The sequence below is a fragment of the Halomonas sp. JS92-SW72 genome, from assembly GCF_003547075.1.
Taxonomy (GTDB): domain Bacteria; phylum Pseudomonadota; class Gammaproteobacteria; order Pseudomonadales; family Halomonadaceae; genus Halomonas; species Halomonas alkalicola.
Genome location: NZ_CP032147.1, coordinates 3,646,347 through 3,759,400, shown reverse-complemented (window position 1 = coordinate 3,759,400; position 113,054 = coordinate 3,646,347). Strand labels below are relative to the sequence as shown.

Here is a 113,054-nt window from a genome sequence, read left to right as displayed (position 1 = left end):
CTTGGCCTGCTGGCCCTGCTCAAGAATGCACCGATGTCGCTCACTGGCCTGGAGAAGGAAATTCTCCATATCGCCGCCGCTCAGGCAGGAGCGGAGATCGAGCGCAGCTTGGCACGGCAGTCGCTGCAGCGGAGTGAAGCCAGCGCCCGGGAAAGCGAGCGGCGCCTGGACACGCTGCTCAACCACCTACCCGGCATGGCCTATCGCTGCCTGAATGACTCCGAGTGGACCATGCTGGTGGTGAGCCAGGGGGCCGAAGTCCTGACCGGCTACTCGCCCGCGGCCCTGATTCATAACCGCGAGGTGAGCTACGCCTCGTTGATTCATGCCCCCGACCGGCAACCGCTCGCCGACAAGGTAGCCGAGGCGGTGGCGCGCCGTGACACCTTTCGGGTCATCTACCGGCTGCGCACCGCCTGCGGTCAATTGCGCTGGATGCTGGAGCAGGGCCAGGCACTCTACGATGAGGATGGCGAGGTGACCTGCCTCGAAGGCTTCATCTCCGATATCAGCGAGCAGCACGAGGCCCAGCGGGTGCAGGAGGCGGTGGCACGGGTCGCTTCGGCGATCACGACACGCATGGGGGACGATTACTTCCACCAGCTTGTCGGCCACCTGACCGAGATCCTCGAGGCCGATGCCGGCATCATCGCAACGGTGGACATGGCGCCAGCCAGCCTGGTCGCGGCCGGCCGCCAACCTCCACGCCGCCTGACCACCGTGAGCGTGAGTGCAGCAGGAGGGCGCCGGGACAATCACTCCTTTGACCTGCGGGATTCGCCTTTCGCCGAGCTGGCGGACTCCCGGGAGGTCATTGTGCGCAATGCGGCCGCGGTCTGGCTCCCTGGCGTCGAGGGGGTCTTCACGGCCTGGGTCGGCCGGCGACTGGAGAACACCCGGGGCGACATGGTCGGGGCGCTCCTGTTGCTGTACCGGGAGCCGACCGACGCCAATGCGTTCGCCACCTCGGTGCTGCGCATCCTCTCCACCGGCGCTGCGGCCGAGATCGAGCGACGCCAGGATCACCGCCGCATGCGGCAGCTGGCCTACTTCGATGGCACCACGGGCCTGGCCAACCGGGTTCGCTTCATGGAGGACCTCCACCAGATGCGCCTGGCGGCAGAGCGTACCCAGGCCCCGCTGGGACTGATCCTTCTCGACCTGCGCCGCTTCAAGGAGATCAATGACCTGCACGGTCATCAGCTGGGCGATCAGCTATTGGCCACCGTGGCCGGCCGCCTGCAGGGTACCATCGGTAAAGGGGAGTCGCTGGCCCGGCTCTCCGGCGACGAGTTTGCGCTGCTGGTCCCCGGGGCCTCGGCCGAGGTCGTGGAGGAGAGCGTGACACGGATGGGTGAGGCGATCGGCCGGCCGATTCAGCTGGGGCGAAGGACCTTCTCGCTGAAGGTCTCGATCGGCCTGGCCCGCTACCCACAGGATGCGCTGACCCCGGGCGAACTGTTCAAGGCCGCCAGCATCGCGCTCTATCATGCCAAGCAGGAGGATGAGGGGGTGTGCCCTTTCACCGCCTCGATGGGCCAGGCGCTGGAGCGCCGGCAGCAGATGAGCGAGCGCCTGGAGCGTGCCATCGCCCAAGAGGCGCTGACCCTGCACTTCCAGCCCCAGGTCGACTTGCGCGACGGAAGACTGACCGGCGCCGAGGCGCTGTGCCGCTGGCATGATGACGAGTGGGGATGGGTCAGCCCGGGGGAGTTCATCCCGCTGGCCGAAGAGCGAGGCCTGATTCGCCCGCTGGGGGACTGGGTGCTGCGGTGTGCCACGCGCCAGCTGCTGCTCTGGCGCGAGGCAGGACTGGCGTTGCCTGGGCGGCTGTCGATCAACATCTCCGCCCAGCAGTTTGCCGACCCGCGCCTCGCCGAGCGGATCGGCATGCTGACCGATGGCCTGCCCGCCTCGGCCATCGCTCTGGAGCTCACCGAAAGCGACTTCATGCGCGACCCGGAGCAGGCGGTGGAGACGACCCGCACCTTGAACCGGGCCGGATTCACGCTGGCGATCGATGACTTCGGTACCGGCTATTCGTCATTGGCCTACCTGCGGCGCTTTGCCGCCGACTCCTTGAAGATCGATATCTCCTTCGTGCGCCACGTGCTGGAGAGTCAACATGACAGCACCATCGTACAGACCATCATTGCCATGGCTCAGGCGCTGGGCATGAAGACCGTGGCAGAAGGCGTCGAGACAGCCGAACAGGCAGCGGCACTGGCCGCGATGGGCTGCGATCAGGCCCAGGGCTTTCACTTCGGGCGGCCCCTGCCCGCCGAGGCGTTCATCGCGCGCTGGGAGGCGTCCATGCGCGAGAACCAGGAGCCAGCATCATGACGCCCTATGCCGAGAAGATCGCCGCAGCGCTGGAACGGCTGGAAAACGCCACCGACGTGAACGACCGCCTGGAGGAGGTGATTCGCCCCCTGCTTGAGCTGCTGGAGGAGGTCACCGGCCTGCCGTCGACCTATTTCACGGTCATCGATGAAGTCGGTCAGGTGCAGACCGTTGTCTACGCCCGCAATAGCGGGGGACTGTCGATTCCGGAAGGCCTCTCGGTGCCCTGGAAGGATACCCTCTGCCGCCGCGCCATCCTGGAAGGAAAGCGCTACACCCGGGACGTCGCCGGGTGCTGGGGGGATTCCGCCGCGGCCAGGGAGCTCGGCCTCAAGACCTATCTGAGCGAGCCCATCCGACTGATCGATGACGGGCTCTACGGCACCCTGTGTGCGGCGAGCGACGAGTCGGTGGAGGTTTCCGACAAGGCCCAGGGGTATCTGGTGCTCTTTGCCCAGCTGATCGCCCGGCATATCGAGAGCGAGCGACTGCTGCATCTGCTGGCCAGTGAGAATCGTGTCCTGGTACAGCATGCCAATACCGACCCCCTGACCGGAATCGCCAACCGCCGGGCGCTGCTCCATGGACTGAAGGTGCGTCTCGGCAAGGCGGCTGCGCTCGGGAGGCCGCTCTACGTGGCCTTCATCGACCTGGATGGCTTCAAGGCGATCAACGACCGCTTCGGGCACGATGCGGGAGATCGTTTTCTGATCGAGATGGCGCATCGGCTGGTGGGCGGCTGCCGGCCCGAGGATCTGGTGGCCCGCTACGGCGGTGATGAGTTTGTGGTCGTGCACCTGGCCGACGAGGCGACCGATATTGAGCTCGATGATTTCAAGCAGGCCCTGGAACGCCTGACGATCGGTGAATTTCGCGCCTGCGACGACGTGATCGACTACCCGGGTGCCAGCGTCGGGGTGGTGGCTGCCTCACCCGAGGATCACGACGTGGAGACCATTCTGCAGCTCTGCGATGCCGCGATGTACGCGCGCAAGCAGGCCAGGCGAAGCGGTCGGCCCTGACGTTCCTTCCTCATCGACGATATTCGAGCTAGTCCATGGCCACATCGCGGGCGCGATAAGGCAAATCTTGATCCTCGGCCGATAGCATGGCTTTCCTGGTGTGCTCCCGGTGGCTCGGCGATGATGCGAGGGCGGCCCTGTCGTCTGGTTGTGTAGGCAGCGTTATCAGCACACTCTGTTAGTCATGCATTTCCACGATAGAGCTAAACGGTGCCAACTCAGCTTCGAAGCCCAAGACTCGATCTCATACTCAGTATGATTGACGACAGTGGTATGTGATCTTTTGGTGTTTGGCTCAGAAAAGTCCGCAATAACTGCCGCTCTCGAGTGTCTCTTGGGGCTTCTGACTTCACAGCTAGAGCGCCAGGATGTCCAGCCATGAGAACAAACGTGTGCCCGGTGGCGCCTTGTTATTGACGGTTTGTTCAACCATGCTGGTCCGAAGCCCGATAACAGAGAACCAGTAATGCTTGGTCATCCGCCCCCATCCACGCTGCCCAACGGGGAAGCGGCGGTGCCGCTGGTTGCCGAACACTGCCTGGCGGCACTGGCGCGTGGCAGCACGGCGCTGATGACCATGGAGCACTGGGCGGACGGCGTCGACCGGCTGCTGGCCGAGCTGGGGCCCGTTACCGGAGCCAGCCGGGTCTGGATCTTCCAGCTGCTGGAGCTCCAGCCCGAGGCGGTTATCCAGGATTACGTCTTCGAGTGGGCGTCGTCGGAGCGCTATCGACAGCTGACTCAGCGCCGCTTCCGGTTCTTCACCTCATCCCTTGACGACCCTGAGTACCGCCGCCTCGTCGAGGAGCGGCAGGTGGGCAGGCGCCACGACTTCTGCGTTCCCGCCATGCCCGAAGGCCCCCTGAGACGCAACCTGGAAAGCCAGGCGATCCGTTCCATGGCCACCGTGCCGATCTTCGTGAACGGTCGCTGGTGGGGCACGCTGGGCGTCGATGACTGTGAACGTGCCGTGAGCTGGGCGGGCCCTGGCCTCGACCTGCTGGAGGCGGCAGGGCAGCTGATCGCCGCGGCGCTCTACCGCTATCAGTTGAACCACCGCTCGCGTCAGGTTGAGCTGTTTCACAAGGTAGCCGACTGCGGCGTCTGGGAGGTCAGCTTGCGTAACGGGCGCGTGTGGTGTTCACAGGGCCTCAAGGTGGCGCTGGGGTATCCCGAGACTTATCCCCGGATACCACTGCGGCGCCTGGCGGCTCGCCTGCATCCAGAGGATCGTGCGGAAGTCTGGGTACGGCTACGGGCCGCTCTTGGCGCTCCAGAACCCTCCCAGTTCCGTCTCGACGCCCGGGTGTGCCTCGCTGGCGATGCATGGTCCTGGTACGAGATCATCGCCGAGATGCAGCACAACGAGCAGGGGGAGCCGGTGGCACTGGCAGGGGTGCTGGTCGATATCGGCAGACGCAAGCAAGAGGAGGAGCAGGCACAGACCGCTTCCGAGCGCGATGCCCTGACCGGAGCGCTCAACCGGCGAGGCTTGGATCGACAGATGACGGAGTGCCCTGCTACGTCGCCTCGACACCTGATCCTGTTCGACATCGATCACTTCAAGCAGATCAATGACACCCATGGGCACCTGGTCGGGGACGCCTTGCTGTCGTGTCTGGTAGACCGGATTCAGCATGAGCTGCGGCCAGAGGACTGCCTCGTGCGCCTGGGAGGTGAGGAGTTCGCCGTTCTTGCGACCGGCATGCGGGATGATCAGGCGCTTGCGCTGGCAGAGCGCCTGCGTCGCCTGGTAGCCGATACACCCTTCTCTATTGAGGCGCCTGGGCAAGAGGCGCCCTTGTCGGTCAGCATGACGGTCAGTCTCGGAGTGACCCGCCAGTCCGATGATGACGCCGAGGCACTCGGACAGTTGATGGCAGAGGCTGACCAGGCGCTCTACGCCGCGAAACATGCAGGACGCAATACTGCCGTCGCCTACCATGCCATTGCTGCCGGGCGCACATAGGCCAGTAGAGCGTATGGCTGGGAAGCGATTCCGGTGACGTGGAGAGGGAGGGCATCATCACGAGGTGACGGCACTGGTGATGGACCCGTCGTTCTTAGCTCAGTCCATCCAGCTCTGATGGCGGTTTTTACGGACTTTTTAGCTTTGCCTGTGGTGCCATGACGTCCATTGAGCGTCCTCAATCGCGTCGTGACAGGTGAACAGGACCATGGCGAGCCGTTGGCAAGACATACAGGAGCAGTGGGGCCACTGGGCACCCATTCTCAAGGTGCTGTCGGTACTCTGGCTGGTGCTGGCCGCCTTCATGGCCGTGCCCTGGCTGGTGCTGGTGATCGAGGAGGAGCCCGATGCGCGGGCGTTTGCCCAGTCCATTGGCATCGTGCTGGGAGCGGTGGCACTTAGCTGGTTGGCGACCCTGCGTGTCGAGATCGCCCTGAAGCCATGGCAGATGTTTCTGGTGACCACTCTCAGCTGGGTCAGCATCAGCACCCTGGCTAGCCTGCCGCTGGTGCTGGGGGCCCCTCAGCTCTCCTTCACCAATGCGGTCTTCGAATCGGTGTCGGCCATCACCACCACCGGCTCCACCGTGCTGGAAGGTATCGAGAACCTCTCCGACGGTCTCAAGCTGTGGCGGGGCATGATGCAGTGGCTGGGGGGGATCGGCATCATCGTGATGGGGATCGCCATCCTGCCCTTTCTCAAGGTGGGCGGCATGCGGCTCTTCCACACCGAGTCCTCCGACTGGTCCGATAAGGTGATGCCGCGCACCGGCGGCATCGCCAAGGCCACCCTGTCGATCTACGTCGGTTTCACACTGGTCGCCATGCTGGCCTACTGGCTGGGCGGAATGGCGCCCCTGGATGCCGTGGTGCATGCCATGACGTCGCTTGCCACTGGGGGGTTTGCCAACTCGGATGCCTCCTTCGGCGCCTATGCCGATCGGCCGCACCTGCTGTGGATGGGCTCGCTGTTCATGCTGATGGGGGCCTTGCCCTTCGTGCTCTATATCCGCTTCCTGCGCGGCGCTCGGATGGCTCTGTGGCGGGATCAGCAGGTTCAGGGCCTGCTGGTACTGCTGCTGGTCGTGATCCTGTGCCTCACCGGATGGCGCATGTGGCTGGAGACGCCTCCCTTCGAGGCGCTGACCCACGTTGCCTTCAACGTCATCTCCGTGGTGACCACCACCGGCTATGCCTCCGACGACTACAGTAGCTGGGGGGCACTGGCGATCGTGGCCTTCTTCTACCTGACCTTCGTCGGTGGTTGCAGTGGCTCCACCAGCGGAGGCATGAAGATCTTTCGCTTTCAGATCGCCAGCATCCTGCTGCGTAATCAGCTGCGCTACCTGATTCACTCAAGCGGCGTCTTTCCCACCCGCTACAATGGCCAGCCGATCACCGATGACATTACCCGCGGCGTGGTCGCCTTCTCGTTCTTCTTCTTCCTGACCATCGCCGGGCTGGCACTGGGCCTTGCGATGATGGGGCTCGATCTCGTGACGGCCCTGTCGGGTGCCGCGACCGCCGTGGCGAACGTGGGGCCTGGGCTCGGCGATACCATCGGCCCCGCCGGCAATTTCGCGCCGCTGCCGGATGCTGCCAAGTGGCTGCTGTGTGTAGGCATGCTGCTCGGGCGGCTGGAGATCCTCACGGTACTGGTGCTGTTGACGCCGATGTTCTGGCGCCGCTAGCCGGTGTCACGAGAGAACAGCAGGAGAGAACATGCAAGAGCACGATGACAAGGCGGCAGCGTCGGTAAATCGCCTGGCGCCCGTTCGATTGCTGGTAGCCCTGAGTGGCGGGGCCGAAGATGCGGCCCTGGTGCGGTCGGCTCACCGGTTGGCGGTGCGTGATGGAGTCAACTGGTGTGCGGCCTATGTGGACAGCGGCCGTGAGGACCCACGAAGGCGAGAAGTGCTCGAGCGGGACTTTGCCCAGGTACAGCGACTGGGTGGTGAGACACGGGTCGTCGCGGGGCAGGATCGTGCGCGTGAGCTGGTGGCCCTGGCCAGGGAGCTCAAGGTGGCCAGCTTACTGGTTGGCCATGGTCGTCCCTCGGGGTGGCGAATCTGGCGTCGCCCGGTGGCTGAGCGGCTGGCCCGCCTGGGCGGGCCCTTCGACCTGGTGGTCGTGGCCGAGGCGCGACAGCGGCCACGCTTCCAACCGCGCCGCCGCGAGCTGGTGTGGCGCTGGCGTGACCCCATCATCGCCGTGGGGGCAACGCTGGCGGCGCTGGGACTGGCACTGGGGCTAGAGTCCTGGCTTCAGCTCGGCAACCTCTCGCTGCTGTTTCTTGCCGCTGTTCTTGCCAGTGCCACCCTGGCAGGGACGCGCGCCGCCATGCTGGCCGCACTGCTGGGCTTCCTCGGCTTCAACTTCTTCCTGACCGACCCGCGCCACTCGCTGGCCATGGTGGAGCAGGAGCAGGTGGTGACCGCTGCCATCTATCTGCTGGTGGCGGTGGTGGTAGGACAGCTCGCCGGTAGCGCTCGCAGGCGTCTGCTGGCCCTGCGTGCCAGCCGCGAACAGACCTATCAGCTGCTGACCTTCTCCCGGGAGCTCGCGGCGGCGACCCACCGCGAACAGGTCGAGGCAGCGGGTGCGGCGACCCTGATGCGCTGGCTTGGCTGCCCGGTGGTCATCCTGCCTGCCGAAGACGGTGCGGACGAGATGACGCCCAGCTGTAGTGCCCCAGAAGGCACGTCGCTGGATGCCGGCGCGAGAACCAGCGTGGCCTGGAGCCGTCACCACCTTCGGCCCAGCGGAAAAGGAACCGAGCAGCCGATGGAGACGGACTGGCAGGTGATCCCCCTGCTTGAACAGCAGCGGCTGGTCGCCCTGGTGGGCCTGGCCCTGGGCCAGCGGGAGCGTACCCCCTCGCCGGATGAGGAGGGACACATCGATGCCATGCTGCGGCTGCTGGCTTTGGCGTTGGAGCGCACCCGTCTGGTGGCCGACCTGGAGGCCTCGCGCCTCTCCGAGGAGAACGAACGCCTGCGTTCGGCCCTGCTCTCTTCCGTCTCCCATGACCTCAGAACACCGCTGGCGTCGATCATCGGCTCGGCCAGCACCCTGCGCGACCTGGGTGATCAGCTCAGCGATGCCGATCGTGCCGAGCTGCTCGATGGTGTGCTCAGCGAAAGCGAACGCCTGGACCGCTATATCCAGAACCTTCTGGACATGACGCGCCTGGGACAGGGCGGCCTGAAACTGGAACGCGACTGGATCTCCCTGGACGACCTCGTGACCAGTGCGCTCAGGCGACTGTCTCCCTTGTTGCAGGGGTTGAAGGTGAAGCGGCGCTGGCCCGAGGATCTCCCGCTCCTGCACGTGCATCCGGCGCTGATCGAACAGGCGCTGGTCAACGTGGTCGAGAATGCCGCACGTTTCTCACCCCCCGGGGGCACCCTGAGCCTCGAGGCCGGTATCGAGTCAGGGGAGCTCTGGCTGTCGGTCACCGATCAGGGACCCGGCATCGAGCCACCGCTGCGCGAGCGCGTCTTCGACATGTTCATCACCGGTGGCGAGGGGGATCGTGGACGCCATGGCAGCGGGCTGGGGCTGGCCATCTGCCGCGGCATGCTGGGTGCCCATGCCGGCACGGTCGTTGCCGAGTCTGGGCCAGAAGGGCGGGGCACTCGGATCGTGATGCGTCTTCCTCTTCCCGAGATCCGGGAGGCGAGTGACGACCATGCCGACTGAGCCTCATCGCATTCTGGTGATCGACGACGAACCCCAGATCCGCCGTTTTCTTCGCATCAGCCTGACCTCCCAGGGATTCGTGGTCTACGAGGCCGCGAATGGTCGGGAAGCGCTCACGCTGGCCATCGAGGAGGCACCCCATCTGGTGCTGCTGGACCTGGGGCTACCCGACATGGATGGCCAGGAAGTGCTCGACCGGCTGCGCGCGCGCAGCCAGGTGCCGGTGATCGTGGTGTCGGTACGCGGACAGGAGGCCGAGAAGGTACGTGCCCTGGACCACGGTGCCAATGACTATGTCACCAAGCCCTTCGGCATTCAGGAGCTGCTGGCCAGGATTCGCGCCCTGTTGCGGCTCCGCCAGGCGGATGCCCCGTCATCGGAGGGGGAGCGCTACCGGAGTGGTGGCCTTCGCATCGATCTGGTGGCCCGGCGGCTTTGGCATGACGACGCCCCCGTGCACCTCACCCCCAAGGAGTATTCGGTCTTGGCGCGACTCTGCCGCCATGCCGGTCGGGTCGTGACCCAGACCCAGCTGCTGCGAGAGGTGTGGGGCCCTACCCACGTCGAGGACACCCATTACCTGCGCATCGTGATTAGCAAGCTGCGCCACAAGCTCGGTGACGATCCGAAGTCCCCCCGGCTGTTGCAGACCGAGGCCGGCGTCGGCTATCGCCTGCTGGTCGAGCCCGAGGCTGCCGGCAATCCAGATGGCCATTTGGAGAAGACCATCGACATCCGCACCGTGGTGGGGCCTGGCTCCTACCCCATGGTGCTGCGCCAGGCGGGCTGCGAGGACGCCGACATGCTGATCGCGGTGACCAGCCAGGACGAGGTCAACATGATCGCCTGCCAGGTCGCCCACACCCTGTTCCGCACTCCCACCAAGATCGCCCGGGTGCGCGCCACCGCCTACCTGACCCGCAAGGGCCTCTTCGCCCACGAGGCCGTGCCCATCGACGTGCTGATCAGCCCCGAGCAGGTGGTCACCGACCATATCCGCCGCCTGATCGAGCATCCCGGCGCCCTGCAGGTGCTGGAGTTCGCCGGCGGCCTGGTCCAGCTGGTGGCGGTCAAGGCGATCTACGGCGGCCCCCTGGTGGGCCAGGACCTGGCCTTCCTGCGCCGCCATATGCCCAGCGTGGATACCCGGGTCGCGGCCATCTACCGCCGCAACCGGCCGATCATCCCCCGCGGCGACACCGTGATCGAGGCGGACGACGAGGTGTTCTTCATCGCCGCCCGCCGCGACATCCGCGCGGTGATGAGCGAGCTGCGCAATCAGCAGGATACGTCACCCTCTCGACTTCCCTCCATACACAAGACTTGAGCTTAACTCCCAAGCCTGATACCCGCACCCTGCTTGACCTGGTCCAGCTCTGGCACGATCACCACGGTCACACCCTCAAGAGCGCCCGGGACCGCCTCCGTTCCCTCCGCAAGCTCTGCCACGCCCTGGATAACCCCCGCGCAGAAGCCTTCACCGCGCAGCACTGGGCCAAGTACCGTACCCAGCGCCTCCAGGAGGTGAAACCCTCGACGCTCAACCACGAACACGCCTATCTCAAGGCCATGTTCTCGGAGCTGGAACGGCTCGATCTCTGGCACCAGGGCAACCCTCTGGCCAAAGTCCGCAAGGTCCGTACCGATGAAACCGAAATGGCCTACCTGGACCATGCCCAGATCCGCCGCCTGCTCGCTCACCTCAAGGCCAAGCCCAACCGGGATTGCTACTTCATCACCCTGCTCTGCCTCGCCACCGGCGCCCGCTGGAGCGAAGCCCAGACCCTCAGGGCCGAACAGCTCGCCCAGGATCGCGTCACCTTCGTCGCCACCAAGTCCGGCAAGTCCCGTACCGTACCCGTCTCCCCACACCTTGCCGGCCAGTTCCGTCAGCGTCGATCCATTGGCCGCCTCTTCGGCAATGCCTATAAGGCCTTTCAATCCGCCGTCCAGGACCTCGCTATTCAGCTCCCTCCTGGTCAGCTCACCCACGTCCTACGCCATACTTTTGCCAGTCACTTCATGATGAACGGCGGTAACATCCTGGTTCTCCAACGCATCCTCGGACACCAGTCCATCACCATGACCATGCGCTATGCCCACTTCGCCCCTGATCACCTGGAGGAAGCCGCCAAGCTCAACCCCGTCGCCAACCTCGGTCGACACTTTGTTGACACGCACAAAAAAACCGCCACAATGGACGGTTAGTTATCGCTCTAAGCTACTGATACACAACGCTTTAAATGGTGCCGGCACCAGGAGTCGAACCCGGGACCTACTGATTACAAGTCAGTTGCTCTACCAACTGAGCTATGCCGGCAATGCGTCGCTCTGGACCAGCGCGGAGGAGTGGCCTCCTCTGAGCGAGAAAGACCGTGAACCCATGTTCACGGTCTTTCGGAATCAAGGTTGGCGATGGCTGGGGTACCAGGATTCGAACCTGGGAATGCCGATACCAAAAACCGGTGCCTTACCACTTGGCGATACCCCAGCAGTGTGGTGGCCAGAGAGGGAATCGAACCCCCGACACGGGGATTTTCAATCCCCTGCTCTACCAACTGAGCTATCTGGCCGCTGCCAACGGTGCGTATTAAACCTCAGCGGCGTTTCGCCGTCAACCCCTTCCGTTTCAAAACGATGGCCGGAAAGGATCGGGGGATCGGCATCACGATTCCCGAGGCACATAGCCCTCGGCCTGATCGGTCTCGCGATTGTCGAGGAAGCGCTCCATCTGGTCCATCAGGTACTCCCGAGAGGCGGGGTCGAGCATGTTGAGGTGCTTCTCGTTGATCAGGCGGGTCTGCAGGGCCTGCCACTCGGTCCAGGCCTGCTTCGACACGCTGGCCTGGAGCTCCTGGCCCTTCTTGCCGGGCAGGGGGGGAAACGGCAGCGCCTCGAGCTCGCGCTGATACTTGCGACAGAAGACGGTCTGACTCATGGGTCGATCTCCTCGTGGGTGTAGGGTCCCGGCGGGGCATCCAGGGCAAAGGGCGCCAGGCTGGTCAGCAGCGACTTGACCGGTGCCGCCAGGCCCACGGCATCGGGGTTTTCAGGGTCGTACCAGCGGCGGGTCTCGCCCACCGCATCGAGGCGCTCGACGCGGGCCGGCTGGGGCGTGATCTCCAGCCGGAAGTGGCTGAACACATGCAGGAAGGGCGCTCCGGCCGACTCGATCGCGCTGCCCGGCGCATGGCTGTCGAGCCAGGCCGTGAGCGCCGCCTCGTCATCAAACTGCGGCAGGCTCCACAGCCCGCCCCACAGGCCGCTGGCAGGCCGCTGCTCGAGCAGCACGCGGCCCCGCGCATCGCGAAGCAGCAGCATGCGGGTGGTGCGGGTGGGCAGCGACTTCTTCGGCTTCGACTCCGGGAAGCGGCGCTCCTCGCCCCGGGCATGGGCCAGGCAGACATCGGCGAAAGGGCAGCGTCCGCACTCGGGCGTGCCGCGCCGGCACAGGGTCGCCCCCAGATCCATCACCGCCTGGGTGTAATCGACCAGGCGCTCGTGGGGCGTGTAGTGCTCGGCCAGGGCCCACAGCCGGCGCTCCACCGCGGGACGCCCCGGCCATCCCTCAACGGCATGCAGGCGCGCCAGGCTGCGCTTGACGTTGCCGTCGAGGATCACCGCGCGCTCCCCGCTGCTCTGGGCGATGATCGCCCCCGCGGTGGAACGCCCGATGCCGGGCAGCGCCGCCAGCGCCTCGGTGTCCATGGGGAAGTCACCGCCGTGCTCATCGAGGAGCACGCCTGCGGCCTTGTGCAGGTTGCGCCCCCGCGCATAGTAGCCAAGCCCCGTCCACAGATGCAGCACCTCGTCCTGCTCTGCTCCTGCCAGAGCGGCAACATCAGGAAACCGAGCCATAAAGCGCTCGAAGTAGGGAATGACCGTGGCCACCTGGGTCTGCTGCAGCATGATCTCGGAGACCCATACCCGGTAGGGCGTGCGCTCCTGCTGCCAGGGCAGATCGTGGCGGCCATGGACATCGAACCAGGCCAGCAGTCGCCGCTGGAACTCTGCGGCGGACAGGACGGGTGAGGGCATCTCACTCATCGCGACTCCACAAAAAAGCGCCGACACGGATGTCGGCGCAGGGACTGACGTTGCTCAATTCAACAGACCGCGCAGGGCATCGCGAAGTTCCCGGCCGCTGCCCTCCCCGAGCCGCTCGTCGAGACGCTCCAGGGTGCCCTCCAGGCGGCGCTCCGCTTCCTCGCCGACCCGGCGACCCAGCTCGTCGCGCAACGCCTCGCCGATGGCGGACTGGAAGGCCTCGCGGTCGAAGCGGCACCACTCGGCGCTATCCCCCGAGAGGCTGCCCTCGCAGCGCACCGGGAAGGGCAGCCGCTCGAGGCGGGGATTGACCCGGCAGGCGGCATCGGCGGTGTCCACCACCCGCGCCGCGGCGCGCAGTTCGAAGCGCTCGCTGATGAGGTCGAGCCAGCCCTCGCCGCCCAGCTCGATGCCCGGGATGGCCACCAGCAGGTCGTCGCTGTTGAGGGTGCCATCGCGGATCACGAAGGTGGCCTCGGCACGCTCGAAGCGGGTATCCGGGTGCCAGTCGCGGCTGGTCTCGCGCCCCTCCAGGGCCGCCACGGCGGTGCACAGCTCCCGGGAGACATTGACGTCGAGGATGGCGCCGTCATCGATATGGGCGGCCAGGCGGCCATCCAGATGGCGCTTGAGGGCCGGCCAGGTATTACCCCGGGAGGTCAGCTCCCCCTCGGCGGAGAGGCGCCCGCGCAGCGGGGCAGGCTCGTCGCCCAGGGCCTCGAGCAGCTCGTCGGTGCGCACCCGCTCGATGCGCGGCTCCAACTGCCAGCGGATCGGGTCGCGGGTCAGATCCAGCTCCCCCTCGGCCGCAAGGCTGCCCTCGTAGAAGCCGGAGGTGAAGCGGGTCAGGCGCTGGCGCCCGTCGGCGCCCTGCAGGGCCAGGTCGACGTCGCCGAAGTCGAGACCCGCCAGGCGCAGCCGGCCAAGGCCCAGCTCGCCGTCCAGGCGCAATCCGGCCAGCCACTCGGCCGGCACCAGGGTACCGGGATCGTCGGCATGGGCCCGGCGGATCCCGGGCAGCCCGTTCAGCGAGGCCGCCTCGCCCCGGGGGGCGGCCGGCGGTAGGTAGGCATCCAGGTCGAGGCGATCCCCCTGCAGGTCGAAGTCGAGCAGCCCGCCGTCGAGCGCCGCCGCGAGCCGGCCGCTGAAGGTGCTGCCGTCCAGCGTCAGGGTCAGCCCGGCGAGCTCCAGGCGCGACATGTCGCCCCGCACGGGGGTGGTCAGCGCCACCTCGGTGAGGGCCTCGTCATCGGCCATGGCAGGCAGGCTGTCGAAGCGCTCGAGCCAGGGGCGCAGGGAGAGGGCGGCGAGGCGCAGTTGGCCCTCATAGGCCGGCGCCTCCAGCAGGTGGTCGACATTGAGGTTGCCGCTCAGGCTGAGGCCGTGCTCACCGCTCAGCACCAGGTCGCGCAGGTGGGCGGTCTCCGCGAGGAGATCCGCCTCCAGCGCGAAGGCCAGGGAGAGCGGCAGCGGCGAATCGCCAAGCGTAGGGTGGCTGAGCGTGGCATCCAGGCTGCCCTCCGCCAGGTGCAGGCGGCGCTCGATGGCGTCGAGGCGCAGCTCGCTGCCCTTCAGGACCAGCTTCTGCTCGCCCTCCACCGCGGCCAGGCGGCTGGTGGTCGTCAGCGAGAGGTTGTCCAGCTGGTAGCGGCGCTCCGCCAGCCCCAGGGTCACGCGGCCCTCGAGGGAGACGTCGCTGGTCAGCCTGGGGGTGTTCTCCCGGGCCTCCGGATCCAGGTCGTCGTGGCCGACCAGGCGGAAACTGGTGCGGATCGGGAAGGCGCTGCGCGGGTTGACGTTGCTGCCGGTGATGCCGAGCGACTCCAGGCGCAGCTCATGCCCGGCGCCCAGGTCGCGATAGCTCACCTCGCCGTCGCGCACCTGCACGTTGGCGATGTTGAGCGCCACGGCCAGGCCGCCCTGGCCATCCGGCACCGGGCCGGCGGAGGCGCCTGCCGGCGCCAGCACCTCTTCGGCGGCCTCGCTACGCTCGGCGAGGCGCTCCATCAGCGCCTCCCAGTTGCCGCGCCCCGCCTCGTCACGCTCGAGGTTAAGGCGCATGCCATCCAGGGTCATGCCGTCGATGGCGATCTCGCCGCGCAGCAGGGGGGTGAAGGCCAGGCTCACCTCGGCCCGCCGGAAGGCCACGAAGGAGGTCTCCTCGCTCACCGTCTGTTCGGGCAGCCAGGCCTCGGCCTTCTCGACACCGACGCCGAGTCGCGGATAGAAGGACCAGGTCAGGGGGCCCTCCAGGGCCAGCTCCAGGCCGCTCTGCTCGCGCACCACCTCGATCAGCCGCGGCTTGAGGTCCTCGGGGTCGAAGAAGGTGGTCACATAGACCACCGCGGCCACGGCCAGGACGGCGAGAATCCCGATCGCGGCCAGCAGGGTGCTCAGTAGGCGACGCATCACTGGCTCCTCTCGGGCATCAGCAGCTCATGGAAGCTCTCGTGCTGTTCGAGCCGGAAGCCGAGCCGGACCAGCAGCACCTGGTCGGCCAGCTGAAGCTGCCCCAGCTCGGCGCGCAGGGCCCTCTCCTCGGCCTGGGCCGCCTGGCCCACCAGGGTCAGCAGTCGGGTGCCGACGCCGCGTCGGCGGGTCGGCTTGCGGATGCAGAAGTGCGACAGCCACCAGGCCTCGCCATCGTCGCGCTGGGCCACCGCACCGATCAGGCGATCGTTGAAGCGGGCGCAGAGGAAGCGATGGCCATCGGCCAGATGACCATGGATGAAGGCGTCCACCGGCGCGGGCAGCCGCTCGGAGGGCGCATCGGCATAGATACGGGCGAGGTCGAGCTGCGCCTGGGCATCCGCTTCCCAGGCGGCGCGGTCGACGGGATGAAGTGTCACCGGCATTGATGGGTCTCCCTGGGCCGGGGCGGCGAGGGTCGCCGCCGCGCAGTGGGGTGCATTGTAGCGGATGGGGTCGCCGATTCTCTATAATGGCAGCTTTCCGGTCGCGGGCGTGACCCGCCGTCCACTCGTTCTTTCGGGTCACTGCACGCCGGTGGCCCCATTCGACATGCGCCCAGGCGCTGGAGAGGCTTCGATGTCCGAGCGTATCGCCACGGTCAGCCGTGACACCCAGGAAACCCGGATCACCGTGACCGTCAACCTGGACGGCACCGGCAAGCTGGCCTGCGAGACCGGCGTGCCCTTCCTCGACCACATGCTCGACCAGGTGGCACGCCACGGCCAGATCGATCTCGACATCAAGGCCGAAGGCGATCTCCACATCGACGACCACCACACCGTCGAGGACCTCGGCATCACCCTGGGCCAGGCCTTCGCCAAGGCCGTGGGCGACAAGCGCGGCATCCGCCGCTACGGCCACGCCTACGTGCCGCTGGACGAGGCGCTCTCGCGGGTGGTGGTGGACTTCTCCGGCCGCCCCGGGCTCTTCATGGACGTGGAGTTCACCCGTGCCACCATCGGCCGCCTGGACACCCAGCTCTTCTGGGAATTCTTCCAGGGCTTCGTCAACCACGGCATGGTGACCCTGCACATCGACAACCTGAAGGGCTTCAATGCCCACCATCAGGCAGAGACCATCTTCAAGGCCTTCGGCCGCGCGCTGCGCATGGCGCTGGAGCTCGACGAGCGCATGGCCGGCCAGATGCCATCTACCAAGGGCTGCCTGTGAGGCCGCCGCACGACCACACGAGGAGCGCCCCATGACCATTGCCGTCATCGACTACGGAATGGGCAACCTGCATTCCGTCGCCAAGGCACTGGAGCACGTCACCCACGAGAACGTGGTGGTCACCCGCGACCCCCGCCGCATCCTGGGCGCCACCCGCCTGGTGCTGCCCGGCCAGGGTGCCATCCGCGACTGCATGGGCGAGCTGGAGAAGACCGAGCTGCGCGGCCTGGTGGAAGAGCTGCTGGCCAGCCAGGAGAAGCCTCTGCTGGGCATCTGCGTGGGCCAGCAGATGCTGCTGGACCACAGCGAGGAGAACGGCGGCATCGGCTGCCTGGGCTTTCTCGGCGGCGAGGTGAAGCGCTTCCCCGGCGACATGCTCGACGAGCGCGGCCAGCGCCTCAAGGTCCCCCACATGGGCTGGAACCTGGTGCACCAGCAGCGCGAACATCCGCTGTGGGCCGGCATCGACCAGGATGAGCACTTCTACTTCGTGCACAGCTACTACGTGGAGGCCGCCGACGAGGCCACGGTCTTCGGCACCACCGACTACGGCCGCATCCAGGCCCACGTGGCCATCGGCCGCGACGCCACCTTCGCCGTGCAGTTCCACCCGGAGAAGAGCTCCCGGGCCGGCCTCAAGCTGCTCGAGAACTTTGTCACCTGGGCGCCCTGAGCCGCGCCCGGGTCACCTGGACCCCCTGAGGTTCGCACAGACCCAGGCGCTGGCGCCGCACCGGGCGGCCACGCCGCCCCACGACTTTCAACCGGGGCCCGCAGAGGCACCCAAGAGGAGCTGGACATGCTGGTGATTCCCGCCATCGATCTCAAGGACGGCCAGTGCGTGCGCCTGAAGCAGGGCCGCATGGACGACGCCACCACCTACGGCGACGACCCGGTGGCCATGGCCGAGCGCTGGGTGAAGGCCGGCGCCCGCCGCCTCCACCTGGTGGATCTCAACGGCGCCTTCGAGGGCAAGCCGGTCAACGGCGAGGCGGTCACCGCCATCGCCCGGCGCTGGCCCGAGCTTCCGATCCAGATCGGCGGCGGCATCCGCTCCGCCGAGACCATCGAGCACTACCTGGCCGCCGGCGTCAGCTACGTGATCATCGGCACCAAGGCGGTCAAGGAGCCGGACTTCGTCGGCGAGATGTGCCGCGCCTTCCCGGGCCACGTGATCGTCGGCCTGGACGCCCGCGACGGCTTCGTGGCCACCGACGGCTGGGCCGAGGTCTCCCAGGTGAAGGCGGTGGATCTCGCCAAGCGCTTCGCCGACGACGGCGTCTCCAGCATCGTCTACACCGATATCGCCCGGGACGGCATGATGAATGGCGTCAACGTGGAGGCTACCGCGGCGCTTGCCCGGGACGGCGGCCTGCCGGTGATCGCCTCCGGCGGGGTGACCAACCTCGACGACCTGCGCGCCCTGGTGGCCGCCGGCGAGCCGGGCATCCTCGGCGCCATCACCGGTCGCGCCATCTACGAAGGCAGCCTGGATGTCGCCGAAGGGCAGCGGCTGTGCGACCAGCTCACCGGCAAGGGGGGGAGCTGACCATGGGACTCGCCAAGCGCATCATCCCCTGCCTCGACGTCGACGCCGGCCGCGTGGTCAAGGGCGTCAACTTCATCGGTATCCGCGACGCCGGCGACCCGGTGGAGATCGCCCAGCGCTACAACCAGCAGGGCGCCGACGAGATCACCTTCCTCGACATCACGGCGAGCCACGAGGATCGCGGCACCACGGTGGAGATGGTCGAGCGCATCGCCGGCGAGGTCTTCATCCCCCTCACCGTGGGCGGCGGCATCCGCACCTGCGATGACATCCGCACCATGCTCAACGCCGGCGCCGACAAGGTCTCCATCAACACCGCCGCGGTGACCAACCCCGAGTTCGTGCGCGAGGCCGCAGAACGCTTCGGCAGCCAGTGCATCGTGGTGGCCATCGACGCCAAGCGGGTCTCCGCCGAGGGCGAGGCGCCGCGCTGGGAGATCTTCACCCACGGCGGGCGCCGCCCCACCGGGCTTGACGCCGTGGAGTGGGCGAAGAAGATGGTGGAGTACGGTGCCGGCGAACTGCTGCTCACCAGCATGGACCGCGACGGCACCAAGGTCGGCTTCGACCTGGGGGTGACCCGCGCCATCGCCGACGCGGTGAGCGTGCCGGTGATCGCCTCCGGCGGGGTCGGCAACCTCGACCACCTGGTGGAGGGCGTGCTGGAAGGTGGCGCCGATGCGGTGCTGGCCGCCAGCATCTTCCACTTCGGCGAATACACCATCCCCGAGGCCAAGCGCTACATGGCCGAGCGCGGCATCGAGATGCGCCTCTGAACACCGTGAGGGACGACCGGATGTCGCTGCGCAATCGACTCGCCACGGCCTTGCTGCTCGCGCCGCTGCTGGCCCCCTCCGCCGCCCTGGCGGAGGAGGCCGGCGGCTGGCGGGAGCGGCTCGACTGGCCGCCGGCCCTGGAGCTCAGCCATGTGCTGGTGCAGACCAGCCTCTATACCGACCACTTCAGTCCGGACCCGGAGCACACCAACAACCAGCGGCTGATCGGTGTGGAGCTGCACAACCCCGATCTCTGGTTCACTGGCGCGGCGCGCTTCAAGAACTCCTTCAACCAGGATTCCATCTACCTCTACGTGGGCCGCGAGCTGCCGATGTGGGAGTCCGGCGATACCCGCATCCGCGCCAAGCTCTCCGCCGGGGCCCTGCACGGCTACCGCGGCGAGTATCGCGACAAGATTCCCTTCAACCGCTACGAGATCGCCCCGGCCATCCTGCCCACCCTGGGCGTCAGCTGGAAGCGCCTCGAGGCCGACCTGATCGTGTTCGGTGCCGCCGGCCTGATGGTGAGCGCCGGGGTGCGTTTCTAGCCCGGCGCCCGCACGGCTCGCCAGGGCTAGTCGAGGGAAAGACCAAGGTTGCTGACGCCGTCGTTGCGCCCCAGGCGACGCAGCGCCTTGAGCTCGTCGCGGCCCAGCGGCCCCTCGACGGCCTCGAGCACCGCGTCCTGGAAGTCGTTCTCGTCGGCCATCAGCGGGTGGTCGCGCACCAGGGCGGCCAGCCGCTCGCCGTCCTCCTCGCCCTCGGTCAGCTCGATAAAGGCCCTGACACCTCCGCGGGACGCGCGGCTCACCTCCAGCACCGCCTCGGGGGCCTCACCCTGCAGGGTATCCAGCAGCGCCGAGAGGGCCGCGACCGCCTCGGAGGCGCGGCGCGCGCCGAAGCTGTCGTCGTCCGGCGGGGGCGCCTGCTCGGCCAGCTTCTCCGCCTGCAGGGCGAAATCGATCTTCGCGCCCTTCACCGAGAGCCGCTCCCACACCAGGTCGAGGATGGCCCGCAGCGCCTGGGGGTTGCCGTGACCGGCGCCCTGGGCGTCGAGCGCCTGGCAGTAGAACCCGTAGTTGGGCAGCAGGCGCTCGCACAGCGCCGCCATGAAGGCCTGCTGGGAGCGGGGTTCGAGCTCCTGCAGGCGCTGAAAGAAACCGCTCATGGACTCTCCTTGACATCTCAATGTCTCATGGCCAGAGGCGCTCGGCCGGGGCACGGCCCCGGCCATCCAGCACCACGCCCTCCGCGGCGAGCCGCTCGCGCTGCTCCGCCGCACCGGGATGGTCGGCCAGCTTGCGCGAGGCGGTGATCACCCGGTACCAGGGCAGACCGTGATCCTCGGGCAGCTCGCGCAGGGCGCGGGCTACCAGCCGGGGCGTCGCCCCCTCGGTCATCGCGGCGATGCGCCCATAGGTGGTCACCCGCCCGGCCGGGATGGCCGCCAGCACCGTCAGTATCTGTTCACGCAACGCCGGCTTCATGTACCCTTGCGCCCCCTGTCAGGTCGTTACGCATCGATGGCGAGGTTCCCATGCACCTTCACCTGCTCCAGCACAGCCCCCACCAGGGGCCGGCGCGCCTGGCCGACTGGCTCTCCAGCATGGGCCACAGCCATACGGTGTTCCATCTGGACGCCGGCGAGACGCCGCCGCGCCTCGCCGACTGCGATGCCCTGGTGGTGCTCGACGGCCCCGTCGGCCCGCTGGACAAGGGCAGCCAGCCCTGGCTCAAGGGCGAGCGTCGGCTGATCGAGCGCGCCCTGGACAGCCACAAGCCGCTGCTCGGCATCTGCTACGGCGCGCGCCTGATCGCCGAGGCGCTGGGCGCCGTGGCGGCCCGCGGCACCTTTGCCGAGACCGGCTGGCACCGGGTCACCCTGGCGCCGGAGAGCCCGCTGGACCTGCCCGAGCAGTTCGATGCCTTCATGTGGCACCGCGAGGTGTTCGCACTGCCAGAGGACGCCGTGGCGCTGGGCGGCAGCGAGGCGAGCCCGCTGCAGGGCTTCAGCTGGGACGCCGGCCGGGTGGTGGGCCTGCTCTGCCACCTGGAAGTGACGCCGGAGAGCGTGGCGGCGCTGCTCGAACGGAGCCCGCTCCCCGACGGCACTGCCCGGAGCCCCCACGCCCAGCCCGCGGAGGCGATGCTCGCCGACCCCCAGCGCTTCGTGCGGCTGGCCCCGCTGCTCGACCGCCTGCTCAGCCAGTGGCTGCGCCCGCAGGCGGCCTGAGCGCCTGCAAATCGCCTAGGGAGCGGCCTGGGCGGCGCTCCACTCCCGGGCCGCGGCCAGACAGCTCTCCCAGTCACCCACATGGAGGAAGCGCTGCTCGGGGTGCTTCTCCAGCTGGTAGCGGTACATGGGGTCGTAGTACTCGGTGAGCAGCGGCGCCAGCCAGGCCTCGTGGGCCTGGCGATTGCCCCGCTCGTGCTCGCGGAAGGCCAGCTGCTGGAGCCGCTGCAGCCGATCGAGCCGGGCGCGCCCCAGTCGCTTGCGCAGCCTGGCCAGCGAACCCGACAGCTGCTTGCGCATCAGCGCCCAGCCCAGCCACTCGCCGCACTGCTGCCGGTAGACCTCCCAGAGGTCGTCGATGTAGTCCTTGTGGATCTGCGCCAGGCGCCAGTCCAGCGGCATCTCCACGCGCAGGCGTGGCGCCTGCTCCATGGCCCGCCAGAAGGTGAGCGGCAGGTTGGCGGTGCCGATATGACGCGACTCGTCCTCCACCACGACGGGGCCGGGCAGGGCCAGCAGGCGCCGGCCCATGGCGTGCTCGAAGTCGATCTGGCTGGGGGCCGGCAGCGGATGGCGCCCGAAGGCCGAACCCTTGTGACGGGCGCAGCCCTCCAGATCCAGGCCATTGTCGAGGGCCTGGATCAGCGCGGTCTTGGCACAGCCGGTCAGCCCGCCCACCACCAGCAGGGGCCGCTCGGCGGCGGCATCGATGCGCGCACAGAGCGCCTGGCGCATCGCCTTCCAGCCGCCGCGGATGCGCGGGCGGGTGACGCCCGCCTCGCTGATCCACTGCTGGGCGATCTGCGAGCGAAGCCCACCGCGGAAGCAGTAGACGATGGCGTCGGGATGAGCCTCCAGGGCCTGCATCCAGGCCCTGACGCGGGCCGCCTTGATGCCACCGCTGACCAGCCGCTGGCCGAGCTCGATGGCCGCCTGCTGGCCGCGCTGCTTGTACTCGATGCCGACCAGGCGGCGCTCCTCGTCGTCCATCAGCGGGAGATTGATGGCTCCGGGCAGCGCGCCCTGGGCGAACTCCACCGGGGCGCGCACGTCGATCAGCACACGCCCCTCGCTCAGCAGGGCGAGGTCCGGTTCGATCAGCGGCAGTTCGCTCACCCCTTCACCTCGATCAGCGCGGGACCCTCAGCCTTGACTACCTCGCCGAAGGGAGCGAGGTTGATGCCGTGTTCGCGGCCGATGCGCTCCACGTCGTCCTCCCAGGCGGGGTCCACCGAGAGCAGCAGGCCACCGGAGGTCTGGGGGTCGCACAGCCACTGCCAGTGGGCCTCGTCCATCTCCGGCAGGCTCTCTCCCAACGCCTGGCGGTTGCGCAGGGTGCCGCCGGGCACCGCGCCCTGGCGGCGGTAGGCCTCCGCCTCGGCGAGTCGCGGCAGGCGGCGGAAGTCGACCCGCGCCGCCACGCCGCTGGCCGCGCACACCTCGGCCAGGTGGCCGGCCAGGCCGAAGCCGGTGACGTCGGTCATGGCGTTGACCCCCTTCACCTTCGCCAGGGCCACGCCGATGCGGTTGGACCTGAGCATGGTCTCCCGGGCCAGCCCCTGGTGGCCGGGCTCCAGCAGCGCCTTCTTCTCGGCGGTGGTGAGCATGCCCACCCCCAGCGGCTTGGTCAGGAACAGCAGGTCGCCGGGCTTCGCCCCCTTGTTGAGCTTGAGATGCTCGAGCTCCACCAGGCCGTTGACCGCCAGGCCGAAGATCGGCTCCGGGGCATCGATGGAGTGGCCGCCGGCCAGGGCCAGACCCAGCTCCCGGCATACGGCCTGGGCGCCGGCGAGCACGTCGCCCGCCACCTCGGCGGGCAGCTTGTCCAGCGGCCAGCCGAGGATGCCCAGGGCCAGCACCGGGGTGCCCCCCATGGCGAAGACGTCGCTGATGGCGTTGGTGGCGGCGATGCGGCCGAAGTCGAAGGGGTCGTCGACGATGGGCATGAAGAAATCGGTGGTGGCGATCATGCCGCGGCCATCGCCCAGGTCGTAGACGGCGGCATCCTCGCGCCCCTGGTTGCCGACGATCAGCTGCGAATGGGTGGCGCCCGGACCGGCCTTGGCCAGGATGCCGTCGAGCACGTCGGGGGCGATCTTGCAGCCACAGCCGGCGCCGTGGCTGTACTGGGTCAGGCGGATGGCACTCATCGAAGTCTCCTCGGTATCTGATGCTGGCATTCTACCTCAAGGCGGCAGGCCCCGAGGACGCCGGTGTGGCCCGGCGCGGTCCCACATCGCCGGCAGGGGCCTAGAGCGCCTCCAGGGCCTCGGCCAGCTTGTCGACGGCGACCACCTCCATGCCCGGTGGCGAGGTCTTCGGCGCGTTGCCGCGCGGGACGATGGCACGGGTGAAGCCGTGCTTGGCGGCCTCGACGATGCGCTCCTGACCGCTGGGCACCGGGCGGATCTCGCCGGAGAGCCCCACCTCGCCGAACACCACCAGCTCCCGGGGCAGCGGGCGGCTCTGCAGGCTCGAGACCACCGCCAGCAGCACGGCGAGATCGGCGCTGGTCTCCAGCACCTTCACCCCCCCCACCACGTTGAGGAAGACGTCCTGGTCCCCGGTGAAGAGCCCGCCGTGGCGGTGCAGCACGGCCAGCAGCATGGCCAGGCGGTTGGGGTCGAGGCCCACGGCGACCCGGCGCGGGTTGCCCAGCGCCGAGTCGTCGAGCAGCGCCTGCACCTCGACCAGGATCGGCCGGGTCCCCTCCCAGACCACCATGACCAGGCTGCCTGGCGACTGCTCCTGGGTGCGGGAGAGGAAGATGGCGCTGGGGTTCTTCACCTCCTTGAGGCCGTGCTCGAGCATGGCGAAGACCCCCAGCTCGTTGACCGCGCCGAAGCGGTTCTTCTGGCCGCGCAGGGTGCGGAAGCGGGAGTCGGCGCCCCCCTCCAGCAGCAGCGAGGCGTCGATCATGTGCTCTAGCACCTTGGGGCCGGCCAGGGTGCCGTCCTTGGTCACATGGCCGACCAGCAGCAGCACCGTGTTGGTCTGCTTGGCGAAGCGGGTCAGCGCCGCGGCGGATTCGCGCACCTGGGCCACGCCCCCCGGCGCCGAGGCGATATCCTCGAGGTGCATGGTCTGGATGGAGTCGATCACGAGGATCTCGGGACGCTCCCGCTCGGCCACGGCGAGGATCGTCTCGACGCTGGTCTCGGCCAGCATCTTCAGCCCCTGGACCGGCAGCTGCAGGCGGTGGGCGCGCATCGCCACCTGGGAGAGCGACTCCTCACCGGTGACGTAGAGCACGCGGCGCGACTGGGCCAGCTTGCAGGCGCTCTGCAGCAGCAGGGTCGACTTGCCGGCCCCCGGATGGCCGCCCAGCAGCACCGCCGAGCCCGGCACCAGGCCGCCGCCCAGCACCCGGTCGAACTCGCCGAAGGTGGAGGAGAGCCGAGGTACCTCGGAGAGGTCGACGTTGGCGAGATCGACCACCTCCCGGGTCAGGGCCCCGGCATAGCCGCTTCGGCCGCTGCCGGCGCCGCCACTGGCGGCACCGGGGCGTGCCGCGGCGAGGCGCACCTCGCTCAGGGTGTTCCACTCCTGGCAGCTGGTGCACTGCCCCTGCCACTTGCTGTATTCGGCACCGCACTCGGTGCAGACGAAGGCGCTCTTTGCCTTGGCCATGGCTCCTCGCCTCTGGGGGTATCAAACGCAGAGGGCGGCCCTGCGGCCGCCCTCTGCAAGCGTCGGGCTCGCGATCACTGACGACGCAGCTGCAGCATCTCGCTGTTCTGGAAGCGGCGACGCTGGGGGTCGATCAGCTCCAGGGTCTGCTCGTCGAGGCGCAGGAAGTAGTAGATCTGGCCCTCACCGTCTGGCGTCAATTCGTAGACGGTGGCATCCGGCTCGGTGGCGGTGCCGGCCAGCACTTCCCAGTTGCCGGCATAGTTCTCATCGGGCGGATCCTGGGGATGGGCACGGTAGGAGGCCTGCAGAGTAAAGGTCCGCTCCTCCGGCTGGCTCTGCTCGTCTCCCATCAGCACCACATCCAGGTCGATGCCATCGCAGTTGCGGCATGGCAGGGTGCCCTGATAGCGCTCCTCCCCGACCTCGACGCCGGGCGCATCGGGCCCCGGAGCCGGGCCAGCGGCACAGCCGGCCAGCAGTGCGAGCATGGCCGATCCCGCAAGCAAGGTCCTGATTTGCATGTGTGTCCTCCTGAACAGTGGGCAATGACACCGTCATTCACGGCGGCCTGTTTGACAGCATAACCTCTCAGGCTACTGGCGGACAGTCTGCCATATCGCGCCATCATCCTCAGCCCGCGCCGGGGTAGACGTACCCGAAGACCAGGGCCAGCACCACCGGCATCACCACCAGCGCCCCCAGGTTGCCGATCAGCACCAGCGAGGCCACCTTGTGGGGTTCCTGGCGGTACTGCTCGGCCACCAGGTAGTTGAGTACCGCCGGCGGCAAGGCGGCGAACACCCACAGCGCCGCGGCCTGGAGACCGGAGAGCCCCAGCAGCCAGATCAGCGGGACGGCCAGCACCAGGCCGGACAGCGGGCAGAGCAGCGCCCCGAGCATGCCGGTCTTCCAGTCGCCGAAGTCGATGTCGAGCATTCGAACCCCCAGTGCGAAGAGCAGCAGGGGAATGCAGACGCCGCCCAGCATGTGCAGCGCCTCGAGCAGCCAGCCGGGGAGCCCCACCCCGGCCAGGTTGACCGCCAGGCCGGTGATGCTGGCCAGCACGATGGGCATGCGCAGGATCCGCCACAGCGGGGTGGCGGGACTGAGCATCCAGAGCCCCAGCGAGAAGTGCAGCAGCATCTCCACGATGAACAGCACGATGGCCGCGGGGAGCGCCGCCTCGCCGAAGGCCAGCAGCAGCAGCGGAATTCCCATGTTGCCGGAGTTGTTGAACATCATCGGCGGCAGAAAGGTCTTCGGGTTCAGCTTCAGCCACTTCACCAGCGGCCAGAGCAGCACCCCGGAGCCTACGACGATCACCGCCCCCCCGACCGCCAGCCCGACATACTCCTCCAGCGGTGCCTGGCCATCGGCCAGCACCGCAAACACCAGCATGGGCACGAACAACTCCATGTTGAGGGTGTTGATGCTGCGGATATCCGGCGTGCGAAAGCGACCATAGAGGGTCCCGCAGCCGGCGATCAGGAACACCGGCAGCAGGGTGGCGAGGATCTGGGCGGTCATGGGGGCCCCATTGAATTCGAATCTGCAGAAGTGCTCCCAGACTAGCACGGCGGCGGCTTGCGCGGCTGCCCCGGGCAGGTCACCATGAGCCGAGCCCCCTACTCTTGCCAACAAGCGAGTGACCATGAGCAAGTTCTGGAGTCCCAGGGTACGCGAGCTGACGCCCTATATCCCCGGCGAGCAGCCACGCGAGCGCCTGATCAAGCTGAATACCAACGAGAACCCCTATCCGCCGGCCCCTGGCGTGGGCGCCGTGCTTCGCGACTACCCTACCGACCACCTGCGCCTTTATCCGGACCCTGAGTCCCGCGCCCTGCGCGAGGCGCTGGCCCGGGAGTTCGGCGTCGAGGTCGATCAGGTCTTCGTGGGCAACGGCTCCGACGAGGTGCTGGCGCTGGCCTTCCAGGCCTTCTTCTGCCAGCCGCAGCCGCTGGAGATGCCGGAGACCACCTACAGCTTCTATCCGGTCTACTGCCGGCTGTATGGCGTGGAGCGACGCCCCCTGCCGCTGACCCCTGACCACGAGGTGGACCTGGCCGCCTTCTCCAGCGACAGCGGCGGGGCCATCTTCGCCAACCCCAACGCGCCCACCGGCCATGGCCACGGCCGTGAAGCGATCGCCGAGCTGCTCGGGCGAGTCACCGACAGCGTGGTCCTGGTGGACGAGGCCTACGTGGATTTCGGGGGCGAGAGCGCCATCCCCCTGGTGGCAGGGCATCCGAACCTGCTGGTCACCGGCACCTTCTCCAAGTCGCGCAGCCTGGCGGGCCTGCGCCTGGGCTATGCCGTGGGCTCCCGGGAGCTGATCGAGGGACTCACCCGGGTCAAGGACTCCTTCAACTCCTACCCCATCGACAGCCTGGCCAGCGCCGTGGCCATCGCCGCCCTGGAGGACCACGAGCACTTCGAGGCGTGCCGAGAGAGGGTGATCACCACCCGGGAGCGCACCCGTACCCACATGGAGAGGCTCGGCTTCATGGTCTTGCCCTCCCAGGCCAACTTCGTGCTGGTGACCCACCCGGCACATGACGCCGCCCAGCTGTTCGCCGGCTTGCGCGAACGCGGCATCCTGGTACGCCACTTCAACACCGAGGCGCTGCGTGACTACCTGCGCATCACTATCGGCACCGAGGATGAGATGGAGACCCTGGTGGAGACCCTCGAGACCCTCTGCGGTTAATCGCCTCTGCCCAAACGCGAAAAGCCCCGACCATCTCACGATGATCGGGGCTTTTCTCTATCAGTGCCTGACGATGAGTTATTGTCAAATCCTGTGTACGGCAAGTCAGGCGGCAGTCCTGTCTGACTGATCGGTCCTGCCGGACCCGCTCCAGGGCCTCGTCGACGTTGATATCGCTGATGGTCATATCACCGCATAGGTGTGCCGAATGATGCTGTGCACTATGCCAGAAAAATCAGCTGGTTGGCGACAGGCTATCCGCAACCACCTGAATAGTTACAAAATATTGAAGAATGTTCCCTATCCTGATGTGGGGATCGAAGAGCAGCGCGAAATCGTCCGCCGCGTCGACCAGCTATTCGCTTTCGCCGACCAGGTCGAACAGCAGGTCGCTAACGCCCGGGCCCGCGTCGACAAGCTGACCCAGTCCATCCTTGCCAAGGCCTTTCGCGGCGAGCTGACCGCCGAATGGCGTGCCGAGAACCCCGAGCTGATCAGCGGCGAGCACTCCGCCGCGGCGTTGCTGGAACGGATCAAGGCGGAGAAGGCGAAGCAGACGCCGACGAAGACACGGCGGGGCGGCAGAAAGGCAACGGTGACATCATGACCCTGCACAACGAGACGGCGCTGCTTGCCGACGAGCAGCTCGTGCGGCTCGCCGGCGAGGCCGCCTTCGAGCGCGGCGTGGCCTATTTCCGGCAGGGCCAGGTGCTGGGCTGGACCCGGCAGGGGAATACCCTCACCGCCCAGGTCGCGGGCAGCGAAAGCTATCAGGTGACCCTGCATCTCAATCCCCGTGGTCTGGAGGGGGGCTGTGACTGCCCGGCCTCCGAGGGCATCGATTTCTGCAAGCACTGCGTGGCCACTGCCCTGGCCTACCGGGCGGAGCAGGCGGAACAGGAGCGCTTGATGGCGGGGGGAGAGAGTGGCCGCCTGCTCGCCTACCTGCAGCAGTTGGACAAGGACTCGCTGGTGGAGGCGCTGGCCGAGTTGATCGAGGAGGACCCGGTGCGACGGCATCAGTGGTCGCTGCGTGCCGATGCGGTGCTCGGCGTGCTCGATCACAAGGCGCTGAAGAAGCGCATCACCGCGGCCTTTCCGCTAAAGCGCCACCTGCATCGCTATGGTCAGGTGCGGCCCTATTTCGCCAAGGCGGAGGCGGTGGTCGAGCAGATTGCCGAGCAGGCGCCGCAGATGCCGCCTGATACCTGCCTGACTCTGGTGGAGTACGCCCTGTCGCGCTTGTCACGAGCGCTGGAGACCGTCGACGATTCGGGCGGCTTTCGTTTCTCCTGCGAAGAGACGCTGCATAGGCTGCACGTGCAGACTGCCGAGCGGCTCGACTGGCCCGCCGAGACGCTCGCAGCGCATCTCTACGAGATCGCCTTCGGGGAAAGTTATGATTCATACCCCAAGATTCCCGATGCCTATACCGAGGCCCTGGGCAGCGAGGGGATGGACGCCTACCTGGCCCTGCTGCAGCAGGTCTGGGACGCCTTGCCGAGCTTGCCCGCCGACGCGCAGTGGTCGGAGCAGTTTCGCTACCGGCGGCTGCGCGAGCCCCTGCTGAAGCGCGCCGAAGCGCGCGGCGATGTCGCCACCATCCTGGCGCTGCATCAGAAGAGCGCTACTGGGGTGCAGGATTACCTGAAGATCGCCGAGCTGTGCATCACGCACGACGCCTGGGACCAGGTGGAGCTGTGGCTGGCCCGGGCGGCCCGGGCCGAGGACGAGCGCTACCCCCGCTGGCGGTGCGAGCGCGAGCGGCTATGGATCCGCCTGCTGCTGCATCGCGGCGAAGCCGAAAAGGCGGGGCAGCTCCAGTGGCAGATCTATCAGCAGACGCAGCAGCTGGAGGATTATCGGCATCTGCTCGAGCTGGCCGATGAGTATGGCCTGGCCACCGACTATCAGCGGCGCGTCCACGATTGGCTCAGGGAGGAGATCGACAAGGCGCCGGAGGCGCCCTGGGGCTATGCGCCCCAGGTGGTCAATAGCCTGCTGGAGATCTACCTCTACGAGAACCGTCTGGAGGAAGCGCTGGCATTCAGCTCGGACCGGCCGGTGGCGGCTGGCCTGCTGCTGAGGCTGGCCCAGCAGCTGGGCAACCCCGACCAGAGCCTGCCGCTCTATCTTCGCCTGGCCCGCAGCGAAGTGCGCAACGCCGACAACCGAAGCTACCGCAGCGCCATCGCGCAGCTTCGTGAGCTGCATGGCACGCTCGAAACGCTGGAACAGCACCGGGCATTTGCCGCGGCGCTGGAAGAGTTGCGTACCGAATTCAGGCAGAAGCGCAACTTCATCAAGTGGCTGAATGAGGCCTTTCCGCCATGAGAAAAATCGGGGGCGTACCCCTGTTTCCATCTGGTTCTATAAAATGGGAGGGATCCAGGTTGTCGGATGACGTTGAGATTGAAATTTCGGGGAGAGAGGCGAACCTGATTCTGCGGTATGGGTATCCGTTCCCGGACCAGGCCCCCGCCTTTGAAGCGGTGGCAGGAAAGGCAGGTTTTCATCGGCTGATGATCGAAAGGTTTTGGCTCGAAGTGCTGGTCGGAGACCTGAGCAGGTCAATAAAAGAGGTCAGAGGTGCGGCATTGCAGGAGGAGCTGGACTCCCTGTGCGATACGCTGGAAACCGCCATGAGATATTCAGAATAGGCCGTGAGAGACAGGGTAGTGAGCCGAAAAATAAGGTTCATTTCGCTCGCTGGAATGAGCTTGGCATCGTGAGAATCAGGAGGTGGGATGCTGCATCCGGATCAGTTTCAAGTCAATGAGGCCTGGATCGCCTTCAGGCTGAACGAGTGGCCAGTCCATACGGAGCAAGATGGTGATTTCGATATTTTCGCGTTCATGGATGCCGCAAGCTGTTTTCTCCTGAGTTCCAGGCCGGTGCCGGCAACGGGTGAGGGGCCGGGAAAGCTGGAGTCTCGGCGCTTGTTGAAGCAGGCCAAGGCCCATAAGAAACGCTGGCCCAAGAAGCTTTTCGTTCCCAAGGAGTGGCCGGCGTCGTCAATTGTCGCCGAGGCGAAGAGGCAGGGTATTGCCGTGGTTCATGTTCCAGAAGATCAGCTGCTTTCTTTTATCAGTGATGCGAGAGAGGGGTTCAGGGAGAGTGTAATCGGGCCTCGGGTGGGGCCGCATGATTGACTACTTTCTGCTCGATGTCTTCACCGACCGAGCCTTTGCCGGCAACCCGCTGGCGGTATTCCCCCGGGCAAAGGGGCTGGATGACGGCATGATGCAGGCTATCGCCAACGAGCTGAACCTCTCCGAGACGGTGTTCGTCAGTGAGGCGACCGGCCAGCATCGCTATCCCATCCGCATCTTCACGCCGACGAGGGAGCTGCCCTTCGCGGGCCATCCGGTGATAGGCACCGCTCATCTTCTGCTTCATCATGGTATGGCCGAGCGAGAATGTCCGCTGATTCTCGAGGCCGGCGTTGGCTCATTGCTCGTAGAGTTCGATCAGGCGTTGGCTCGCCTGACCACGGCAGAATCCGTCAGCATCCTGGCGAGCACCTTGACCCAGGCCTCTGCCGCTGAACTGCTGGGGCTGGAGGCGCATCAGGTCCTTGGTGAGCCGGTTCTCGCTTCCTGTGGGCTGCCTTATCACCTGATCGAGCTCTCCTCACAGGAGGCCTTGGCGAAGGCACGGCCCTGGCCGACTGCCTGGGCGGAATGGGTATCACCCAGCGGCCACGATCAGGCCTATCTCTATGTGGTCGTCAAGGAGGCTGGTGCATCACGCGCCGTGAGAGCCCGAATGTTTTCCACCCCGGGCGGCATGCGTGAGGACCCGGCGACTGGCAGTGCGGCGGCGGCCCTGGCAGGGTATCTGGCCCAGAGCAAGGGAGTTGGCCGATGGCAATGGCAGATCGAGCAGGGCATCGAGATGGGTCGCCCTAGCCGCATCCTTGCCGAGGCCGATCGCATCGAAAACGATCTTTCGATCCGCATTGCAGGAGAGGCAGTGATAGTGGGAAGCGGGGCGCTGCACCTGCCAGGCGAACTGATGGTTTCCCGGGAGGCCCTATGAAACCCTTTTCCGTCCTGATGATCCGGCTGCTGGGTCTCTATCTCTTCCTGAAGACCTTGTTCTCGGTGCTGCCGGCGCTGCTGGGCCCCCATGTAGGAGAGTTCTGGTCAGCCGACCTGCTGCCGGTGCTGATCGCCACGGTGGCGGTACCCATGGTGGGCGGCGTATTGCTGTGGTGCTTCGCCGGCCGCCTGGCGGAGTGGCTGCATGGCGCTGGGGGAGTGAGTGATGGGGCGAGCGGCCGCATCCCGGACGACGACCTGGTGCGTGCCGGCACCTTCCTGATCGGTACCTATCTGGTGGTGCGGCATATCGGCATGCTGGTGGGGGCCTATTCGACTTCCGGCGCCGTGGCCTACGACGCCCTGGTCGTGGTGGTCGCGGGCCTCTGCATGATGCTGGGCGGTGGTGCGCTCGTGGCGCTCTACCGCAGGGTGAAGTATCTGGGGGTGGGCCGGTAGGCCGGCCATGGTGAAGCCCGCTGGCCGGGTCAGATGCCCGTCACCAGAAAATCGACGGCGGTCATGATCTGGTCGCGATAGAGGCCGAGATCATGTGCCGCTTTACCGAGGCGCTTCCTTTCCATCCCGGCGAGCTCCTGCGTCAAGGCGATATAGCGTTCGCCGTCGATCTCGAGGCCGGGGTTCAGGTAGGAGATTCGCATGCTTTCGGCCATGCCGGCAGGGCAGAGTGGCACGACGACGGTCGTGCGCAGCTCGCCGAGCAGATCGCTCTGTATATCGAGAAGGTAGGGGTAGCGTTCGCGCGAGGCCGGGTTGCGGTTCTCGTAGGCGTGGAACTGCGCCATCAGAACGTCCGCTCGCTGTCACCGAAGGTACCGTGTTCCTCCGCGAACTGGTTGTAGGCGCGGATGGCGTCGGAGTTCTCCCGTTGCCAACGTTCGCGCTGCTCCGCACGTACCTTGTCCGACAGCGCGCTCTCGAAAGTGGCAGAGAGGTTGATGCCCAGGCGCCGCGCCTGCTGGAGCAGGTCACTGTTGATGCTGACGTTGGTGGCCCTCTTGGGGGCTTGAGTGTCGTAGGGCTGGGTCATGTCAATGGCCTCGCAGCAAGCATGCGCATAGTGTGTGCGCACCAGGCGTGTTCGGCAAGTGTGGCGGGGCCTCACGCCCCGCGCTGGTGCATCCGCCGGTTCAGACGCGCCAGAATGGAGACCTCGCCGCGCAGCCAGGGGCCGAGCAGGCGCATGGAGAGCGGGATGAACAGGAACACCATCACCGGGGTGAGCGCGAGGGTGCTGATCAGCACCTTGGGCAGCATCGGCAGCCCCGCCAGCAGCCCGCCGAACAGCGCCTGAAACAGCAGCGAGACCGGGAAGAAGGCGAGCCAGATGGCAATGGCCTGCTTCCAGCGCGGCGGCGTCTGGCCGGTGGCGTCCTGGAACCAGCCGTCCAGCCCGGTGGCGCGATGCTCCTGGGGAGCGACGAAGAGCCCCTCGCCGCGGGCCAGCCAGGCGCGGCGCGAGGCGGAGTGTTCCCAGGCCGCCAGGGTATCGGCATCGCGGAAGCGGAAGATGATCTGGTACTCGTCGTCACCGGGCGGCGGGGCCAGCACGCCGGAGCCCAGGTAGCCGCTGAAGTCGGCGGCCAGCGCGCGGCCTTCCTCCAGCCAGGCGGTGAAATCGGTGTAGCGGCCGCGGGAGACGCGTCGGGCCACCATCAGGGTCAGGGGGGCAGGGGACATGGTGTATCTCCTTGATCGGGGCGCCGGGGTAGGGCGCCGAATCGCACTCGGGCCGGGTAGGCCCTCGTGAGCGTTCATGCAGCAACTATTCAAAGCAAGAAGTATACCATGCCGTCCGTGCCTGGCGGGGAGATCAGCTTTTCAGGGTTGGGATTCTGGTCGTTTTTGCTGCCATGTGCCGAGATGGCTGGGATGATCTTTCTGGTTGGCCGGGGCCTGGCAGCATCGGATTCGAGCAGCGGCATCATGGTGGTGTGCCGATCACTCGTTCCAGCTCACGGTTGAAGGCCTCCGGCTTGGCCATATGCAGGAAGTGATCGGCCTCTTCCATGATCACGGCCTCGAACTCCGGCAACAGCTGCCGGTTGGCGTCGACGTCGGTTGGCCACAGGTCGGCATTGATCGCCACCACCGGTATCGTCAGCTCCTCGAAATGCCTTGTCGCTTCACCATCGGCATGCCGTGACAGCATGTCTTCCATGGCGCTGATAGCCACCTCGGGCGGTGCGGCCGCCATGTCATGCATTACCCACTCGCGCAGCTTGGCATCGGTGCTATCGATGAACATCGACGCCACGAACTGGCGTGCGGCAGAGGCAAAGTCATCCTGAAGCGGTTCCAGCAGCTCGTCGCGCTGCTCCTGGCTGATCTCCGCGGCCATGTCGTGGAAGGTGTCGACGCCGATGATGCCGATGACGCGTTCCGGCGCCAGGCGTGCCGCTTCCACGCTGACCGGCCCGCCCATGGAGTGTCCGACAAGGATCGCTTGCGCTACGTCCAGGTCCTCCAACACCGCCTTCACGTCCTCTCCGAAGGCTGGCAGGGTGTAGGCGTCACGCCCCAGGCCAGAGTGGCCGTGCCCGGCAAGATCGACCGTCACCACGCGATGGCGCTGCGAAAAATGCGGCACTTGCCCGCGCCAGTAGCGGCCATCGCCGCTCCAGCCATGGATGAAGACCAGCGTCGGCTCGCCGCTGCCCTGCACCTCGTAGGCAATAGGTACGCCGTCCGCCGAGTCGGCCATGCGTGGCCAGTTGACCTCGGTGGCCAGCACCGGGCTGACAAGTGCCAACAGCAGCAGGCCCAGGTAACGCACACCCCGCAACGCACATCCCTTCATGATGCCCTCCGTCGAGTCTGACGTGACTGATGCAGCATAGACGAGACCGGCGTGTCGTTTCACCGAGTCCGGGCCCGGCCCAGAGAGACAGGGAAGCTCTCGCTGCTGGATGCTCTTTGCGGACATTCACCGTCTGCCGGTGGCGCTCTCGCCGGCGATGGTCATGTCCCTCGCGCTCCAGCGACTGAGCGCGTCGCGGCCGGAGGACTAAGCTAAAAGGGATTTCACACGGCGGAGTCCCCCATGCTGGAGCTCTATCTGCTGCGTCATGCCAAGGCGAAACGCGGGGGCAGCGAGCTGCCCGACGCTGATCGGCCCCTGAGCCAGCGAGGCCGGCGCCAGGCGGCGGCCATGGCGCCGGCGCTGATGCGCTGGAGGGCGTTCGAGGGCGAGGTGTTCTCGAGCCCCGCCCGGCGCACCCGGGAGACCCTCGAGGCGATGGCCGCGGCGCTGCCCGAGGGCACCCTGGGCTCGGTGGCCCGCTTCGACGAGGCGCTCTACACCTTCGACGGTGAGGCGCTGCGCGACTGGCTGCAGACGTTACCCGAGGGCAACCGGCGGGTGCTGGTGGTGGGTCACAACCCGGTGCTGCTGGAGTTGGCCCGCTGGCTCAGCCCCGTGGCGCCCGATTCCCTTCCCACCGGCGGACTGCTGCACCTCAGCCTGCCCGGCGAGACCTGGCAGGCGCTTGCGAGGCACACCGCCGAGCGACTGGCGAGCCTGACACCGGAGCAGGCCAGCCATGTGCTCTTCCAGCGCCGGGCGCCGGCGCCGCCGGAGCTGCGCAAGGCCGACCTGGCCGGCCGCCTCCACGAGCAGCTCGGCCATCTCTATCGTCTGGTTCGGGCGCTGGAGCCCGGCGTGATGGCCGGCATCGATCCCGAGTTCCTGCACCAGTACCGCGTCAACCTGCGCCGCAGCCGGGCGATCGGCGAGGCCGTGCTGGCCACCGTCCGGCAAGCCGGGAGCGGGAAGGCGCCCGGGCTGAAGAAGCGGCTGAAGACGCTCAAGCAGCGTGCCCAGGCCACCAGTGACCTGCGCGATCTCGATGTCTTCCTGGCGAGCCTGGCGCAGGCGCCGCCGCCGCTTCAGGCGAGCACTCGACGGGCGCTTCACGCCTGGCTGCACGAGCGGGCCCGGGAACAGCACGAACGCCTCTGCCGGCAGCTGGGCCAGCCCGACTACGCTGCCGACATGCAGGCCTGGCAGGCGTTCCTCGACGGCGACGGCTTTCGGCAGGCGCTTGCCCGGCTCTCTGCGGCGCGGGTCGCGGCGGTGCTGGACGAGCGCATCGCAGGCCACGATAGCGACCTGGCCGCCCTCACGCCTGACGCCCCCGACGAGGCCTTCCACGACCTGCGCAAGGCGGTGAAGCGCATCCGCTACCTGGCCGAACTGGATCCGACGCGCCACCGCCGCTTCCTCAAGGGGCTCAAGCAGCGCCAGACCCTGCTCGGCGAGTTTCAGGACCTTTGCACCCGCAAGGCCTGGAGCGTGGCCTTCTTCGCCAGCGCCCCTTCTCTCGCCAGCGATGGGGCGCTGGAGGACGAAAGGAGCGCCTGGCGTGAGGGACTCGCCAAAGAGAAGCTGGCGCTGCGCACGCAGATCATGGCGCTGGCGCCGCTCTGCGAGTCAGGGCCTGCTGCCCGCTGAGCTCAGCGCTGGCGGCACTCGTGCGGGTGCGCCCCTCGGCTACTCCCGCTCGTCCCGGGTCGAACGCAGCAGCACCCGGTCCATGCCCCGGGTGCTCAGCACCCGCTTCAGGGCGGCGAAGAGGTGGGTGGGCAGGGTGACCGCATAGCGGGGCCTGGGGCGCGGGTGCTCCAGGGCGTGGATCAGCTTGGCCACCACCGCCTCCGGGCCCAGGGTGAAGGCGGCCTTGCCCTCGGTGCTGGCCAGCCGCGCCTCCACCTTGCGGTAGGTCTCGGCATGGGCGCTGCGCTCGGTATCGATATGGGTCCGGAAGGCGCGGTGGGCGTTCTCGCGAAAGCGGCTGGTGATGGGGCCGGGCTGGATCAGGCTGACGTGGATGCCGCTGCCCGAAAGCTCCTGGCGCAGGGTATCGGTGAGCCCCTCCAGGGCGAACTTGGAGCAGATGTAGGCGCCGCGGTAGGGCAGGGCGGCGAACCCCAGCACCGAGCTGTTCTGCACGATGCGCCCGTGCCCCTGGGCGCGCATCATCGGCAGCACCCGGGTGGTGAGCTCGTGGGTGCCGAGCAGGTTGGTCTCGAGCTGCTGCCTCAGAGTCTCCCGGGAGAGATCCTCCACAGCCCCGGGCTGGCCGTAGGCGCCGTTGTTGAAGAGCGCCGTCAGCCGCCCGCCGGTGCGCTCCGCGATATCGGCCACCGCCGCCTCGATGGAGGCGCTGCTGTCCAGGTCCAGCGCTAGTGCCTCCAGGCCCTCCTCCTTCAGCCGGGCCACGTCCGCCTCCTTTCTTGCGGTGGCAAACACCCGCCAGCCCCGAGCCGCCATGGCGTGGGCCGCGGCGTGGCCGATCCCGCTGGAGCAGCCGGTGATCAGCAGGCTGCGCGTCTTATCCGGGCGTGCATCCGTCATTCGTCTCTCCTGTTCTGGTTCAGGCGCTCGATGGCCGGCCTCACGGGCCGCCCTGCAGCATCTCCCGGGTCGCCTCCATCACCCGGCCATCCACGGTGCGCTGGACCTTGTCCTCGATCTCGCCGAGCAGCGCCTCCACCTTGGGACCTTCGTTGGCCACCGCCACGAAGGTCCATTCGCTCGCCTCCAGCCGGTCGTGTTCGCCGCTCTCGCAGACCGCCACCGCCGGGTTGCGCCCGAAGCGCTCGTGCAGGCCGCCCATGCGCTGGCGCTTCTCCTTCAGCGAGCGGCAGCCGGGCAGCGAGATGTGCAGCGTGAGAATCCCCATGTGCATGCTGATCCCTCCTTCGCCCTTTTCCTGACCTGGATCATTTCCCCGTCTCGCCCGGGTGTCTACCCTTCTCTGGCACAACATATGGTGCCTGATAGAAGAAAGGGCACCATATATAGATAATCGGCCAGTGAGGGAACACCCATGCAACGCCAGCCGACCGGCGCCGTCAACGTCGCTTCGACGGTCAACGAATACCTGCAGCGCGCTGACTGGCGCGTCAACGCCAACGCCAACCAGGGCTACTCCCTGGGCGGGCTGATCCTCAACGCCTCGGGCAAGCTGATCGCCAACTACTGGCTGGACGAAGTCTATCCCGCCGCGGTAGGCGAGGCCCACCGGGAGGGCGACCTGCATATCCACGACCTGGACATGCTCAGCGGCTACTGCGCCGGCTGGTCGCTGCGCCAGCTGCTGATCGAGGGCTTCAACGGCGTGCCGGGTCGGGCGGAGAGCGCGCCGCCCCGGCACCTCACCAGCGCCTTGGGGCAGATGGTCAACTTCCTCGGCACCCTGCAGAACGAGTGGGCCGGCGCCCAGGCGTTCAGCTCCTTCGATACCTATCTGGCCCCCTTCGTGCGCCGTGACGCCCTCGACTACCCGGCGGTGAAGCAGGCGGTGCAGGAGTTCATCTACAACCTCAACGTGCCGTCGCGCTGGGGCAGCCAGACCCCCTTCACCAACCTCACCTTCGACTGGACCTGCCCGGCGGACCTGCGCGACCAGGTGCCGATCATCGGCGGCGCGGAGCAGCCCTTCACCTACGGCGAGCTGCAGGCCGAGATGGACCTGCTCAACCGCGCCTACCTGGAGGTGATGGAGGAGGGCGACTGCCAGGGGCGGGTGTTCACCTTCCCAATCCCCACCTACAACATCACCCCGGACTTCCCCTGGGAGAGCGACAACGCCGAGCGGCTCTTCGCGCTCACTGCCAAGTACGGGCTGCCCTACTTCCAGAACTTCCTCAACTCGGACCTGGAGCCGCACATGGTGCGCTCCATGTGCTGTCGGCTGCAGCTCGACCTCACCGAGCTGCTCAAGCGCGGCAACGGCCTGTTCGGCAGCGCCGAGCAGACCGGCTCGCTCGGCGTGGTGACCATCAACTGCGCGCGCCTGGGCTATCGCTTCGCCGGCGACCGCACGGGGCTCTTCCAGGAGCTGGACCGGCTGCTCGCGCTCGGCCGCGACAGCCTGGAGATCAAGCGCGGCTGCATCCAGGGCTGGATGGACGACGGCCTCTACCCCTACAGCCGCCGCTACCTCGGCACCCTGCGCAACCACTTCTCCACCCTAGGGGTGAACGGCCTCAACGAGATGGTGCGCAACTTCTTCGAGGACCGTTTCGATATCGCCAACCCCGAGGGGCAGCAGCTGGCCATCGAGCTGCTGGAGCACGTGCGCGAGCGGATGCGTGAGTTCCAGGCGGCCACCGGCCACCTCTACAATCTGGAGGCGACCCCGGCGGAGGGCACCACCTACCGCTTCGCCAAGGAGGACCAGAAGCGCTACCCCGACATCCTCCAGGCGGGCACGCCGGACTCTCCCTACTACACCAACTCCAGCCAGCTGCCGGTGGGCTATACCGACGACCCCTTCGAGGCGCTGCTGCACCAGGACCCGCTGCAGACCCGCTACACCGGCGGCACCGTGCTGCACCTCTACATGGGGGAGCGGCTCTCCTCACCGGCGGCCTGCCGCAAGCTGGTGCAGAGCGCGCTCTCCCGCTTCCGCCTGCCCTATATCACCGTGACGCCGACCTTCTCGATTTGCCCGGTGCACGGCTACCTGGCCGGCGAACATGAGTTCTGCCCGAAGTGCGATGACGCCCTTCTGGCAAAGCATGCTCGGGCCGACGCCATGGCCTGAGGCCTTTCCCCGCAATACCACCAACCTGAAAAGGAGTATCCCATGCGTCATAGCGTCGAGAGCCTGCCCACCGAAGCGCGCCAGCGCTGCGAGGTCTGGACCCGAGTGATGGGCTATCACCGCCCCGTCAGCCAGTTCAACCGCGGCAAGCAGTCCGAGCACCGCGAGCGCCGCCACTTCAGCGAGCAGGCCGCCACCCCCTGACCCACCGCCACGCCGAGCGCCCCCATTCCAGAGCGACAGGGGGCGCTCGGCCGGATGACCGCCATGCCCCATCCCGAATTTAACCGGCCACGGCTGCCCGTGGCCGGCCTCACCCCCATGACCACCCTGGACTACCCGGGCCACCTGGCCTGCGTGGTGTTTCTGCAGGGATGCCCGCTGCGTTGCGGCTACTGCCACAACCCCGGGATGCTCGCGCCCCGCCGTGCCGCGCCCGGCGAATGGGCCGAGGTGGAAGCCTTCCTGGCCAGGCGCCAGGGGCTGCTCGATGGCATCGTCTTCAGCGGCGGCGAGCCCACCCTGCATGCCGACCTGCCCGTCGCCGCCGCCCGGGCGCAAGCGCTCGGCTTCAAGGTGGGGCTGCATACCGCCGGGGTCTACCCGCGGCGCCTGGCCGAGACGCTGCCGCACCTGGCGTGGGTGGGGCTCGATGTGAAGGGCCCGGCGGCGTGCTTCGACGCCATCGTCGGCTGCCCCGGCCTGGCCGCCGCCCACGCCGAGAGCCTCGAGCTGCTCTCGAGAAGCGGCGTCGCCTTCGAGTGCCGCACCACCGTTCACTGGCGCGATCTCGACCTGGAGAGCCTGCGCCGCCTGGCCCTCGACCTCGCCGAATGGGGCGTAACCCGTTACGCCCTGCAGGTGGCCCGCCCCGGCCGCTGCCTCGATCCCGCCTACGCCCGCCCGGTGCCCAGCGCCCCGACCCTCGGCGAGCTCGAAGCGCTGGTGGAGACCCTGGCGCCGGCCTTCGAGCGTATTGAACTGAGGACGTAAGCCAAAGACGACACTGCCTTGTAAGCCATTGCCCACTGGTGCTCAGGCGGCTTAGGTGTCAGGCTGCTAGGTTACAGAATGTTGCCGGCACGCCGCCATGTGAAGAGCGGACGGCCAGGCAGCCAGTGAAAGACGCGTAGGGAACCACTGATGATCCTCAAGGAAAAGGATGCCTACAGCGGCACTGATGAGCGAGGCTACTATGGCCACAAGCAGGAGCAGGACGTGGCCTTTCACCTGCGCCGAGAGTTCGGTGACAGCGAGCAGGTTCGTATCATCCATGACCTGGTGATCGAGCACGGCGGCGAGCGCGCCCAGATCGACCACTTGGTGATCCACCCCTACGGCTTCATCATCATCGAGTCAAAGAGCATCGTTGGCGAGGTGCAGGTCAACGCCGAGGGGGAGTGGTCTCGCAGCTACAAGGGCAACTGGAGCGGCATGCCATCGCCGATTCGCCAGGCAGAGCTGCAGCAGGACCTGCTCAAGACCCTGCTGCGAGACCATGTGGGACAACTGCTGGGCAAGCTTCTGGGCATCCAGACGCAGATTGGCGGCCGTGAGTGGCGCACGCTTTGCGCGATTTCCAGCACCGCCATCCTGCATCGTAAGAAAATGCCGAAGGACGTGGCCGACAAGGTGGTCAAGACCGAGTTCGTGGCCAAGAAAGCGAAGGAACTCATCGGTAGTCTGAGAGGTGGCCTGCTCAAGGGGCGGCCGTGGTTCTCGATGCAAGAGCTCGAGAATATCGGCACCTTCCTCCTGACGCATACCGCAACGGTGCAGACGGAACCCGAGAAGCCGGCGGAGGTGACAGCGCTTAACGAGCCGATTCCCAGTGCCGCCCCCGTCAGCGAGCCGGCTCCGAGGAGCTATGTGGTGACTGATGCCGAGCGTCTTGCCGCAGAGTCACCTGCAGACACTGCCGTTCCCACCGAAAAGCTGCTGACCTGCAAGCAATGCGGCGAAGCCGACAACCTGGTGGGCATGTATGGCCAGTACGGCTATTACGTCAGGTGCGCCAGCTGCAATACCAATACCTCGATGAAGCAGCCCTCATGCCCTGCCTGCGGCTGGAAGGCCGTTAGAGTCTCGAAGGATGGCCCGAGCTACACGGCGACATGCCGGAAATGCGACCACCAGTATCTGGTCTATCGCCAGGTAGAGGGGAGTACGTAATGGCAGATCATGACCCTAAGCTGACATGCCGACAAAGGCGGCGAGCACGCAGGTTAACATTATTGAACGCGCGTGCTACTCCAATTGGAATATCGAGCATGCAGTCTAATGCCTATTAGCCATCGCAAGGAGGCGAAGTGCACGATTACTCGATAGATAACCATCCAAAAGAGAAAATTCTGTTTGGTTTGGCGTTCATCGCTATCACGGCAGCTCCAATTCTGAACGATGCTGTCAGGGCCGGCTTGGCGGCTGTAGAGGCACTTTCAGGTATACCGGCCCCGCCAGTGACCGCCATTCCGGTGTTTGGTTTTTTTATTGGTCTCTATCAGCTCTTTAACCAAAAACTTTGGAAAATCGGTTGGGTTCGGAAATTCTTGCTTGTTCCTGATCTTAACGGCGAATGGGTATGTAAAGGCGAAACGATGCTGAAGAATGGTGCTAAGGCCGATTTTCAGTGGGAGGGGAAGATAGTTGTAACGCAGTCTTGGTCAAAAATTCGCGTTCATCTACAAACAAAAAAGTCGTCTTCAAAAAGTGTGTCAGCGAGTATTTTTCATGACAAAGGGGTCGGATACAGGCTGCAGTATTTGTACGAAAGCGATCCTACGGCAGCGGCGTTAGACTTGAACAAGCACGATGGATTTGCCGAAATTTTGTTCTCAGAAGACTGTCTATCAGGTAAGGGGAACTATTTCACGGATCAGCATCGGCAAACCGTTGGCATTTTGAGCGTTACAAGGAGTTGATATGGCAACTCGATTAGATCGGCTAGCTAGCCGCAGGACAGACCAATCCGTTACGGAAGCAAAGCTTCTAAATGAAGCGTATCGGCACATCGAACAAAGCGATTCGGTCCGCTACGTAATTGGCTCGATGCAGCCGATTGATCCGGAATACACGAAGAATACTTTTGCACAGGGCGAACGAGTTCGAAATCAACTCGAAAAACGACTGTATGACAAATGTGAGTATGAGTATCAGGGATCGGTGACAAACGATACCCACATTAAAGCTCGTAGTGATATTGATCTTCTTGTACTCACTGGGAAGTTTTATACACTTGAAAATCCCCAAGAACCTTCTATTCCTTACAAGGGGAACCCCCTTCAGGATTTAGTAGATCTGAGGGCGGACGCAATCGCCTCATTGGAAGCTGCGTTTCCCGAAGCTACGGTAGATTCGAGTGGTGGAAAGTCGGTTTCCCTGGAAGGCGGTTCTCTTCGCCGCAAAATTGATGTTGTGCCCTCTAACTGGTTTAACACGAACAAGTACAACGAAGCCGGGCAGAAGGTGTATAGAGGAGTGCAAATTCTGGACGCAAAAAATATGGAGCGTCTGAGTAACACTCCTTTTCTACATAATGCCTGGATCGCCTATAAGGATAATCAGACGAATGGCGGGCTGCGCAAGGCAGCAAGGCTGATGAAGTCCTTGAAGTACGACACCGAAGCAATTGACCTTTCAAGTTACGACTTAGTATCTATTGCCTTTTGTATGTCCGACGGCGATCTAAGCGTCCCAAAAGGTCAAGAGCTGTCTTTGTTGAATTCATGTTATGAATTTTGCGTGTTATTGCAGGAAAATGCTGTCTTGAGAAATTCGCTTGATGTCCCGGACGGCCATAGAAAGATATTTGCGGCGGGGCACGCCACGCTTGATGGGCTGAACCAACTTACCGCCGCACTTGGTGAGTTGGTTTCAGATGTGTTGAGGGAAAACCAGAGGTCATTCAGGAAGCTTGCAGAAGCGCGCGTTGAGTACTGAGCGGGTGGCAACTAACAACACGTTGCAGGCGACGTTTGACCCGCTTCGCATCCTCGCTTCCGCAAGGCTGCACACCGCATCATACGCGCCTGAACGTGGGCGTTATATGAGGGCGGTCTGAAAGACCGCTCTTGGCCGGTAGCAGCCGTGAATCATATGGTCGTTTTCTTTACGCTCGCAGATCTCCCCTCCAGGAGGCCCTGGAGGGGCGGTTTTCTGTAAAGTAATTGCGTAAATCTTTCTATGCAAAGAAAAGGTGTGTTTTCTTTCTGCTGTCAGCCACGAATGAGCCGTGCGCCGGGCGTTGTCTGGTAACCGAGCTCATCGCGGTCGCCGGGTTGTGCCCGGTATGGCGTTATTGCCCCCTATGTGATGCGCGATCTCGTCCTGAGTTGCCCAACATCAATTGTCCTCCTGAACCGCAGGCGCTAGGCTTCCTATATCCCCCTGGGGGGATATGAATTGACATGCCTGGTGGACTCGGGTCACCCCGCATCAACAAGAGGAGCGGTATGGAGCTGTTTCGGGATCGCCGCTATCGCCACCTGTTCTCCGCACAGGTGATCGCCCTGATCGGCACCGGGCTGACCACGGTTGGCCTGGCGCTGCTGGCCAGCGAACTGGCCGGGGAGCGTGCCGGTGAGGTGCTGGGCACGGCACTGGCGATCAAGATGATCGCCTATGTGGGCATCGCCCCGGTGGTGGGCGCCTATGCCACCCGGCTGCCACGGCGTGCCTTGCTGGTCACCCTCGACCTGCTGCGCGCCGCGGTGGTGGTGAGCCTGCCGTTCGTGACAGAGGTGTGGCAGATCTACCTGCTGATCTTCCTGCTCAACGCCTGCTCGGCGGGCTTCACGCCGGTGTTCCAGGCCACGATTCCCGACATCTTCGAGGACGAGCGCCGCTATACCCGGGCGCTCTCCCTGTCGCGCCTGGCCTATGACTTGGAGAACCTGCTGAGCCCGCTGATCGCCGCCCTGCTGCTGGTGGTGATGTCCTTCAACCTGCTGTTCGTGCTGAATGCGGCGGCTTTCCTGCTCTCGGCGTTGCTGGTGGTCAGCGTGTCGCTGCCTTCGCCGCATCCTCAGACGACCGGCGGCGGGGTCTGGTCCAGGCTGACCCAGGGCATGAGGCGCTACCTGCACACCCCGCGGCTGCGCGGGCTGCTGGCTCTCAACATGGCGGTGGCCGCGGCCGGCGCCATGCAGATCGTCAATACCGTGGTCTATGTGCGTCATGCGCTGGGCATGGGGGAGATCCACGTGGCGATCGCCTTCGCGGCGGCGGGGGGCGGGTCGATGGTCGTCGCCCTCAGCCTGCCCAGGCTGCTGGTGCGCCTTGACCAGCGGCCGGTGATGCTGGCGGGCGGCCTGCTGATGAGTGCGAGTCTGGTGGCGGGGCTGACGGCGCCGGGCTTTGCGGTGCTGCTGCTGCTGTGGTTCGTGCTGGGCGCCGGGGCCTCGATGGTGATGACGCCCACCGGCCGGCTGCTCAAGCAGTCCTGCCGGGCCGAGGAGCGCCCGGCGCTGTTCGCCGCCCAGTTCTCGCTCTCCCATGCCTGCTGGCTGGTGGCCTATCCGCTGGCTGGCTGGCTGGGGAGCACCCTGGGCATGATGACCGCCTTCGCGGCCCTGGCCACCCTGGCCCTGGCCGCCACCCTGCTGGCCGCGCGTCTGTGGCCGGCGCAAGTGACCGAAGCGCACGCCTGATCACGCAAGGCATGCCTTGTCATCGATGGTGGAAAGGCGGGTGGAGCCGGTGGGGCCAGCCACGCCGCTACAGGTAGCGGACGATGGCCTTGAAGTCCTCGATTTGAGCCTGCTGGCCTTCCGTCCTGGCGCCGATGGCCTCGTCCAGGCAGTGATCGATGTGATCCTGCACCAGGGTTCGCTTGGCCTGCTGGATGGCCTTCTCCACGGCATGCAGCTGCTGGGCGATATCGAGGCAGGGGCGGCCTTCCTCGATCATCTGGGTGACGCTCTGCAGGTGGCCCCGGGCGCGGTTGAGCCGCTTGATGATGGCGGGGTGGCTCTCGTGGGCATGTGGTGGCATCTTGGGCTCCCTGTCGTTGTTCCTATCCCCATGGGGAGGATGGTAAGCTCCTGCCGGCAGCGTGCCAATGCCGCCCGTCGCGGCCTGGCACCTGCGTTCCCGGTTTCCGCCCTCATCCTGGTTGGCTTTCGATGCTCCACCGGCTGCGCCATCGCCTCGGCTACCTGATCCTGCTGCTGCTGTTCGTGCCCGGCCTGGGCCTGACCAGTGCCGGCGAGGCGCGGGCCCATGGGCCGCTGGGCGTGGCAGCGAGCGAGGCGGCGCAGCAGGAGGCGGAACGGGACAGCCATGGGCACTCCCACGTCCATGAGCATGACCACGGGGACGGCCGCCACCTCCACCACGACAGCGGCAGCCACTTCCACGAGACGGCGGATCGCCTCGGCACGGGCGTCAGCCTGGCGCCGGGGTTCCGTGACGCCCCGCGGACGGTCGCCCGGCACGGCGTCCCGCTGCGCCGTGTCTATCGCCTGGAACGCCCCCCACGGCCGGCCATCGCTGGATGACCGGGGCCGTCCGCCGGACGGCCGATACCCAAGACTGACCCGTGGAGGTTTCATGTTCCCATCCCGAATGGGGGATGCGCCGGGCGTGCCTGACAAGGCCCGACGCCATGCCCTGACCCTGCTCACGCTGCTGGTGCTGCTCCTGGGCTCCAGCGGTGATGCCCTGGCCCACGCCGTCGCCGAGGGCGACAAGGGCTATATCCAGGAAATTTACGGTGTTCACCTGCTCTCGTTCGTTTACCTCGGCGCCAAGCACATGGTGACCGGGTACGACCACATCCTGTTTCTGCTGGGGGTGATCTTCTTCCTCTATCGGATTCAGCACATCGCCATCTACGTCAGCCTCTTCGCCATCGGTCACTCCACGACCATGCTGCTGGGGGTCTACTACAACATCGGCATCAACAGCTACCTGATCGATGCCATCATCGGGCTCTCCGTCGTCTACAAGGCGCTGGACAACATCGGCGCCTACCAGCGCTGGTTCGGCGTTCAGCCCAACACCAAGGCGGCGACCCTGATCTTCGGGCTGTTTCACGGCTTTGGCCTGTCGAGCAAGATCATCGAGTACGAGATCTCGCCTGACGGCCTGGTGCCCAACCTGCTGGCGTTCAACGTCGGGGTGGAGGTCGGCCAGCTGCTGGCCCTGAGCGCCATCCTCATCGTCATGGGCTTCTGGCGACGCACCGCCGGTTTCCTGCGCCACGCCTATACCGCCAACGTCGCCATGATGTGCGCCGGCTTTGTGCTGATCGGCTATCAGCTCACCGGCTATTTCGTCGCCTGATTCAGGGAGTCCACGATGTACAACACCGACCTACCCACCCGTGCCGAGCTGCCCTCGACTGGCAAGCTGATCCGTTCCACCCTGGTGGCCGCCGTGGTGGCCGTCGCCCTGCTGGTGACCGTGGTGCTGCCGGCAGAGTACGCCATCGATCCCACCGGCGCGGGGCGCCTGCTGGGCCTGACCGAGATGGGGGAAATCAAGCAGCAGCTGGCCGAGGAGGCCGAGCTCGACCGGGCGGCGACCCAGGCCGCCGCGGACCAGGCGCCCCCGGCCGGAGCGGAGCAGCAGGCCCAGGCACCGGCGGAGAGCCAGGTCGCCGCCGATACCTCCCCCGAGGCCACTCCCGAGCCGCCGGCTATCGCCTCAAACGGCGAGACCGAGCCTGCCCAGGAAGTGGTGCAACCCGAGGCCGACCAGGCGGTGGCGGACGCCACCGCCACTCAGGAGCCGGCACCGGAGGCGAACGGGGCAGCCACCTGGCGTGACGAGGTGAGCTTCACCCTGACCCCGGGCGAAGGCACCGAGTACAAGCTGACCATGGAGGAGGGGGCCGTCGCGAGGTTTGCCTGGATCTCCGAGGGGGGACCGATCAACTTCGACACCCACGGCGACGGCAACGGCAACTCGATCAGCTACCAGAAGGGCCGCGGCGTGCCCGAGGACGAGGGCGAGCTGGAAGCAGCCTTCACCGGCAACCACGGCTGGTTCTTCCGCAACCGCAATGACAACGATGTGACCGTGGTGCTGCGCATCAACGGTGACTACGGGGAGCTGAAGCGTATGCTGTAAGCCGGCACTGCCCTCATCGCCCCGGCCAAGGAAGACGGCCGGGGCGATGATGCCGCTTTGGGCCTTTGGAATTATCGAAAAGCCAGCAACAGCTTATTCTCAAGTGCTGCCATCAACACTTACGAAGGCTTGGTACACGTCGTCTAGCAACACGCCCACATGAGCAAGCAGGGCATCATCATCCGCACACCGCTCCCGGGCGCCGCTCAACATCAGCCTCAGCCCCGCCGCCTCGGGTACGGGAGCACCACCGACGTCCAGGTAGTGCACCAGTTCCCCGAGCCTGACCAACGCGGGATCCGCCACCAGCCCGAAACTTGCCAGCAGCACTTCGAAGGTGACCTTGTCGTCGACATGGGTGAAGGCCGCACCGTCGAAATCGAACCCCAACGCTTCCGGCGGACACTGAGTCGGGCTTTCCAGCCAAACGAAGCGCGCCTCGGGGTCGATGAAGCGCTGAATCAACCAGGCCGAGGCCACACGATCCACCCACAGGTGACGACGGGTGGCCCATAGTCGGCCGCGAAATGCGCTTCGCTCCAGACAGGCAATCTCGGGAGTTAAGCTCAAGTCTTGTGTATGGAGGGAAGTCGAGAGGGTGACGTATCCTGCTGATTGCAATCAGCAGGATACGTCACCCTCTCGACTTCCCTCCATACACAAGACTTGAGCTTAACTCCGGGGATCGACTGATGACGCTATTCGTCAACCGCCTGACCCAGCTCGACGTCTCCTGGTGGTGCCCGACCCGTGGCCTGGTCGGCGCCAGCTGGCAGGTGGACGTGGAGCTCGACGGGGAGCTCGGCGAGGACGGCATGCTGTTCGACTTCGGCGAGGTGAAGCCGTGGATCAAGCAGCGCCTGGATGCCGGTGCCGACCATACCCTGCTGGTGCCCACCCGGGCCCCCGGCCTGGAGCTCCACGACTGCCGCGAGGGGCTCTGCGTGCGTACCACCCTGCCCTGGACCATGGAGCTGCGCGCCCCACGCCAGGCGCTGACCCTGCTGCCCTGGCGGGAGATCCGCGCCGAGCGCCTGGCCGACCACCTGGCGGCGGAGCTGATGCGCCGGCCGCCGCCGCGGGTCAGCGATATCCGCCTGCGCCTGCGGGAAGAGGAGATCGAGGGAGCGGCCTACACCTACAGCCATGGCCTGCGGCGCCACGCCGGCAACTGCCAGCGCATCGCCCATGGCCACCGCTCGCGGCTACATATCTGGCAGGGCGGCAAGCGCGTTCCCGAGCTGGAGCGAGAGTGGGCAGAGCGGCTCGCGGATCGCTACCTGGTCGACCAGGCCGATATCGTCATGGACGAGGAGCCGGCCTGGAAGCAGATGCTGACCAGCCGCTATCGCACGGCCCAGGGGCAGTTCTTCCTGCGCCTGCCCAGGGAGCGCTGTGAGGTGCTGCCGACGCCGACCACGGTGGAGTGGATCGCCGACTGGCTGGCCCGGCAGATCGCCGGCGAGACGGGGCGCGCCACCCGGGTGCAGGCCTTCGAGGGGATCGACAAGGGCGCCATCGCCCAGGCCTCGCCATGACGGCAGGTGCCACGCCCGCCGACGACGCGCCGGCAAGCGCAGCGGCCTGCCGGCCGGGATGCGGCGCCTGCTGCATCGCCCCCTCGATCAGCACGCCGATTCCCGGCATGCCGGACGGCAAGCCGGCCGGCGTGCGCTGCGTGCAGCTGGATGAGGACAATCTCTGCCGGCTGTTCGGCGACCCGCGCCGGCCGGCAGTATGCGAGCGTTTCGGCTTCGATGCAGCGCTGTGTGGCGAACGCCGCGAGCAGGCTCTGGAGCGCATCGCCGCCCTGGAGAGCGCCACCGGCTAGCGTCACGGGATGGCGTCAGGCGATTCGGCCCATCGCCTTAAGCTGCACCAGCAGCTCGGCCACCTGTTCGGCGGGCTTCTGATACTCCTGCATCAGCGCCCGAAGTCGCTCCTCGAAGCTCTGCTCGACGTTCTTGTCGAAGCTATCCTCGACGCACTTCTCGACATTCTCCTCAACGCTCTTCTGGCGGGGCGCTTCGTGCTCCTCCAGTGGAGGCGCGGTTACCTCGGAAGGCGCATCGGGCATCCCTGACCGTCCATCGGGGTTATCGAGTTCGCGAAGCGCTTCGGCAAAGGCATCATCGAGTTCACGGAACTTGCGCAGTTTCTCACGCTCGTCCATCGGTTTGCGCTGGGTCTGCTGTTTCATCAGTTTCCGGTCGTTCATGGGGACGGCTGGGGAGATGAACATCGAACCCGGCAGGCGTTAACCAGCCACATGTCAGCGCGATGTCCTGAGTCATTATTATACCGCCAACGTCCTGCCCGGCGAAGGGCCGGGACCATGATTGCGGCACGCCCCAATCGGCAACAGCTTATCGCGACTGTGCACCAGCGCGCATTCAACTTGCCCAAACTTGCCTTTGCCAACCCTTAGGCCGCATAAAGTAACCAGGCCGTCAGGGCGCTGATCATTTTTGCAGCGACTGCAGACGTCGCCAGGCGGAAAATGAACGGACGCCCCGTACCGGGAACCATCGCGCAAGGAAGGGGCCAGACCATGTTCAACGAGATGATGCGAGCTGAGATCTGGCTGGAGGAGACGCTCGCCAGCGGAGAGAGCCTCGAAGAACTGGCCGCACGTCTGGGCTACTCCAGCTCTCAGGTACGCCGCCGATTCCGTCAGTGCTTCGGGCTATCGCCGAGCGCCTACCGGGAGAGCCTGCGCCTGGAGAAGGCCGCGCGACTGCTCACCTTCACGCCGCGGGGCGTGCGCGAGATCGCCGGGCGCTGCGGCTATACCAACCACTCGGCCTTCAGCCGGGCCTTTCAGCGCCGCTACCACCAGAGCCCCCGGGAGTTTCGGCTCAACCGGCACAGGGCGCTCAAGGCCGCTCGCCCGACTGCGCTGGCGGTGCCGCCCACTCTCCACACCCTCCCCCCGCGCACTGCCGTGGTCACCCGCTGCTATGTCGGCACCGAACAGCTGACGCCGCCCGCGACATGGCCACGGATGCTGTGGGGGGAAGAGCCGCCGTCAGGCATTCCGATGGACGCGCCGGCCCTTGCCCTGCTGCATGATCCCTGCCAGGCATGCTCGCTGCCCAAGCTCGACCTGGGGGTGATGCTGGCGCCGGGGCTGACCGACAGCCTGGCCATGCCGCCCTCGCTGAGGGTGGTGACGCTGCCAAGCGTGCGCACTGCCAGCCTGTCATTGACCGCGGTTGACGACCTCGACAGGACCCTGGAGAGCCTGCTTACCGACACCCTGCCCACGCTGGGTGAGCACTACAGCGGGGAGGCAATCCGCCTGATCGCCGACGGAGACGCCCTCGAGTTGCAACTGCCGCTGATGCCGCCACCCAATACGACGACGGCGCCCTGAGGGCGCCGTCGAAAGGCCGAAGCGTCATAGCGGTCGCGCCGCCTTACTCCTCGACGCGCACCAGCCAGGACTCCACGGTTTCGCTGCCGTGCTCGTCCTTCCACGCCTTCAGGGTCTTGTGGTTGCCGCCGCGAGTCTCCACGACCTCTCCGGTAGTGGGGTTCTTGTAGATCTTCAGCTTGCGCTTGCGACGCGCTCCTGCCGGCGCGGAAGCGGCCTTGGGCGCTGCCGCTGCGGGCTTCGGGTTGAGCAGCTCGATCACATCCGCGGCGCTCTTGTCGAACTCTCGCATCAGCGACTCGAGGCGCTCCTTGAACTCGAGTTCCGACTGCAGGCGCTTGTCGTTCTGCAGCTTCTCCATATTGGCCTGGAGCTGTTTCAGCTGCTGTTCCATCTGCATGTATTCGTTGATCAGGGACATGATCCGACTTCCTTCTTTCGAAATGATAGGTGCAACGGGTGAGCGATTATCTGACAACGGAGTTATAACTTGCAACAGTCTGGATGATAGCAGCACTCAACGCAACTCGAGTATTGTCGGTTCTGTGTGATAACAAACTTCGAGCAGCGACTCGACGAGACATTATCTTTCGCCATGAAGTACAACAGCCAGGTTTCATGAAATCAAGCAAGGCGTCACTGCAAGCGTCGAGCGCGAGACTCTCTTGACCGGCGACTCGAGAAGGACGCAAGCGCGCCCCGAACTCGGCCGATACACCGAACACCAGCGCTAAAAAAACCGCCGCCCCGAAGGGCGGCGGTCTCTGGTCCGACGGGAACTGGCTTCCCGATCAGTCCTGACCCATCTGCTGCTTGATGAGGTCGCCGATGGTGGTCGGGCCACCCACTTCGACGTTCTCTTCGCGCAGCTTCTTGAGGTTCTGACGCGTCTCGTCCTGGTCCTTGGCCTTGATGGACAGGGCGATCTGACGGTTCTTGCGATCGACACCGATGATGCGGGCCTCGACGCTGTCGCCTTCGTTCAGGACGTTGCGAGCATCCTCGACGCGGTCGGCGCTGATCTCGGACGCCTTGAGCACGGCAACGACATCGGTAGCCAGCTCGACCTGGGCCTGCTTGGCATCGACCTCGACCACGCGGCCGGTGACGATGGAGCCCTTGTCGTTGACGGCCAGGTACTCGGCGACCGGATCGGTATCCAGCTGCTTGATACCCAGGGAGATGCGCTCACGCTCCGGATCGATGGAGAGGATCACGGCCTCGGCCTCGTCGCCCTTCTTGAAGGAGCGCACGGCCTCTTCGCCGGTCTCGGTCCAGGAGATGTCGGAGAGGTGCACCAGACCGTCGATGCCGCCATCCAGACCGATGAAGATACCGAAGTCGGTGATCGACTTGATGGTACCGGCAACGCGGTCACCCTTGTTGAACTGGGAGCTGAAGGTCTCCCACGGGTTGGCGGTGCACTGCTTGATGCCCAGGGAGATACGACGACGCTCCTCGTCGATATCCAGCACCATGACGTCCACATCGTCGCCCACCTGGACAACCTTGGACGGATGGATGTTCTTGTTGGTCCAGTCCATCTCGGAAACGTGGACCAGGCCTTCGACACCCTCTTCCAGCTCGGCGAAGCAGCCGTAGTCGGTGAGGTTGGTGACGACGGCACGTACCTTGGTGCCTTCCGGGTAACGATCCTTGATGTTGACCCAGGGATCTTCGCCCAGCTGCTTGAGACCCAGGGAGACGCGGTTGCGCTCGCGATCGAACTTCAGCACCTTGACGCTGATCTCGTCGCCCACGGCCACGATCTCGCTCGGATGCTTGATGCGCTTCCAGGCCATGTCGGTGATGTGCAGCAGGCCGTCGACGCCGCCGAGGTCGACGAAGGCGCCGTAGTCGGTCAGGTTCTTGACGATACCCAGGATCTGCTGGCCTTCCTGCAGGGTGGCGAGCAGGGCCTCACGCTCGGCGCTGTTCTCGGCTTCGAGCACGGCACGGCGGGAGACGACGACGTTGTTGCGCTTCGGGTCAAGCTTGATGACCTTGAAGTCGAGTTCCTTGTTCTCGAGGTGCGTGGTGTCGCGCACCGGACGCACGTCGACCAGGGAACCCGGGAGGAAGGCACGGATGGAGTCGACATCGACGGTGAAACCGCCCTTGACCTTGCCGTTGATCACGCCCTTGACGATCTCGTCCTTCTCGAAGGCAGCTTCCAGGATCTTCCACGCTTCGGCGCGCTTGGCCTTCTCGCGGGAGAGGCGGGTCTCACCGAAACCGTCCTCGACGGCTTCCAGAGCGACGTGAACCTCGTCGCCGATGGCGATGGACAGCTCGCCATTATCGTCGCGGAACTGGGCCGCGGGGATCTGACCTTCGGACTTCAGGCCGGCATTGACGGTGACCCAGTCACCCTCGATGTCGACGATGGTAGCCACGACGATCGCGCCCGGCTCCATGTTGATGTCCTGGAGAGATTGTTCAAACAAGTCAGCAAAGCTTTCGCTCATGATGTTCCTACGTGATCAACGTTAATTGCGGTCATGCCGCTTCCTCCGCACCACCAGCGAGTGCGGGCCTTATTTACCAAACCCCCGGAGATGTTGGCGCTGGTTCGACCTGGCTCGGCTATCGGGAATCGCTACCCAGCCACGTCATCACATGCTGCCGGAGGCGCCGCAAGGGAGTTTCAGGTGGCGGACGCCAGACCTCGTTCGGTCAGCAGTTCCGTCAGCCGATCCACCACTTCCGGTATCGTCAGGCGCGTGGTGTCAAGCGTGATGGCATCGTCTGCCGGCTTGAGCGGGGCCACGCTGCGTTGCATATCGCGTGCATCGCGCGCCTGAATCTCCTTCAAAAGACTCGATAGACTAGCATCCACCCCCGCTTCCCGCAACTGGAGCTGGCGGCGTCGCGCCCTCTCCTCGGCGCTGGCGGTGAGGAAGATCTTCAGCGGGGCCTGCGTGAACACCACCGTGCCCATGTCGCGGCCGTCGGCGACGAGGCCCGGCGGCTTGCGAAAGTCGCGCTGGCGGCCCAGCAGCGCCTCGCGCACCGCCGGCAGGGCGGCGATCCGCGAGGCGGCATCGCCGACCTGTTCGGTGCGGATGGTGGCGGTGGCGTCATCCCCCTCAAGCAGGATGCGGGTGGCCTGCGCCTCGGCCACGAACACCACGTCGAGCCCCGCCGCCACCCGGGCAAGCCCGGCCTCGTCATCCAGCGCCACGCCGTGCTTGCCGGCGGCCAGTGCGGTGAGGCGGTAGAGGGCACCGGAGTCAAGCAGGTGCCAGCCCAGGCGCTCGGCGACCAGGCGGCTGATGGTGCCCTTGCCGGCCCCGCCGGGGCCGTCGATGGTCAGTACCGGCACGGCAGTCTCGGCGACGGTCATGCGCCCTCCTCGGCCGCTTCCTCCTCGAGGGCGAGCCCCACCTTGCGCGCCAGTTCGGTGAAGCCGGGGAAGGAGGTGGCAACGTTGGCGCAGTCGTCAATGATGATCTCGTCACCGGCGCGCAGGGCGGCGATGGCAAAGGACATGGCGATGCGGTGATCCTCGAGGCTGTCGATGCGCCCGCCGCCATAGTTGGGGCCTTCGGCCTTGCCACCACCGACGATGTCGATACCGTCGGCGACCAGCGTGTGCTCGACGCCGATGGCGGCCAGGCCGTCGGCCATGGCCTGCAGGCGGTCGGACTCCTTGACGCGAAGTTCCTCGGCCCCGCGCAGGCGGGTCACCCCTTCGGCATTGGCCGCGGCGATAAAGAGCGCCGGGAATTCGTCGATGGCCAGCGGCACCTGGTCGAGGGGAATGTCGATGCCCTTGAGCGGGGCATGGCGGATATGCAGATCGGCCACCGGCTCGCCGCCCACCTCGCGCTCGTTCTCGAGGCGCAGGTCGGCGCCCATCAGCCTGAGGATATTGATCACGCCGATGCGGGTCGGGTTGATGCCGACGTGTTCCAGCACCAGATCGGCCCCCGGGGTGATGGCCGCCGCCACCAGGAAGAAGGTGGCCGAGGAGATGTCCGACGGCACATCGATAGGCGCGGCGGTCAGCTTGCCGCCGCCCTGAAGCCAGCAGGTGTCTCCCTCGCGCTGCACCTCGTAGCCGAAGCCGGCCAGCATGCGCTCGGTGTGGTCGCGGGTCGGCGCAGGCTCACGCACCCGGGTCTCGCCCTCGGCATAGAGACCGGCCAGCAGCAGGCAGGACTTCACCTGGGCGCTGGCCATCGGCATGTCATAGGTGATGCCCTTGAGCGCGCGGCCGCCATGGATATGCAGCGGTGGACGACCGCCCTCGGCGGTATCGATCACCGCCCCCATCAGGCGCAGCGGGTCGGCCACCCGGCCCATGGGACGCTTGGTCAGGGAGGTATCGCCGGTGAGCTCGGTGTCGAAGGCCTGGCCGGCCAAAAGCCCGGCAAACAGACGCATGGCGGTGCCGGCATTGCCCACGTAGAGCGGCCCCGACGGCGCCTTGAGGCCGTGCATGCCGACCCCGTGGATGGTCACGCGCCCCTGGTGGGGGCCCTCGATGGCCACGCCCATCTCGCGGAACGCCTGCAGGGTGGCCAGGCTGTCCTCTCCCTCCAGAAAGCCCTTGACCTCGGTGACCCCCTCGGCCAGCGCCCCGAGCATGATGGAGCGGTGGGAGATCGACTTGTCGCCGGGCACGCGAATGCGGCCGGTCACGGTGCCGCCCGGGGCGACCCGGTAGCGCAGCTTGCCTTGCTGTTGCATCTGATATTCCGCCTGATAACTGGTCTTGTTGAGCAGGGATTCGAAGTAGTGGCGCGCGTGACGGGCGCGATCGAAGGTGGCGAGCATGGCATCGCTGTCGCCATGTTCGATGGCCTGGCGAATCCGCGCCAGGCCGGCCTCGAAGTCATCCAGGGAGGCCAGCACCGCCTCGCGGTTGGCGACGAAGATGTCGCGCCACATCACCGGGTCGCTGCCGGCGATGCGGGTGAAGTCGCGAAAGCCCCCGGCGGCATAGCGGAAGATCTCCAACCGCTCGTCCTGGCGCGCCAGGGTGTCCACCAGGGAGAAGGCCAGCAGGTGCGGCAGGTGGCTGGTGCGGGCCAGCACCTGGTCATGGCGCACCACGTCCATCTCCAGCACCTCGGCCCCGCACGCCTCCCACAGGGCACGCACCCGGGAAAGCGCCACCGGGTCGGTATCGGGCTCCGGGGTGAGGATCACCTTGTGGCGCAGGTAGAGCTCGGGGTTGGCCGCCGCCACGCCGCTCTTCTCGGAGCCGGCGATGGGGTGGCCCAGCACCAGACGGGGCGGCACGCAACCAAAGGCCTCGCGGGCGCAGTCGCGGATGGTCGCCTTGGTGCTGCCCACATCGGTGATCACCACATCGGGGGCGGCCCGGTCGATCAGCCGGGCCAGCTCCGCCATCACGCTGCGCATGGCCAACACCGGCACCGCCAGCACCACCAGGGAGGCGCCCTCGATGACGGCGGCGAGCTCGGTGTCGCCGCCGTCGATCAGCCCCATCTCGATGCCGCGGGCGATCTCGCCGGGGTCCGGATCGCATGAGTGGATGGTGCCCTGAAAGCCGGCGGAGCGAAGCGCCGCGGCCAGGGAGCCGCCGATCAGCCCCAGGCCGACGATCAGCAGGCGGGGGTCATTGACTCTCACCACCACGCCTCAGAGCACGCCGACCGGGTAGGAACCGAGCACCTTCACCTCGGCGGCGCGCAGGCGCACCTCCTCGAGGACCGCGGCGACCCGGGGCTCGTCGCGGTGTCCCTTGAAGTCGATGAAGAAGACGTAGTTCCACGCCCCGCTGCGTGAGGGGCGGGTCTCCAGGCGGGTCATGTCGATCTGGTGGCGATGGAAGGGCTCCAGCAGGTCGTGCAGCGCACCCGGCTGGTTGCGCATGGCCACCACAATGGAGGTCTTGTCCTCGCCGGACATGGGCACGTCCAGGTGGCCGATGATCAAGAAGCGCGTGGAGTTGTCCGGGCGGTCCTCGATCTTCTCGGCCAGGCGGGTGAGGCCATAGAGCTTGGCGGCCATGTCGCCGGCGATCGCCGCGCTGTGCCACTCGGTCTTGACCAGGCGCGCCGCCTCGGCGTTGGAGGAGACCGGCACCCGCTCCGCCTGGGGGTAGTGGGCGTCGAGCCACTTGCGGCACTGGGCGAAGGACTGCGGGTGGGAGTAGATACGCGAGACCTTGTCCTGGCGGGTGGTCTCGCCCACCAGCAGGTGGTGGTGGATGCGCAGCACCACCTCGCCGCAGATGCGCAGGCTGGAATCCATGAAGGAGTCCAGGGTGTGGTTGATCACCCCTTCGGTGGAGTTCTCTACCGGCACCACGCCGTAGTTGACCGCGCCGGCCTCCACCTCGCGGAACACCTCGTCGATGGCCGCCATGGGCAGGCTGATGGCGCTCTCGCCGAAATGCTTGAGGGCCGCCTGCTGGGTGAAGGTGCCCTCGGGGCCCAGATAGGCCACCTTGATGGGCTGCTCCAGCGCCAGGCAGGCAGACATGATCTCGCGGAACAGCCGGGCGACCTCCTCGCTGTCCAGCGGGCCCTTGTTGAGCGCCATGATCCGGCGCAGCACTTGGGCCTCGCGCTCGGGCCTGTAGAAGACCGTGTCGGGGTCCTCGGCGGTCTTGACCTGGGCCACCTGCTGGGCGCACTCGGCGCGCTCGCTGATCAGGCGCAGGATATCGCCGTCCAGGGCGTCGATGCGCTGGCGCAGCGCCTCCAGATCGATGGGGGTATCACTCATGCTCGTCAGCCCCTTCTCTTCTCGAAATCGGCCATGAACTCCACCAGCGCCTCCACCGCGGCCTCGGGCACGGCGTTGTAGAGGCTGGCACGCATGCCACCCACGCTGCGGTGGCCCTGAAGGTTGAGCAGCCCCGCTGCCTCGGCCTCGGCCAGGAACGCCTCATCCAGGCGAGCGTCGGCCAGCACGAAGGGCACGTTCATCCGCGAGCGGTTGGCCACCGCGATGGGGTTGGAGTAGAGCTCGCTCGCGTCGATGGCCGCATAGAGTCTGGCGGCCTTGCGGGCGTTGATCGCCTCCATGGCGGCCAGCCCCCCTACCTCGTCCTTGAGCCACTCGAACACCAGCCCGGCCAGGTACCAGCTGTAGGTCGCCGGGGTGTTGATCATGGAGCCGGCATCCGCCAGCGCCTGGTAGCCGAAGAGCGACGGCATGTCGGCACGGGCGCGGTCGAGCAGGTCATCGCGCACGATCACCACCACCAGGCCCGCGGGCCCGATGTTCTTCTGGGCACCGGCGTAGATCACCCCGAACCGCGAGACATCCAGGGGGCCCGAGAGGATGCTGGAGGACATGTCGCACACCAGCGGCGCCTCGGAGCCATCTGGACGGCGAACCTCGGGGATGTAGTCGAAGGCGAGCCCACCGATGGTCTCGTTGGCGGTGTAATGCAGGTAGGCCGCATCGCTGGAGAGCAGGATCTCCTCCGGACGCGGCACCGCCAGGTGGCCGCCGGCCTCGCTGGCGGCCGCCACGTGAACATCGCCGAACAGGTGGCGCGCCTCGGCGATCGCCTTCTTGCTCCAGATGCCGGTGTTGACGAAGTTGGCTCGCCCGCCCGGGCCGAGCAGGTTGTAGGGTACGGCGGCGAACTGCTGAGTGGCCCCACCCTGGGTGAAGAGCACCCGGTAGTTGGCCGGAATGGCCAGCAGCTCGCGCAGGTCGGCCTCGGCCTTCTCGGCGATGGCCACGTACTCCGGCGCGCGGTGACTCATCTCCATCACCGACAGGCCACGGCCGTGGTAGTCGAGCAGCTCGTCGCGGGCCCGCTCGAGCACCGCCGTGGGCAGCGCGGCCGGACCGGCGCAGAAGTTGTAGTGGCGATGAATGGGGGGCAGCCCCCCATTGCCGTTATTCCCCATCGTCTTCCCCTTGCTCATCGTCACCGTCGAAATCGGGGTCTGCCCCGGCTTCTTCCGGCTCGTCGATCCGTACCGTCTTGACCAGCTTCTCTTCGTTGCCCAGGCGGATCAGCATCACGCCCTGGGTGTTGCGGGAGGTGATGGAGACCTCGTCGACCCGGGTGCGCACCAGGGTGCCGCGGTCGGTGATCAGCATCATCTCATCGGTGGAGTAGACCTGCATGGCGGCCACCAGGGCGCCGTTACGCTCGCTGGTCTGCATGGCGATCACGCCCTGGCCGCCGCGGCCGCGCAGCGGGAACTCCTCGAGACGAGTGCGCTTGCCGTAGCCGTTCTCGGAGGCGGTCAGGATATAGATCTGGCCGCCGTTACTGGCCTCCACGGTGACGTCCGCTTCCGCCTCGGCTTCGCCCTCCCCCTCCAGATCGGCCTCGACGTCGATCAGCTGGCTCTGGGGGATGATCAGGCTGATCACCTCGGCATCGTCGAGCAGGCGCATGCCGCGCACGCCGCGGGCGGTACGCCCCATGGCGCGGACGTTGCCCTCTTCAAAACGGATCGCCTTGCCGTTGGACGACAGCAGCATGACGTGGTCGCTGCCCGAGGTGATGGCCGCACCGATCAGGCGATCGTCTTCCTCGAGGTCGATGGCGATCAGGCCCACGCTGCGCGGCCGCGAGAACTGCTCGAGACTGGTGCGCTTCACCGTGCCCTTGGCGGTGGCGAAGAAGATGTAGTGGTCCGGGTCGTAGTCGCGCACCGGCAGGATGGCGTTGATCGCCTCGCCCTCGTCGAGCGGCAGCATGTTGACCAGCGGCTTGCCCCGCGAGCCGCGGCTGGCCGCCGGCATTTCGTAGACCTTGAGCCAGTAGACCTTGCCGCGGTTGGAGAAGAGCAGCACGGTGTCGTGGGTCGAGGCCACCAGCAGATGCTCGATGACGTCCTCGTCCTTCATGGCGGTGGCGGACTTGCCGCGACCGCCGCGGCGCTGGGCCTGGTAGTCGGAGAGCGGCTGGGTCTTGGCGTAGCCGGAGCGGGAGACCGTGACCACCATGTCCTCCTCGGCGATCAGGTCCTCCATGGAGAGGTCGAGATGGCTGGCCTGGATCTCGGTGCGACGCGGGTCGCCGAACTGGTCGCGAACGGCGATCAGCTCCTCGCGAATCACCTCGAGCAGGCGCTCGCTGGAGGCGAGAATCGCCATCAGCTCGGCGATCTTCTCGAGGATATTGAGGTACTCGTCGAGCAGCTTCTCGGTCTCGAGGCCGGTCAGGCGGTGCAGGCGCAGCTCGAGGATGGCCTGGGCCTGGGCCGGCGACAGGCGGTACTCGGTGGCCGAGGGGTTGAGGCCGAAGCCCTCTTCCAGGTCCTCGGGCTTGCAGGAGGTGGCACCGGCGCGCTCCAGCATGGGCGTGACCTGCCCCGGCGGCCAGTTGCGCGCGAGCAGCTTCTCCTTGGCCTCGACGGCGTTCGGCGAGGCCTTGATCAGCTCGATCACCTCGTCGATGTTGGAGATCGCGACGGTCAGACCCTCGAGGATGTGGCCGCGCTCGCGGGCCTTCTTCAGCTCGAACAGGGTGCGACGGGTCACCACCTCGCGGCGATGACGAATGAACGCCTCAAGGATCTCCTTGAGGTTCATGATCTTCGGCTGGCCATCCTCGATGGCCACCATGTTGATGCCGAAGACCGTCTGCAGCTGGGTCTGGGCGAAGAGGTTGTTGACCACTACCTCGCCCGACTCGCCGCGCTTGGTCTCGATCACCACGCGCAGGCCGTCCTTGTCGGACTCGTCGCGCAGCTCGGCGATGCCCTCGATCTTCTTGTCCTTGACCAGCTCGGCGATCTTCTCGATCAGCCGCGCCTTGTTCACCTGATAGGGCAGCTCGCTGATGATGATATGGTCGCGGCCGCTCTTGTCGTCATGCTCGATGGTGTGACAGGCGCGCACATAGATGCGCCCGCGGCCGGTGCGATAGGCCTCGAGGATGCCGGCCCGGCCGTTGATGATGGCCCCGGTGGGGAAGTCCGGGCCCGGCACATGCTCCATCAGGTCGTCGACGGTCAGGGTGTAGTCGTCGATCAGCGCCAGGCAGGCGCTGATGACCTCGCCCATGTTGTGGGGCGGGATATTGGTGGCCATGCCCACGGCGATGCCGGAGGAGCCGTTGATCAGCAGGTTGGGCACCTTGGTGGGGAGCACCTCGGGGATGCGCTCGGTGCCGTCGTAGTTGTCGACCCAGTCGACGGTGTCCTTCTCGAGATCGGCCAGCAGCTCGTGGGCCAGCCTCGCCATGCGCACCTCGGTGTAACGCATGGCGGCGGCGCTGTCGCCGTCGATGGAGCCGAAGTTGCCCTGGCCATCCACCAGCACGTGGCGCATGGAGAAGTGCTGGGCCATGCGCACGATGGTGTCGTAGACGGCGCTGTCACCGTGGGGGTGGTACTTACCGATGACATCGCCCACCACGCGGGCCGACTTCTTGTATGGCTTGTTCCAGTCATTGCCGAGCTCGTGCATGGCGAACAGCACGCGCCGGTGTACCGGCTTCAGGCCATCGCGCACATCGGGCAGTGCCCGGCCGATGATCACGCTCATCGCGTAATCGAGGTACGACTGCTTGAGTTCGTCCTCGATATTGACTGGCAGAATCTCTCTGGCGATGTCACCCATGGGTCGTCGAATCCTTTGCACTGCAAGAGGTTGGCCGCCCTCGCCGGCGTTGCCGCGGGCGCCATGATAGCGCTACATCATACCACCGCGGGCAGAGCAAAGGCAGCCGGCTATGCGAGGGGCTGCTCCATCACCAGGGGCTCGAGCAGCGCGCGAATCTCGCCCTCGATGGGCACCGCCTGGTTGGCCGCCACGTCGAGCAGCACGAAGGTCAGGGCCGCCGCACTCACCAGGGCGGCGTCGCGCACCCGGCGGATCTCCTGGTTCATCCTGGCGCTGCGCCCGCCGACGGCCGAGAGGCGCGTGAGAATCTCCAGATCGTCACCCGCCACCGCCGCCTGGCGGTAGTCGATATTGAGGTTCACCGCCACGAAGGCGAGCTCACCGCCCATCAGGCGCCGGGCGAGGCCCGGGCGATCGTCGAAGTAGCCCCAGCGCCCCTCCTCCAGGAACTCCAGGTAGCGGGCGTTGTTGACATGGCCGTAGCCGTCCAGGTGATAGCCGCGCACCCGCAGGCGGGTGGTCGAGACACGAGAATCCATGGCGTTGCTCCTTGATAAAGGCCGTGATGGCAGGCCCGGCGATTCTGGCAATGACGCCAGGGAATTTCAAACAGTCGTTTCAAGCTGGGCGCTGCCCGGCGAGCCGCTGGCACCCCCGCCCCCCTTCAGGGATAATGGCCATCCTTTTTACCCCGGGAAATGCTTCATGTGGTTCAAGCACTTGCACCTTTATCGCCTGCACGATGCACCGACGCTGGATGCCGCCACCCTCGAGGAGGCCCTGGCCGAGCACGCCGCCAGGCCGCTGGGCGGTCAGGATCCTCGCCGACTGGGCTGGACCGCCCCGGCCGGCCGCGCGGGCACCGCACGCCTGCACGAGCTGCAGGGCCAGCGCCTGCTCAGCGCCCTGCGCCAGGAGCGGCTGCTGCCCGCCGGCGTGGTGCGTGAGGAGACCGAGGAGCGTGCCGCCGAGGTCGAGGCCCGGGAGGGGCGCAAGCTGCGCCGCCAGGAGAAGATCGCCCTCAAGGAACAGGTGGTCGAGGAGCTGCTGCCGCGGGCCTTCGTGCGCAGCCAGAAGATCGACCTTTGGTGGGACACCCGCCGCGGGCTGATCGGCATCAATGCCAGTTCGCGTACCCGCGCCGAGGAGCTGCTCGACCTGCTGCGCGAGACCCTGGGCAGCCTCAAGGTGACCCCACTGGCCAGCCAGACCCTGCCCATGCGCGCCATGACCCAGTGGCTGACCGACCCCGCCTCGCGCCCCGCCGATCTGGTGCTGGGCGACCAGGTGGAGCTCAAGGCCAAGGGCGACGACGGCGTGCTGCGCGCCCGACAGGTGGAGCTGGACAGCGACGAGATCCAGCAGCTGCTGGAGGGCGGCCGACAGGCCAGCAAGCTGGCCCTCGAGATCGAGGGCCGAGTCAGCTTCGTGCTGCACGACGACCTGGCGCTGAAGTCGCTACGCTTCGGCGACGCCCTGATCGACGAGGCCAACGCCGCCGATGACGGCGATGATGCCCTGGTGCGCCTCGAGACCGACTTCCTGCTGATGGCCCAGGCCCTGGGCGACAACATCGAGCGCCTGATCGCCTGGCTGGGCGGCGAGGCGAGCACCGCGAACCGTGAAGTGTGACGCCATGACCGATCAACGCCCCGACGCCTCGCCCGCCGATCCCTGGGCCGAGATTCGCCCCTACCGTGACGACGAGGTGGCCGAGGTCCTCGCCCGCCTCGCCTACGACCCGGAGCTGCTCACCGCCCTGACCCGCTTCCGGCTGCCGCGGCTGTCGCGCGTCATGCCGCGCCTCTCCAGCACCCTGGCGAGCCTGGCCATTCGCCGCGAGGTGCGCGACGTAACCAGCGTTACCGACTTCCAGATGCGCATCGCCTCCTACATGGAGCGCATGATCCGCACCACCACCGATGACTTCCAGGTCGAGGGGCTCGACGCCCTCGATGACGACACCGCCTACCTGTTCATCGGCAACCACCGCGACATCTCCCTGGATCCGGCCTTCGTCAACTATGCGCTCTACCTGGCCGGGCGTGACACGGTGCGCATCGCCATCGGCGATAACCTGCTCAAGAAGCCCTATGTCACCGACCTGATGCGGCTCAACAAGAGCTTCATCGTGCCGCGCAGCGCCCGCGGCAAGCGCGCCATGCTGGCCGCCTACCAGCAGCTTTCCGGCTATATCCGCCACTCCATCACGGTGGACAACCACTCCATCTGGATGGCGCAGCGCGAGGGGCGCGCCAAGGACGGCATCGACCGCACTGACCCGGCGATCATCAAGATGATCACCATGGCCCGGCGAGCCGAGCAGCGCGGCGTCTCCATCGGCGAGGCGGTCGCCGAGCTGCGCCTGGTGCCGGTCTCGATCAGCTACGAGTTCGACCCCTGCGACGTGCAGAAGGCCCGCGAGCTCCACGCCCTGCACACCAGCGGCAACTACGAGAAGGGCCAGTTCGAGGACATCCAGTCCATCGTCGCCGGGATCACCGGCCACAAGGGCCGGGTGCGGCTCTGCGTCGGCACGCCGCTTTCCGATGACTTCTCAAGCCCCGAGGCCGTGGCCGCGGAGATAGACCGCCAGGTGCTGGCCGGCTACCACCTCTTCCCGAGCCACTACCTGGCCCTGGAGGCACTGGGCGACGCCCCGGAGCTGATCGACCACGCGGCCATCAGCGACGCCGACCGCGCCCGCTTCCAGGCCCGCCTGCAGCAGGTCCCCGCAGAGCTGCGCAGCTGGTGGCTGGCGCAATACGCCAACCCGGTACGCAACAAGGCCGGACTCATCTCTCCCTGATCGCCCCCTGACCGCGAGGACGCCATGGCACACGCCCACGGCCATCACCACCATCACCATGCCGTGCCTCCCGACCGCGGCGCCCAGACCCGCGAGGCCCACAAAGTCACCCTGATCGGCGCGGTGATCGATTTCGTGGTGGGCGTCGCCAAGATGGTCACCGGCTTCATGGTGGGCTCGGCGGCCCTGGTGGCCGACGGCATCCACTCCTTCTCGGACATCCTCACCGATGTCTTCGTGCTGGGCGCCACCCACTTCGGCCGCCAGGAGCCGGACAGCAACCACCCCTATGGCCACGGCCGCATCGAGACCCTGGCCACCCTGTGGCTGGGCAGCGTGCTGATCTTCGTGGCCGGCGGCATCGCCTGGGCCAGCCTCACACGGCTGGTCGCCGGCGAGCCAATCCCCGCCCCGGGCCTTTGGGCCATCGGCATCGCGGTGATCGCCCTGGGGGCCAAGGAGTGGATCTTCCGCTACACCATGCGCGTCGCCAAGCGCGTCAACTCGCGGCTGCTCGAGGCCAACGCCTGGCACTCCCGCTCCGATGCGCTCTCCACCGTGGTGGTGCTGGTGGGGCTGATCGCGGCCCAGTTCGGCGCCGGCTGGATGGATGCGGTGGCCGCGGTCATCGTCGGCGTGATGGTGGGACAGGTGGGCGGCCGGCTGCTCTGGGAGTCGAGCCAGGAACTGATCGACACCGCCCTGCCCGAGAAGGAGCGCCAGGAGATGCAGGCGGTGGCCGAGCAGGTGCCGGGCGTGCACGGCGTCCACGACCTGCGCACCCGCACCCTGGGCAGCCAGGCGCTGCTCGACCTGCATATCGTGGTGCCGCCGCGGGTCACCGTCTCCGAGGCCCACGAGATCGGCAACGCCGTGACCCGGCGCCTGCGCGAGGCCTTCCCGGTGCTGGCCGACGTCACCTTCCACATCGACCCCGAGGACGATGCCGGCGAGACCGAGCACAGCCTCCGCCCCGGCCTGCCGCTGCGCGGCGACGTGGAGGGGATGCTCGACGAGACCTGGCGCGACGTGCGCGTCTGGCACGCAAGAGTCGCCCTCGACCTCCACTATCTCGACAACCAGGTGGATGTCTCGATCTTCGTCAATGCCCTGCCGGAGGGCCAGAGCCTGGAGCAGGCCGCCGACGAGCTGCGCGCCGCCTGCCGCGAGCTCGGCTGGATAGGCCGGCTGCGGGTCTGGCAGGGCCCGGGCAAGGGGTGAGCGCGACGCCCTGCGTCAGGGTATGAGTCCAATAGGGCACTCGCATTAGGCCTCGCCTGCGCCTAGACTTCAGCAAACGCCGATCTATCCGAGCCCCGCCATGCCACCCTCCTCCCCGCGCCCCCTGCAGTCGCCGGGCCGTCGCCGCTTCGTGGCGGGGCTCGGCGTCCTGCTGCTGGCGACCGGGCTGGGGCTGCGTCCGGGCCCGGCCACGGCGAGCCTCGACCCCTCACGGCTGCGCCAGAGCATGCAGCGCCTCTATGGACAGCAGGGGCTCAACGCCCTGGAGGCCTGGTTCTCGCTGCTCGAGCGCCTGCGCGGCGCCCCTCTCCAGACCCAGCTGCGCGAGGTCAACGACTTCTTCAACCGCCGGGTGCGCTGGGTCGATGACATCGACAACTGGGGCCGGGAGGATTTCTGGGCCACTCCGCTGGAGACCATGGGCCGCGGCCAGGGCGACTGCGAGGACTACTCCATCGCCAAGTACGTCACCCTGAAACAGCTCGGGGTGCCAGGCGACCAGCTGCGCATGATCTACGTACGGGCGCGGATCGGCCGCAGCCAGATCACTCAGGCCCACATGGTGTTGGGCTGGTACGAGACGCCGGCGGCGGAGCCGCTGATCCTGGACAATCTGGTGCCCTCGATCACGCCAGCCGCCCAGCGCACCGATCTCGACCCGCTGTTCAGCTTCAACAGCCAGGGACTCTGGGCCGGCGGCAGCACGGAGTCGCGGGCCGACCCGCTAGCGCGCCTGTCGCGCTGGCGCAACGTGATCGATCGCATGCGCGAGCAGGGATTCATCTGAGTCGGGCACAGACCCGTGGGGAGCACAACGACATGTCGCTTATCAAACAGCTCTGGCTGACCATCGTGGTACTGCTGTTGCTGGCCTTTGGCGGCAGCCTGTTCATCGGCGTCACCAGCAGCCGCCACTACATGCAGCAGGAAGTGCAGATCAAGAACGCCGACAACGCCAACGCCCTGGCGCTGACCCTGAGCCAGCTCGACAAGGACCCGGTGACCATCGGCCTGCTGATCGCGGCCCAGTTCGACACCGGCCACTACCGCCTGATCGAGTTGCGTGACCCGGAAGGCCAAGTGATCGACCTGCGTGCCAGCGAAGAGACGGTGGTGGGTGCCCCGGACTGGTTCGTCGACCTGGTGCGCTTCGAGGTACCACCGGGCCAGGCCGTGGTCCAGGACGGCTGGCGCCAGTATGGCACCCTGACCGTCGCTACCCACCACAGTTTTGCCTACCAGTCGCTGTGGCGCAGCACCCTGGAGCTGTTCGGTTGGTTCGCCCTGGCCGGTGCCATCAGCCTGGCGCTGGCCGCCTGGATCGTGCGCACCATCCGCCGCCCGCTGCGAGCCGTGGTCGCCCAGGCCCGCGACATCGGCAACCGCCGCTTCACCACCTCCCCCGAGCCGCGCACCCGCGAGCTCAAGGAGGTGGTGCAGGCCATGAACCAGCTCTCCGGTTCCGTGCGCGACATGCTGGGCCGCGAGAGTGAACGGCTCGACGTGCTCAGGCAGCGCCTGCAGCATGACACCGTCACCGGCGTGCTCAACCGCGAGGCCTTCCTCGGCCAGCTCAAGGTCATGCTGGAGAGCAGCGGTGCCCGGGCCAGCGGCAGCCTCGCCCTGGTGCGCCTGGCACGGCTCGGCGAGGTCAGCGAACAGCTGGGCCACGCCGACACCGACGGCCTGCTCAGGTCACTCGGCCAAACGCTGGAACAGCTCGGCACGCTGCGCGGTGGCGGCATCGCCGGGCGCCTGGGCGGCGGGGACTTCGCCCTGCTGCTGCCGGGCGCGGTCGATCTTCAAGCCTTCGGCCAAGAGCTCACCCAGCGCCTTCAGCCGCTTCAGCAGCAGGAGCAGCGCATCAAGCTGGGCCTTCCCTCCGCCCTGATCGCCTACTCCCAGGAGGATCGGCCCGCGTCCCTTTTGGCAAGCCTCGACGGTGCGCTCGCCACCGCCGAGAACCGAGGTGACCTCGCACAGCTGATCGCCGAGGGCCCCCAGCGCCTGCCGCTCTTCAACAGCCACGCCGACTGGAGAAAGGCGCTGCAGGAGGCCCTGCAGGCCGGCGTCTACCTGGGCCGCTTCCCGGTGCTGGACGCCAACGGCAAGCTGTTGCACCTTGAGTGCCCTTCGCGGTTGCGCCTGAAGGGCGAGTGGCGGCCCGCCGGCGTCTTTATGCCCTGGATCTCGCGCCTGGAGCTGGACACCGCCCTGGACATGGCCGTGGCGCGCGAGACCATCAAGGAGATCGCCCGCCACGGCAAGCCGCTCGGCATCAATCTCTCCCCCGCCTCGGTGCGCAACGCCCGCTTCGTGCTGGACCTGCGCAACCTGCTCCAATCACAGCGCGACGCCGCTGAAAAGCTCTGGCTGGAGGTCCCGGAATCCATGGTCATCCATGACCTGGAGAGCTTCCGCAGCCTGTGCCGAGAACTGCAGCCCTTCGGTTGCAAGTTGGGACTCGAGCACGTCGGGCGCGAGTTCCGGCGCATCTCGGACCTGCAGGACCTGGGGCTCAGCTACCTCAAGATCGACGCCTCGCTGGTCAAGGGGGTCGACCGCAGCCCCGAGCAGCAGACCATCCTACGCGGCATGGCAACGCTGTGCCACTCCATCGGCATCCTGGCCATCGCCGAGGGCGTCGACAGCCTGCAGGAGGGCGAGCTGCTCTACGAACTGGGCATGGATGGCGTCACCGGCCCCGGCGTCCGGCAGCACGACAAGCCCGCCTGACGGCAGGCCCGCAAAAACGACAGCGCCTCACATCGGATGTGAGGCGCTGTCGAGTGTCTGACTATTCTCGGCCTCTCAGATCACACCGCCTTCCTCATCGTCGCTGCCGACCAGGCTCAGGCCGCTCAGCCGGCGACGCAGCGTCTGGCGCTCCATCACCTTCTGCTGGGCCGCCTCGGGCAGTTCGGTGAAGCTGATTACTCCCTTGTCCATCAGCAGTTCGATCACGTCCTCCAGCACCCGCACGAAGGCCAGATCCGAGGCCTGGAAGTGCGCCTGCCCTGCCTTGACCTCCCCCTCGCTCAGGAAGGCCAGCAGCTCCGGCGAATCCGCCGCCAAAAACTCCCGACAATCCGGGGTCGCCTCACGGCTGACCAGTTCGATGCGACCATCGTCGGCACGCTTGATGTACATGAAGGCTCTCTCTAGCAGGCTCTACCGACCATGCTAGGCCAGTTCAGCACGGCGCGCAGCATGGATGTCGTGATGCCACAGGGTGGAAAGGAAGCGCCCGGCATTGCCGGGCGCTCGGTGGGAGTTGAAAGGACTTACTCGATTTCGAGCTGGCCGTTGGTCAGCATCTGCTGAATCAGGCTCTCGCTGTAATCGACACCCTCCAGGATGATGACCTGATCGGCTCCACTCACCTCATCACCATCGACAGAAAGCCCGCCAGAAGAGCTGATATGCAGCAAGGTATTTTCTCCATCTTGGGTAGCATGCAGGAAGCTGGAGAGATCGTCACCGGATTCCATACCCTGCAGCAGATCCGAGAGCACGAGCTTGTTAGCTCTGTCACCAAAGTCGGTAACAGTATCCCTAGCCTCCTCGCCCACGCTGCCCTGGTCACCCAAGTGCCAGACGAAGACGTTGTTGCCACCGCCACCCGTCAGGGTGTCGTCACCGGCACCCCCGATGATGGTGTCGTTGCCCTCGCCACCGATGATGGTGTCATTACCAGCACCGCCGTAGAGCAGGTTATCGCCACCCACCCCCACGATGGTGTCGTCACCGTCACCACCATAGATGATGTCGTTGCCATCGTTGCCGGTAAGGGTGTCGTCACCATCGCCGCCCAGCAGCAACCCTTCGGTACCGTCGGCAACCGTCAAGCTATCTTCGCCATCGCCACCTTCCTGAACGATGTGGCTGTCAGGTGCCAGCTGCAGCTTGATGGCATCCATCACGGTCAGGCTATCGCCATCTCCATCGATGATGTCGAGGTCAATACCGAAGTCGACGGCAACGCCCGGTTCGAATGTAACCCCACCAAAGCCCCCAATCTGAAAGTTACCTCCAGAAAGATATTGATATTCAACACTATTAAAACCATCTGCTGTTGATACGCCGACTTGAACACCGTCCCCAAGGCCAGAAATATCGACAGATTTGCCATTAAAAGTCACGCCGTAAGTGTACTCGCCCCCATTTCCACTCAGCACAATCTGACCTGTTTGACCTGCTTGCCAGCCAGAGATATTCAGACTCCCCTCCAACCCATTAAAATTAATAACTACTCGTGTAATGGTATCTGGAGAAATATTATCTCCAGCAGCAGATCCGACTAAATTACCCTCATAACCCTGAGAATAGTCATAGGCAGTGACACGAATGGTTGTATTATTCGCCCCGAGAAGGATGGCAGTAGCGCCATTCACAGAATAATGGCCATCAAATGTATGAGTAGGATTGTTTATATCATAGGATCCACCTGAAGAGGCAGTGCCACTCAGATTATTCACATAATCAACACGAATCGCCTGATTGCCGTCTCTTGAGGACCCAACAGTAGTGTTACCAACACCGGCGGTACCGCCAATTGAATTGGTCGTATTAACAGTAGAACCATTGATTGGTGTGATCAAAATATCCTGACTAGAGCCTTCACCGGAATCAAATGAAACCCACTGCTTATTCCCGCCAGAAAAATCAAAATCACCTTCAGTAGTTGTAAAACCACCTGCACCGCCATCAATTTGCTGATGAAGCGTGAAGTCGTAGGTATCTACACCGCCGGCGCTCACGTTCAGGTTGATAGTGAAGACCTTTTTCGCCAGAACATCCCCACTCTCAGCATTTTGCCCGCCGGCGAAAGTCGATCCGATCAGTGTCTGACCATCTTCACTGACATACAGATATATCATGGCACCGCCAGCGGTCAGCCCAGCGGCAGTGCCATTAGTGGCGGTGAAGCGAACCGTGCCGCCTTGATCGGCACCGAAGTTATCCTCGACCTGACCATCCAGGTCGAGCTTACCTGTAGGGTCCCGGATGATCAAATCGCCTATAGGAGTTATCCTTTGCTAGCCGCCAGGGACGAGAACGGCGCCGACGGCTACCACGTCAGCACCGTGCACTGGAACTACGCCTCCACCATGGATCGCCGCAACTACGAGGCGGGCGGCACCAAGGCGGTGGACGCCGACGGCTGGTCGAAGAGCCAGGGCGGCTTCTACTCCTACGAGAACGGCCACATGCTGCTGTGGACCCGCCTGCTCAACCCCGAGGTGCGTCCGGTCTACCAGAACCGCGAGTGGATCGAGGAGCAGTTCGGCGCGGCGCGTGCCGACTCCATCGTCAACCAGACCCGTAACCTCTGCCTCTACCCCAACGTCTACCTGATGGACCAGTTCTCCACGCAGATCCGCGTGCTGCGCCCGATCAGCGTCGACGAGACCGAGGTCACCATCTACTGCTTCGCGCCCAAGGGCGAGTCTGCCGAGAACCGGCGCGTGCGCATCCGCCAGTACGAGGACTTCTTCAACGTCTCCGGCATGGGTACCCCGGACGACCTCGAGGAGTTCCGCGGCTGTCAGGACGGCTACCACGGCGCCCTGGCCGAGTGGAACGACCTCTCCCGCGGGGCCAAGCAGTGGATCGACGGCGCCGACGACAACGCCCGTGCCATCGACATGCAGCCGCTGCTCAGCGGCGCCTCGCCGGAAGATGAAGGCCTCTACGTGCTGCACCACAAGCACTGGGTCGAGGAGATGCTGCGCGCCATCGAGAAGGAACGCAGCCGGTTTATTCCAACTGAGCTCGCCACCGCATCGGTCTGAAGGGGAGAAGAGACATGAGCCTTAGCTATCAAGAGATCCAGGCCTTCCTGTACCGCGAGGCGCGCCTGCTCGACGACCGTGAGTGGGACGAGTGGCTGACCTGCTACAGCAAGGACGTCGAGTTCTGGATGCCGGCGTGGGACGACGACGACCAGCTGACCCGCGACCCGCACAGCGAGATCTCGCTGATCTACTACCCGAGCCGCGAGGGTCTGGAGGACCGGGTCTACCGGATCAAGACCGAGCGCTCGGGGGCGAGCACGCCGGAGCCGCGCACCACCCACCAGATCACCAACATCGAGGTGCTCAAGGAGGAGGGGGACACGCTGTCACTGCGCTTCAACTGGCAGACCCTGAACCATCGCTACAAGGAGACCCAGACCTTCTTCGGGACCTCCCTCTACACCCTGGACGTGTCGGGCGAGTCGCCGCTGATCACCCGCAAGGTAGTGCAACTCAATAACGACTATATCCACCAGGTCATCGATATCTATCACATCTGATCTGGTGCCGGAGGAGAACGACCATGAGCTACACCATTGCCCTCAACTTCGAGGATGGCGTCACCCGCTTCATCGGCTGCAAGGAAGGTGAAACGGTTCTCGATGCCGCCTACCGCCAGAAGGTCAACCTGCCGATGGACTGCTCCGACGGCGTCTGTGGCACCTGCAAGGGACACTGCGAGCAGGGCGAGTTCGACATGGGCGACGAGTACATCGAAGAGGCGCTCTCCGACGAGGAGGCCGCCGAAGGCATGGTGCTGACCTGCCAGATGGTGCCGTCTTCCGACTGCGTCATCCAGGTCCCCGTGGCCTCCACCCTGTGCAAGACCGAGGTGGGCAAGGTCGAGGGCACGGTAGCCGCGGTCGAGCAGCTCTCCGAAGACAGCATCGAGCTGGTGGTGGATCTGGATGACGGCGCCGAGATCGCCTTCCTGCCCGGCCAGTACGTGCATATCGACGTGCCGGGCACCGAGGTGCATCGCTCCTACTCGTTCAGCTCCCTGCCGGGCGAGCAGCGCGCCACCTTCCTGATCCGCAACATCCCGAACGGGGTGATGAGCGGCTACCTCGGCGAGCGGGCAGCGTCAGGCGATCGCCTGACCCTGACCGGCCCGCTGGGCAGCTTCTACATCCGCGAGGTGACCCGCCCGGTGCTGATGCTGGCCGGTGGCACGGGCCTCGCGCCCTTCCTCTCCATGCTTTCACAGCTGGTGGAGAAGGGCTGCGAGGCGCCGATTCACCTGATCTACGGCGTCAACAAGGATGATCACCTGGTCAAGGTGGACGCCCTGGACGAGTTCGCCGCCAAGCTGCCCAGCTTCTCCTACGCCACCGTGGTGGTGGACGAGGCCAGCGAGCATCCCCGCAAGGGCTACGTGACCCATCACATGGACGCCGAGGTGATGCACGACGGTGACGTCGACGTCTACCTGTGCGGCCCGCCGCCCATGGTCGATGCCGTGCTCAAGCACTTCGACGCCCAGGGCATCGTGCCGCAGAGCTTCCACTACGAGAAGTTCACCCCCAACGAGGCGGGAGCGAAGGCATGAGCCGGCGTTTCGAGGGCTCTCGTTTTCAGGACCGGGTGATGGTGATCACCGGGGCCGCCCAGGGCATCGGCAAGCGGGTCGCCGAGCGCGCCGGCGCCGAGGGTGCCCGCCTGGCCCTGGTGGACCGCGCCGACCTGATCCATGAGGTGGTGGCCGAGCTGACCGAGCAGGGCGTCGAGGCGATCGCGCTGCAGGCCGACCTGGAGACCTGGGCAGGCGCCGCCGAGGTGATGGCGAAGAGCGTCGAGCGCTTCGGTCGCATCGATATCCTGATCAACAACGTGGGCGGGGCGATCAACTTCAAGCCGTTCACCGAGTTCAGCGAGAGCGAGATCGCCGCCGAGGTGACCCGCTCGCTGATGCCGACCCTGTGGTGCTGCCGCGCCGTGCTGCCCACCATGGTGGAGCAGGGCGGTGGCGTCATCGTCAACGTCTCCTCGGTGGCGACTCGCGGCATCCACCGGATCCCCTACTCGGCGGCCAAGGGCGGCGTCAATGCGCTGACCGAGTCCCTGGCCTTCGAGTATGCTGAGCACGGCATCCGCGTGGCGGCCGCTGGGATCGGGGGCACCGAGGCGCCGCCGCGGAAGATCTCCCGCGGTACCCCGGAGCCCCGCAACGCGACCGAGAAGGCCTGGTTCCAGGCGCACATCGACCAGACCAAGCAGAGCTGTCTGATGAAGCGCTACGGCACCCTGGACGAGATGGCGGCGCCGATCCTGTTCCTGGCCTCGGACGAGGCGAGCTACATCACCGGCAGCGTGCTGCCGGTGGGTGGCGGCGACCAGGGCTAGTTCGTACGCGCCGATTCGGTCATCACCGGATCGGCGCGTTTCGTTCAACGCCCATGCCCATACCAACGATAACAACCCTCCCCTGGAGCTCACCGTGAAGCACATCGAGAAGGGCGTGAGCCTGAGGCACGCGCCAAGCGACTTCCTCCGCGACATGAACGTCGACAACGTCAGTACCGGACTTGTCGCGGGTATCCTGGGGCTCAGCGTCGGCGTCGTGCACATCAGTGCCGGCACCGCCGCCGGGCTCGACTCCTCCTTCATCATGATCTGGGTCATCAGCTACCTGATGATCAACGGCCTCTTCGGCATCTTCATGCCAGCCTACTACCGGCTGCCGATGCCCATGGCCAACTCCATTCCCGGTGCGTTGATGTTCGCAGCGGTGATTCCCGTGGTCGGCCTGGAGGCCGCGCTCGGGGCGACCCTGATCGCCGGGGCCATCTCCCTGGTGGCTGGCCTGGCCGGCGTCATGGGCATCGTCATGCGCCTGATGCCCATGCCCATCGTCATGGGCATGGTGGCGGGGATGCTGCTGAGCTTCGGCCTCAACATGGTGCGGCCACTTGAGAATGCCATCGTGCCGGCGGCCATCATGATCCTGGCCTTCTTCCTCTCGGCGCGGCTGCTGCGCAAGGTGCCGCCGTTGATCGTCTCCATGCTGGCGGGTGTCATCTACCTGATGGCCACCGGAGTGGACCTCTCCGGTATCCAGGCGACGATCCGCTTCCCCGAGTTCATCATGCCCCAGTTCACCCTGAACGCCTTCCTGGCCTACGGCCTGCCGCTGGCGATCATCCTGGTGGGCATGGAGACCCCGGCGGGCGTCGGCCTGATCAAGGGCATGGGCTACAAGGAAGTGCCGGCCAACGGCATCACCGCCGTGGGCGGCATCGGCACCATGGTCTCGGCCTTCTTCAACCTGCACAGCACCTGCATCGCCGCCCCCATGACCGGCATCTGTGCCTCGCCGGAGGCGGGCACCCATGAGAAGCGCTGGGTCGCCGCGGTGGTGGCCGGTGCAATCTTCGTGGTGGCCGCCCCCTTCTACGGCTATGTGGTGAGCCTGCTGGAGGCCACGCCGCGCTACTTCATCGCCATCATCGCGGGCCTGGCCCTGATGCGCGTGATCACCTCGGCCATGGCGATCGCCTTCTCCGGCAAGAAACACGAGATGGGGGCGCTGTTCGCCTTCCTGATCGCCGCCTCCGGCATCCAGATCCTGGGCATCGGCGCCACCTTCTGGGCCCTGGTGCTGGGCGTGGTGGTCTCGCTGATCTTCGAGACCAAGGACTTCGAGTTCGCCAGCAACGCCCATCCCCTGAAGAAGCAGCCGACCGACTGAGCCAGCCCGGCGCCGGTGACCCCACCGGCGCCCGACACGCTATCCTCCTTGGCCCGTATCCGCTTCGGCGATACGGGCCCTTTTTCGTTGCCTGGCGGGTGGGGATCGCCTCACCGCCGGCGCCGTTCGAGACATCGTCTCAAAGGCCTTGAAACCGGATCAACCGCACCTATCTTGCAGGTCATGGGGCCCTGTCAGCCGCGCGCCGCTCGGCCCCGTCCCGTCATCTGGCAGTTGAAGAGAAGGAGGTGTTCGATATGTTCGGAGATCTCAGGGGCCTGGATCCGGCCCGCGCCCAGGGCATGGAGTGGGTTCGCCAGCTGTTCGACGAGATGTTCCCCGGCGGGGGAGCGGCCGATATCCGCTCGGTGCCGTCCGGCAGCTTTCCGCTGATCAACGTCGGGCGCACCGACGAGGCGGTGCGCGTCTACGTCTTCGCGCCGGGGCTCGGGGCCGAGGACCTGGAGGTGAGCCTGCAGGACAACGTGCTCACCGTGGCCGGTCGCCGTGAGGCGCCCACGGGCGATCAAACGCGCACGCGCTTCCGCCAGGAGCGCTTCCATGGCGACTTCCGGCGAGCGGTGGCGCTGCCCGAGGGGCTCGACATCGATCGGGCCGAGGCGCGTTTCCAGGATGGCGTGTGCGAGATCGTGCTGCCCAAGCGCGATGAGCTCAAGCCGCGGCGCATCGAGGTGCAGGCGGCCTGAGGCCGCCCCGCGAGTACCGCGTTTCGAGACCGAAGGAGGTGAGAAAGATGAACGAGATCACCCGTCACGACGCCGACTCCCCCCGCTCTGCCGGGGAGAAGCGCCGGGAGGAGGCGCTGCTGCCGGCGGTGGATATCCACGAGGAGAACGACGCCGTGCATATCATCGCCGACATGCCCGGCGTGACCCGCGACTCGCTGGTCATCGAGGTAGATAATGGCGTGCTCACCCTGGAAGGCGAGGTGGCGATCCCGATGCCCGAGGGGCTGAGCCCGCTCTACGCCGAGGTGCGCGCCCAGCGCTACGCGAGGCGCTTCACCCTCAGCCACGAGATCGACAGCGAGGCGATCAGCGCACGGATCGACAGTGGTGTCGTCCACCTGACGTTGCCGCGGCGCGACACGCACCGTCGGCGGCGCATCGAGGTGCAGGCGGCCTGAGCCGTACTCGTCCAAAACGCAAGGGGGCGCGGCCGGCTGGCCGCGCCCCCTGTGTTGCCTGCTTGCCTCAGGGGTTGATCAGTGGGCAGCGACTCTTCTCCAAGGACTGGAAGGCCTGCTCCCCTGGGATGGTGCGCAGCACGCGGTAGAGGTCCCACTCGCCTTCGGAGTCCTCGGGCGACTTCACCTCCACCAGATACATGTCATAGACCATGCGGCCATCCTCGCGAATCACGCCATTGGTAGTGTAGATGTCGTTGACCGGGTTCTCGCCCATCCAGGCTCGCACGGTGCCTGCGTCATCGCTGCCGGTGGCCTCGATGGCGTTGAGGTAGTGCATAGTGCTGGAGTAGACTCCGGCCTGCACCATGGTGGGCATTCTGCCCATGCGCTCGTAGAAGCGCTGGGCCCACTCCCTTGCCTCGTCGTTCATGTCCCAGTACCAGCCGGTGGTCAGCTGCATGCCTTGGGTGGTCTCGAGCCCCAGAGCATGAATGTCGTTTAGGAACACCATCAGTCCGGCCAGCGTCTGGCCGGACTCCACTAGTCCGAATTGCCCGGCGGTGCTAATGGCATTGACGGTGTCGGCGCCGGCATTGGCCACGCCAACGATTTGTGCGCCAGAACCCTGGGCCTGCAGGATGAAGGAGGAGAAATCTTGGTTATTGAGCGGGTGGCGCACCGTGCCGACGACCTCGCCGCCCATTTCAGTGACCACGTTGGAGACTTCCTCTTCCAGTGAGTGGCCGAAGGCATAGTCGGCGGAGAGGATGAACCAGCGTTTGCCGCCCTCCTCGACGATGGCTCGGGCCGTACCGTTGGACATGGCATGAGTGTCATAGACCCACTGGATATGGTTTGGGCTACAGTGTTCATTGGTGATGCCAAGTGCGGCAGAGCCGGAGCTCAGGGCGATGCGGTCATGCTCGGCAATCAGGCGGGTGACGGCGATGGTCACCGATGAGGCGACCAGTCCTGCTACCATGTCGATATTTCTCTGATCAATCCACTCGCGCACGATGCTGGCGCCCACGTCGGCGCTGTTGCGGTCGTCGGCGCTGAATATCTCAATGGGGGCGCCGTGGATGCTGCTACCATGGTCCTCTACGGCCATTTGCAGCGCCTCCAGCCCGCCGGGGCCAGCCAGGTCGCGGTAAGGACCGGACATGTCGACGAGATAGCCAATGCGGATAGCGCCATCGCTGATTTCGGCCTGGGCAGTACCGGCGGCGAGCGCCATGGCCAGGCCCAGCAGGCCGCTCTTGAGAGTGAATTGGCGTTTTACGGACATACAATTTCTCCTTCCTCGTCGCATGACGAGGCTATTTGTTATTGGCATTGTAGGGTCGTGCGTCGTGCGTCGTGATCGGGTATGTTTGGGGTCTTGTTGGATCAGCTTTCTTCTCGCTCGGCGTTGGGGCGTCCTGCATGTTGATGGCCTCCAGCTCCTTCTGGAACTTGTTCAGATAGTGCAACAGGCTCACCGTCTCGTCGAAGGTGAAGTTGGCGAGCCCCTGGGCATAGAACTCATGGATCTTCGGTTGTAGGCTCTCCCAGAAGGCGCGGCCTTTATCGGTGAGCAGGATCAGCCGGGCGCGCTTGTCGTCGGGGTGGGGGATGCGCTTGACGTGGTCGTCCCGCTCCAGCCGCTTGAGCACGCCGTCGAGACTTTGACGGCTGACGATCAGGTACTCCGTGAGCTGATTGAAGGAGATGCCGTCCTCGTAGCCCTTGCGCGACAGGGCGCCCAGCACGGCCCACTGGACCGTGGTGAGGCCGACCTGGCCGACTGTCTGCTTCTGCAGGATGTTGCTGGCCTGGAAGAGACGGAAGAACAGCCGGTTGGCCACACTCTTGTCATCCTGAATCGCCATCGATGGCACTCCTTGGTCGAGTCGCGCCGCCGGGCGGTAATCAGGGCGTCCGGTCGCGATGAGGCTGGTCATCTGGGCACCGCCTGGCGAGCGATGATGTTCTTCATGATCTGGGCAGTACCGTCGCCGATCTGCAGGCCCAGCACGTCGCGCATGCGCTGCGAGAAGGGCATGTCCTCGCCCCAGCCGGTATGACCGTGGGCCAGCATGCACTGCTTGATTACATCGAAGGCAAGCTTGGGGCCCCACCACTTGTTCATGGCCGCCTCGCTGGTGTGTGGCAGTTTGTTGTCCTTCAGCCACAGCGCGTAGTAGCACTGCAGACGGGCGGCCTGAACGTAGGTCTGGCACTCCGCTAGCGGATGGGTCAGCCCCTGGAAGGCCGCCAGCGGTTGGCCGAAGGCCTCGCGCTCGGTGAGCCACTGCCAAGTTTCGTCAAGCGACTGCTGGGCCACCGCCAGGCACTGCAGGCCGATCAGCGCGCGGCTGTAGTCGAAGCCCTGCATCACCTGCTTGAAGCCCTGACCCTCGTCACCAAGCATGTGATCGGCCGGTACCGCGACATTGTTGAAGAAAATCGAGCCCCGGCCAATGGCGCGCTGGCCGGAATCCTCGAAACGGCTGGTGGTGATGCCAGGGAGGTCCATGGGTACCAGGAAGGCGCTGATGCCGCTGGCGCGCTGCTCCTGGGTGCCGGTGCGGGCGAAGACCACCGCCACGTCGGCCTGGTCGGCCATGGAGATGGAGGTCTTCTCGCCGTTGAGCACGAAGTGGCCGCCGTCGCGGGTCGCCTTCAGCTTCAGGTTGGCGGCGTCACTGCCGCCGTGGGGCTCGGTCAAGGCGATGCAGCAGATCTTCTTGCCTGAGGTGATGCCTGAGAGCCACTCCCGGGCCAGCTCGGGGCGGGCATGGTGGGCGATAATCTGGCCGTTTAGCGAGGCGAGTAGCGGCAGGTAGCCGACGTTGAAGTCGCCGCGGGCGATCTCCTCGACGATGATGCCGTTGGTTACGCAGTCCAGGCCGCTGCCGCCATACTCCTCGGGTAGCTCGCCGCCCAGGCAGCCCATCTCGCCCAGCATCTTGACGATCTCGCGCTCGATGAGCGCCTCTTCCTCGCGCTTCCGATAGCGGGGGGCCAGCCTGTCGGCGGACAGCTTGGCCACGCTCTCGCGAATCGCGTCCTGCTGCTCGGTAAAGGCAAAGTTCATGACCGTTTCCATCCTCTCTGGGGAGGCCGCCGGCCCGCTGGGGCGGCGGCAACTTGTCGTCAGTGCCCTTGATCAGCGCCTTGGGGCATCAGGCGTTGTAGAACTTGCGGAGCTAGAATTTTCGAAAATCCGGCTTGCGCTTCTCCTTGAAGGCCGCGACCCCCTCCTTGGACTCGTCGGTCGCGTAGTAGAGGCTCAGCGCTTGCATGCCCATGGCGCCAATGCCGGCAATGTTCTCGCTGTCGGCGTTAAAAGAGCGCTTGGCAATGGAGAGGGCGGTGGGGCTCTTCTCGAGGATCTCGTCGCACCACTGACGTACCTCCTCGTCGAGCTTGTCGGCGGGCACTACCGCGTTGCATAACCCCCACTCCAGCGCCTGGGCGGCGCTGTACTTGCGGCACAGGTACCAGATCTCACGGGCGCGCTTCTCGCCGATCACCCGCGCCATGTACGCGGTGCCGAAGCCAGGGTCCACCGAGCCCACCTTGGGGCCCACCTGGCCGAACACGGCGTTCTCCGAGGCGATGGTCAGGTCGCACACCAGCGCCAGCACGTGGCCGCCGCCAATGGCGAAGCCCTGCACTCGGGCGATCACCGGCTTGGGCACCTGGCGGATCAGCGTCTGCAGCTCCTCTACCGGCAGGCCGATGATGCCGCGGCCATCGTACTGACCTTCGTGGGCACTTTGGTCACCGCCGGTGCAGAACGCCTTATCGCCGGCTCCGGCCAGCACGATAACACCGACCGACTTGTCCCAACCGGCGCAATTGAAAGCATCGAGTAGCTCCATGCAGGTCTGGCCACGGAAAGCGTTGTAGCGCTCCGGGCGGTTAATGGTAATGGTCGCCACGCCATCGTTGACGTCATAGAGAATGTCTTCGTAATTCGGTGCCTGCAGTGTCATAAAAAATTTCCTTTTATTAAATAGTGTGGGGTTCATCCCGACATCGTGAGGCCGCCGGAAACGCTAATGACTTGTCCGGTGATAAAGTCGGCATCGTCGCTGGCAAGCAGGGCAATGATTCCGGGGTAGTCCTCGGGTTGGCCGATGCGACGCATGGGCACGGCGTTACGGAAAGCCTCGAGGAGCTTCTCTGGGTCGCGGGCGGTATCAGCCACACTCTTGAGCAGGGCGGTATCGGTGGGGCCGGGGCAGACCACGTTGAGGGTGACGTTCTTGCTGGCCAGTTCGCGGGCCAGAGTCTTGCTCAGGCCCAGCATGCCGGCCTTGCAGGCGGCGTAGACCGCCTCGCCGGAGGAGCCGACCCGGGCGGCGTCGGAAGCGACATTGATCACCTTCCCGCCGCCGGCCTCGACCATCTTCGGCAGCACCACGTGGTGCATATTGAGCGCACCGGTCAGGTTGACGGCGATCAGCGACTCCCACATTGCCGGCTCGGTCTTGAGGAACGGCATGAAGCGATCGAAGCCGGCATTGTTGATCAGTACCGAGGGCACGCCGAGCTCGGCCTCGATGCGTTCGACCGTGTCGACGATTGCGGCGTAGTCGGTGATGTCGGTGCCATAGGCGCGGGCCTGGCCGCCGGCTTCGGCGATTACCTCAACGGTGCGGCGGGCGGCGTCGAGATCACGATCGAGCACCGCCACCTTGCTGCCTTCCTCGGCGAAGCGTCGACACACCGCGCGGCCGATGCCGCCGCCACCGCCGGTAACGATGATGATCTTGTCTTGGAGTCCTCTCATGCAGCTCTCTCTCGTTGCGGATTGGGTAAAAGGTAGCCTCGCGTCATACCAAGCCCTGGGCGGCCTGCTCGCGCAGCTTGAATTTCTGAATCTTGCCCGAAGGCGTGCGCGGCAGCTCGTCGAGCACCACAAGGAACTCCGGCTGGTACTGTCGCGTCACCTTGCGCTCGTTCAGAAAGGCGCAGACCTCCTCAAGGGTCAGCGACTGATGCCCCTCCTTGAGGGCTACGTAGGCACATAGCCGCTCGCCTAGGCGTTCATCGGGTTTGCCCACCAGGGCCACGGCCTGGATCGCCGGATGTTGGTAAAGCGCGTTCTCGATATCGACGATGGGGATATTCTCGCCGCCGCGGATCACCACGTCCTTGGAACGCCCGGTAATGCGCACGTAGCCCTGCTCGTCGAGGCGCGCCAGGTCGCCGGTGGGAAACCAGCCCTCGTCATCCACTCCGTAGAGCTCCGGCTGCTTGAAGTAGCCGACAAAGAGGCTGGCGCCGCGCATGTAGAGGGAGCCCTCCTGGCCGGGGGGCAGGGGATTGCCCTCCATGTCGGTGACCTTGAGCTCGATATAGGGCAGCGGCGCGCCGTCGGTATGCACGGCACGCTTGGGGTCGTCCTCGGGCAGGGTGGTAGTCACCGCGCCGTTCTCGGTCATGCCCCAAGCGGAAATGATCCGCGTAGGCAGGTTGCGTGCGGCCTTTTCCACCAGGGGGCTGGGGATCGGTGCACCGGCGGACAGGAAGAGCGTCAGCGACTGCAGGTCCGGGCCGTGCTCGATGGCCTGCTCGGCGATATCGGCCAGGAAGGGGGTCGCACCGAGCATCAGGCTGGCCCGTTCGGCACGGATGATGGCCACGGCCTCTTCCGGCAGCCAGGTGTCCTGCAGAACGGCGGTGCTCTTGAGGTAGATGGGCAGCAGCAGGCCGTAGAGGAAGCCCAACTGGTGGGCCAGCGGAGAGGGCATGAAAATGGTGTCCGCCTCACCCAAGGACAGGCGTTCCGCCATAGGGCGGATATTGCTGAGCAGGGTGTTGGAGGTGTGCATCACTCCCTTCGGTTTCCCGGTGGTGCCGGAGGTGTAGAGGATTTGCACCACGTCGTCCCCGGAGGGGCGGCGCTCCCGAAACAGGGCGGCAGTGTCGATCTCGGTTTCCCAGGCGCGCTCCAGCAGCACCCGTTCGAAGCTGTCCTCCCCCTCGCTACCGATCACCAGAACATGCGCCAGCTTCGGTAGCGAGCGCTTGAGCTCATGGGCCATGGCACCGTGGTCGAACTCGCGGAAGGTCTGTGGAACCACCAGCACCTTGCTCTCGGCCATGCCCAGCATGAACTCGAGCTCATGCTCGCGGAAGATCGGCATCAGCGGGTTGAGCACGGCGCCGATGCGCACGCAGGCGAGATGCAGCGCGGTCATCTGCCACCAGTTGGGCAGCTGGCAGGAGACGATATCGCCCTTTCTTACCCCCAGCTCAACCAGCCCCACTGCGATGCGAGTAACCTTCTCGTTCAGCTCGCGGTAGCTCAGTTCGACGCGGCTGCCGTCTGCCATGCGGTAGGTGATGATGGCGGCCTTCTCCCCGGCGGAGGTCACCGCCTCGTCCAGGTAGTCTGCAATGATCTTGTCGTTCCAGGCACCTAGCTCGACCATGGATTGCCTGCGCCCGGGCGTCAGATTCGTATGGATTGGCATGTAAGCTCCTGAAAATAAATTGTTTTTGGTCAATCTTTGTTTAAGAATAGGCGCTGCCATCGCCGTACGCCTTGAGGAAAGCTAGATCACGATAAAAAATATGTCAATACATTGTCTTTTATTTTGGGGCTGGCTAGACTCGAGTCCAGATCGGGCCGTGTCCGGACCGAGTGATGCGACAACACGCTGTCATGAATCGCGCCGGGGAGCCCTTCCGGCCATGGCACTCTGGAGGCATCCATGTACGAGAATCTGCAGGTCGAGCGCACGGGCGCCGTCGGTGTGATCACTCTCTACCGACCCGACGCCCACAACGCCTTGAACGGAGCGCTGATGCGCGAGCTGGGCTGTGCGCTGCGCGCCTTCGAACAGGACGACGCCATCGGCGCCATGGTCATCACCGGCGGGGAGCGGGTCTTCGCCACCGGGGCCGACATCAAGGAGATCCAGTCGCTGACCTTCTCCGAGGCCTATCTCTCGGACCTCATCACCAGTGACTGGGAAGAGGTGACCCGCTGCCGCAAGCCGGTGATCGCCGCGGTAGCCGGGATGGCCCTGGGTGGCGGCTGCGAGCTGGCCATGATGTGCGATCTGATCATCGCCGCCGACACGGCCTGCTTCGGCCAGCCCGAGATCAAGGTGGGCACCCTGCCCGGTGCCGGCGGCACCCAGCGGCTGACCCGCGCCATCGGCAAGGCCAAGGCCATGGACCTGTGCCTGACCGGGCGCCTGATGGCGGCCGACGAGGCCGAGCGCAGCGGCCTGGTGAGCCGGGTGGTGCCGGCGGAGCGGCTGCTGGACGAGGCGATGATCGCGGCGGCCCAGATCGCCTCGATGTCCGCGGTGGCGGTGCGGCTCAACAAGGAGGCCGTCGAGCGGGCCCAGGAGACCACCCTGGCCGAAGGGGTGCGCTTCGAGCGCCGGCTGCTGCACGCCAGCTTCGCCACCGAGGACCAGAAGGAGGGCATGCAGGCCTTCATCGAGAAACGCCCGCCGGTCTGGCGGCATCGCTGAGCCCCCTGGCTCGGCCGACAACAACCACCGGTAGAGAAAGCGCCATGTGCAACCCCGTCACCCTGACCCGACATGAGAGCTGCGGCCTGATCACGCTCTTCAGCCCGCCGGTGAATGCCCTGAGCCAGGCCGTCCGGTCGGGGCTCGTGGCGGCCCTGGATGCTGCCCTGGAGGACCCCCAGGTGGCGTGGATCCTGCTGCAGTCCGGTGGTCGTTGCTTCTCCGCGGGCGCCGATATCAAGGAGTTCGGCAAGCCGCCCCAGTCTCCGGTGCTGCCCGAGGTGATCGATGCCATCGAGCGCTCTCCCAAGCCCGTGGTGGCCTGGCTCCACGGCGTCTCCCTGGGGGGCGGACTGGAGTTGGCCATGGCCTGCCACTACCGCCTCGCCGCGCCCGATGCGCGCTTCGGCCTCCCTGAGGTCAAGCTGGGGCTGATTCCCGGCGCCGGCGGCACCCAGCGCCTGCCGCGCCTCATCGGGCTGGAGGCGGCCCTCGAGATGATCCTCTCTGGGGAGCCCATCGGTACCCGACAGGCCCATGAACTGGGGCTGGTGGATGGCGTGGCCGACCAGGGGCATACCCCCGAGGCGGCGCGCCTCGCCATGGCGGCGGAGCTGGCCGGACAGGGCGTGCGCCCCACGCGGGAGCGTGAGCTCGTTGCTACCGGGGAGGCGCCGCTCGCGTGGCTGGCCGCCCAGCGCGAGTCGCTGGCGCTGCCCGCTTCGGGGGATCTCGCCCCCCTCAAGGCCGTCGAGGCCCTGGAGGCGGCCATGACCCACCCCTTCGACAAGGCGCTCGCCCGCGAGCGCGAGCTCTTCCTGGAGTGCCTGGCCTCACCCCAGCGCCAGGCCAAGGTCGAGGCCTTTCTGGCTCGCGGCCGCGACAGTCGCTCCCTCAACGCAGGCGGCGGCGGAGACACCACAAGAGGGACCACCGCATGAATATCCATTTCAGCGAACAGGAGCTGGCCTTCCGTGACGAGGTCAGGGCCTTCCTGGCGGCCGAGCTGCCCGCCGATATCGCCGCCAAGGTGCGGCTCGGCAAGAAGCTCACCAAGCAGGATCATCAGCGCTGGCAGGCGATCCTTCACCGCCGCGGCTGGTACGCCGCCAACTGGCCGGTAGAGCACGGCGGCACAGGCTGGAGCGTGGTGGAGAAGCATATCTTCGAGGAGGAGTGCGCGGCAGCGGGTGCGCCGCGGCTGATCTCCTTCGGTGTCAACATGGTGGCGCCGGTGATCATCCGGTTCGGCACCCCCGAGCAGAAGGCCCACTACCTGCCGCGCATCCTCGACGGCACGGACTGGTGGTGCCAGGGCTACTCCGAGCCCGGCGCCGGCTCCGACCTGGCCGCGGTGAAGACCCGGGCGGTGCGCGAGGGCGACCACTACATCGTCAATGGGCAGAAGACCTGGACCACCCTGGGCCAGCACGCCAACTGGATCTTCTGCCTGGTGCGCACCGACCCGGAGGCCAAGCCCCAGGCGGGCATCTCCTTCCTGCTGATCGACATGGAGAGCCCCGGCATCTCGGTGCGGCCGATCATCACCCTGGACGGCGCCCATGAGGTCAACGAGGTGTTCTTCGACAACGTCCGGGTGCCGGTGGCGAACCTGGTCGGTCAAGAGAACGACGGCTGGACCTGCGCCAAGTACCTGCTGACCCACGAGCGCACCGGCCAGGCCGGCATCGGCATCTCCAAGGCGGCCCTGGCCCACCTCAAGGAGGTCGCCCGCCAGGAGGTGATCGACGGTCGCCCGGCGCTGGAGGACCCCCTGCTGCGGCAGCGCATCGCCGAGGTGGAGATGCGCCTGATGGCGGTGGAGATGAGCACCCTGCGCATCCTCGCGCGCGCCCAGGCCGGCGGGGTGCCGGGGGCGGAGAGCTCGATCCTCAAGATCACCGGCTCCGAGATCCGCCAGGCGATCAGCGATCTCGCCCGCCGGGTGCTGGGGCCCCACGCCCTGCCCTTCCTGGCCGAAGAGATGCAGCTCGAGCATGACGGCGAGCCGCTGCACGCCGACTACAGCGTGGCGCCAGCCGCCCAGTACCTGAACCTGCGCAAGCTGTCGATTTACGGCGGCTCCAACGAGATCCAGAAGAACATCCTGGCGAAGGCCCAGCTGGGCTTATAGGAGACCACCATGGACTTTTCCTTCAGTGACGAGCAGCAGATGCTGCAGGACATGCTGGCCCGGCTGGTCAGGGAGCACTACGGCTTCGAGCAGCGCGACCAGGTGCAGCGCAGTGAGCCGGGCTTCAGCGAGTCCTTCCAGGCCCAGCTGGCCGAGCTTGGCGTGCTGGCGGTGCCCATCGACGAGGCCTACGGCGGCATGAGCGGCAGCGGCGTCGAGAACCTGGTAGTGATGCAGGAGCTCGGCCGCGGCCTCTGCCTGGAGCCCTACCTGGAGTCGCAGATCCTCGGCGGCGGCCTGGTGCAGGCGCTGGGCAGCGAGGCCCAGCGCGAGGCCCTGCTGCCGGCCCTGGCCGCCGGCGAACTGCGGCTCGCGGTGGCCAGCGAGGAGCCGCGCACCCACTATCGACCCGAGTGGACCGAGACCCGCGCCGAGCGCGTTGCCGACGGCTGGCGGCTCTCGGGCCGCAAGTCGGTGGTGATCGGCGGCCAGGCCGCCCACAAGGTGCTGGTGCTGGCGCGCACGGCGGGCGAGCCCGGCGAGTGCGACGGCCTCTCGCTGTTCCTGGTCGACCCGGCCGCCGAGGGCGTGCAGCGCCGTGTCTATCCCACCATGGCGGGCCCCTGGGCCTGCGACCTCACCCTCGATGGCGTGATGCTGGCCGACGACGCCCTGCTGGGCGCAGCCGGTGGCGCCTTCAAGGCCCTGGACCACCAGCTGGGGCGCGCCATGGCGGCCCAGTGCGCCGAGGCGGTGGGCAGCATGCAGCAGGCCTGCGAGCTGACCCTGGACTACCTCAAGACCCGCCAGCAGTTCGGCAAGCCCATCGGCCGCTTCCAGGTGCTCCAGCACCGCATGGTGGACATGACCACCGAGCTGGAGCTGGCCACCTCCATGACCATCCTCGCCGCCTGCGTGGCCGACGCGCCGGCAAGCCTCGAGCGCAGCCGACAGCTGATCGCCGCCCAGCACGTGGTCAAGCGCGCGGCCCAGTTCATCGCCGAAGAGGCGATCCAGCTCCACGGCGGTATCGGCATGACCTGGGAGTACAGCCTCGCCCATCATGCCCGCCATCTGGTGATGCTCGGCCACCGCTTCGGCGATGACGACCGTCACCTCAAGGCCTACGCCGACCTTCTCGAGGCCAGCTGACGCTGGTCTGCGCCCCTAACGACAACGACAGGAACCTTCGCCATGTCCCAGAACCCCGCATTCCACTGGCAAGACCCGCTGCTCCTCGACCAGCAGCTCACCGAAGAGGAGCGCATGGTGCAGCAGAGCGCTGCCCAGTTCGCCGCCGACAAGCTCGCCCCCCGCGTGCTGGAGGCCTTCCGCCACGAGCAGACCGACCCGGCCATCTTCCGCGAGATGGGCGAGACCGGCCTGCTCGGCGCCACCATCCCCGAGCAGTATGGCGGTAGCGGCCTCAACTACGTCTGCTACGGGCTGATCGCCCGGGAGATCGAGCGCGTCGACTCCGGCTACCGCTCCATGATGAGCGTGCAGTCCTCCCTGGTGATGGTGCCGATCAACGCATTCGGCAACGAGGCCACCAGGCAGAAGTACCTGCCCAAGCTCGCCAGCGGCGAGTGGATCGGCTGCTTCGGCCTCACCGAGCCCAACCACGGCTCCGACCCCGGTGGCATGGTGACCCGCGCCCGCAGGGTCGACGGCGGCTATCGCCTCACCGGCAGCAAGATGTGGATCACCAACAGCCCCATCGCCGACGTCTTCGTGGTGTGGGCCAAGGACGACGAGGGCGATATCCGCGGCTTCGTGCTGGAGAAGGGCTGGGAGGGGCTCTCCGCCCCGGCGATCCACGGCAAGGTGGGCCTGCGCGCCTCGATCACCGGCGAGATCGTCATGGACAGCGTCTTCGTGCCCGAGGAGAACATGTTCCCCGAGGTGCGCGGCCTCAAGGGGCCCTTCACCTGCCTCAACTCGGCGCGCTACGGCATCAGTTGGGGCGCCCTGGGCGCCGCCGAGGACTGCTGGCACACCGCCCGCCAGTACACCCTGGACCGTCAGCAGTTCGGTCGGCCGCTGGCCGCCAACCAGCTGATCCAGAAGAAGCTGGCCGACATGCAGACCGATATCTGCCTGGCCCTGCAGGGCTGCCTGCGGCTGGGGCGCATGAAGGACGAGGGCACCGCCGCGGTGGAGATCACCTCGATCATGAAGCGCAACAGCTGTGGCAAGGCGCTGGATATCGCCCGCCTGGCCCGCGACATGCTGGGCGGCAACGGCATCAGCGACGAGTTCGGGGTGGCGCGCCACCTGGTCAACCTCGAGGTGGTCAACACCTACGAGGGCACCCACGACGTCCATGCGCTGATCCTGGGGCGTGCCCAGACCGGCCTCCAGGCCTTCTGCTGAGCCCCGGCTCGGCGCACCCAACAACAATTCACCGGAGATACGCCATGAAAGTCCTCGTCGCGGTCAAGCGCGTGCTGGATTACAACGTCAAGATTCGGGTCAAGCCGGATCACTCCGACGTCGACCTCACCAACGTCAAGATGGCCATGAACCCCTTCTGCGAGATCGCCGTGGAAGAGGCGGTGCGCCTGAAGGAAAAGGGCATTTCCACCGAGGTGGTCGTCGCGACCATCGGCCCCAAGGCCGCCCAGGAGCAGCTGCGCACCGCCCTGGCGCTGGGCGCCGACCGGGCCATTCATATCGATACGTCAGCCGAGGCCGACGAGCGCGTCGAGTCGCTGGGCGCCGCCAAGGCGCTGGCCAGGCTGGTGGAAGAGGAGCAGCCGGGCCTGGTGATCCTCGGCAAGCAGGCCATCGACACCGACAACAACCAGACCGGCCAGATGCTCGCCGCCCTCACCGGCCTGCCCCAGGGCACCTTCGCCTCCGCAATCAGTGTCGAGGGCGAAGGTGATGAACCGCGGCTCCAGGTCACCCGCGAGGTCGACGGCGGCCTGCAGACCGTCGAGCTGACCCTGCCCGCCATCGTCACCACCGACCTGCGCCTGAACGAGCCGCGCTACGCCAAGCTGCCGGACATCATGAAGGCCAAGAAGAAGCCGCTTTCCGTCACGACCCCGGCGGAGCTGGGCATCTCGGTCGCCAGCCGGGTCAAGCTGCTCAAGGTCGAGCCGCCGGCCGAGCGCCGGGGCGGCATCAAGGTGGGCTCCGTGGACGAGCTGGTCGACAAACTCAAGAACGAAGCGAAGGTGGTCGCATGAGCATCCTGATCCTGGCCGAACATCACGACGGCGCCCTGGCCGGCGCCACCGCCCATGTGGTGGCGGCCGCCCAGCAGATTGTCAAAGAGAGTGGCGGCGATATCGACGTGCTGGTGGCAGGCGAGAATGTGGCCGCCATCGCCGAGGCCGCCGCCAGGCTGGACGGCGTCTCCCGCGTGCGTGTGGCCGACCACGCCGCCTATGCCCACCTGCTGGCCGAGCCCACCGCGGCGCTGCTCAACGCGCTGGCCGGTGACTACACCCACCTGCTGGCGGCCGCCTCCACCACCGGCAAGAACGTGCTGCCCCGCGTGGCGGCGCTGCGCGACGTGGCGCAGATCTCCGAGATCATCGCGGTGGTGTCCCCGGACACCTTCAAGCGTCCGATCTACGCCGGCAACGCCATCGCCACGGTGCAGAGCGAGGACGCCCTCAAGGTGATCACCGTGCGCACCACCGGCTTTGATGCCTGCCCTGATAGAGGGACCGAGGGTGGCAGCGCCGCCATCGAGGCGGTGGGCCTGTCCTTCACGAAAGGGGCCGACAACGCCCAGTCCACCTTCCTCAAGGAGGAGCTGGCCAAGTCCGACCGCCCCGAGCTGGGTGCCGCCCGGGTGGTGATCTCCGGTGGCCGCGGCATGGGCAACGGCGAGAACTTCACGCTGCTCGACGGCATCGCCGACAAGCTGGGCGCAGCCATCGGTGCCTCGCGCGCCGCGGTGGACGCCGGCTTCGTGCCCAACGACATGCAGGTGGGCCAGACCGGCAAGATCGTCGCGCCCGAGCTCTACATCGCCGTGGGTATCTCCGGTGCCATCCAGCACCTGGCCGGCATGAAGGACTCCAAGGTGATCGTTGCCATCAACAAGGACGAGGAGGCGCCGATCTTCCAGGTCGCGGACTATGGATTAGTGGCCGATCTCTTCCAGGCGCTGCCGGAACTCGAGAGCAAGCTCTAAGGAGGTGAGGCATGGCCGAGTCAGCCAAGGAGAGGATCGGCGTCGTCGGCAGCGGCGTGATGGGGCGCGGTATCGTCCAGCTGTTTGCCGTGGCGGGCCACGAGGTGTGGCTGCATGACAGCCGTGAAGGGGCCATCGAGGAAGCCCTGGGGTTCATCGGCGAGCTGCTGGAGCGCTCGGTGGCCAAGGGGCGCCTCTCGGCGGAAGGGCGGGACGCGACGCTTGCCCGCATCCACCAAAGCGATGGCCTGGCCGGGCTCGCCGAGTGCGACCTGGTGATCGAGGCGATCGTCGAGAATCTGGAGGCCAAGCAGGCGCTGCTGCGCCAGCTGGAGGAGGTGGTCTCCCACGAGGCGATACTGGCCAGCAATACCTCGTCGCTGTCGGTGACGCGCCTCGCCAGCGCCTGCCGCCACCCCGAGCGGGTCGCGGGCTACCACTTCTTCAACCCCGTGCCGCTGATGAAGATCGTCGAGGTGGTGCGCGGCGAGCTGACCCGTCCCGAGGTGATCGCGCGGCTCGAGCGGCTGGCCCGGGAGGCCGGCCACTTCCCGGCGCTGACCCCGGACACCCCCGGGTTCCTGGTCAACCACGCCGGGCGCGCCTACGTCCCCGAGGCGCTGAGGCTGCTGGACGAGGGGATCGCCACACCGGCGCAGATCGACCGCATCCTCAGCCTCTCCCTGGGTTTCCGCATGGGGCCCTTCGAGCTGCTGGACCTGATCGGCCTCGATGTGACCCATGCGGTGATGGAGTCGGTCTATCGCCAGTTCTATGACGACCCCTACTACACGCCCTCCTGGCAGGTGCCGCGGCGCATTGCCGCCGGCCTGCTGGGGCGCAAGAGCGGCGAGGGGTTCTACCGCTACGCACAGGGCAAACGGCTCGAGCCGGACGTCGTGCCGCCGCCGGCGGCCCCCGTCACGCGCCCCTTCTGGCTGGATCGCCGGGAGCCCGAGTGGCGTGAGCGCATCGCCCGCCTGGCCGAGGCGGCCGGCTCGCGTCTGGAGGAGGGGGCGGCACCCTCGGCGGAGGCCATCTGCCTGGTGACGCCCCAGGGGGAGACGGTCAGCGAGACCATCGCCGAGCGGCGCCTGCCGGCGGAGCGCACCCTGGCCCTGGAGACCCTGGCCGGCTTCGACGCCTGCCGGGTGCTGATGCGCCACCCCGCCATCGACGAGGAGGTGCTGGCCCAGGCGAGTGCGGCCCTCGGCGCCGATGGGGTGCCGGTGGAGGTGATCCACGATTCGCCGGGCTTCGTGGCCCAGCGCATCCTCGCCTTCATGGTCAATATCGGCAGCGAGATCGTGCGCCGCGGCGTGGCCGAGCCGGCCACCCTGGACCGTGCCGTCAAGCTGGCGCTGGGCTACCCGCAGGGCCCGCTGGCCTTCGGCGAGCGCTTCGGGCCACAGACCTTCGCCCGGGTGCTCGGCTGCCTGCACGACCACTATGGCGAGCCACGCTATCGCGTCAGCCCCTGGCTGAAGCAGCGCATCGCGCTGGGACTTCCTTTATGCGAGTCACTATGACACCGGGTGCCCGGTGGCGCCCCTTTGCACCCGCTGCCTGATTATCAACAACGACAAGGGAATCAATATGGCAGATGAGTACATACTGGAAACTCGCGGGTTGACCAAGGAATTCCGCGGCTTCACCGCCGTGGACGATGTCAACCTGCAGGTTCAGGAGGGGCATATCCACGCCCTGATCGGCCCCAACGGGGCAGGCAAGACCACGGTCTTCAACCTGCTCACCAAGTTCCTGCCGCCCACCCGCGGTGAGATCCTCTACCGCGGCAAGCCGATCACCGGCATGAAGGCCAACGAGATCGCCCGCCTGGGCCTGGTTCGCTCCTTCCAGATCTCCGCGGTGTTCGGCCACATGACCGCCATGGAGAACGTGCGGGTGGCCCTGCAGCGGCCCATGGGTACCTCCTTCCACTTCTGGAAGTCCGAACGCACCCTCGACCACCTCAATGACCGCGCCATCGAGCTGCTCGACGAGGTGGGGCTGCGCGAGTACGCCGACGTGCTCACCGTGGAGATGCCCTACGGGCGCAAGCGGGCCCTGGAGGTCGCCACCACCCTGGCCATGGACCCCACCATGATGCTGCTCGACGAGCCGACCCAGGGCATGGGTGCCGAGGACGTCGATCGCATCGTCGAGCTGATCCGCCGGGTCGCCCGCGGTCGCACCGTGCTGATGGTGGAGCACAACCTCAGCGTGGTGAGCCGGCTGTGCGACCGCATCACCGTGCTGGCCCGCGGTGCGGTGCTGGCCGAGGGCGACTACGCCACGGTCTCCGCCGACCCGCGGGTCAAGGAGGCCTACATGGGCAGCGAAGCGGCGGAAGAGGAGGCCAGCGCATGAATCAGCCAGCCGAGAGCCTGATGGAGTACCAGGACCGCGACGGCGCCGAGATGCTGCGCGTGCGCGACCTGCACGCCTTCTACGGCGAGTCGCACATCCTCCACGGCGTCGACTTCGACGTGAAGCGCGGCGAGCTGGTGACGCTGCTGGGGCGCAACGGCGCCGGGCGCAGCACCACCCTCAAGGCGATCATGAACATGGTCGGCCGGCGTACCGGCTCGATCATGATCAACGGCACCGAGACCCTCGACATGAAGGCGCACCGCATCCCACGGCTGGGGATCGGCTACTGCCCCGAGGAGCGCGGGATCTTCGCCAGCCTCGACGTCGAGGAGAACCTGCTGCTGCCACCCACGGTGCGCTCCGGCGGGATGTCGATCGACGAGATCTACGAGATGTTTCCCAACCTCTACGAGCGGCGCCGCAGCCAGGGCACGCGGCTTTCCGGGGGCGAGCAGCAGATGCTGGCCATGGCGCGGATCCTGCGCACCGGGGCACGGCTGCTGCTGCTCGACGAGATCACCGAGGGGCTGGCCCCGGTCATCGTCCAGGCGCTGGGCCAGGTGCTGGTCAAGCTCAAGGAACGCGGCATGACCATCGTGCTGGTGGAGCAGAACTTCCGCTTCGCCGCGCCGCTGGCCGACCGCCACTTCGTGATGGACCACGGCCTCATCGTCGAGGAGATCTCGGCGGCCGAGCTGCCGAGCAAGCGCGAGCACCTGCACACCCTGCTGGGCGTGTGAGCCGGCTCTAACAGGAGACTTTCGACATGACGATGATATTCGGTGTGCCCCTGGCAGTGTTCATGGGGCAGCTGCTGCTGGGCCTGATCAACGGCGCCTTCTATGCCCTGCTGAGCCTGGGCCTGGCGGTGATCTTCGGCCTGCTGAAGATCGTCAACTTCGCCCACGGCGCCATGTGTCATCTGTCATCGACAGACCACTTGGGTGTTATATGGTCAAGCCTCACGGGCAATTAGTATCGGTTAGCTCAACGCCTTGCAGCGCTTCCACACCCGACCTATCAACCAGCTGGTCTCGCTGGGCCCTTCAGGAGGCTCAAGGCCTCAGGGAAGTCTCATCTTGAAGGGGGCTTCCCGCTTAGATGCTTTCAGCGGTTATCCTGTCCGCACATAGCTACCCGGCAATGCCACTGGCGTGACAACCGGAACACCAGAGGTGCGTCCACTCCGGTCCTCTCGTACTAGGAGCAGCTCTTCTCAAACTTCCAACGCCCACGGCAGATAGGGACCGAACTGTCTCACGACGTTCTAAACCCAGCTCGCGTACCACTTTAAATGGCGAACAGCCATACCCTTGGGACCGACTTCAGCCCCAGGATGTGATGAGCCGACATCGAGGTGCCAAACACCGCCGTCGATGTGAACTCTTGGGCGGTATCAGCCTGTTATCCCCGGAGTACCTTTTATCCGTTGAGCGATGGCCCTTCCATACAGAACCACCGGATCACTAGAACCTACTTTCGTACCTGCTCGACGTGTCTGTCTCGCAGTCAAGCACCCTTATGCTCTTGCACTCAATGCACGATTTCCAACCGTGCTGAGGGTACCTTCGTGCTCCTCCGTTACGCTTTGGGAGGAGACCGCCCCAGTCAAACTACCCACCACACACGGTCCTCGATCCGGATAACGGACCTGAGTTAGAACGCCAATGATGCCAGGCTGGTATTTCAAGGTTGGCTCCACCCGAACTGGCGTCCGGGTTTCAAAGCCTCCCAGCTATCCTACACAAGCAACATCAGCGTCCAGTGTGAAGCTATAGTAAAGGTTCACGGGGTCTTTCCGTCTAGCCGCGGGTACACAGCATCTTCACTGCGATTTCAATTTCACTGAGTCTCGGGTGGAGACAGCGTGGCCATCATTACGCCATTCGTGCAGGTCGGAACTTACCCGACAAGGAATTTCGCTACCTTAGGACCGTTATAGTTACGGCCGCCGTTTACCGGGGCTTCGATCAGGAGCTTCGCTTGCGCTAACACCATCAATTAACCTTCCGGCACCGGGCAGGCGTCACACCCTATACGTCCGCTTGCGCGTTTGCAGAGTGCTGTGTTTTTAATAAACAGTTGCAGCCACCTGGTATCTTCGACCGCCTCGTGCTCCGGGAGCAAGTCCCTTCACACTAACGCGGCGTGCCTTCTCCCGAAGTTACGGCACCATTTTGCCTAGTTCCTTCACCCGAGTTCTCTCAAGCGCCTTGGTATTCTCTACCTGACCACCTGTGTCGGTTTGGGGTACGGTCCCACTGTATCTGAAGCTTAGAGGCTTTTCCTGGAAGCGTGGCATCGATGACTTCCTGACCGTGGTCAGTTCGTCTCGCCTCTCGGCCTTAGGATCCCGGATTTGCCTGAGATCCCAGCCTACTGGCTTTCACCAGGACAACCAACGCCTGGCTCACCTAGCCTTCTTCGTCCCCCCATCGCAATACAGTGAGGTACGGGAATATTGACCCGTTTCCCATCGACTACGCCTTTCGGCCTCGCCTTAGGGGCCGACTCACTCTGCTCCGATTAGCGTCGAACAGAAACCCTTGGTCTTCCGGCGGGGGAGTTTTTCACTCCCCTTGTCGTTACTCATGTCAGCATTCGCACTCGTGATACCTCCAGCAGACTTCTCAATCCACCTTCATCGGCTTACACGACGCTCCTCTACCGCTCATCCAGAGGATGAACCCGTAGCTTCGGCACCTGGTTTGAGCCCCGTTACATCTTCCGCGCAGGCCGACTCGACTAGTGAGCTATTACGCTTTCTTTAAAGGATGGCTGCTTCTAAGCCAACCTCCTAGCTGTCTGAGCCTTCCCACCTCGTTTCCCACTTAACCAGGATTTCGGGGCCTTAGCTGACGGTCTGGGTTGTTTCCCTTTTCACAACGGACGTTAGCACCCGCTGTGTGTCTCCCACGCTGCACTCACCGGTATTCGGAGTTTGCCTCGGGTTGGTAAGTCGGGATGACCCCCTAGCCGAAACAGTGCTCTACCCCCGGCGGTGATACGTGAGGCGCTACCTAAATAGCTTTCGAGGAGAACCAGCTATCTCCGGGCTTGATTAGCCTTTCACTCCGATCCACAAGTCATCCAAATCTTTTTCAACAGATCCTGGTTCGGTCCTCCAGTTGATGTTACTCAACCTTCAACCTGCTCATGGATAGATCGCCCGGTTTCGGGTCTATTCCCAGCGACTGGTCGCCCAGTTAAGACTCGGTTTCCCTACGCCTCCCCTATACGGTTAAGCTCGCCACTGAAAATAAGTCGCTGACCCATTATACAAAAGGTACGCGGTCACAGAACACGTCTGCTCCCACTGCTTGTACGCACACGGTTTCAGGATCTATTTCACTCCCCTCTCCGGGGTTCTTTTCGCCTTTCCCTCACGGTACTGGTTCACTATCGGTCAGCCAGGAGTATTTAGCCTTGGAGGATGGTCCCCCCATATTCAGTCAAGGTTTCACGTGCCCCGACCTACTCGATTTCACATGATCAGATTTTCGACTACGGGGCTATCACCCACTATGGCCGCGCTTCCCAGCGCGTTCGTCTAATCAGTCACATGCTTAAGGGCTGGTCCCCGTTCGCTCGCCGCTACTGGGGGAATCTCGGTTGATTTCTTTTCCTCGGGGTACTTAGATGTTTCAGTTCCCCCGGTTCGCCTCCCAACACCTATGTATTCAGTGTGGGATACCCTGCTTGTGCAGGGTGGGTTTCCCCATTCAGAAATGCCCGGGTCACAGGTCGTTTGCCACCTCGCCGAGCCTTATCGCAGGCTACCACGTCTTTCATCGCCTCTGGCTGCCTAGGCATCCACCGTGTGCGCTTCATCGCTTGACCATATAACCCCAAGGGGTCTGATCTGCGATGACAGTTTGACAATTGCCGGATACGCTTGAGACGTATCTCATGTTCTTCCTGAATCTCTCCAGGAAGGAACGTTTGTCAGCATGATTCACATTGTTAAAGAGCAGACTGTCAATCGACAGTCATAAACCGGTCATTGCAAAATGCAAGGATGGCTTATGACTGCGGATCCGATCAGGTAATGACTGTGGTGGGCTCATCGCTTGACCATATAACCCCAAGGGGTCTGATCTGCGATGACAGTTTGACAATTGCCGGATACGCTTGAGACGTATCTCATGTTCTTCCTGAATCTCTCCAGGAAGGAACGTTTGTCAGCATGATTCACATTGTTAAAGAGCAGACTGTCAATCGACAGTCATAAACCGGTCATTGCGACGTGCAAGGATGGCTTATGACTGCGGATCCGATCAGGTAATGACTGTGGTGGGCGAGGATGGTGGAGCCAAGCGGGATCGAACCGCTGACCTCCTGCGTGCAAGGCAGGCGCTCTCCCAGCTGAGCTATGGCCCCGAGGCAATTTGTGTGAGACAAGGCGCTTCGATGCGACGCATAGCCTGCTATGCGAGTATCGGAGCAACGCGGTATCACGCAAATTTGGTGGGTCTGGGCAGATTTGAACTGCCGACCTCACCCTTATCAGGGGTGCGCTCTAACCAACTGAGCTACAGACCCGGCTTCCAACCACTGGGTCCGCGACCCAAACAGTCTTTTGCTCTGGTCGATCAGGTAATTCATTGTGAGCACTTGCCGCGTGTCGGGACGTGGTCGATAAGGAGGTGATCCAGCCGCAGGTTCCCCTACGGCTACCTTGTTCCGACTTCCCCCCAGTCATGAACCACACCGTGGTGATCGCCCTCCTAAGTTAGGCTACCCACTTCTGGTGCAGTCCACTCCCATGGTGTGACGGGCGGTGTGTACAAGGCCCGGGAACGTATTCACCGTGACATTCTGATTCACGATTACTAGCGATTCCGACTTCACGGAGTCGAGTTGCAGACTCCGATCCGGACTGAGACCAGCTTTTCGGGATTAGCTCCACCTCGCGGCTTCGCAACCCTTTGTACCGGCCATTGTAGCACGTGTGTAGCCCTACCCGTAAGGGCCATGATGACTTGACGTCGTCCCCACCTTCCTCCGGTTTGTCACCGGCAGTCTCCTTAGAGTTCCCGCCATTACGCGCTGGCAAATAAGGACAAGGGTTGCGCTCGTTACGGGACTTAACCCAACATTTCACAACACGAGCTGACGACAGCCATGCAGCACCTGTCTGTGCGTTCCCGAAGGCACCAATCCATCTCTGGAAAGTTCGCACGATGTCAAGGGTAGGTAAGGTTCTTCGCGTTGCATCGAATTAAACCACATGCTCCACCGCTTGTGCGGGCCCCCGTCAATTCATTTGAGTTTTAACCTTGCGGCCGTACTCCCCAGGCGGTCGACTTATCGCGTTAACTGCGCCACAAAGCTCTCAAGGAGCCCAACGGCTAGTCGACATCGTTTACGGCGTGGACTACCAGGGTATCTAATCCTGTTTGCTACCCACGCTTTCGCACCTCAGCGTCAGTGTCAGTCCAGAAGGCCGCCTTCGCCACTGGTATTCCTCCCGATCTCTACGCATTTCACCGCTACACCGGGAATTCTACCTTCCTCTCCTGCACTCTAGCCTGACAGTTCCGGATGCCGTTCCCAGGTTGAGCCCGGGGCTTTCACAACCGGCTTATCAGACCGCCTACGCGCGCTTTACGCCCAGTAATTCCGATTAACGCTCGCACCCTCCGTATTACCGCGGCTGCTGGCACGGAGTTAGCCGGTGCTTCTTCTGTGGGTGATGTCCTTCCTCGAGGGTATTAGCCCCAAGGCTTTCTTCCCCACTGAAAGTGCTTTACAACCCGAAGGCCTTCTTCACACACGCGGCATGGCTGGATCAGGCTTTCGCCCATTGTCCAATATTCCCCACTGCTGCCTCCCGTAGGAGTTCGGGCCGTGTCTCAGTCCCGATGTGGCTGATCATCCTCTCAGACCAGCTACGGATCGTCGCCTTGGTGAGCCATTACCTCACCAACAAGCTAATCCGACATAGACTCATCCGATAGCGCAAGGTCCGAAGAGCCCCTGCTTTCTCCCGTAGGACGTATGCGGTATTAGCCTGGGTTTCCCCAGGTTATCCCCCACTACCGGGCAGATTTCTATGCATTACTCACCCGTCCGCCGCTCGCCACCAGGAAGCAAGCTTCCCGTGCTGCCGCTCGACTTGCATGTGTTAGGCCTGCCGCCAGCGTTCAATCTGAGCCATGATCAAACTCTTCAGTTTAAGATCATATAGTCCTTACCCTTCAATGAAGGAAGCGGACCAAACTTGGCTCAAGGTTCAAACGTTCTCAAAAAGATCCGAGGATCTTTGACGAGTCGCTTGCCTTGATGTTTCAGCGACTGGTCACCGACACATCGACAAGCGCCCACATGAATTACCTGATCGATTGTTAAAGAGCGGCTCCCGTCTCGGCATCCGAGTGGAGCGTCTCGCTTGCTGTCGCTGAGAGTGAACTCTCTGTCGCCAGCGCCCTGCGAGGAAGGCGTATTATACCGATTCGCTTCAGCATGTCAAGCGGCGATGGGCGGTGCTCAGCACCCCATCCGATCTCCGCTGACTGCCCGCCCCATGCTGCCGAGGCGACTGCGAATCCAGTGGTGCGCATTCTACCGAATCCGCGGTGAGTGTCAAGCGAGAAGATTTTCGAAACTTTCAAAAACCCCAAGCAGAACAACCACTTCTACCACCTGTTACCGCCTGCAACCTTGCTGGTCACCGGCAGCGGATGCGTACTTTACGGCTTCCCCCGGCCCGGGGCAAGCCCTTTTGATAAAAAAGTGTCAGGCGCCCGCTCGGCTCGCCCGATCCAGCAGGGAGAGGATGGAGCGATAGGGAATGGCGCCATGTCGCGCCAGCCCGATCTCGCAGGTTCGCGAGTTGGAGTAGCCGGCACTGCACCCCTTCACCTGGTCGGCGAGTCCCGCCAGCGCCGAGGCGTTCAGCTCCGGCGTGGTGAAGCCCTTGTCGCCGGCGAAGCCACAGCAGGTGATCTCGGTGGGCACCACCACCTCCCGTGCGCAGGCGCGGGCCAGGGCCACCATCTTCTCGCCGAGGCCCATGTGCGTGCTCGAGCAGGTCACATGGACCGCGACCCTCTCGTCCAGCGGGACCAGGGAGAGGCGATCCAGCAGGTGATCATGGGCAAAAGCCACCGGCTCGCTGACCACCAGCCGCTTGTCCAGGCGCGCCTGCAGGTGCAGCACGCAGGGGCTGGTGTCCATCAGGATCGGATAGCGGCCGTTCTGGCTCGCCACCAGCAGTTCGCGATTGAGCTCCCGCGCCTTGTGGGTCGCCTCCTCGAACTGCCCCTTGGAGTTGAAGGCCATGCCGCAGCAGAGGTGACCGAACATCTCGGGAATGATCACCTCGTAGCCGGCCCGCTCGAGCAGCGCCAGGGTGATCTCCATCGCCGAGCGCGTCTCCTCGTCATCCTGGCGGCTGGCGCCGAACACCCGGGTCGCACAGCTGGGCAGATAGACGACCTTGTCGCGGCCCTGGCCGGACGGTGGCTGCTTCAGCACGCGTACCGGCGCGGCCTGGGGCAGCGCCGGCGTCCACTGGGGCAGGCGCCCGCCGCTCAGGCGGCGCGCCCCGCCGCTGGCCTTCTCCATCAGGTCATCGCCGAGCACGCGGCTTGTCGCCCCGGCGACGTTCAAGACGCCCCGCGCCAGGCGGGTCGCACCGGAGAAGTGGCGACCCACCCGCTTGGCGAGGCCGGCACGGCTCGCCAGCCGTTCATGGCGCAGCTCGCGCACCAGGTCGCCAGTATTGATGCCCACCGGGCACTGGGTGGCACAGAGGCCATCGGCGGCACAGGTCTCGTCGCCGGCATAGCCGTAATCGGCACGCAGCGCGGCCAGGCGCTCGGCCTCCTCGCCGCTGGCCGTCTCGCCCAGCGCCTCGAGGCGGGCCATCTCGCGGGCGATGACGATGCGCTGGCGCGGCGTCAGGGTGAGATCCTTCGACGGACAGACGTGTTCGCAGAAGCCGCACTCGATGCACTTGTCGACGATCTCGTGAGCGGCCGGCAGCGGCTTGAGGTTCTCCAGATGCAGGGTGGGGTTACGGCTGAGAATCACCTCGGGATTGAGCAGGTTCTCGGGGTCGAACAGCGCCTTGATCTCCCACATCAGGGCATAGGCCTCGGGACCCCACTCCAGCTCCACATAGGGGGCCATGTTGCGCCCGGTCCCGTGCTCGGCCTTGAGCGAGCCGCCGTACTCGACGCCCACCAGCTGGGCGACCTCGTCCATCAGCCCCTGGTAGCGCTCGACCTCGCCGGGCTTCTCGAACCCCTGGGGGAAGACGAAGTGCAGGTTGCCCTCCAGGGCGTGGCCGAAGAGGATCGTCTCCGGGTAGCCATGGCGATGGAAGACATCGGTCAGCGCCAGCACGCCCTCATCGAGGCGCTCAACGGGGAAGGCCACGTCCTCGATGATCACCGTGGTGCCGGTATCGCGCACCGCGCCCACCGCCGGGAAGAGCCCCTTGCGGATCTTCCAGTAGAGTTCGTAGGTGGCCGGCTCGCGAGTGAAGGTGACCGGCTCCAGGGTACGGATGCCCTCCAGGCTCGCCTGCACCTCTGCCATGCGCGACTCGAGGTCCGCCTCGTCGTGGCCGCGCACGTCGATCAGCAGCGCCGCGGCTCCGTCGGGGAGGGTGCGCAGGGACTCCGGCATGCCGGGCTTGTCCTGCACCGAGCGCAGGGCGGCACGGTCCATCAACTCCACCGCGGAGACCGGCGAGGGCTTGAGCGCGATGGTGGCGCGACAGGTGGTCGCCATGTCGGGAAAGAAGGCCAGCGCCGCCGCCTTGCAGGGCTCGTCTACCACGCTGTCGTAGGTGATGGTGCTGATAAAGCCCAGGGTGCCCTCGGAGCCGATCATCAGGTGCTTGAGGATCTCGATGCCATCCTCGAAGTCGACCAGGCTGTTGAGGGCATAGCCGGTGGTGTTCTTCAGCCGGTACTTGTGGCGAATCCTCTCGGCGAGGGCCTCGTTGGCGCGGGTCTCGGCCGAGAGGCGCTCGAGGCCCTCGACCAGCCCGGCGTGGGAGCGGCGGAAGGCCTCGCGACTGGCCGGGTCGGCGGTATCCAGCAGGGTGCCGTCGGCCAGGATCACGCGCAGGTCGCGCACCGTGCGATAGCTGTTCTGGGCGGTGCCGCAGCACATGCCCGAGGCGTTGTTGGCGGCGATGCCGCCGATCATGCAGCTGTTGATCGAGGCCGGATCCGGCCCGATCTTGCGCCCGAAGGGCGCCAGCAGCTGGTTGGCCCGGGCACCGATCACCCCGGGCTGCAGGCGGATCGCCCGCCCGGCGTCGAGGATCTCGTGGCCGCGCCAGCCGCGGCCTAGCTGGATCAGCACCGAGTCGGTCACCGCCTGGCCGGAGAGCGAGGTGCCGGCAGCCCGGAAGGTCACCGGCACGCCACGGGTGCGGCACTCGGCCAGCACCCGCTGCAGCTCGGCCTCGCTCTCGGGGCGCACCACCAGCTTGGGTATCAGCCGATAGAAGCTGGCGTCGGTGCCGTAGGCCAGGGTGCGCAGGGGGTCATCGATCAGCCGCTCGGCGGGAAGGGTCTCGGCCAGCGCCGCCTTGAGCGCCTGAATGCGCTCGGCCAGACCAGTGCTCATGACCCCTCCCGGGCCGAAGCCTGGTCATGGCGCACGATCACCACCAGCTCGCGCGGGCCGTGGACCCCATAGGCCAGGGTCTGCTCGATATCGGCGGTCTTGCTGGGCCCGGAGATCAGCAGCGCATTGGTGGGCATGCCGCTGGCCCAGCCGTGGGCCTCCACCACGTCGAAGAAGGTGTCCTCGAGGGTGTCGGCATCCAACACCGCAATATGCAGCGGCGGCACCAGGCTGATGAGGCGCGGCTCGTCGGGGGTCGGCCAGAGCCACAGGCTACCGGTCTCGGCGATGGCGCCGCGAGTCGAGGTCAGGCCGGCATCGACGCGCTCGAACTGCTCCTGCTGCCAGCCCTCGATATCGCGGTCGACGTCGACCAGCTCGACCTCGGCATCGGCCAGCGCCTGGCGGGCCTCGATGGCCACCGGGTGCTCGCGGCCCAGCGCCAGCCGGCGCACGCCCTTGCCGACCAGCACCCGGGCCAGGGCCTCGGTCCAGCTCACGCGGGCGGTGTGGATCACCTCGCCGTGGACCGAGGTGATGCACCGCTCGAAGCGGTCCAGGCGTTCATCGAGGCTCCAGCCGCGCCGGGTGACCACGGAGAAATCGCTCTCGGGGGCGCTCAGGGGGCCGTCGGTGCGCTCGCGCAGGCGCTTGAGAATGGCATCGCGGGCACTCATCGGCGCTTCTCCTCATGGGTTACCTCGGTGCGGGACGGATCGGTCGAGGACCTGCTGGCCTGGCGCCGCTTCATCAGCGCATGCAGGGAGCTGCCGGCGGGCACCGGGGCGACACGGTAGTCGCTCCAGGCGCCCAGCTTCGAGGGCATCAGCGCCTTGAGCTTGCCGGCCAGGGCGGTACCGCTGCGCCAGGCGCCGGGATGGGTGGCCAGCCACTGGAAGCCCTTCCAGGCGGCGACCTCCTTGCGGGTGCGCTTGATACCGGCGCCGGGCACGTTGCCGCGCCCCTCGCCCACCGCCTCCCGGCGCAGACGCACCAGCAGGTCGGGGATCGGGATCTTCACCGGGCAGACCTCGCCGCAGGCGCCACACAGGGTCGACGCCGTGGGCAGGTCCTTCGTCTCCTCCAGCCCCATCATGTGCGGGGAGAGGATGCTGCCGATGGGGCCCGGGTAGGTGGTGCCATAGGTGTGGCCGCCCACCCGGGTGTAGACCGGGCAGTGGTTCATGCAGGCGCCGCAGCGGATGCAGCGCAGGGTGTCGAGCAGCTCGTCGTCCTGATAGATACGGGAACGGCCGCTGTCCACCAGCACCAGATGCACCTCCTTCGGCCCATCGTGCTCGCCCGCCTTCCGCGGCGAGCTGATCATGTTGAAGTAGGTGGTGACGTGCTGGCCGGTGGCGGAGCGGGTCAGCAGCGCATAGAGCGGCGGCACATCGCGCAGGTGCTCGACCACCTTCTCGATGCCGGTCACGGCGATATGCACCGGCGGCACCGTGGTGGTCATGCGCCCGTTGCCCTCGTTCTCCACCAGGCACAGGGTGCCGGTCTCGGCCACCGCGAAATTGACCCCGGAGATGCCCACGTCGGCGCCCATGAAGCGCTCGCGCAGCTGCTGGCGTGCCGCCGCGGTCATGTAGTCGACGTCCCGGGTGCGCTCGGTGCCGGTCTTCTCGTGCATGATCTCGGAGATCTCATCGGTGTTGAGATGGATCGCCGGCATGATGATATGGGAGGGGGTCTGCTCGTTGAGCTGCACCAGGTACTCGCCGAGGTCCGACTCCAGCGCCTCGATACCCGCCGCCTCGAGGTGGGCGTTGAGGTGCATCTCCTCGGAGACCATGGACTTGCCCTTGATCACCGACCTGGCACCGTGGGACTCGCAGATCTCGCGGATGATGCGACATGCCTCCTCGCCATTCTCGGCCCAGTGCACCCGGATGCCGTTGGCCTGGCAGTTGGCCTCCAGCTGCTCCAGCAGGTCGGGCAGCCTGGCCAGCGCCCGCAGGCGGATGTTGGCACCCAGCTCGCGCAGGGTCTCGAGGTCCCAGTCCGCGAAGGCGTCGCGGCGTTTGGCCATCAGGCCGTCCATGGCGCGGCGGAAGTTGCCGCGAATCTGCGGGTTGCCCAGGGCGTCATGGGCCTGGCGGTGAAACTCCCGGGGAGTGAATGTCTGCACGCTCATGAGGTTCTCCGCCACAGGTAGCTGGCGATGTGCTCGCCCTTCACGACCTTCTTCTGGTGCGCGAAGCGCCCGCCGATGTTCATCAGGCAGCCGCAGTCGGAGGTGACGAAGCGCTCGGCCCCGGCCGCCTCGATGGCCAGGGTCTTGTCCTCCACCATGGCGGCGGAGACCTCCGGGTGGCGCACGGCGAAGGTGCCGCCGAAGCCGCAGCACTCGGCGGCACGCGCCTGCTCGACCAGCTCCACCTGGCCGAGCTGGGCCAGCAGCGCCGGGCCGGTCTCGGCCAGGCCCATCTCGCGGCGTGCGCTGCAGGAGGTGTGCATGGCGACCTTCTCGGGCGCACCGCGATCCTCCAGCTTCAGGTGGCAGACATGCACCAGGAACTCGGTCAGCTCGTAGATGCGTCCGGCCACCTCGCTGGCCTTCGCCTCGTGGGGGGTGCCGGCGAAGAGCTGCAGATAGTGGGTGCGCATCATGCCGCCGCAGGAGCCGGAGGGCACGATGATCGGCCAGGGCTCGGGGAAGAGGCCGAGCTGTGCCGCCGCCACCGCCCGCGCCTCCTCCTGGTAGCCGGAGGTGTAGGCCGGCTGGCCGCAGCAGGTCTGGTCCTGAGGAAAGAGCACCTCGATGCCCTCCCGTTCCAGCAGGCGAATCCCGTCCAGGCCGGCTTCAGGATAGAAGAGGTCGATCAGGCAGGTACCGAAGAAGTAGACCTTCTCCGGCCTGGGCGGGTAGCACTTGACTGGCGTCATCGGCAGAATCCTCGTCAGACAGGACGGCGGCGCTGAATGAATTGGTCAAACCAATTTACAGCAGACGAATGAGCGCACCTTAGGAGGGGCACCCCGACAGTGTCAAACCTGGGCGGGCCTTTTTCCTGCCCCGCGGCGCTATACTTTGGTAGTGGGACATTTGCCCCCCTCGGCAACCTACTGAAAGCCGGAAGGAAAATGACGCCCTCCCGTGCGGCGCCGAAGCGGAGATATTGGTATTACCAATTCAATGTCGTACCCTGACACCGGCACCATCGATCCGGAGTTCCCCCCATGGCCTATCAACCCGTACGCCAACCCCGCCTCGCCGATGTGCTCACCGAGCGAATCGAGGCGATGATCCTCGAGGGCAGCCTCAAGCCCGGGCAGCGCCTGCCCCCGGAGCGGGAGCTGGCCGAGCAGTTCGGCGTCTCCCGCCCCTCGCTGCGCGAGGCGATCCAGAAGCTCTCCGCCCGCGGGCTGCTGATCAGCCGCCAGGGCGGCGGCACCTTCGTCTCCGCGTCGCTCACCAGCGGCTACAGCGACCCCATTCTGGAGATGCTCTCTCGCCACGGCGAGTTCCATCTCGACCTGCTCGAGTTTCGCGACGCCATGGAGGGCATCTCCGCCTACTACGCGGCGCTACGCTCCACCCCCACCGATCGGGCGCTGCTGATCAAGCGCTTCGAGGAGCTGGACGCCTGCTTCCAGGGCAAGGACCCGGTGCGCGAGGCCAAGGCCGATGCCGCCTTCCACCTGGCCATCGCCGAAGCGGCCCACAACGTGCTGCTGCTGCATACCATACGCGGCATCTTCCACCTGCTGGAGCGCAGCATCGTCGACAACCTGGCCCACCTCTTCGAGAACCCCGAGTCGCGCCCGAAGCTGATGGCCCAGCACCGCGCCCTGCTCGACGCCATCCTCGAAGGACGCGCCGAGGACGCCCGGGACCGCGCCCATGAGCACCTGGTCTACGTGGAGGAGGGGCTGCTGGAGCTGGCCCGGGCCGAGACCCGCGCCCAGCGCGCCCTGCGCCGCGCCCAGGCGATGCCCGCCACGCGGCGAGAAGCCGCCTCGTGAGACGCCCTCGACACTGGCGGGCCCTGCTGCTGCTGGCCGCCCCCCTGGGGCTGGCCCTGGTGATGTGGCAGGCGGCCCAGGTGGCCCGGGACCAGGCGCTGCAGACCCTCGAGCAGGACGCCGAGAACGAGCTGCGCCTCTCGGCGGCGGGCCTGATCGGCCACCTGTCCCGCCACGACTACCTGCCGCAGCTGCTCGCCACCCGCGAAGGGGTACAGCGCTTCCTGGCCTCCCCCCATAGCCAGGACGCCATGCCCCTCAACCTGCTGCTGGACCGCTTCCGGGCCACCGCCGACGTCTCGGACGTCTACCTGCTCGACCGCCATGCCGACACCCTGGCCGCCAGCAACTGGCACCTGCCCAACACCTTCATCGGCCAGAACTACGCCTTTCGCAGCTACTACACCGACGCCATCGCCGGCGGCCAGGGGCGCTTCTACGGCCTCGGCGTGCAATCGCTGGAGCGCGGCTACTACTTCTCCGCGCCGGTCTGGCTGGACGACACCCAGCCCGACTCGAGCCCCGACGGCGTGATGGTGATCAAGGTGCTGCTGGATGAGGTCGAGGAGAGCTGGGCCGACCAGGACGCCGAGCTGCTGGTCACCGACGAGGACGAGATCATCTTCATGGCCAGCCGGGAAGAGCTGCGCATGACCTCCCTGCACCCGCTCTCCGAGGAGGAGCGCCAGGCGCTGCTGGCCACTCGTCGCTACGCGGATGAGCCCCTGACCCACTCCGGGGTCGAGCTGCTCGAGCGCCGCGGCGAGCGCACCCGCCTGGTGGGCTTCCGCGGAGGGCCCCTGTCCGGCCCCCGCTATCTGGCCGTCTCCCGCCCCCTGGAGGAGTTCGGCTGGGAGATGCATATCCTCAAGTCGGTGAGCCCGGTGATCCAGGCCCAATGGGTCTCGGCGCTGCTGGCCGGCGGGCTCTACGGCATCGTGCTGCTGGGCGGCGGCATCGGCTGGCAGCGCCTGCGCCTGCGCCGCGAACGCGAGCAGTTCGCCGAGCGCGAGCGCCAGACCCTGGCCCGCGCCCGGGACGAGCTGGAGCGCAACGTCGAGCGCCGCACCCGGGACCTGCTGGAGACCAACCGCCGACTCTCCGCCGAGATCGACGAGCGCCGGCGCGCCGAGGAGAGCCTGCGCCAGACCCGCGACGAGCTGATCCAGGCCGCCAAGCTCGCCGTGCTCGGCCAGCTGGCCGCCGGCATCAATCACGAGCTCAACCAGCCCCTGGCGGCGATCCGCGCCTATGCCGAGAACGCCCGCACCTTCCTGGCCCGCCAGCGCCTGGAGAGCGTCGACCTCAACCTCGAGCAGATCGTCGAACTGACCGCACGAATGTCGGAGATCAGCGCCCAGCTGCGCCAGTTCTCGCGCAAGAGCGGCGAGACGCTCACCGCCGTCTCCCCCGTCGCCTGCTTCGACTACGCCCTGCGACTGTTCCAGACCCGGCTGCGCGACAGCGACGTGGAGGTGATCCGCCGCTGGCCCGACCAGGAGGCCTGGGTGCGCGCCGACCTGGTGCGCCTCGAGCAGGTGCTGGTCAATCTGATCGGCAACGCCCTGCAGGCCATGGCCGACACCCCTGCCCCGCGCCTCGAGCTGAGCGTCGAGGTGTGGGACGACCGGGTGGTGCTGGGGGTGGCCGACAACGGGCCGGGGATCGCCGAGGAGAACCTGACCCGCATCTTCGAACCCTTCTTCACCACCAAGTCATCCGGCAAGGGGCTCGGGCTAGGCCTGTCGATCTCCTCGAGGATCGTCGACGACCTGGGCGGGCGCCTGAGTGCCGCCAACCGCCCCGAGGGCGGCGCCCTCTTCACCATTCGGCTGCCCCGCGACGAAGGCCGGCGCACCGTGAACGCCCAGCCCGATCAGGAGAGCCTCCCCCATGCATGACCCGGCCGCCATCCCGGTGATGATCATCGATGACGAACCCCATCTGCGGATCACCGCCGGCCAGACCCTGGAGCTTGCCGGCTATGCCCCCGAGCCCCATGCCAGCGCCGAGGCGGCCCTTGAACAGCTGGCCCCGGACTTTCCCGGCGTGGTGGTCAGCGACATCCGCATGCCCGGCATGGACGGCATGGCGCTGCTGCGCGAGGTCCGGCTGCGCGACCCGGACCTGCCGGTGATCCTGATCACCGGCCACGGCGACATCTCCACCGCGGTGGAGGCGATGCGCGAGGGGGCCTGGGACTTCCTCGAGAAGCCCTTCGCCGCCGAGCGGCTGGTGGAGGTGGTGCGCCGCGGCGTGGAGAAGCGTCGGCTCAGCCTGGAGAACCGCGAGCTCAAGGCGGAGCTGGAGGCCCAGCAGTCGGCCCTGGGCCCGCGGCTGGTGGGGCGCACCCCGGCCATCCAGCGGCTCGCCTCCATGGTGCAGCGCATCAGCCAGGTGGAGGCCGACGTGCTGCTCTTCGGCGAGACCGGTGCCGGCAAGGACCTGGTGGCCCGCGCCATCCATGAGCGCAGCCGCCGCGCCAGCCGCCCCTTCGTGGCCATCAACTGCGGTGCGGTGCCCGAGAGCACCATCGAGTCGGAGCTGTTCGGCCACGAGAAGGGCGCCTTCACCGGCGCGGTGGAGCGGCGGATCGGCAAGTTCGAACACGCCGACGGTGGCACCGTCTTCCTGGACGAGATCGAGTCGATGCCGCTCTCGCTGCAGGTCAAGCTGCTGCGGGTGCTGCAGGAGCGCAGCGTGGAGCGGCTCGGCTCCAACGTCCCGGTGCCCCTGGACATCCGGGTGATTGCCGCCACCAAGGTCGACCTCAAGGCCGCCGCCGAGGCCGGCGAGTTCCGCGAGGACCTCTACTACCGGCTCAACGTGGTGACCCTGCCGATCCCGCCGCTGCGCGAGCGCCGTGAGGACATCCCGCTGCTCTTCCAGCACTTCGCGGTGGTGGCCGCCAACCGCAGCGGCCTCGAGGCACCGCCCCTGGACGCCGCCGGCATCAGCGCCCTGCTGGCCCACGACTGGCCAGGCAACGTGCGCGAACTGCGCAACCTCGCCGAGCGCTACGTGCTGCTCGGCGCCGCCTTCGACTACCGGCTGCAGGCGCTGCTCGAGGGCGCCGAGAGCGAGGCCGGCGAGCTGCCCCTGCCCCAGCAGGTGGAACTGTTCGAGAAGAGCCTGATCGACCAGGCCCTGGCGCGTCAGCGCGGCCGGGTCACCGAGGTGGCCGAGCAGCTCGGCCTGCCCCGCAAGACCCTCTACGACAAGCTCAGGAAGTACGGCCTCAAGGCCGAGGACTACCGCCAGAGCGCCGCGCCCTGAGCCAGCAGCGCCCACAGCGGCGCCAGCGGGGGCAACCAGGGCAGCAGGTTGACCGCCGCCAGCAGCATCACCAGGGAGTTGCCCGGCGAGCGCCAGTCGAAGGGCTTGAGGGCGGTGCCGAAGGAGCGCTTGATGCGCGCCCCGGTGAGGTCGACGCTGTAGAGCTCGTCGAGCAGCAGGTGGATGACGAAGCCCAGCGCCACCGCCAGCCCGTGGGCCCAGGCCAGGGTATCGGGCTGGGCGAAGAGCCGCTGGCTCACCGCTACGCTGATCAGGCCGCACAGGGCGGCCGCCAGCAGCGAGTGCCACAGGCCGCGATGCACGGTGAAACGCGAGAAGAGGGCCCCGGCCAGGTAGCGCACGCCGAGATAGATCGCCCCGCACGCCAGCAGCAGGCCGCCGGCGTCGAGCCGCCCCTGCAGCAGCAGGGCGCCGGCCACCACCCCGGGCACCGCCAGCAGGTTGAAGATCAGCCGGATCGCCTTGGAACGGTCGGCGTCGATATCGGGCAGGATGCCGCCGAAGGTCACCAGCGCCAGCATCGGCAGGGCCTCCCAGGCCGTCCACAGGCCCGCCTGCCAGCCGCCATGGGCGACCACGGCACCGCCGGCGGCGGCCACGCCAAGATGGGTGCGGAAATCGGCCATGCCGGGGCGAGCCCTCGATGTACTGGAGAAATATGCACTGGATAAATCACCAGATTATCGCGCGTCACGGCATGGCGAAACAATGGGTTAGGAAGGTATTTCGGCGTCGCAACCGCCCCTTGGACCGGGTTAGGCCCGCTAAGCGCCCATCGCCGCCAGGTACTCGTCCTTGAGCCGGACATAGTTGCCGGCGGTATAGGGGAAGAAGGCGCGCTCCTTCTCCTTGAGCGGGCGCAGCGCCTTGGCCGGGTTGCCGGCGTAGACGTAGCCGCTCTCCAGGCGCTTGCCCGGGGTCACCACGGCCCCGGCGGCGATGATCACCTCATCCTCCACCACGGCGCCGTCCATGACGATGGCGCCCATGCCCACCAGGATGCGGCTGCCCAGGGTGGCCCCGTGGAGGATCGCCTTGTGGCCGATGGTGACATCGTCGCCGATGGTCAGCGGGAACCCGCCGGGGTTGAAGTCGCTGGCGTGGGTGATGTGCAGCACGCTGCCGTCCTGCACGCTGGTACGCGCGCCGATGCGGATGCGGTGCATGTCGCCGCGCACCACCGCCATGGGCCACACCGAGCTGTCGTCGCCCAGGGTCACGTCGCCCAGCACCAGGCTGGCGGGGTCCACATAGACCCGCTCGCCCAGGGTGGGGGTGGTGCCCTTCCAGGCTCGGATCGCCGTCGTCTCGCTCATCGTGAAATCCTCGTGTCGGTTCAGGCCAGGCCGGCCACCAATACTACCAGCGTCAGCGGAATCGCGACCCAGCGCACCAGGCCACGCCACAGGGTAAAGCCCCCGGGCCCCACGCCGAGCGCCCGGCGGGCCGCCGCCTCGGGCATCACCCAGGCAGCGAAGATGGCGATCAAGAGGCCCCCGAGGGGCAGGAAGATCTCCGGCGGAATGGTGCTGACCAGTTCGAAGGCGTTCATGCCGAACAGCGGGCGCCACTCCGCCAGGGTCGAGAAGGAGAGCACCGTGAGCAGGCCCACCAGCCAGACGGCGAGCCCCACCAGAGCCGCCGCCTGGCCGCGCTTGAGGCCGATGCCCTGGAGGGTCGCCACCATGGGCTCGGCCAGGTTGATCGACGAGGTCCAGGTGGCCAGCAGCAGCAGCAGGAAGAAGATGCTCAGCCACAGCGCCCCCCAGGGCAGCTGAGCGAAGGCGATGGGCAGGGTGACGAACATCAGCCCCGGCCCCTCGCCCGGGTCCATGCCCTGGGCGAAGACCACCGAGAAGATGGCGATGCCGGCCAGCAGCGCCACCGAGACGTCCAGCACCGCCACGGCGCCAGCGGCCCGCGGCAGGCTCTGCTGGTCCGGCATGTAGGCGCCATAGGCCATCAGCGCGCAGGCCCCCACCGCCAGGGTGAAGAAGGCGTGGCCCATGGCGTGCATCACCACCAGCGGGGTCACCGCCGAGAGATCCGGCATGAAGAGCCAGGCCAGGGCGGGGCCGAAGCCCTCGGTGGTGGCGGCATAGCCGGCCAGCAGCAGCAGCAGCAGGTAGAGCAGCGGCATCAGCAGGTTGTTGAGGCGCTCCAGCCCCTTGGCCACGCCGGCGGCCACCACCAGCATGGTCATGGCCAGGAACAGGGTGTGGTTGAAGGTCATCCTGGCGGGGTCGGCCAGGAAGGCATCGAAGCCGGCGCCGATCTCGGCGGGGGCGGCGCCGACGAAGCCTCCGTTGATGGCGGTGACCAGAAACTCGATGGACCAGCCGGAGACGACCGAGTAGAAGGAGAGGATGCAGAACACCGTGAAGGCGCCGAACAGCCCCAGCAGCCGCCAGTGGCGGCTGGCCCCGGCCTGGGCGGCCAGGTGGCCCAGTGACTGCACCGGGCTGCGCCGGCCCGCGCGGCCGACCATGATCTCTGCCATCATCACCGGCAGGCCGAGCAGCAGCACGAAGCCGATATAGAGCAGCAGGAAGGCGGCGCCGCCGTTCTCGCCGGTGATGTAGGGAAACCGCCAGATGTTGCCCAGCCCCACGGCGGCACCGGTCACCGCCAGGATAAAGGCGCGCCGCGTGCTCCAGCGCTCCAGGGTCTCGTTCATGGTCTGCCCTCCTGCCGGGCCATCGTGAAAGGCGGCAAGCCTAGCAGGCCCGCCCCTGCCGGCCAAACACCTGCATTGAAACCCGGGCCCGGTGCCCGCATCTAAGCGTCATTACACTTTTCCGACCCCCGAGGTGCGCATGTCCCGCAACCCGCTGCTCGACCCCCATGAGCTTCCCCCCTTCGATGCGATCCGTCCCGAGCACGTGGTGCCGGCCATCGAGGAGCTGCTGGCCGAGAACCGCACCGCCATCGAGGCGCTGGTGGCCCGCGCCGGGGACGAGCCCCCCAGCTGGGCGAGCCTGGCCGCACCGCTGGAGTCCCTCAACGACCGCCTCTCCCGGGCCTGGTCGCCGGTCTCCCACCTCAACGGCACCATGAACAGCCCCGAGCTGCGCGAGGCCTACCAGGCCTGCCTGGGCAAGCTCTCCGAATACAGCACCTGGCTCGGGCAGCACGAGGGGCTGTTCCGCGCCTGGCAGGCCCTGAAGGAGGGCCCCGCCTGGGCGGCGCTCGACGATGCACAGCGCCGCGCCGTGGACAACACCCTGCGCGACTTCCGCCTGGCCGGGGTCGACCTCCCGGCGGAGAAGAAGCAGCGCTACGGCGAGATCAAGGCACGCCTCTCCGAGCTCGGCAACACCTTCTCCAACCAGCTGCTCGACGCCACCCAGGGCTGGCACCTCGACCTGGCCGACGAGACCCGCCTGGCCGGCCTGCCGGAGAGCGCACTGGCCGCCCTGCGCGCCAACGCCGAGGCCAAGGGCCAGGCCGGCTACCGCATCACCCTGGACTTCCCGAGCTTCTTCCCGGTGATGACCTACGCCGAGGATCGCGAGCTGCGCCGCGAGGTCTATACCGCCTTCGTCACCCGCGCCTCCGACCAGGGGCCCCTGGCCGGCCAGTACGACAACGCCCCGGTGATGGAGGAGACCCTGGCACTGCGCCGGGAGCTCGCCGAGCTGCTGGGCTTCGCCACCTACGCCGACTATTCGCTGGCCACCAAGATGGCCGAGTCTCCGGCCCAGGTGCTCGAGTTCCTCGAGGACCTGGCGCGCCGCGCCGTGCCCCAGGCGAAGGAGGAGTTCGCCGAGCTCGAGGCCTACGCCCGGGACGAACTGGGCATGGGCGAGCTCGCCCCCTGGGACGTGGGCTTCGCCAGCGAGAAGCTGCGCGAGGCGCGCCACGCCATCTCCCAGGAGCAGCTGCGCCCCTACTTCCCCGCCCCCCGGGTAGTGGAGGGTCTCTTCCAGGTGGTGGAGCGCCTGTTCGGCGTCACCTTCGCCGAGGACGACCAGGCGCCGCGCTACCACCAGGACGTGCGCTTCTTCCGCATCCTCGAGCAGGGCGAGCCCATCGCCGGCTTCTACCTCGACCTCTACGCCCGCGAAGGCAAGCGCGGCGGCGCCTGGATGGACGAGTGCCGGGTGCGCCGCCTGGAGGGCGAGGCCCTGCAGCTGCCGGTG

At 66.1% G+C, this 113,054-nt stretch carries 102 protein-coding genes, 5 tRNA genes, 2 rRNA genes and 3 pseudogenes (2 of these 112 cut by a window edge); 62 read left to right on the top strand and 50 right to left on the bottom strand.

Going from position 1 to position 113,054, the window contains the following annotated elements; all coding sequences use genetic code 11:
• The 8 genes and pseudogenes from D1793_RS17735 to D1793_RS17700 form a co-directional block, all read left to right on the top strand.
• On the top strand, nt 1-2,343 hold the 3' portion of the coding sequence (locus D1793_RS17735) for an EAL domain-containing protein (RefSeq protein ID WP_119023313.1). It extends 369 nt beyond the left edge of the window; only the last 2,343 of its 2,712 coding nucleotides appear in the window; its start codon lies off the left edge, out of view; the stop codon is at nt 2,341-2,343.
• Nucleotides 2,340-3,365: a sensor domain-containing diguanylate cyclase gene (locus D1793_RS20060; protein ID WP_119023312.1), complete on the top strand. Its 1,026-nt coding sequence runs from the start codon at nt 2,340-2,342 to the stop codon at nt 3,363-3,365. The genes D1793_RS17735 and D1793_RS20060 overlap by 4 nt, the downstream gene beginning before the upstream one ends.
• 514 nt (nt 3,366-3,879) lie before the next feature.
• Entirely contained in the window at nt 3,880-5,334 is a 1,455-nt protein-coding gene (locus D1793_RS17725; protein WP_162900012.1) for a diguanylate cyclase, read from the top strand.
• Nucleotides 5,335-5,542: 208 nt separating this feature from the next.
• Nucleotides 5,543-7,024, top strand: a complete 1,482-nt coding sequence (trkI, locus tag D1793_RS17720) for a Trk system potassium transporter TrkI (protein WP_119023310.1) — start codon at nt 5,543-5,545, stop codon at nt 7,022-7,024.
• A 31-nt stretch (nt 7,025-7,055) separates the two neighbouring features.
• Entirely contained in the window at nt 7,056-9,035 is a 1,980-nt protein-coding gene (locus D1793_RS17715) for a DUF4118 domain-containing protein (RefSeq protein WP_119023309.1), read from the top strand.
• Nucleotides 9,025-9,720 (top strand): annotated as a pseudogene (locus tag D1793_RS17710) (response regulator transcription factor); the annotation flags it as partial. The gene D1793_RS17715 and the pseudogene D1793_RS17710, both read left to right, overlap by 11 nt.
• A gap of 42 nt (nt 9,721-9,762) precedes the next feature.
• Nucleotides 9,763-10,311 (top strand): annotated as a pseudogene (locus D1793_RS17705) (TrkA C-terminal domain-containing protein); the annotation flags it as partial.
• 47 nt (nt 10,312-10,358) lie between these two features.
• A complete protein-coding gene (locus D1793_RS17700; RefSeq protein ID WP_119023308.1) occupies nt 10,359-11,243 on the top strand; it encodes a tyrosine-type recombinase/integrase in 885 nt (294 codons plus the stop codon).
• A 36-nt stretch (nt 11,244-11,279) separates the two neighbouring features.
• Here the strand turns inward: D1793_RS17700 and D1793_RS17695 are convergent.
• From D1793_RS17695 to D1793_RS17665, 7 genes are all read right to left on the bottom strand, one after another.
• Nucleotides 11,280-11,355 (bottom strand) — tRNA-Thr (locus D1793_RS17695).
• Between the two features lie 96 nt (nt 11,356-11,451).
• Nucleotides 11,452-11,526 (bottom strand) — tRNA-Gln (locus D1793_RS17690).
• A gap of 6 nt (nt 11,527-11,532) precedes the next feature.
• Nucleotides 11,533-11,608, bottom strand: a tRNA-Phe gene (locus D1793_RS17685).
• Between the two features lie 92 nt (nt 11,609-11,700).
• On the bottom strand, nt 11,701-11,973 hold the full coding sequence (locus tag D1793_RS17680; protein WP_119023307.1) for an oxidative damage protection protein: 273 nt from the start codon (nt 11,971-11,973) through the stop codon (nt 11,701-11,703).
• Nucleotides 11,970-13,082, bottom strand: coding sequence for an A/G-specific adenine glycosylase (gene mutY / locus D1793_RS17675; RefSeq protein WP_119023306.1), 1,113 nt, complete (start codon nt 13,080-13,082; stop codon nt 11,970-11,972). The genes D1793_RS17680 and mutY overlap by 4 nt, the downstream gene beginning before the upstream one ends.
• 54 nt (nt 13,083-13,136) lie before the next feature.
• A complete protein-coding gene (locus D1793_RS17670) occupies nt 13,137-15,491 on the bottom strand; it encodes an AsmA family protein (RefSeq protein WP_119023305.1) in 2,355 nt (784 codons plus the stop codon).
• Complete coding sequence (locus D1793_RS17665; protein WP_119023304.1) at nt 15,491-15,937, bottom strand: acetyl-CoA sensor PanZ family protein; 447 nt, start codon at nt 15,935-15,937, stop codon at nt 15,491-15,493. The genes D1793_RS17670 and D1793_RS17665 overlap by 1 nt, the downstream gene beginning before the upstream one ends.
• Before the next feature lie 193 nt (nt 15,938-16,130).
• Here D1793_RS17665 and hisB point away from each other — a divergent pair, with 193 nt between their 5' ends.
• From hisB to D1793_RS17640, 5 genes are all read left to right on the top strand, one after another.
• Entirely contained in the window at nt 16,131-16,724 is a 594-nt protein-coding gene (gene hisB / locus D1793_RS17660; protein WP_119023303.1) for an imidazoleglycerol-phosphate dehydratase HisB, read from the top strand.
• A 31-nt stretch (nt 16,725-16,755) separates the two neighbouring features.
• Nucleotides 16,756-17,397: an imidazole glycerol phosphate synthase subunit HisH gene (gene hisH, locus D1793_RS17655; protein ID WP_119023302.1), complete on the top strand. Its 642-nt coding sequence runs from the start codon at nt 16,756-16,758 to the stop codon at nt 17,395-17,397.
• Between the two features lie 126 nt (nt 17,398-17,523).
• Nucleotides 17,524-18,273: a 1-(5-phosphoribosyl)-5-[(5-phosphoribosylamino)methylideneamino]imidazole-4-carboxamide isomerase gene (gene hisA, locus D1793_RS17650; protein ID WP_119023301.1), complete on the top strand. Its 750-nt coding sequence runs from the start codon at nt 17,524-17,526 to the stop codon at nt 18,271-18,273.
• 2 nt (nt 18,274-18,275) lie between these two features.
• Complete coding sequence (hisF, locus tag D1793_RS17645) at nt 18,276-19,049, top strand: imidazole glycerol phosphate synthase subunit HisF (protein WP_119023300.1); 774 nt, start codon at nt 18,276-18,278, stop codon at nt 19,047-19,049.
• A gap of 20 nt (nt 19,050-19,069) precedes the next feature.
• The gene (locus D1793_RS17640) at nt 19,070-19,597 is read left to right on the top strand and encodes a hypothetical protein (protein ID WP_119023299.1); all 528 of its coding nucleotides are present in this window, start codon (nt 19,070-19,072) and stop codon (nt 19,595-19,597) included.
• A gap of 26 nt (nt 19,598-19,623) precedes the next feature.
• Here D1793_RS17640 and D1793_RS17635 read toward each other — a convergent pair whose 3' ends face one another.
• Together D1793_RS17635 and D1793_RS17630 are read right to left on the bottom strand one after the other, a co-directional pair.
• On the bottom strand, nt 19,624-20,217 hold the full coding sequence (locus tag D1793_RS17635) for a YjaG family protein (RefSeq protein ID WP_119023298.1): 594 nt from the start codon (nt 20,215-20,217) through the stop codon (nt 19,624-19,626).
• Between the two features lie 25 nt (nt 20,218-20,242).
• The gene (locus D1793_RS17630) at nt 20,243-20,536 is read right to left on the bottom strand and encodes an MGMT family protein (protein WP_110070157.1); all 294 of its coding nucleotides are present in this window, start codon (nt 20,534-20,536) and stop codon (nt 20,243-20,245) included.
• 50 nt (nt 20,537-20,586) lie between these two features.
• On the opposite strand from D1793_RS17630, the gene D1793_RS17625 reads away from it, so the two are divergent.
• Nucleotides 20,587-21,282 carry a type 1 glutamine amidotransferase gene (locus tag D1793_RS17625; protein ID WP_119023297.1) on the top strand — a complete coding sequence of 232 codons (696 nt, stop codon included), beginning with the start codon at nt 20,587-20,589 and terminating at the stop codon, nt 21,280-21,282.
• Nucleotides 21,283-21,297: 15 nt separating this feature from the next.
• On the opposite strand, the gene mnmH is transcribed toward D1793_RS17625, so the two are convergent.
• The 5 genes from mnmH to D1793_RS17600 form a co-directional block, all read right to left on the bottom strand.
• A complete protein-coding gene (gene mnmH, locus D1793_RS17620) occupies nt 21,298-22,398 on the bottom strand; it encodes a tRNA 2-selenouridine(34) synthase MnmH (RefSeq protein ID WP_119023296.1) in 1,101 nt (366 codons plus the stop codon).
• On the bottom strand, nt 22,395-23,432 hold the full coding sequence (gene selD / locus D1793_RS17615) for a selenide, water dikinase SelD (protein ID WP_119023295.1): 1,038 nt from the start codon (nt 23,430-23,432) through the stop codon (nt 22,395-22,397). The genes mnmH and selD overlap by 4 nt, the downstream gene beginning before the upstream one ends.
• A gap of 100 nt (nt 23,433-23,532) precedes the next feature.
• Nucleotides 23,533-24,912, bottom strand: a complete 1,380-nt coding sequence (radA, locus tag D1793_RS17610; RefSeq protein WP_119023294.1) for a DNA repair protein RadA — start codon at nt 24,910-24,912, stop codon at nt 23,533-23,535.
• A 74-nt stretch (nt 24,913-24,986) separates the two neighbouring features.
• Nucleotides 24,987-25,436, bottom strand: coding sequence for a copper resistance protein NlpE N-terminal domain-containing protein (locus D1793_RS17605; RefSeq protein WP_119023293.1), 450 nt, complete (start codon nt 25,434-25,436; stop codon nt 24,987-24,989).
• 109 nt (nt 25,437-25,545) lie between these two features.
• Complete coding sequence (locus D1793_RS17600) at nt 25,546-26,442, bottom strand: AEC family transporter (RefSeq protein WP_119023292.1); 897 nt, start codon at nt 26,440-26,442, stop codon at nt 25,546-25,548.
• A 124-nt stretch (nt 26,443-26,566) separates the two neighbouring features.
• Between D1793_RS17600 and hisC the strand changes: the two genes are divergently transcribed.
• From hisC to D1793_RS17565, 7 genes are all read left to right on the top strand, one after another.
• Nucleotides 26,567-27,622 carry a histidinol-phosphate transaminase gene (gene hisC / locus D1793_RS17595; RefSeq protein ID WP_119023291.1) on the top strand — a complete coding sequence of 352 codons (1,056 nt, stop codon included), beginning with the start codon at nt 26,567-26,569 and terminating at the stop codon, nt 27,620-27,622.
• Between the two features lie 208 nt (nt 27,623-27,830).
• A complete protein-coding gene (locus D1793_RS17590) occupies nt 27,831-28,229 on the top strand; it encodes a hypothetical protein (protein ID WP_205527570.1) in 399 nt (132 codons plus the stop codon).
• Entirely contained in the window at nt 28,226-29,956 is a 1,731-nt protein-coding gene (locus D1793_RS17585; protein ID WP_119023290.1) for a DUF6880 family protein, read from the top strand. Before D1793_RS17590 ends, D1793_RS17585 begins: the two co-directional genes overlap by 4 nt.
• A gap of 59 nt (nt 29,957-30,015) precedes the next feature.
• Nucleotides 30,016-30,282, top strand: coding sequence for a hypothetical protein (locus D1793_RS17580; RefSeq protein WP_119023289.1), 267 nt, complete (start codon nt 30,016-30,018; stop codon nt 30,280-30,282).
• An 87-nt stretch (nt 30,283-30,369) separates the two neighbouring features.
• Complete coding sequence (locus D1793_RS17575) at nt 30,370-30,774, top strand: hypothetical protein (RefSeq protein WP_119023288.1); 405 nt, start codon at nt 30,370-30,372, stop codon at nt 30,772-30,774.
• Nucleotides 30,767-31,663, top strand: coding sequence for a PhzF family phenazine biosynthesis protein (locus D1793_RS17570; RefSeq protein WP_119023287.1), 897 nt, complete (start codon nt 30,767-30,769; stop codon nt 31,661-31,663). The genes D1793_RS17575 and D1793_RS17570 overlap by 8 nt, the downstream gene beginning before the upstream one ends.
• On the top strand, nt 31,660-32,124 hold the full coding sequence (locus tag D1793_RS17565) for a hypothetical protein (RefSeq protein WP_119023286.1): 465 nt from the start codon (nt 31,660-31,662) through the stop codon (nt 32,122-32,124). The genes D1793_RS17570 and D1793_RS17565 overlap by 4 nt, the downstream gene beginning before the upstream one ends.
• 29 nt (nt 32,125-32,153) lie before the next feature.
• Here D1793_RS17565 and D1793_RS17560 read toward each other — a convergent pair whose 3' ends face one another.
• From D1793_RS17560 to D1793_RS17545, 4 genes are all read right to left on the bottom strand, one after another.
• Complete coding sequence (locus D1793_RS17560; RefSeq protein WP_119023285.1) at nt 32,154-32,471, bottom strand: CcdB family protein; 318 nt, start codon at nt 32,469-32,471, stop codon at nt 32,154-32,156.
• Nucleotides 32,471-32,716 carry a type II toxin-antitoxin system CcdA family antitoxin gene (locus D1793_RS17555; protein ID WP_119023284.1) on the bottom strand — a complete coding sequence of 82 codons (246 nt, stop codon included), beginning with the start codon at nt 32,714-32,716 and terminating at the stop codon, nt 32,471-32,473. The genes D1793_RS17560 and D1793_RS17555 overlap by 1 nt, the downstream gene beginning before the upstream one ends.
• A gap of 71 nt (nt 32,717-32,787) precedes the next feature.
• Nucleotides 32,788-33,366, bottom strand: a complete 579-nt coding sequence (locus D1793_RS17550; protein ID WP_205527569.1) for an antibiotic biosynthesis monooxygenase — start codon at nt 33,364-33,366, stop codon at nt 32,788-32,790.
• 244 nt (nt 33,367-33,610) lie between these two features.
• Nucleotides 33,611-34,549, bottom strand: coding sequence for an alpha/beta hydrolase (locus tag D1793_RS17545; RefSeq protein WP_162900011.1), 939 nt, complete (start codon nt 34,547-34,549; stop codon nt 33,611-33,613).
• Nucleotides 34,550-34,729: 180 nt separating this feature from the next.
• On the opposite strand from D1793_RS17545, the gene D1793_RS17540 reads away from it, so the two are divergent.
• Nucleotides 34,730-36,139 carry a CHAD domain-containing protein gene (locus D1793_RS17540; protein ID WP_119023282.1) on the top strand — a complete coding sequence of 470 codons (1,410 nt, stop codon included), beginning with the start codon at nt 34,730-34,732 and terminating at the stop codon, nt 36,137-36,139.
• A gap of 39 nt (nt 36,140-36,178) precedes the next feature.
• On the opposite strand, the gene D1793_RS17535 is transcribed toward D1793_RS17540, so the two are convergent.
• Nucleotides 36,179-37,042: an SDR family oxidoreductase gene (locus D1793_RS17535; protein WP_119023281.1), complete on the bottom strand. Its 864-nt coding sequence runs from the start codon at nt 37,040-37,042 to the stop codon at nt 36,179-36,181.
• A 40-nt stretch (nt 37,043-37,082) separates the two neighbouring features.
• Nucleotides 37,083-37,376: a DUF503 domain-containing protein gene (locus D1793_RS17530; RefSeq protein ID WP_119023280.1), complete on the bottom strand. Its 294-nt coding sequence runs from the start codon at nt 37,374-37,376 to the stop codon at nt 37,083-37,085.
• A 141-nt stretch (nt 37,377-37,517) separates the two neighbouring features.
• On the opposite strand from D1793_RS17530, the gene D1793_RS17525 reads away from it, so the two are divergent.
• The 7 genes from D1793_RS17525 to D1793_RS17505 all read left to right on the top strand — a co-directional run bounded on the left by D1793_RS17525 (nt 37,518) and on the right by D1793_RS17505 (nt 44,887).
• Nucleotides 37,518-39,239 carry a ribonucleoside triphosphate reductase gene (locus tag D1793_RS17525; RefSeq protein WP_119023279.1) on the top strand — a complete coding sequence of 574 codons (1,722 nt, stop codon included), beginning with the start codon at nt 37,518-37,520 and terminating at the stop codon, nt 39,237-39,239.
• Between the two features lie 42 nt (nt 39,240-39,281).
• Entirely contained in the window at nt 39,282-39,443 is a 162-nt protein-coding gene (gene nrdD, locus D1793_RS20120) for an anaerobic ribonucleoside-triphosphate reductase (protein WP_110070778.1), read from the top strand.
• 63 nt (nt 39,444-39,506) lie between these two features.
• Nucleotides 39,507-40,232, top strand: a complete 726-nt coding sequence (locus D1793_RS17515; RefSeq protein ID WP_346426386.1) for an anaerobic ribonucleoside-triphosphate reductase activating protein — start codon at nt 39,507-39,509, stop codon at nt 40,230-40,232.
• Nucleotides 40,233-40,382: 150 nt separating this feature from the next.
• Complete coding sequence (locus tag D1793_RS17510) at nt 40,383-41,411, top strand: nuclease-related domain-containing protein (RefSeq protein ID WP_119023277.1); 1,029 nt, start codon at nt 40,383-40,385, stop codon at nt 41,409-41,411.
• 137 nt (nt 41,412-41,548) lie between these two features.
• Nucleotides 41,549-42,160, top strand: coding sequence for a hypothetical protein (locus D1793_RS19550; RefSeq protein WP_162900010.1), 612 nt, complete (start codon nt 41,549-41,551; stop codon nt 42,158-42,160).
• Nucleotide 42,161: 1 nt separating this feature from the next.
• Nucleotides 42,162-43,178, top strand: a complete 1,017-nt coding sequence (locus D1793_RS19545) for a hypothetical protein (protein WP_162900009.1) — start codon at nt 42,162-42,164, stop codon at nt 43,176-43,178.
• A gap of 512 nt (nt 43,179-43,690) precedes the next feature.
• A complete protein-coding gene (locus D1793_RS17505) occupies nt 43,691-44,887 on the top strand; it encodes an MFS transporter (RefSeq protein ID WP_119023276.1) in 1,197 nt (398 codons plus the stop codon).
• A gap of 67 nt (nt 44,888-44,954) precedes the next feature.
• On the opposite strand, the gene D1793_RS17500 is transcribed toward D1793_RS17505, so the two are convergent.
• Nucleotides 44,955-45,230, bottom strand: coding sequence for a metal-sensing transcriptional repressor (locus D1793_RS17500; RefSeq protein WP_119023275.1), 276 nt, complete (start codon nt 45,228-45,230; stop codon nt 44,955-44,957).
• Nucleotides 45,231-45,361: 131 nt separating this feature from the next.
• Between D1793_RS17500 and D1793_RS17495 the strand changes: the two genes are divergently transcribed.
• The 3 genes from D1793_RS17495 to D1793_RS17485 are packed head-to-tail and all read left to right on the top strand — an operon-like array spanning nt 45,362 to nt 47,312.
• Complete coding sequence (locus tag D1793_RS17495) at nt 45,362-45,736, top strand: hypothetical protein (RefSeq protein WP_119023274.1); 375 nt, start codon at nt 45,362-45,364, stop codon at nt 45,734-45,736.
• 52 nt (nt 45,737-45,788) lie between these two features.
• The gene (locus tag D1793_RS17490; RefSeq protein WP_119023273.1) at nt 45,789-46,523 is read left to right on the top strand and encodes a HupE/UreJ family protein; all 735 of its coding nucleotides are present in this window, start codon (nt 45,789-45,791) and stop codon (nt 46,521-46,523) included.
• A gap of 15 nt (nt 46,524-46,538) precedes the next feature.
• Complete coding sequence (locus D1793_RS17485) at nt 46,539-47,312, top strand: hypothetical protein (RefSeq protein ID WP_119023272.1); 774 nt, start codon at nt 46,539-46,541, stop codon at nt 47,310-47,312.
• Between the two features lie 99 nt (nt 47,313-47,411).
• On the opposite strand, the gene D1793_RS17480 is transcribed toward D1793_RS17485, so the two are convergent.
• Nucleotides 47,412-47,882, bottom strand: a complete 471-nt coding sequence (locus tag D1793_RS17480; protein ID WP_276110595.1) for a chromate resistance protein ChrB domain-containing protein — start codon at nt 47,880-47,882, stop codon at nt 47,412-47,414.
• Between the two features lie 122 nt (nt 47,883-48,004).
• Between D1793_RS17480 and D1793_RS17475 the strand changes: the two genes are divergently transcribed.
• Together D1793_RS17475 and D1793_RS17470 are read left to right on the top strand one after the other, a co-directional pair.
• Nucleotides 48,005-48,850 (top strand): 6-carboxytetrahydropterin synthase, encoded by an 846-nt coding sequence (locus D1793_RS17475; RefSeq protein ID WP_119023271.1) that lies wholly within the window; start codon nt 48,005-48,007, stop codon nt 48,848-48,850.
• Complete coding sequence (locus tag D1793_RS17470; RefSeq protein ID WP_119023270.1) at nt 48,847-49,143, top strand: YkgJ family cysteine cluster protein; 297 nt, start codon at nt 48,847-48,849, stop codon at nt 49,141-49,143. The genes D1793_RS17475 and D1793_RS17470 overlap by 4 nt, the downstream gene beginning before the upstream one ends.
• Nucleotides 49,144-49,158: 15 nt before the next feature.
• Here D1793_RS17470 and D1793_RS17465 read toward each other — a convergent pair whose 3' ends face one another.
• Nucleotides 49,159-49,512, bottom strand: coding sequence for a hypothetical protein (locus tag D1793_RS17465; RefSeq protein WP_240407710.1), 354 nt, complete (start codon nt 49,510-49,512; stop codon nt 49,159-49,161).
• A 351-nt stretch (nt 49,513-49,863) separates the two neighbouring features.
• Between D1793_RS17465 and D1793_RS17460 the strand changes: the two genes are divergently transcribed.
• Nucleotides 49,864-50,688 carry an AraC family transcriptional regulator gene (locus D1793_RS17460; RefSeq protein ID WP_162900008.1) on the top strand — a complete coding sequence of 275 codons (825 nt, stop codon included), beginning with the start codon at nt 49,864-49,866 and terminating at the stop codon, nt 50,686-50,688.
• Between the two features lie 43 nt (nt 50,689-50,731).
• Here the strand turns inward: D1793_RS17460 and D1793_RS17455 are convergent, their stop codons facing one another.
• From D1793_RS17455 to D1793_RS17420, 8 genes are all read right to left on the bottom strand, one after another.
• Entirely contained in the window at nt 50,732-51,109 is a 378-nt protein-coding gene (locus tag D1793_RS17455; RefSeq protein WP_119023268.1) for a histone-like nucleoid-structuring protein, MvaT/MvaU family, read from the bottom strand.
• Nucleotides 51,110-51,479: 370 nt separating this feature from the next.
• Complete coding sequence (gene rpsA, locus D1793_RS17450; protein ID WP_119023267.1) at nt 51,480-53,156, bottom strand: 30S ribosomal protein S1; 1,677 nt, start codon at nt 53,154-53,156, stop codon at nt 51,480-51,482.
• 179 nt (nt 53,157-53,335) lie between these two features.
• On the bottom strand, nt 53,336-54,034 hold the full coding sequence (cmk, locus tag D1793_RS17445) for a (d)CMP kinase (protein ID WP_119023266.1): 699 nt from the start codon (nt 54,032-54,034) through the stop codon (nt 53,336-53,338).
• Complete coding sequence (locus D1793_RS17440) at nt 54,031-56,292, bottom strand: bifunctional prephenate dehydrogenase/3-phosphoshikimate 1-carboxyvinyltransferase (protein WP_119023742.1); 2,262 nt, start codon at nt 56,290-56,292, stop codon at nt 54,031-54,033. Before D1793_RS17440 ends, cmk begins: the two co-directional genes overlap by 4 nt.
• 9 nt (nt 56,293-56,301) lie before the next feature.
• Nucleotides 56,302-57,393: a prephenate dehydratase gene (pheA, locus tag D1793_RS17435; RefSeq protein ID WP_119023265.1), complete on the bottom strand. Its 1,092-nt coding sequence runs from the start codon at nt 57,391-57,393 to the stop codon at nt 56,302-56,304.
• A gap of 5 nt (nt 57,394-57,398) precedes the next feature.
• Nucleotides 57,399-58,502 (bottom strand): 3-phosphoserine/phosphohydroxythreonine transaminase, encoded by a 1,104-nt coding sequence (gene serC / locus D1793_RS17430; protein ID WP_119023741.1) that lies wholly within the window; start codon nt 58,500-58,502, stop codon nt 57,399-57,401.
• Nucleotides 58,503-58,524: 22 nt separating this feature from the next.
• Nucleotides 58,525-61,209, bottom strand: coding sequence for a DNA gyrase subunit A (gene gyrA, locus D1793_RS17425; protein ID WP_119023264.1), 2,685 nt, complete (start codon nt 61,207-61,209; stop codon nt 58,525-58,527).
• A gap of 110 nt (nt 61,210-61,319) precedes the next feature.
• On the bottom strand, nt 61,320-61,751 hold the full coding sequence (locus tag D1793_RS17420; protein WP_119023263.1) for a thioesterase family protein: 432 nt from the start codon (nt 61,749-61,751) through the stop codon (nt 61,320-61,322).
• Between the two features lie 166 nt (nt 61,752-61,917).
• Here D1793_RS17420 and D1793_RS17415 point away from each other — a divergent pair, with 166 nt between their 5' ends.
• From D1793_RS17415 to D1793_RS17395, 5 genes are all read left to right on the top strand, one after another.
• Entirely contained in the window at nt 61,918-62,844 is a 927-nt protein-coding gene (locus tag D1793_RS17415) for a recombination-associated protein RdgC (RefSeq protein WP_119023262.1), read from the top strand.
• Between the two features lie 4 nt (nt 62,845-62,848).
• Nucleotides 62,849-64,021 carry a 1-acyl-sn-glycerol-3-phosphate acyltransferase gene (locus D1793_RS17410; RefSeq protein WP_119023261.1) on the top strand — a complete coding sequence of 391 codons (1,173 nt, stop codon included), beginning with the start codon at nt 62,849-62,851 and terminating at the stop codon, nt 64,019-64,021.
• Nucleotides 64,022-64,045: 24 nt separating this feature from the next.
• A complete protein-coding gene (locus D1793_RS17405) occupies nt 64,046-65,242 on the top strand; it encodes a cation diffusion facilitator family transporter (RefSeq protein ID WP_119023260.1) in 1,197 nt (398 codons plus the stop codon).
• A gap of 100 nt (nt 65,243-65,342) precedes the next feature.
• Nucleotides 65,343-66,050, top strand: coding sequence for a transglutaminase-like cysteine peptidase (locus tag D1793_RS17400; RefSeq protein WP_119023259.1), 708 nt, complete (start codon nt 65,343-65,345; stop codon nt 66,048-66,050).
• Nucleotides 66,051-66,082: 32 nt separating this feature from the next.
• Complete coding sequence (locus tag D1793_RS17395; RefSeq protein WP_119023258.1) at nt 66,083-67,999, top strand: EAL domain-containing protein; 1,917 nt, start codon at nt 66,083-66,085, stop codon at nt 67,997-67,999.
• 75 nt (nt 68,000-68,074) lie between these two features.
• Here the strand turns inward: D1793_RS17395 and D1793_RS17390 are convergent, their stop codons facing one another.
• The gene (locus D1793_RS17390; RefSeq protein ID WP_119023257.1) at nt 68,075-68,413 is read right to left on the bottom strand and encodes a tryptophan synthase subunit beta like protein; all 339 of its coding nucleotides are present in this window, start codon (nt 68,411-68,413) and stop codon (nt 68,075-68,077) included.
• A gap of 134 nt (nt 68,414-68,547) precedes the next feature.
• Nucleotides 68,548-70,278: a hypothetical protein gene (locus D1793_RS17385; RefSeq protein WP_119023256.1), complete on the bottom strand. Its 1,731-nt coding sequence runs from the start codon at nt 70,276-70,278 to the stop codon at nt 68,548-68,550.
• A 21-nt stretch (nt 70,279-70,299) separates the two neighbouring features.
• On the opposite strand from D1793_RS17385, the gene D1793_RS17380 reads away from it, so the two are divergent.
• The 7 genes from D1793_RS17380 to D1793_RS17350 all read left to right on the top strand — a co-directional run bounded on the left by D1793_RS17380 (nt 70,300) and on the right by D1793_RS17350 (nt 75,896).
• Complete coding sequence (locus D1793_RS17380; RefSeq protein ID WP_240407709.1) at nt 70,300-71,058, top strand: RHO alpha subunit C-terminal catalytic domain-containing protein; 759 nt, start codon at nt 70,300-70,302, stop codon at nt 71,056-71,058.
• A 14-nt stretch (nt 71,059-71,072) separates the two neighbouring features.
• Nucleotides 71,073-71,561, top strand: a complete 489-nt coding sequence (gene benB, locus D1793_RS17375) for a benzoate 1,2-dioxygenase small subunit (protein WP_119023255.1) — start codon at nt 71,073-71,075, stop codon at nt 71,559-71,561.
• 23 nt (nt 71,562-71,584) lie between these two features.
• Nucleotides 71,585-72,610: a benzoate 1,2-dioxygenase electron transfer component BenC gene (benC, locus tag D1793_RS17370; protein WP_119023254.1), complete on the top strand. Its 1,026-nt coding sequence runs from the start codon at nt 71,585-71,587 to the stop codon at nt 72,608-72,610.
• Nucleotides 72,607-73,404 carry a benzoate diol dehydrogenase BenD gene (benD, locus tag D1793_RS17365; protein ID WP_119023253.1) on the top strand — a complete coding sequence of 266 codons (798 nt, stop codon included), beginning with the start codon at nt 72,607-72,609 and terminating at the stop codon, nt 73,402-73,404. The genes benC and benD overlap by 4 nt, the downstream gene beginning before the upstream one ends.
• 94 nt (nt 73,405-73,498) lie before the next feature.
• Entirely contained in the window at nt 73,499-74,749 is a 1,251-nt protein-coding gene (locus tag D1793_RS17360; protein WP_086511940.1) for a benzoate/H(+) symporter BenE family transporter, read from the top strand.
• A gap of 257 nt (nt 74,750-75,006) precedes the next feature.
• Nucleotides 75,007-75,456: an Hsp20/alpha crystallin family protein gene (locus D1793_RS17355; protein ID WP_119023252.1), complete on the top strand. Its 450-nt coding sequence runs from the start codon at nt 75,007-75,009 to the stop codon at nt 75,454-75,456.
• Between the two features lie 47 nt (nt 75,457-75,503).
• On the top strand, nt 75,504-75,896 hold the full coding sequence (locus D1793_RS17350; protein ID WP_119023251.1) for an Hsp20/alpha crystallin family protein: 393 nt from the start codon (nt 75,504-75,506) through the stop codon (nt 75,894-75,896).
• Between the two features lie 67 nt (nt 75,897-75,963).
• On the opposite strand, the gene D1793_RS17345 is transcribed toward D1793_RS17350, so the two are convergent.
• The 6 genes from D1793_RS17345 to D1793_RS17320 form a co-directional block, all read right to left on the bottom strand.
• Nucleotides 75,964-77,187, bottom strand: a complete 1,224-nt coding sequence (locus tag D1793_RS17345) for an ABC transporter substrate-binding protein (protein WP_086511941.1) — start codon at nt 77,185-77,187, stop codon at nt 75,964-75,966.
• Between the two features lie 31 nt (nt 77,188-77,218).
• The gene (locus tag D1793_RS17340; RefSeq protein ID WP_240407708.1) at nt 77,219-77,842 is read right to left on the bottom strand and encodes a MarR family transcriptional regulator; all 624 of its coding nucleotides are present in this window, start codon (nt 77,840-77,842) and stop codon (nt 77,219-77,221) included.
• Complete coding sequence (gene aliB / locus D1793_RS17335) at nt 77,839-78,978, bottom strand: cyclohexanecarboxyl-CoA dehydrogenase (RefSeq protein WP_119023250.1); 1,140 nt, start codon at nt 78,976-78,978, stop codon at nt 77,839-77,841. Before aliB ends, D1793_RS17340 begins: the two co-directional genes overlap by 4 nt.
• Nucleotides 78,979-79,090: 112 nt before the next feature.
• Nucleotides 79,091-79,882, bottom strand: a complete 792-nt coding sequence (locus D1793_RS17330) for an enoyl-CoA hydratase-related protein (RefSeq protein ID WP_119023249.1) — start codon at nt 79,880-79,882, stop codon at nt 79,091-79,093.
• Between the two features lie 32 nt (nt 79,883-79,914).
• A complete protein-coding gene (locus D1793_RS17325) occupies nt 79,915-80,682 on the bottom strand; it encodes an SDR family oxidoreductase (protein WP_086511944.1) in 768 nt (255 codons plus the stop codon).
• Nucleotides 80,683-80,725: 43 nt separating this feature from the next.
• Nucleotides 80,726-82,372 carry an AMP-binding protein gene (locus D1793_RS17320; protein ID WP_119023248.1) on the bottom strand — a complete coding sequence of 549 codons (1,647 nt, stop codon included), beginning with the start codon at nt 82,370-82,372 and terminating at the stop codon, nt 80,726-80,728.
• A gap of 240 nt (nt 82,373-82,612) precedes the next feature.
• Here D1793_RS17320 and D1793_RS17315 point away from each other — a divergent pair, with 240 nt between their 5' ends.
• From D1793_RS17315 to D1793_RS20115, 11 genes and pseudogenes are all read left to right on the top strand, one after another.
• Nucleotides 82,613-83,386, top strand: coding sequence for an enoyl-CoA hydratase (locus D1793_RS17315; RefSeq protein ID WP_119023247.1), 774 nt, complete (start codon nt 82,613-82,615; stop codon nt 83,384-83,386).
• Between the two features lie 44 nt (nt 83,387-83,430).
• The gene (locus D1793_RS17310; RefSeq protein ID WP_119023246.1) at nt 83,431-84,327 is read left to right on the top strand and encodes an enoyl-CoA hydratase-related protein; all 897 of its coding nucleotides are present in this window, start codon (nt 83,431-83,433) and stop codon (nt 84,325-84,327) included.
• Entirely contained in the window at nt 84,324-85,520 is a 1,197-nt protein-coding gene (locus D1793_RS17305; protein WP_086511948.1) for an acyl-CoA dehydrogenase family protein, read from the top strand. Before D1793_RS17310 ends, D1793_RS17305 begins: the two co-directional genes overlap by 4 nt.
• Nucleotides 85,521-85,529: 9 nt before the next feature.
• Nucleotides 85,530-86,672, top strand: a complete 1,143-nt coding sequence (locus D1793_RS17300) for an acyl-CoA dehydrogenase (RefSeq protein ID WP_119023245.1) — start codon at nt 85,530-85,532, stop codon at nt 86,670-86,672.
• Nucleotides 86,673-86,714: 42 nt separating this feature from the next.
• Complete coding sequence (locus tag D1793_RS17295; RefSeq protein WP_119023244.1) at nt 86,715-87,896, top strand: acyl-CoA dehydrogenase; 1,182 nt, start codon at nt 86,715-86,717, stop codon at nt 87,894-87,896.
• Between the two features lie 44 nt (nt 87,897-87,940).
• On the top strand, nt 87,941-88,717 hold the full coding sequence (locus D1793_RS17290; protein WP_119023243.1) for an electron transfer flavoprotein subunit beta/FixA family protein: 777 nt from the start codon (nt 87,941-87,943) through the stop codon (nt 88,715-88,717).
• Nucleotides 88,714-89,676: an FAD-binding protein gene (locus D1793_RS17285; protein ID WP_119023242.1), complete on the top strand. Its 963-nt coding sequence runs from the start codon at nt 88,714-88,716 to the stop codon at nt 89,674-89,676. Before D1793_RS17290 ends, D1793_RS17285 begins: the two co-directional genes overlap by 4 nt.
• A gap of 11 nt (nt 89,677-89,687) precedes the next feature.
• The gene (locus D1793_RS17280; RefSeq protein WP_119023241.1) at nt 89,688-91,205 is read left to right on the top strand and encodes a 3-hydroxyacyl-CoA dehydrogenase; all 1,518 of its coding nucleotides are present in this window, start codon (nt 89,688-89,690) and stop codon (nt 91,203-91,205) included.
• Between the two features lie 67 nt (nt 91,206-91,272).
• Nucleotides 91,273-92,046 (top strand): ABC transporter ATP-binding protein, encoded by a 774-nt coding sequence (locus D1793_RS17275; protein WP_119023240.1) that lies wholly within the window; start codon nt 91,273-91,275, stop codon nt 92,044-92,046.
• Nucleotides 92,043-92,789 carry an ABC transporter ATP-binding protein gene (locus D1793_RS17270; RefSeq protein ID WP_119023239.1) on the top strand — a complete coding sequence of 249 codons (747 nt, stop codon included), beginning with the start codon at nt 92,043-92,045 and terminating at the stop codon, nt 92,787-92,789. Before D1793_RS17275 ends, D1793_RS17270 begins: the two co-directional genes overlap by 4 nt.
• Nucleotides 92,790-92,815: 26 nt before the next feature.
• Nucleotides 92,816-92,962: pseudogene (locus D1793_RS20115) on the top strand (branched-chain amino acid ABC transporter permease); the annotation flags it as partial.
• A gap of 38 nt (nt 92,963-93,000) precedes the next feature.
• Here D1793_RS20115 and D1793_RS17260 read toward each other — a convergent pair.
• The 8 genes from D1793_RS17260 to D1793_RS17225 form a co-directional block, all read right to left on the bottom strand.
• A 23S ribosomal RNA gene (locus D1793_RS17260) occupies nt 93,001-95,889 on the bottom strand.
• 464 nt (nt 95,890-96,353) lie between these two features.
• Nucleotides 96,354-96,429: transfer RNA gene (locus tag D1793_RS17255), tRNA-Ala, on the bottom strand.
• 85 nt (nt 96,430-96,514) lie between these two features.
• Nucleotides 96,515-96,591 (bottom strand) — tRNA-Ile (locus D1793_RS17250).
• A 97-nt stretch (nt 96,592-96,688) separates the two neighbouring features.
• Nucleotides 96,689-98,227, bottom strand: a 16S ribosomal RNA gene (locus tag D1793_RS17245).
• Together the 16S and 23S rRNA genes with 2 tRNA genes alongside form the textbook arrangement of a ribosomal RNA operon.
• A 560-nt stretch (nt 98,228-98,787) precedes the next feature.
• Nucleotides 98,788-101,640: an FAD-binding and (Fe-S)-binding domain-containing protein gene (locus D1793_RS17240; RefSeq protein ID WP_119023238.1), complete on the bottom strand. Its 2,853-nt coding sequence runs from the start codon at nt 101,638-101,640 to the stop codon at nt 98,788-98,790.
• Nucleotides 101,637-102,317: a lactate utilization protein C gene (locus D1793_RS17235; protein WP_119023237.1), complete on the bottom strand. Its 681-nt coding sequence runs from the start codon at nt 102,315-102,317 to the stop codon at nt 101,637-101,639. The genes D1793_RS17240 and D1793_RS17235 overlap by 4 nt, the downstream gene beginning before the upstream one ends.
• Complete coding sequence (locus D1793_RS17230) at nt 102,314-103,783, bottom strand: LutB/LldF family L-lactate oxidation iron-sulfur protein (protein ID WP_119023236.1); 1,470 nt, start codon at nt 103,781-103,783, stop codon at nt 102,314-102,316. Before D1793_RS17230 ends, D1793_RS17235 begins: the two co-directional genes overlap by 4 nt.
• Nucleotides 103,780-104,535, bottom strand: a complete 756-nt coding sequence (locus D1793_RS17225; protein ID WP_119023235.1) for a (Fe-S)-binding protein — start codon at nt 104,533-104,535, stop codon at nt 103,780-103,782. Before D1793_RS17225 ends, D1793_RS17230 begins: the two co-directional genes overlap by 4 nt.
• Nucleotides 104,536-104,829: 294 nt before the next feature.
• Here D1793_RS17225 and D1793_RS17220 point away from each other — a divergent pair, with 294 nt between their 5' ends.
• From D1793_RS17220 to D1793_RS17210, 3 genes are read left to right on the top strand one after another with little or no spacing between them, the layout of a single operon-like run.
• Entirely contained in the window at nt 104,830-105,615 is a 786-nt protein-coding gene (locus D1793_RS17220) for a GntR family transcriptional regulator (protein WP_119023234.1), read from the top strand.
• Nucleotides 105,612-107,516: an ATP-binding protein gene (locus D1793_RS17215; RefSeq protein ID WP_240407707.1), complete on the top strand. Its 1,905-nt coding sequence runs from the start codon at nt 105,612-105,614 to the stop codon at nt 107,514-107,516. Before D1793_RS17220 ends, D1793_RS17215 begins: the two co-directional genes overlap by 4 nt.
• The gene (locus D1793_RS17210) at nt 107,509-108,891 is read left to right on the top strand and encodes a sigma-54 dependent transcriptional regulator (protein ID WP_119023233.1); all 1,383 of its coding nucleotides are present in this window, start codon (nt 107,509-107,511) and stop codon (nt 108,889-108,891) included. Before D1793_RS17215 ends, D1793_RS17210 begins: the two co-directional genes overlap by 8 nt.
• On the opposite strand, the gene D1793_RS17205 is transcribed toward D1793_RS17210, so the two are convergent.
• From D1793_RS17205 to D1793_RS17195, 3 genes are all read right to left on the bottom strand, one after another.
• Nucleotides 108,867-109,538 carry a metal-dependent hydrolase gene (locus tag D1793_RS17205; protein WP_119023232.1) on the bottom strand — a complete coding sequence of 224 codons (672 nt, stop codon included), beginning with the start codon at nt 109,536-109,538 and terminating at the stop codon, nt 108,867-108,869. The two genes, D1793_RS17210 and D1793_RS17205, sit on opposite strands and share 25 nt — an antisense overlap.
• 138 nt (nt 109,539-109,676) lie before the next feature.
• Entirely contained in the window at nt 109,677-110,228 is a 552-nt protein-coding gene (locus tag D1793_RS17200; RefSeq protein WP_119023231.1) for a gamma carbonic anhydrase family protein, read from the bottom strand.
• 20 nt (nt 110,229-110,248) lie between these two features.
• A complete protein-coding gene (locus tag D1793_RS17195) occupies nt 110,249-111,589 on the bottom strand; it encodes a sodium-dependent transporter (RefSeq protein ID WP_119023230.1) in 1,341 nt (446 codons plus the stop codon).
• 139 nt (nt 111,590-111,728) lie between these two features.
• On the opposite strand from D1793_RS17195, the gene prlC reads away from it, so the two are divergent.
• Nucleotides 111,729-113,054 carry the 5' portion of an oligopeptidase A gene (gene prlC / locus D1793_RS17190; RefSeq protein ID WP_119023229.1) on the top strand. It continues 723 nt past the right edge of the window, so the window shows 1,326 of its 2,049 coding nt (coding positions 1-1,326); its start codon is at nt 111,729-111,731; the stop codon falls past the right edge of the window.

Coding starts and splice junctions, on each gene's coding strand:
- D1793_RS17195 (WP_119023230.1), bottom strand. CDS start 111,589: ATGAACGAGACCCTGGAGCGCTGGAGCACGCGGCGCGCCTTTATCCTG.
- D1793_RS17330 (WP_119023249.1), bottom strand. CDS start 79,882: ATGACACTGCAGGCACCGAATTACGAAGACATTCTCTATGACGTCAAC.
- radA (WP_119023294.1), bottom strand. CDS start 24,912: ATGGCCAAGGCAAAGAGCGCCTTCGTCTGCACCGAGTGCGGTGCCGAA.
- D1793_RS17340 (WP_240407708.1), bottom strand. CDS start 77,842: ATGACCAGCCTCATCGCGACCGGACGCCCTGATTACCGCCCGGCGGCG.
- D1793_RS17280 (WP_119023241.1), top strand. CDS start 89,688: ATGGCCGAGTCAGCCAAGGAGAGGATCGGCGTCGTCGGCAGCGGCGTG.
- D1793_RS17225 (WP_119023235.1), bottom strand. CDS start 104,535: ATGACGCCAGTCAAGTGCTACCCGCCCAGGCCGGAGAAGGTCTACTTC.
- D1793_RS20060 (WP_119023312.1), top strand. CDS start 2,340: ATGACGCCCTATGCCGAGAAGATCGCCGCAGCGCTGGAACGGCTGGAA.
- D1793_RS17625 (WP_119023297.1), top strand. CDS start 20,587: ATGCACCTTCACCTGCTCCAGCACAGCCCCCACCAGGGGCCGGCGCGC.
- D1793_RS17290 (WP_119023243.1), top strand. CDS start 87,941: ATGAAAGTCCTCGTCGCGGTCAAGCGCGTGCTGGATTACAACGTCAAG.
- nrdD (WP_110070778.1), top strand. CDS start 39,282: ATGCGTCATAGCGTCGAGAGCCTGCCCACCGAAGCGCGCCAGCGCTGC.
- trkI (WP_119023310.1), top strand. CDS start 5,543: ATGGCGAGCCGTTGGCAAGACATACAGGAGCAGTGGGGCCACTGGGCA.
- D1793_RS17220 (WP_119023234.1), top strand. CDS start 104,830: ATGGCCTATCAACCCGTACGCCAACCCCGCCTCGCCGATGTGCTCACC.
- selD (WP_119023295.1), bottom strand. CDS start 23,432: ATGAGTGCCATCCGCCTGACCCAGTACAGCCACGGCGCCGGCTGTGGC.
- D1793_RS17275 (WP_119023240.1), top strand. CDS start 91,273: ATGGCAGATGAGTACATACTGGAAACTCGCGGGTTGACCAAGGAATTC.
- D1793_RS17415 (WP_119023262.1), top strand. CDS start 61,918: ATGTGGTTCAAGCACTTGCACCTTTATCGCCTGCACGATGCACCGACG.
- D1793_RS17635 (WP_119023298.1), bottom strand. CDS start 20,217: ATGAGCGGTTTCTTTCAGCGCCTGCAGGAGCTCGAACCCCGCTCCCAG.
- benD (WP_119023253.1), top strand. CDS start 72,607: ATGAGCCGGCGTTTCGAGGGCTCTCGTTTTCAGGACCGGGTGATGGTG.
- D1793_RS17240 (WP_119023238.1), bottom strand. CDS start 101,640: ATGAGCACTGGTCTGGCCGAGCGCATTCAGGCGCTCAAGGCGGCGCTG.
- D1793_RS17640 (WP_119023299.1), top strand. CDS start 19,070: ATGTCGCTGCGCAATCGACTCGCCACGGCCTTGCTGCTCGCGCCGCTG.
- D1793_RS17600 (WP_119023292.1), bottom strand. CDS start 26,442: ATGACCGCCCAGATCCTCGCCACCCTGCTGCCGGTGTTCCTGATCGCC.
- D1793_RS17200 (WP_119023231.1), bottom strand. CDS start 110,228: ATGAGCGAGACGACGGCGATCCGAGCCTGGAAGGGCACCACCCCCACC.
- D1793_RS17605 (WP_119023293.1), bottom strand. CDS start 25,436: ATGCAAATCAGGACCTTGCTTGCGGGATCGGCCATGCTCGCACTGCTG.
- hisF (WP_119023300.1), top strand. CDS start 18,276: ATGGGACTCGCCAAGCGCATCATCCCCTGCCTCGACGTCGACGCCGGC.
- D1793_RS17325 (WP_086511944.1), bottom strand. CDS start 80,682: ATGAGAGGACTCCAAGACAAGATCATCATCGTTACCGGCGGTGGCGGC.
- D1793_RS17680 (WP_119023307.1), bottom strand. CDS start 11,973: ATGAGTCAGACCGTCTTCTGTCGCAAGTATCAGCGCGAGCTCGAGGCG.
- D1793_RS17230 (WP_119023236.1), bottom strand. CDS start 103,783: ATGAGCGTGCAGACATTCACTCCCCGGGAGTTTCACCGCCAGGCCCAT.
- D1793_RS17485 (WP_119023272.1), top strand. CDS start 46,539: ATGTACAACACCGACCTACCCACCCGTGCCGAGCTGCCCTCGACTGGC.
- D1793_RS17500 (WP_119023275.1), bottom strand. CDS start 45,230: ATGCCACCACATGCCCACGAGAGCCACCCCGCCATCATCAAGCGGCTC.
- cmk (WP_119023266.1), bottom strand. CDS start 54,034: ATGACCGTCGCCGAGACTGCCGTGCCGGTACTGACCATCGACGGCCCC.
- D1793_RS17565 (WP_119023286.1), top strand. CDS start 31,660: ATGAAACCCTTTTCCGTCCTGATGATCCGGCTGCTGGGTCTCTATCTC.
- D1793_RS17530 (WP_119023280.1), bottom strand. CDS start 37,376: ATGCACATGGGGATTCTCACGCTGCACATCTCGCTGCCCGGCTGCCGC.
- D1793_RS17570 (WP_119023287.1), top strand. CDS start 30,767: ATGATTGACTACTTTCTGCTCGATGTCTTCACCGACCGAGCCTTTGCC.
- D1793_RS17525 (WP_119023279.1), top strand. CDS start 37,518: ATGCAACGCCAGCCGACCGGCGCCGTCAACGTCGCTTCGACGGTCAAC.
- D1793_RS17470 (WP_119023270.1), top strand. CDS start 48,847: ATGACGGCAGGTGCCACGCCCGCCGACGACGCGCCGGCAAGCGCAGCG.
- D1793_RS17585 (WP_119023290.1), top strand. CDS start 28,226: ATGACCCTGCACAACGAGACGGCGCTGCTTGCCGACGAGCAGCTCGTG.
- D1793_RS17665 (WP_119023304.1), bottom strand. CDS start 15,937: ATGCCGGTGACACTTCATCCCGTCGACCGCGCCGCCTGGGAAGCGGAT.
- mutY (WP_119023306.1), bottom strand. CDS start 13,082: ATGAGTGAGATGCCCTCACCCGTCCTGTCCGCCGCAGAGTTCCAGCGG.
- rpsA (WP_119023267.1), bottom strand. CDS start 53,156: ATGAGCGAAAGCTTTGCTGACTTGTTTGAACAATCTCTCCAGGACATC.
- D1793_RS17410 (WP_119023261.1), top strand. CDS start 62,849: ATGACCGATCAACGCCCCGACGCCTCGCCCGCCGATCCCTGGGCCGAG.
- hisB (WP_119023303.1), top strand. CDS start 16,131: ATGTCCGAGCGTATCGCCACGGTCAGCCGTGACACCCAGGAAACCCGG.
- D1793_RS17390 (WP_119023257.1), bottom strand. CDS start 68,413: ATGTACATCAAGCGTGCCGACGATGGTCGCATCGAACTGGTCAGCCGT.
- D1793_RS17300 (WP_119023245.1), top strand. CDS start 85,530: ATGGACTTTTCCTTCAGTGACGAGCAGCAGATGCTGCAGGACATGCTG.
- D1793_RS17575 (WP_119023288.1), top strand. CDS start 30,370: ATGCTGCATCCGGATCAGTTTCAAGTCAATGAGGCCTGGATCGCCTTC.
- D1793_RS17400 (WP_119023259.1), top strand. CDS start 65,343: ATGCCACCCTCCTCCCCGCGCCCCCTGCAGTCGCCGGGCCGTCGCCGC.
- D1793_RS17315 (WP_119023247.1), top strand. CDS start 82,613: ATGTACGAGAATCTGCAGGTCGAGCGCACGGGCGCCGTCGGTGTGATC.
- D1793_RS17345 (WP_086511941.1), bottom strand. CDS start 77,187: ATGTCCGTAAAACGCCAATTCACTCTCAAGAGCGGCCTGCTGGGCCTG.
- D1793_RS17355 (WP_119023252.1), top strand. CDS start 75,007: ATGTTCGGAGATCTCAGGGGCCTGGATCCGGCCCGCGCCCAGGGCATG.
- D1793_RS17475 (WP_119023271.1), top strand. CDS start 48,005: ATGACGCTATTCGTCAACCGCCTGACCCAGCTCGACGTCTCCTGGTGG.
- D1793_RS17535 (WP_119023281.1), bottom strand. CDS start 37,042: ATGACGGATGCACGCCCGGATAAGACGCGCAGCCTGCTGATCACCGGC.
- D1793_RS17510 (WP_119023277.1), top strand. CDS start 40,383: ATGATCCTCAAGGAAAAGGATGCCTACAGCGGCACTGATGAGCGAGGC.
- benB (WP_119023255.1), top strand. CDS start 71,073: ATGAGCCTTAGCTATCAAGAGATCCAGGCCTTCCTGTACCGCGAGGCG.
- D1793_RS17515 (WP_346426386.1), top strand. CDS start 39,507: ATGCCCCATCCCGAATTTAACCGGCCACGGCTGCCCGTGGCCGGCCTC.
- D1793_RS17465 (WP_240407710.1), bottom strand. CDS start 49,512: ATGAAACAGCAGACCCAGCGCAAACCGATGGACGAGCGTGAGAAACTG.
- D1793_RS17235 (WP_119023237.1), bottom strand. CDS start 102,317: ATGAGTGCCCGCGATGCCATTCTCAAGCGCCTGCGCGAGCGCACCGAC.
- D1793_RS17320 (WP_119023248.1), bottom strand. CDS start 82,372: ATGCCAATCCATACGAATCTGACGCCCGGGCGCAGGCAATCCATGGTC.
- D1793_RS17205 (WP_119023232.1), bottom strand. CDS start 109,538: ATGGCCGATTTCCGCACCCATCTTGGCGTGGCCGCCGCCGGCGGTGCC.
- hisA (WP_119023301.1), top strand. CDS start 17,524: ATGCTGGTGATTCCCGCCATCGATCTCAAGGACGGCCAGTGCGTGCGC.
- D1793_RS17540 (WP_119023282.1), top strand. CDS start 34,730: ATGCTGGAGCTCTATCTGCTGCGTCATGCCAAGGCGAAACGCGGGGGC.
- hisH (WP_119023302.1), top strand. CDS start 16,756: ATGACCATTGCCGTCATCGACTACGGAATGGGCAACCTGCATTCCGTC.
- D1793_RS17310 (WP_119023246.1), top strand. CDS start 83,431: ATGTGCAACCCCGTCACCCTGACCCGACATGAGAGCTGCGGCCTGATC.
- D1793_RS17405 (WP_119023260.1), top strand. CDS start 64,046: ATGGCACACGCCCACGGCCATCACCACCATCACCATGCCGTGCCTCCC.
- D1793_RS17270 (WP_119023239.1), top strand. CDS start 92,043: ATGAATCAGCCAGCCGAGAGCCTGATGGAGTACCAGGACCGCGACGGC.
- hisC (WP_119023291.1), top strand. CDS start 26,567: ATGAGCAAGTTCTGGAGTCCCAGGGTACGCGAGCTGACGCCCTATATC.
- gyrA (WP_119023264.1), bottom strand. CDS start 61,209: ATGGGTGACATCGCCAGAGAGATTCTGCCAGTCAATATCGAGGACGAA.
- D1793_RS17285 (WP_119023242.1), top strand. CDS start 88,714: ATGAGCATCCTGATCCTGGCCGAACATCACGACGGCGCCCTGGCCGGC.
- D1793_RS17555 (WP_119023284.1), bottom strand. CDS start 32,716: ATGACCCAGCCCTACGACACTCAAGCCCCCAAGAGGGCCACCAACGTC.
- D1793_RS17670 (WP_119023305.1), bottom strand. CDS start 15,491: ATGCGTCGCCTACTGAGCACCCTGCTGGCCGCGATCGGGATTCTCGCC.
- D1793_RS17590 (WP_205527570.1), top strand. CDS start 27,831: ATGATGCTGTGCACTATGCCAGAAAAATCAGCTGGTTGGCGACAGGCT.
- D1793_RS19545 (WP_162900009.1), top strand. CDS start 42,162: ATGGCAACTCGATTAGATCGGCTAGCTAGCCGCAGGACAGACCAATCC.
- D1793_RS17350 (WP_119023251.1), top strand. CDS start 75,504: ATGAACGAGATCACCCGTCACGACGCCGACTCCCCCCGCTCTGCCGGG.
- D1793_RS17305 (WP_086511948.1), top strand. CDS start 84,324: ATGAATATCCATTTCAGCGAACAGGAGCTGGCCTTCCGTGACGAGGTC.
- D1793_RS17420 (WP_119023263.1), bottom strand. CDS start 61,751: ATGGATTCTCGTGTCTCGACCACCCGCCTGCGGGTGCGCGGCTATCAC.
- pheA (WP_119023265.1), bottom strand. CDS start 57,393: ATGAGTGATACCCCCATCGATCTGGAGGCGCTGCGCCAGCGCATCGAC.
- D1793_RS17715 (WP_119023309.1), top strand. CDS start 7,056: ATGCAAGAGCACGATGACAAGGCGGCAGCGTCGGTAAATCGCCTGGCG.
- D1793_RS17395 (WP_119023258.1), top strand. CDS start 66,083: ATGTCGCTTATCAAACAGCTCTGGCTGACCATCGTGGTACTGCTGTTG.
- D1793_RS17295 (WP_119023244.1), top strand. CDS start 86,715: ATGTCCCAGAACCCCGCATTCCACTGGCAAGACCCGCTGCTCCTCGAC.
- D1793_RS17505 (WP_119023276.1), top strand. CDS start 43,691: ATGGAGCTGTTTCGGGATCGCCGCTATCGCCACCTGTTCTCCGCACAG.
- D1793_RS17460 (WP_162900008.1), top strand. CDS start 49,864: ATGTTCAACGAGATGATGCGAGCTGAGATCTGGCTGGAGGAGACGCTC.
- D1793_RS17550 (WP_205527569.1), bottom strand. CDS start 33,366: ATGTCCCCTGCCCCCCTGACCCTGATGGTGGCCCGACGCGTCTCCCGC.
- D1793_RS17455 (WP_119023268.1), bottom strand. CDS start 51,109: ATGTCCCTGATCAACGAATACATGCAGATGGAACAGCAGCTGAAACAG.
- D1793_RS17560 (WP_119023285.1), bottom strand. CDS start 32,471: ATGGCGCAGTTCCACGCCTACGAGAACCGCAACCCGGCCTCGCGCGAA.
- aliB (WP_119023250.1), bottom strand. CDS start 78,978: ATGAACTTTGCCTTTACCGAGCAGCAGGACGCGATTCGCGAGAGCGTG.
- D1793_RS17490 (WP_119023273.1), top strand. CDS start 45,789: ATGTTCCCATCCCGAATGGGGGATGCGCCGGGCGTGCCTGACAAGGCC.
- benC (WP_119023254.1), top strand. CDS start 71,585: ATGAGCTACACCATTGCCCTCAACTTCGAGGATGGCGTCACCCGCTTC.
- D1793_RS17210 (WP_119023233.1), top strand. CDS start 107,509: ATGCATGACCCGGCCGCCATCCCGGTGATGATCATCGATGACGAACCC.
- D1793_RS17630 (WP_110070157.1), bottom strand. CDS start 20,536: ATGAAGCCGGCGTTGCGTGAACAGATACTGACGGTGCTGGCGGCCATC.
- D1793_RS17495 (WP_119023274.1), top strand. CDS start 45,362: ATGCTCCACCGGCTGCGCCATCGCCTCGGCTACCTGATCCTGCTGCTG.